Raw genomic sequence first — 114,394 nt, forward strand, 5'->3', positions numbered from 1 at the left:
CAACCCCACACCAGCACCGCAACACAAACAACCCGACACCGACGCCGCGGCAATGACGACGGGGCCCGCCGATCGACTCGGCGGGCCCCGTCACCGTAGGGGTCAGTGCTCGGTGCCGTGCTGTGCCGGGCCGCCCGGCGTCGCCTCTCGGTCGGCGCCCTTGGCCGCTTCGGCCTCGCTGTAGATGTCGGGCTCCAGGTAGATGACGCGGGCGATCGGGACGGCCTCCCGGATGCGGGCCTCGGCGGCGTCGATGGCGGCGGCGACCTCGGCGGCGGTGTCGTCGTGCTTCACCGCGATCTTGGCGGCGACCAGGAGTTCCTCGGGGCCGAGGTGGAGCGTGCGCATGTGGATGATGCGGGTGACGACGTCGCCGTCGACGGCGGCGGCCTCGATCCTCTCGACGTCCTCGACGCCCGCGGCCTCACCGAGCAGCAGCGACTTGGTCTCGATGGCCAGGACGACCGCGATCAGGACGAGCAGGATGCCGATGCAGATCGTGCCGATGCCGTCCCAGACGCCGTCGCCGGTGAGCAGGGCCAGGCCGACGCCGCCCAGGGCGAGGACCAGACCGATCAGCGCGCCGAGGTCCTCCAGGAGGACGACGGGCAGCTCGGGGGCCTTCGCGTGGCGGACGAACTCCTTCCACGACTTCTTGCCGCGCAGGACGTTCGACTCCTTGATGGCCGTGCGGAAGGAGAAGGACTCGGCGATGATCGCGAAGACGAGGACGCCCACCGGCCAGTACCAGTGCTCGATCTCGTGCGGGTGCTTGATCTTCTCGTAGCCCTCGTAGAGGGCGAACATGCCACCGACGGAGAAGAGGATGATCGAGACGAGGAAGGCGTAGATGTAGCGCTCACGGCCGTAGCCGAAGGGGTGCTGCGGGGTCGCCTCGCGCTGGGCCTTCTTGCCGCCGACCAGCAGCAGGGCCTGGTTGCCTGAGTCCGCGAGCGAGTGCACGCCCTCGGCGAGCATCGACGACGACCCGCTGAACGCGAACGCCACGAACTTCGATGCCGCGATCGCGAGGTTGGCGGCGAGTGCCGCCACGATCGCCTTGGTTCCGCCTGACGCGCTCATGTGTCGCGTTGTCCCTTCGCCTTCGTAGCGGAGCGTCGCCGAGGGGACCTTCGCCCCCGGTCGGCTTTGCCCGTCCTTTGCCGGTGGGCCATTGTTGCAGCCCGGTCCGACGGTGGCGCGCCGGGTCGTGAGATGCCCTCGGTCAGGCGACGACCGTGGCCCGGAAGACCGTACCGGCCCCGGACACTTCGGCTTTTTCGCCCGCCGGTACGAAGACGGAGCGGCCCGGCGTCAGTTCGTGCTCCCCGGCGCGGACGGCTCCGGCCGTGCAGAGCAGGATCTGCGGGGTGGCGCGGGTGAGGTCGTGGGCGGTGGTGCCCTCCGGGAGGACGTACCGGGACAGCCGGAACTCGTCGATCGGGGTCTCGTAGACCTCCTCGCCGTCCGGGGAAGCCTCGGGGCGCAGCACTCCCGCGTCGCCCGCCTCGAAGCGCACGATGCGCAGGAGTTCGGGGACGTCGACGTGCTTGGGTGTCAGGCCGCAGCGCAGGACGTTGTCGGAGTTGGCCATGATCTCGACGCCGAGGCCGGTCAGGTAGGCGTGCGGGATGCCGGCGCCGAGGAACAGGGCCTCGCCGGGCTGGAGACGGACGTGGTTGAGCAGCATGGCCGCGATGACGCCGGGGTCGCCGGGGTAGTGGTGGGCGATGTCGGCGTACGGGGCGTACTCGCCGCCGAGGCGGGAGCAGGCGACCGCGGCCTCGGCGACGGTGTGGGCCATCTCGTCCGGGTCGGCGCTGAGGATCGCGGTGAGCACCTCGCGCAGGGCCGCTTCCTCGGGGTGGGCGTGCAGCAGGTCGACGTACGGCTTGAGGGAGTCGACGCCGAGGCCGTCCAGCAGGTCGGCGGTGCGCAGCGGGTCACGGAAGCCGCACAGGCCGTCGAACTCGGTGAGCGCGCAGATCAGTTCGGGCTTGTGGTTGGCGTCCTTGTAGTTGCGGTGACCGGCGTCCACCGGGATGCCGCGGGCCTCCTCGTCCGCGTACCCCTCCTTCGCCTGCTCCAGGTTCGGGTGCACCTGGAGGGAGAGTGGGGCGCCGGCGGCGAGGATCTTGAGCAGGAACGGCAGGTGCGGCCCGAACTTCGCCACGGCCGCGGCGCCCAGCTCGCGCTCCGGGTCGGCCTCGATCACCTCGACGAGCGTGCCGCGCCCGGTGCGCGAGGGTGCGCCCGGGTGCGCGCCCATCCACATCTCCGCCTGCGGTTCACCGGTCGGCTCGACGCCGAGGAGCTTCGGGATCGCGGTGGTGGAACCCCAGGCGTAGGGGCGGACGGTGTTGTCGAGACGGTCCATGCGGTTGTCTGCCTGCTCTCTGCGGGTAGGCGGGTTCTCTTCGAGGAGGACGCCGGTTCGCCTGGTGTACGACTACCGGTTGGGCCGGCGTACGACTGCCGGTTCGCCCGGTGTACGGCTGCCGGTTGGGCCGGTGTACGACTGCCGATTGGGCCGGCGTACGACTGCCGGTTCGCCCGGTGTACGACTGCCGGTTGGGCCGGCGTACGGCTGTCGGGGCGTCCAGGGACAGATCAGGCCCCCGAGGCGAGCGCCAGGTAAACGGCGGCGAAATCCGTGATGGCGATCAGTTCGGCGAGGGTCTCCAGCTCACCGCCGGGTTCCGGCTCCAGCTCGCTGATCGGTGTGTCGTGGCTGAGGGCGAGGTCGCGGGCGCTGGGCGCGGCGGTGAGGCCGCCGATCGGCCGGTCGCGCAGCAGGACCACGCGTGCGTGCAGGGCCGGTGTCTCCTCGACGCGGTCCCGGAAGAAGTCGTCGGGGTCCGCGCTCGCCGCGAGGCGGCCGGCCAGCAGGGCGCTGTGCGAGGCGAGTGCCTCGGGCAGTTCGGCGACGAGGGCGGGGTGGCCGGAGAGCTCGGCGAGCGCGGCGGCGAATCGGCGGCCGGCCGGGCCCGCGGAGACGCCCTCGGTCCAGATCAGCGGGAGCGCGTCGGCGAGTTCGGCGGCGAGGGTCTTGGCGGGGTTGCTGTACGTCGCGATGGCGGGGCCGCAGCGCTCGGCGATGTGGTCGAGGCGGTCGGCGACCTTCTCGACGGCGTCGGGCGGGGCGGTGAGCAGACCGGTGCGGTCCAGGAGCGCAAGGAGCGGGGTGAGCAGGGCCCACAGGACGCCGGGGGCGGAGGCGGCGAGGGACTCGTCCTGCTCGTACGGGGCGGTCGCCATCGGTACGAACAGGCCGTGGTTGCCGTGCGTCGCCTCGGTGAGCGGGGTGCCCGCGGGGGCCACGGTGACGACCGTGCAGCCGCGGCGGTAGGCCTGCTCGGCGAGCAGGGACAGGCCGGGTTCGGTGCCGTCGGGGGTGGCGATCAGCAGGAGGTCGACGGAGCCGGCCCAGCCGGGGAGCTCCCAGCGCAGGGCGCCCGCGGCGGGGGCCACGCCGGCCGGTGCCAGCCGGGTGACCGGGCTGGTGGCGCCGGCGAGGGTGCCGAGGAGGTCGGCGACGCAGGTGGCGGCGGCGCCGGGGCCCGCGATGAGGACGGCTCGGGGGCGGCCGTCCGGCTTGAGGTCGTGGACACCGGCCTCTACGGCGTGCCGGGCGGCGGTGCGGACGCGGGCGCCGGCTTCGGCCGCGCCGCGGAGCAGGGCACGGCGGTCGGCGTCGGCGAGTGCCTCCGGCGTGTCGAGCAGCGATTCGTCGAGCATGGGCGACGGCCTCCGATCGCCGGGTTTTCTTTGGGGTCTGTTGTGCGGGGGGTGCCGGGTTTGCTACCAGGGCCGTGCCGGGGCGCCTGTGGAGTCCGTGTTCCCCGTTACTCGGGACGGCGGGCCTCGTCGACCAGGAGGACCGGGATGCCGTCGCGGACCGGGTAGGCCAGGCCGCAGTCCTGGCCGGTGCAGATCAGCTCGGCTTCCTGCTCCTTGAGGGAGGCGTGGCAGGCCGGGCAGGCGAGGATCTCCAGGAGGCCGGCTTCCAGCGGCATGGCGGGTCCCTTCTGGGGTGGGGGTCGGTGGTGCGTGCGGGTGTGCGGATGTGCCTGGTCAGCGTACCGCCGGTGGGGGCGGGGTGCCGGGGTTGGGCGGCGCTGTGCGGGGTCCGAGGGCAGCCGAGGGTTTTCGCCCCCACCTCACCCCCGCCTCACCCCCGCCTCACCCCCGCCTCACCCCCGCCGCCCTGCCCGTCGCTTCCTCCAGGGGCTCTGTCCTTCGCCCCCGGAGCTTCCGGGGCTGCCGTCCCAGACCCCGCTTCGGCCTGAACGGCCTCGTCCTCAAACGCCGGACGGGCTGAAAAGATTACTGACCGGCGTCAATCGGGCGGGCTAAGGTGCCAGGTCCGGCGTCGAAGGGCGCGGCCCCGGCAGGTGGGCGGGTGCCGGCAGGCCGTGGGCTCAGGCCCTGATGATCGCCAGCGCCTCGTCCCGAATCTTTCTCATCGTCTCCTCGTCCCTGGCCTCCGCGTTCAGGCGGAGCAGAGGCTCCGTGTTGGACGGGCGGACGTTGAACCACCAGTCGGTGGACGTGACCGTCAGGCCGTCGAGGGTGTCCAGGCGGACGTCGTCGCGGCCCTCGTAGGCCGTCCTGATCGCGGCGAGGCGGTCCGCCTGGTCGGCGACGGTGGAGTTGATCTCGCCGGAGCCGGCGTAGCGGTCGTACTGGGCGACCAGGCCGGACAGGGGGCCCTCCTGGCCGCCGAGGGCGGCGAGGACGTGGAGGGCGGCCAGCATGCCGGTGTCGGCGTTCCAGAAGTCCTTGAAGTAGTAGTGGGCGGAGTGCTCGCCGCCGAAGATCGCGCCGGACTTCGCCATCTCGGCCTTGATGAAGGAGTGGCCGACGCGGGTGCGGACCGGGGTGCCGCCGTTCTCCGCAACGACCTCCGGGACCGACCAGGACGTGATCAGGTTGTGAATGATCGTGCCCTTGCCGCCGTGCTTGGCGAGCTCGCGCGAGGCCACCAGGGCGGTGATGGCGGACGGGGAGACGGGCTCGCCGCGCTCGTCGACGACGAAGCAGCGGTCGGCGTCGCCGTCGAAGGCGATGCCGAGGTCGGCGCCCTCCTCGCGGACCCGCTTCTGGAGGTCGACGATGTTCGCCGGGTCCAGCGGGTTCGCCTCGTGGTTCGGGAAGGTGCCGTCCAGCTCGAAGTACATGGGGACGACGTCCAGCGGGAGGCCGCCGAAGACGGTCGGCACGGTGTGGCCGCCCATGCCGTTGCCCGCGTCGACGACGACCTTCAGGGGGCGGATCGCGGTCAGGTCGACGAGGGAGCGGAGGTGGGCCGCGTAGTCCTCCAACGTGTCGCGCCGCGTGATCGTGCCCGTGCGCGGGGCCGGGGCCGGGGCGCCCGACTCCAGCCAGTTCTCCGCCAGTTCGCGGATCTCGGCGAGGCCGGTGTCCTGGCCGACCGGGGCGGCGCCGGCGCGGCACATCTTGATGCCGTTGTACTGGGCCGGGTTGTGCGAGGCCGTGAACATCGCGCCCGGCAGATCCAGCGCACCCGAGGCGTAGTAGAGCTGGTCCGTGGAGCACAGGCCGATCTCGGTGACGTCGACGCCCTGGGCCGCGGCACCTCGCGCGAAGGCGCGGGACAGGCCGGGCGACGAGGGGCGCATGTCGTGCCCGATCACGATCGCGCTCGCGTCCGTCACCCGGACGAAGGCGGCGCCGAAGAGCTCGGCCAGCGACTCGTCCCACTGATCGGGTACGACCCCGCGCACGTCGTACGCCTTCACCAGCTGTGACAGATCAGCAGCCACGGGCACCCCTCCTGAAAGTCCTGTCGGTCCCCACAAACTACCCGCCCGGACCGACAGTGCGCCGGACGGTCGCCGAGTGGACCCCCAGCCGTAACCTTCAAGGTCAGGGCAGCATCCAGCCCAGTACCGGTGAGCTCTGGCCGACCACGATCAGGCACATCACCAGCAGCAGCCCCAGGCTCCAGGGCAGCACCCGCCGCAGCAGGTCGCCCTCCTTGCCCGCGAGTCCCACGGCCGCGCACGCGATGGTGAGGTTCTGCGGCGAGATCATCTTGCCGAGCACACCTCCTGAACTGTTGGCGGCGGCCAGGAGTTCCGGCGACAGCCCGGACTCCCGCGCGGCCGTCACCTGCAACGCCCCGAACAGCGCGTTGGCCGAGGTGTCCGACCCGGACACCGCCACCCCGAACCAGCCCAGCACCGGCGACAGGAAGGCGAGCCCGGCGCCGGCCGCCGCCACGAAGTGGCCGATGGTGGCGGCCTGCCCGGACAGGTTCATGACGTAGGCGAGCGCGAGCACCGACGTCACGGTCAGGATCGCGAACCGCAGCTCGTGCACGGTGGCGGTCCACTCCTTGACGGCCACGCGCGCGTGCACGCCCAGAACGGCCGCCGTGAGCAGCCCGGCGATCAGCACGAGCGTGCCGCCGGTGGACACGATCGGCCAGCTGAAGACGTTGCCGCCGACGGCCTCGCCGTCCGGGTTCGCGACGTTCAGGAAGGGCCAGTCGTACGTCTGGGTCGCTCCGGCCAGCCAGTCTTTGACGACCGGGATCTGGGCGATGGAGAAGATCACGACGATCAGCGCGTACGGCGCGTAGGCCCGCACGACCTCCCCGCGCGGGTCGTCCTCGTCGAGTTCCTCGCTGCGCGACCCGGTCAGCACGGACGCGCGTACGGCCTCGGTGGCGGGCACACGCGCGTGCGGGACGGCGACCAGGGCGCCCGCGCCGGCCAAGGCGGCGCCGATGTCGGCGAGTTGCGCGGAGACGTAGTTCGAGGCGGCGAACTGGGCGACGGCGAAGGCGACTCCGCACACCACGGCCGGCACCCAGGTCTCCCGCAGCCCGCGCCGGCCGTCCACGAGCCCGACCAGCAGGAGCGGCACGACCAGCGCCAGCAGGGGCGTCTGCCGGCCGACCACGGAGGCCACGTCGTCCAGCGGCAGCCCGGTGACCTGGGCGAGGGTCACCACGGGCGTCCCCATCGCGCCGAAGGCGACGGGTGCCGTGTTGGCGACCAGGGCGACGACGGCCGCGCGCACCGGCTCGAACCCGAGCGCCACGAGCATCACCGAGCAGATGGCGACGGGCGCTCCGAACCCGGCGAGGGCCTCCAGCAGGGCGCCGAAGCAGAAGGCGACGACGAGCGCCTGGATGCGCGGGTCGTCCGACAGCCGTCCGAACGACCGCCTGAGGATGTCGAAGTGCCGTGTCCGGACCGTCATCCGGTACACCCACAGGGCGTTGACGACGATCCACAGGATGGGGAAGAGCCCGAAGACGGCACCCTGGACGCCGCTGGAGAGCGTCTGGTCGAGCGGCATGCCGTACGCGAGCCAGGCGACCAGTACGGCCGCCAGAAGCCCGGTGAGCCCTGCGAGGTGCGCCTTCATCCGGACCCCGCCCAGCAGGACGAGCACGATCACCAGGGGCAGGGTCGCCACGAGGGCGGACAGCCCCAGTGAGCCTGCCACGGGCTCCAGTTCCTGGATGTACACGGGCACCTCCGGGATTCCGTCATGCGGAAAGCGATTTCTCGTTTCGACATGCGGAATGGTCGTGTCCGCGACAACAGCCCGTCAATGCTTGTGCAGCACTCAACCAAACGAAGGCACGACGAAGAGAGGGAGGAAAGACAGGCGAAGGGAACCGACCGTCAGTTGTCGGGCGAGCGCAGCACCCTGAGATGACCTCGCCGCGCGACCTCCATCGGGTCGGCGCCGCGGCCACCGCCGCCGGCCTCGGCCGCCCGCTCCTGCGGACGCGCCGCCTCGCGCACGGCGTTGGCAAGCGCTTCCAGGTCGTCCCCGCTCGGACGGGCCGGAGCGGAGCCGTCCAGCAGGCGTACGACCTCCCACCCGCGAGGGGCGGTCAGGCGCTCGGAGTGCTCGGCGCACAGGTCGTAGCAGTGGGGTTCGGCGTAGGTGGCGAGCGGGCCGAGGACCGCGGTCGAGTCGGCGTAGACGTACGTCAGCGTCGCGACGGCGGGACGGCCGCAAGCGGTGCGCGAACAGCGACGTACAGGGCTCACGACGTTGGACGGTACCGCACTCTTGAGCGGGCCGCGACGACTCTCCCCCAGGTCACCCCACCGTGTCGTGTTGTGAGGCACCCCGCGCGCCCCTCTTGCCCCACCCTCCTGACCTGCCCAAAAGCCGCTTTGCGGAATACCGGGCAGCGACAGATCCGGTCACCACTCGGCACAAAACCCGTCATTTACCTCGACTTCGACGGTCTCGGAGAGATGCCGAATCGAGCCCAAGCTTGGCTGGAATGGTCATCTGCCGACATGCCGCACGGACAGGGAGACGTCACTCCCGCCACCCCACCGCGATCGGACAGGTACCTGCCGTGAGGACTACCCTTCATCAGTGATGGACACCCCTGTACCGCCCCGTGCCGCAGGCCCCGGGCCCCGTCGTCGTGATCGCCACGGACGGGGCATGCGCGGCCCGATCGCACCACCCCAGGTCCCCCTCGCCGCCAGCCGCGCCGACGTCTTCGCGGACCTGGTCCAGGACTCCGTGGAGCGCCTCGAACGCCGCTGGCCGCAGCTGACCGACATCGATTTCCTGGTCCTGGAGGTCCCCCGCCTCGACGGCCGGACCTGGAACGACGAGGCGGTCCCCCTGGGCGGCACGATCCCCGCCCGCGAGGGACGCCCCGCGCGCGTGGTCGTCTATCGCCGCCCGGTGGAGATCCGCACCAAGGGCCGGGACGAGCGGGCGGCCCTGGTCCACGAGGTGGTCGTGGAGCAGGTGGCGGAGCTGCTGGGCCTCACGCCGGAGACGGTCGATCCGCGCTACGGCGAGGACTGACGGCCGTCGGTGCCCCTGCTTCCGCGGCGCCGGCGGGGCCGTTACTTCTGCAGCACCGACAGGTCCTCGTCCGCCTCGGGCACGGCCACCATCCCCCGGTCGTCCGGCAGCGTCTGCACGGTGAAGGCCAAGACGCCGTCCTGCGACGACGTCAGCGTGCGGGACGCGTACACCGGCCCGCCCGACACCGTCTCGACCGTGAGGGCGTAGGTGCCCTTCAGGCCGCTCGGGACGGGCGCCTCCACCTGCTGGGTGGTACCGGACTTGACCGTGTACGTCTTCGAGACCGCCGAACCGCCCTCGCTGCCCGCGGACGCCGTGACCTTGATCTCCGCCGTGGCGGACGGCGCCGTCACGGACAGCGTCGTGCCCTTGCCGGTGTTGTCCACCGCCGTCGCGCGCTTGCCGACGGCCCTGCTCGCCGGGATGAACGCCGTCTCCTGCCCGGCGCCCTTCCCGCGCACCACCCGGACCGCGGCGACCACCGGAACGGCACGGTCCGTGGGTGTCAGCACGAGCGACCCCGGCTCGCCCCGCATCACGTCACCGAGGTCCACCGCGCTGGTCATCCCGCCCTTGACGTGCAGCGTCTCGTTCCCGGCGGGTGTGATCGACCCGGACGGCGAGGCGAGCCGCACCTTCAGATCCGCGTCCGACTCGCCCGGCGCGAACGCGATCAGCCGCACGGCCGTGGCGTCCTTGGGGATGCCGGGCAGCACCAGGCTCCCCGTGGGATCGACGGACGCCGCGATCCAGTCGCCGCCGAGCTTGTCGTCCAGCGCCTGCACCGAGGCACCCACCCGGCCGCTGCGCACGCTCACGTGCACGGTGACGTTGTCCTGCTTCTCGCTGATGAGCGTGGACAGGAGTATCGGCTCGCCGGAGTGCGGCTGAACGGTGATCCCCTCCCCCGCGGTGGTCTCCAGGGCGCCGTCCTTGCCGTACAGCTCGATGTCGACGACGGCGGCGGAGTCGTCCGGGTTCGTCAGATGCACGTAGTCCGTGCGGTCGGGTGCCGTGCTGGCGCCCGGGAACCAGAACTCGGTGTCCGGAGCGGTGCAGTTGACGCCCTGGATCCCGCGCCCCGTGCCGGCCGCGACCCGGGTGGTCTGCTGGACGGTCCAACCGGGCGCGAACTTCCCCTCGGCGGTCCCGACGAGCGCCGGCGAGTCGGCCCCCGAGGCGTCCTCGGCCACCGGCTTCCCGGGCTCCTTGGCCGTGAGAACAGGCTTGTCGGCGGCCGTCCTGCCGCCCTTGCCTGCCTTCCCGTCCTTGCCGTCCTTGCCGTCCTTGTCGTCGGCCGCGGCTCCCGGCTCCTCGCCCGCGGAGAGCAGTTCCGCCTTGCCGTCGCTCGCCGTCCCCTTGGTGACGGGCGTGAACGAGGTGTACGTCGTCTCGGCGAGGTCCGAACTGCTCGGCGCCGGGCACACCAGACTCGTACGCTCCACCGGCAGCTCGGCGGCCGCCTTCGCGGGGCTCGCGCCGGACGCGTCCGGTGACGTCAGCGCCGCGAACCCGGTGACGGCGGCGAGGGCGCCGACGCCGGCGATGAGGGACAGGGTGGTGCGGTTCACTGCTGGCTCCCGTCGGAACGCTCGCTGCCGTGCTGTTGTTGCTGCTGCTGCGGGTCGTACGTGGCGTCGTAACCCTGCTGGTACGTCTGGTCGTACGAGGGGTCGTACGACCCGCCCTGCGCCTGACCGCCGTACGCGTACGGGTCGTACTGGCCGCCCTGGTACGGGTCCGCCTGGTACCCCTGGTCGTAGGCGCCGCCCGCCGGGTACTGCTCGCCGCCCTGACCGCCCTGGTACTGCTCGCCGCCGTAGTTGCCGTACTCGGCGCCCGCGTAGCTGGCGGTGTCCCACTCCCCGTAGGGCGTCTGCTGCGGAATGCCCGTGGACGGCTCCGCAACCGGTGGCGGCGGGAACTCCCCGTCCTGAGCGCCCTCTTCGGCCTCGGCCTGGGCGCGCAGCCGACGGGCCCTGCGGCCCTCGCCCGCCATGGTCTCGGCCGGGACGGGGGTCTCCTCGGGCAGGTCGTCGTCGATGTCGCGGCGGCGTCCGGGCAGCGCCATCACGACGAGCACGAGGGCGAGGAAGCCCTGGGCCCACAGCCAGACGGTGTGGCCGATCGGGTCGTCGTAGGTGACGTCCAGCCTGCCGCCGTCGGCGGGCAGTTCGAAGCCCTGGGCCCAGCCGTCGACCGTGGTCGGGGTGAGCTCCTTGCCGTCGAGCGTGGCCGTCCACCCGTCGTCGACGCTGTCGGCGAGCCGCAGCACCCGTCCGTCGGAGCCGGCCGGGACCGTGGTGTGGATCTCGACGGGCCCGGCGGCGACCGGCTGGGGTTCACCGGCCGCGGTGCCCGAGCCGGACCCCGCGACGACGGCCGCCCGCGACACCTGGCGGTCGATGCGCCACAGCGCGCTGCCGTTCTGCTCGCTCAGCCGCGACAGCCCCGGCGTGGCGTCCAGCACGCGCGTGACGTCGCGCGGCGCGCCCTTGTGCACGAGGACATAGCGCACGGCGAACGCGCCCAGCTGGTCCGCCTGGTCGGCGCCGGAACCGGCGACGAGGTTGGCGACGATCTTGTCGAGCTTGGTGTTCTCGCCGTCGGCCACCGCCAGTTCGGCGTCGCCGAGGCGGGCGCCGGAGCCGCGCACGAGCATGTAGGCGACGTGGGCCGAGGAGTCGCTGTCGAGGACGAGGGTGCGGGCCTGGTCACGGCTGCCGCTCTCCTCGGCGACGAACGCGGGCACCTGCACGGGATCGCGTCGCTCCAGCGGTCCGTCGGCACCGCGGATCATCCAGCCGGCGGCGACGAGCAGCGGGCCCGCCGCCGCGGTGAAGGCGATCAGCGCGGCGACCGGCTGACGCCAGCCGAAGCTCTGCTCGGCCACGCGCGAGCGTGCCCCGTCGGCGCCGAGCAGGGCGGCGGCCAGGAGGGCGATGCCGTAGACGAGGGTCGCGGGGCCGGCCCAGGTGGAGCCGTTGGACAGGACCGCGAAGAGGAAGCCCAGCAGGGCGACCGCCCAGGCGGTCCGGATCCCGAGCTGACGCTCGGAGCGCAGCAGGGCAGCCAGCGCGGCCAGCACGACGCCGATGAGCATCAGTCCGCTGACGGTGCCGGGCCCGCCGGGGCTGGCGCCGAGCAGGTCCAGGGCGGACGCGGCCGAGGCGCCGTACTCCAGACCGGCCTCGCGGAAGAAGCCGAACGGCAGCAGCGACAGCGACCAGGGCGCGAGCACCAGCAGGGGCGCACCGAACTGGGCCAGGAAACGCAGGCCGTACGCGGTGATGTCGGTGCGGCGCACCGCCAGCAGACCGATGCCGAGCAGCAGCGCGATGGGCCAGATGATCGGCGTGAAGGCCGTGGCGACGGTCAGCAGCAGGGCGTACGCCCAGGTGGCACGCCAACTGCCCCGGGCGTCGGAGCTGTTCGCCAGGCCGCTGGCCGCGATGCCCGCGCGGGCGATCAGCGGCAGCAGGACGGCGAGTACGGCGGTGCCGATGCGGCCGCCGGCGAGGGCGCCGGTGGCGGCGGGCAGGAAGGCGTAGACGACGGCCGCCCAGGCACGCAGCAGGCGCGACTCGACGAGCGGACGGGAGGCGAAGTACGCGGTGAATCCGGCCAGCGGCACCGAGCAGACCAGCAGCACGGTGACCGCGAGCCCGGTCGAGCCCAGCAGGGTGGAGGCGAGCATCGCCACGAGCGCGAGGTAGGGCGGCGCGGTCGAGGTGCCGCCGGCGCCCACCGGATGCCAGGCATCCAGGTAACGGGACCACAGCTCGCCGGATTCGGCCGGGGCGGGCAGCAGGGCGCCGCCCGCGAGCGCGCCGCCGCCGAGGAGCTCGCGGCAGGCGATGAGCGAGGCGAACAGCAGCGCCAGGAAGAGCACCGGCCCGGGCTTGCGGGCGACGCGCTTGAGGCGTGCGAACTGTTCTATCTCCAGGAAGTCGGCGTCGTCGCCGCCGGGTCCGGACTCGACGGCGCTGCCGTGCCGTCCCGCGCCGGAGGTCACTTCGGGGTCGGAGCGGCCGACGAGGCTGCTCGCGGCCTGTTCGACGGTGGCCCGCACGGTCGCGCCGGGCGGCGGGAAAAGGGCCCGCAGCTCGGCCTTGTCGATGACGGGTCGCCCGCGCCTGCGCCGTCCGGCGATGATCCGCTCGGGGCGCAGCAGGGTGCCCATGAGGCCGCGGATCTCGTCGAGGGCCTGTCCGGGGACCTTGCCGACGAGGTAGGCGAGCGTGCGCAGGACGGTGCCCACGACGAGGCGCAGCAGCACCCACGGCAGCACGGCGGTGCGGGTGTTGACGAGCAGGGTGTAGACGGCGCCGGCCTTGTCGACCTTGTGCGGGGAGGCGGCGGTGCGGCCCACGCAGTCGACGGTGCGGCGCTCGCGGGAGGACGCCTCGGCGTGTCGTACGACCGCCTCGGGGGCGATGAGGACGCGGTGCCCGGCGGCGGTGGCGCGCCAGCACAGGTCGACGTCGTCCCGCATGAGGGGCAGTCGCCGGTCGAAGCCGCCGAGCTCTTCGAAGACGTCGCGCCGGACGAGCATGCCGGCGGTGGACACGGACAGCACCGAGCGCACGTGGTCGTGCTGGCCCTGGTCCTGCTCGCGGCGGTCCAGGCCGGTCCAGCGGCGGCCGGAGTTGGCGATGGTGACGCCGACCTCAAGGAGCTGGCGGCGGTCGTACCAGCCGCGCAGCTTCGGGCCGATCACGGCGATGTCGTCGCGCCCCAGCTCGTGCTCGTTCTCCACGACGCGCAGCAGCTGGGCCAGGGCGTCGGGTTCGGGCGCGCAGTCGTCGTGCAGGAGCCACAGCCACTGGACCGGTTCCCCGTGGGGGAGTTCCGGCATGTCGTAGGCGTCGTCGCGCCAGGTGCGCGTGACGGGGTCCCAGCCGCTGGGCCGTTTCAGATACGTCAGCTCGTCCGGGGTGAGGAGGGGGGCGGTGCGGTTGGCCTCCTCGACGGCCTGGCCGAATCCGGTGCGCCGCGCGAGGTGCAGTACGCGGTCGGCGCCGAGGGCGTCGGTGACCAGCTGCGCGGACTGGTCCGCGCTGCCGGTGTCGGCCGCGACGGCGAACTGGACGGGACGCTCCTGGCCGAGCAGCCCCGCGAGCACGTCGGGCAGCCAGCGGGCGCCGTCGTGGGAGACGAGCACCGCCGTCACCACATGACGCGGGAACTCAGGAGTGGCAGCGGAGTCGTGCTGGGCTGCCGTGTGGCTGTGCACGGACATCGAGGTACGGGCCCCGGTTCGATGGACTGCGGTGGACGCCCGTGCCCCGAGGGGACACCGGGGCGTCTCGGACGAGCGACCACACTATCGGCTGGGCATCACGGCGGCCCGCCGCCTGTGGATAACCCACCTGCGACGGGCCGTTCGAGACCTGTTCGAGACGTATGTGCGTGCGGACGCCCGGTCCTGCGGCCGGGCCCACGACGGCCGGGCGGCCGGTGTGCGGTCAGATGGCCGCCTTCTTCAGCCGTCGACGCTCCCGTTCGGACAGACCGCCCCAGATCCCGAAGCGCTCGTCGTTGGCGAGGGCGTATTCGAGGCACTCGGAGCGGACTTCACAGGCGAGGCAGACCTTCTTGGCCTCGCGGGTGGAGCCGCCCTTCTCGGGGAAGAAGGACTCGGGGTCGGTCTGGGCGCACAGCGCGCGCTCCTGCCAGCCGAGTTCCTCGTCCGCGTCGTCGACCAGCAGTTGCTGCACCAGCTCGGTCATGTGCGCCCCTCGTCTGTCTTTCGCGTCCCCGTGATGTAGCCGTTACCGATTCCGGCTGAACGACACGAGTGAAATTACAAGTGTGCTGCTCCGGGCGAGTCAAGCCGAGATCTGCTATTGAGCCCCTTATTCACTCTGCGGAACCAAGGCCTAGCGGAAAGTGTTCAAATCGGCATAAACCTTGACACGCAGACGAGACCCGGGAGGGCCTCCCGCCCTCCGCAGAGCCTGCACGGAAAAGGACGCCCAGAAGTTCGATCTCGTTGCACACACGCGCGGAAGCGAACCGGATCACAGTCGGATCACAGGATCACAACGACGTCGTGCGCCCGATTGTGCGCCATGTGTCCGGTCCATCTCATGAACAAACCTTTCGTCACAGAGATGAACCGGATGAGGTGAAACATGTCCCACAGGGCGGGCGCCGAGTTGACACCGAAGGTGCGAACCGCTGTCCTTGTGGGCATGCTCGCGAACTCGGCACTCACCTCGACCCGCACCGCCGGGTCCCACGGTGCTGCCCGCGCTCGCTGTAGCTGTTGTTGCTGTTCCAGCTGTTGAGCCTCTCCCGCCGCTCCGGCTGCCCCTGAGTCCACCGCGACTCGGCTGCTTGTTCCCACGCCCCGACCAGGGCCACTGCGTCCCCCGCGACCCGGGCGGACGGCGACCGACACCCAGCCATCCCCCACTTCCGCCAAGGAACCCACGCACCTCATGAACAGCGACAGCGACCTCCAGATCGCCGGCGACATCCTCGAAGTCCAGCACCTCCTGCAGGCACCGCGCGAGCACCCGGCCACCGTCGCCGACTTCGTCGGCCTGGCCCGCTCCGTCGCAGCCGACCGCTCGCAGTGGGAGCACCTCGTCCGGTACGACGCCACCACGCGCTGGTACCACCGGCTGCGCACCGGACCCGGCTACGAGGTGTGGCTGCTGTCCTGGGTCCCCGGACAGGGCAGCGGCCTGCACGACCACGGCCGCTCCTCCGGCGTCCTGACCGTCCTCGACGGCACGCTCACCGAGCGCACCGGGCGCGGCACGCGCGTGCTGGCGGCCGGCGCCCAGCGGGTGTTCGCCCCGGGGTACGCGCACGACGTGGTCAACGACGCGCTGGAGCCCGCGGTGAGCCTGCATGTGTACTACCCGGGCCTGACCGAGATGCCGATGCACACCTCGTCGGCCTGCGAGGCGCGCGCCGAGGCGCGTCCGGTGACTGCCTGACGCGTTGTCGTACCCGCCTGCAAGACTTGGGCCCATGCGCATTGTGGTTCTGGCAGGCGGCATCGGTGGTGCCCGGTTCCTGCGTGGTCTGAAGCGGGCCGTGCCGGACGCGGACATCACCGTCATCGGCAACACCGGTGACGACATCCACCTCTTCGGGCTGAAGGTCTGCCCGGACCTCGACACGGTGATGTACACGCTCGGCGGCGGTATCAACGAGGAACAGGGCTGGGGCCGGGCCGACGAGACCTTCCACCTCAAGGAGGAGCTCGCGGCGTACGGCGTGGGCCCGGAGTGGTTCGGGCTCGGTGACCGGGACTTCGCCACGCACATCGTGCGGACGCAGATGATCGGCGCCGGATATCCGCTGAGCGCGGTGACGGAGGCGCTGTGCGACCGGTGGAAGCCGGGAGTGCGTCTCATCCCCATGACCGACGACCGCGTGGAGACGCATGTCGCCGTCGTGGAGGAGGGCGAGCGCAAGGCAGTCCACTTCCAGGAGTACTGGGTACGGCTGCGGGCCTCGGTCCCCGCCGAGGCGATCGTGCCGGTCGGCGCCGAGCAGGCGAAGCCCGCGCCCGGCGTCCTGGAGGCTCTCGCCCAGGCCGACGTCATCCTCTTCCCGCCGTCCAACCCGGTCGTCTCGGTCGGCACCATCCTCGCCGTGCCCGGCATCCGCGAGGCGATCGCCGAGGCGGGCGTGCCGGTCGTCGGACTCTCCCCCATCGTCGGGGACGCGCCCGTGCGCGGGATGGCCGACAAGGTGCTCGCGGCGGTGGGCGTGGAGTCGACGGCCGCCGCGGTCGCCGAGCACTACGGCTCGGGACTGCTCGACGGCTGGCTCGTGGACACCGTGGACGCCGGCTCGGTGGAGCGGGTCGAGGCGGCCGGGATCCGCTGCCGGGCCGTACCGCTGATGATGACCGACCTCGACGCCACCGCGCAGATGGCCCGCGAGGCGCTGGAGCTGGCGGAGGAGGTGCGGGGAATTTGAGCGGCGAGCAGCAGGAAGCCCGGCCCGGCGGCGCTCCCGGCTACCGGGTGTGGGCCGTCCCCGGCCTCCCCGAGGTCGCGCAGGGCGACGACCTGGCCAAGCTGATCGCGGCCACCGAGCCCGGTCTCGTCGACGGGGACGTGCTGCTGGTCACCTCGAAGATCGTCTCCAAGGCCGAGGGCCGGATCGTGGAGGCGGGCGACCGGGAGTCCGCGATCGACGCGGAGACGGTACGGGTCGTGGCGCGCCGCGGTCCCCTGCGCATCGTCGAGAACCGGCAGGGCCTGGTGATGGCCGCCGCCGGGGTGGACGCCTCCAACACCCCCGCCGGGACGGTGCTGTTGCTGCCCGAGGACCCGGACGCGTCCGCGCGGGCGATCCGCGACGGGCTGCGCGACGTCCTCGGCGTCGACGTCGGCGTCCTCGTCACCGACACCTTCGGGCGCCCCTGGCGCGCCGGGCTCACCGACGTCGCGATCGGCGCCGCCGGCATCCACGTGCTCGACGACCTGCGCGGCGGCACGGACGCGCACGGCAACCCGCTCAGCGCGACGGTCGTGGCGACCGCCGACGAACTCGCCGCCGCCGGTGACCTGGTCAAGGGCAAGGCGGCCGGGCTGCCCGTCGCCGTCGTGCGCGGGCTGGCGCACACCGTGGCCGCGGACCACGGCGCCGGCGCGCGGGCCATGGTGCGCGACGCGCGCGACGACATGTTCCGGCTGGGGACCTCGGAGGCGGTACGCGAGGCGGTGACCCAGCGCCGTACGGTACGGGCGTTCACGGACGAGCCCGTCGACCCGGGGGCCGTTCGACGAGCGGTCGCCGCGGCGGTCACGGCGCCGGCGCCGCACCACACCACTCCGTGGCGGTTCGTGCTGCTGGAGTCGCCGGAGTCACGGACGCGGCTGCTGGACGCGATGCGCGACGCCTGGATCGCCGACCTCCGGCGCGACGGCAAGAGCGAGGAGTCGATCGCCAAGCGGGTACGGCGCGGGGACGTGCTGCGCAACGCGCCGTATCTGGTGGTGCCGTGCCTGGTCATGGACGGTTCGCACACCTACGGCGACGCGCGGCGGGACGGCGCCGAGCGGGAGATGTTCGTCGTCGCCACCGGGGCCGGGGTACAGAACTTCCTGGTCGCGCTGGCCGGGGAGCGGCTGGGCTCGGCGTGGGTGTCGTCGACGATGTTCTGCCGGGACGTGGTGCGCGAGGTGCTCGGGCTGCCGGAGGACTGGGATCCGATGGGGGCGGTGGCGGTCGGCCACCCGGCGGAGGCGCCGCGGGCGAGGCCGGAGCGGGATGCCGCGGCTTTCATCGAGGTGCGGTGACCCACGCCGTCCAGCGCCTACGCTCGTAGGACACCTCCCCTCCCCCTAGGACCTCATTCGTGGCAGGACGTTTCTCTCCGCGGCCCACGCGTACGACCGTGCGCGGTGGGCATGTCGCCGTGCCCGGGGGGATACCGCGTCAGGCCGCGGCCGCCGGGCGGGTGCGGACCTGGGTGCCGGAGTGGCCGCTCGACCTCGGGCTGGTGCTGGGGCCCCTGCGGCGCGGGCCGGGGGATCCGACGTTCCGGGCGATGCCGGACGGTTCCGTGTGGCGGGCCAGCCTCACGCCCGCCGGGCCCGGGACGCTGCGGGTCGCCGCGCGCGGGGCCGAGGTGCGGAGCGAGGCGTGGGGGCCGGGCGCCGAGTGGCTGCTGGAGCGGTTGCCGGAACTGCTCGGGGCGGCCGACGATCCGTCCGTCTTCGTGCCGCGGCACCGGGTGGTGGCGATGGCCCGGCATCGGCGGCCGGGGCTGAGGCTGACGCGGACCGGGCTGGTGATGGAGTCGTTGATTCCGTCGGTGCTGGAGCAGAAGGTCACGACCGATGAGGCGTACCGGGCGTGGCGGTTGCTGGTGCGGAAGTTCGGGGAGCCGGCTCCCGGGCCCGCGCCCGGGCGGATGTGCGTGATGCCAAATGCGCGGACCTGGGCGCTGATCCCGTCCTGGGAGTGGCATCGGGCCGGGGTCGACAACAAGCGGGCGTCGACGATTCTGCGGGCCGTGCGGGTCGCTGCGCGGATGGAGGAGGCGGTGCGGATGCCTCCGGCTCAGGCGCAGGCCCGGTTGGAGGTCGTGCCGGGGATCGGGCCGTGGACGTCGGCGGAGGTCGTGCAGCGCAGTCATGGGGCGGCGGATGCGGTGACCGTGGGGGATCTGCATCTGCCGGGGATCGTGGGGTTCGCGTTGGCCGGGGACCGGGATGCGGATGACTCCGTGATGCTGGAGCTGCTGGAGCCGTATGCGGGGCAGCGGCATCGGGCGGCTCGGTTGATCCTGCTGAGCGGAAGGGTCCCGGCGCGGCGGGCTCCGCGGATGCCGCGGGGCGATATCGGCCGCCTGTAGCGACACCGGTCCGCCGGGGACGGCCCCATTTCCCTCGCCCCGCCGCCCCTACCCGTCCCTCCCCCAAGCTCTCGGCTTCGCTTGAGCAGGGGGACCCCCATCCAAGGGCGCTGCCCCTTCGCCCCCGCCCTCCCCCTGGGGCTGCCGCCCCAGACCTCGCATCGGCCTGAACGGCCCCGTCCTCCAACGCCGGACGGGCTGAGACACAGCGGACCGGCGTCGAAAGGGGAAGCCCCTTCGCACCCGCACCCGCGTACGGCGGCAAGGGGACGTGCCGGAGGTGTCCGCCCGCAGCGGCCGGCGTCAAGAAACGCGGAGTTCCTGAGGCGCGGCAACCGCCGGACCGAGGACGGGCACCCCCGGCACGTCCCCGACCCACCCATCAGCGGAAGGCGCTGCGCGCACCCCCGCCCAGTAGCCACAGGCCGCCGCAGGCACCCCCTACAGATCCGGTGAGAAGCGCACCGCGCCCGCCGGTATCCGGGCGTCGCACCACACCCGCGCGCCGTCCCGCAGTTCGTTGTCGGCGCCGATCACCGCGCCGTCGCCGATCACCGTCCCGGTGAGGACGGAGCGTTCGCCCACACGGGCGCGGGTGCCGATGAGGGAGTCGGTGATGATGGCGCCGGGCTCGATGACGGCACCCGGCAGGATCGTGCTGCCGAAGACGCGCGCGCCCTCGGCGACGAACGCGCCCTCTCCCACCACCGTGCCGCCGGTCAGCTTGGCGTCGGGGGCCACCCGGGCCGTGGGGAGGACCAGGCGGTCGCCGCAGCGGCCGGGGACCGCCGGGGACGGGGCACGGCCGAGGACCAGGTCCGCCGAGCCCCGGACGAACGCCGCCGGCGTGCCGAGGTCGAGCCAGTACGTCGAGTCGACCATGCCCTGTAGGTGCGCCCCGGCCGACAGCAGGTCCGGGAAGGTCTCGCGCTCCACCGACACCGGCCGCCCCGCCGGGATCGTGTCGATGACCGAACGGCGGAAGACGTACGCCCCCGCGTTGATCTGGTCGGTGACGATCTCCTCGGGCGTCTGCGGTTTCTCCAGGAACGCCGTCACGCGGCCCGTGTCGTCCGTGGGGACCAGCCCGTACGCCCGCGGGTCCGTCACCTTGGTGAGGTGGAGGGAGACATCCGCGCCCGTCGTCCCGTGCGTACGGATCAGGGCCCGGATGTCCAGACCCGTCAGGATGTCCCCGTTGAAGATCAGGACCGGGTCCTCGGGCCCCGAGTGGAGCCGGGAGGCCACGTTCCGGATCGCTCCGCCCGTGCCGAGGGGCTCCTCCTCCGTCACGTACTCCAGATGCAGCCCCAGCGCCGAGCCGTCGCCGAAGTACGGCTCGAAGACCTCGGCCAGATACGAGGTGGCCAGCACGATGTGCTCGACGCCCGCCGCTCTCGCTCTCGCCAACTGGTGCGTGAGGAACGGCACCCCGGCCGCCGGAACCATGGGCTTCGGTGTGTGCACGGTGAGCGGACGCAGCCGAGTGCCCTTGCCGCCGACCAGGAGGATCGCTTCTGTCACCTGTCGTCTCTGCTTCCTGCCGGGACCGGCCGAACTGTCTTTCGGCCGGCCAGTGTATGCAGACCGTTGTGCGGCGCCCTCGACGGCAGTGCGGTATGACGACACATCCCGCCTCTCCTCCCCCGACGGCGGTGAATGCGCTCCCGCCCCGTACTCCCCCGTGTTTCCCCGTACTTCCCGTACTCCCCGTGCTCCCCGTGAAGTGCCCTCCCTGCCTCAGCGGCCCTGGAGACGGGCCGCGGAGGCGCGGGCGGTGCCGAGCTTGGCGTAGAGCAGCCGGCCGGGGCACGCCGTGGAGAAGCCGTCCCGGTGGCCGGAGATCACATTCAGCCGTACGTTCCTGCCCTTTCGGAACAGATTGCCACCGCCGGACGTCAGGTATGTCTTTCCGCGCGGATTGGCACTGTAGAGCCCGAGCTTCCAGGCGGTGAGCCGGGCGATGGCGTTCACCGTGGCCACGGTCGGCTTGGTGGAGTCGTAGCTGCCGAGGACGGCGATCCCCATGCTGTTGCTGTTGAAACCGCGGGTGTGCGCGCCCAGGACCGGCTTCGTCACGCCCCCGGCGCGCCCCTCGTAGATGTTTCCGCATTTGTCGACGAGGAAGTTGTAGCCGATGTCGCGCCAGCCCATGCTCAGGACGTGGTAGCGGTAGATACCGCGGATGAGCGAGGGAGCCTGGGTGCACGAGTACTTGCCGCCGGACGCGGTGTGGTGCACGAAGGCCGCCTTCACCTTCTTCGTGTAGGCGAACTGCCGCTCCCGCCAGCTCTCGTTGGCCCCCCAGCCGCGCCGGGTGACGATGCGCGGACGCGGGCCGATGTACGGTTTCGCCCGCTGTTCCTCGGTGAGCTCGCTGCCGCGCAGCGCCAGCATCTCCCGCTCGGTCTCGGCGCGTTCGAGGGCGGGGATCTCGGTGGCGCCCAGGGGGGCGAGTTCGGCGTTGGCGGCGGAGGCGGCGAGGGTCTCGGCGGAACCGAGGGTTTCGGGGTTCAGCGAGCCGGGGCGGGGGCCGGGCTCGCTCTGCGTCGGGGCGGGGTCGCCCGGGTCGACGAGTTCGAGGTGGAGGCCGGCGGGCAGCGGGGTGACGGCCGCGCCGTCCACGGCTGTGTCGTCCCCACCCTGCTCGCCCTCATCGGACTTGGCTCCGGGCTCGGACTCGGGCGCCGCGGCCTCGGACTCGGGCTCGGGTTCCGCCTCTTCGGACTTCGGCTTGGGCTCCGGCGCCTCGGACTTCGGCCTGGACTCCCCCGCCTCGGACTTCGGCCTGGGCTCGCCCGCTTCAGACTTCGGCTTGGGCTCCGGCGCCTCGGACTTCGGCCTGGGCTCGCCCGCTTCAGACTTCGGCTTGGGTTCCGGCGCCTCGGACTTCGGCTTCGTCGCCCCCGGATCGGGATCCGCGCCCTCCGCCGTCACGCGTACCTGCACGCCGTCCGAGTCGCCGACCCACAGGGGTGCCGTGGCTCCGCGCACGCCGCCCGCGGAGCTCTCGGCGGCGCCCGGGTCGGCCGCGTGTTCGGCGTTGTGGGTCTCGACGTCCTGCCAGCCGGACCAGGTGCCGGTCGCGACCGCGCGGGTGCGGACCTGGACGCGGCCGTGCAGTTCGGTGGCCGGGTCGTCCCAGACGACGCCGACCAGGGAGAAGTGACGTACGTCCCGTCGGGGCAGCCCCTGTTCGGTGGGGGTGCCGGCGGAACGGTCACGGGTGAGGGGGACGAGGGGCAGCGACTGAGTGCTGCCGGGGACGGGCGGCTCGGCATGCGCACGCCGGGACGCCGATCCGGCGGTCACCGTCGCCCCGCTCTTGGCGGCTTCCGCTCCGAGCGCCGGCCGCACGGACGCGGCGGCGGGTGGAGTGAGCGGGAGAGCGAGAGCGGCCGCGCACGTGACACCGATCGAGGAAGCAAGGAATCCACGCATGCTCCTGATGTTGGACATAGTCATACAAAGCTGTCCATCGGGAACTTGACGGCACGTCGGCCCTCGGTTCCGCCGAACCGGTGGCGGCGGAACGGCCCACCACGGGGTGCGCGAGCACCGCTGCGCGTACCCTTGCGCGGGTGAATGCCACCGATCGCACCCCCGCCGACCTGCTGCGTTCCGCGCTCGCCGCGGATCCCGGACGCCCCCTGGTGACCTTCTACGACGACGCCACCGGGGAACGCGTGGAATTGTCCGTGGCCACCTTCGCCAATTGGGTGGCCAAGACCGCGAATCTGCTGCAGGGCGACCTCGGGGCCGGACCGGGCGACCGGGTCACACTGCTGCTGCCGACGCACTGGCAGACGGCGGTGTGGCTGCTGGCATGTTCGTCGGTGGGCACGATCGCGGACGTGGGCGGGGACCCGGCGGCAGCCGACGTGGTGGTGAGCGGACCGGACGACCTGGAGGCCGCGCGGGCGTGCCGCGGGGAGCGGGTCGCGCTGGCGTTGCGGCCGCTCGGGGGCCGTTTCCCGCAGCCGCCGGCCGGCTTCGCCGACTACGCGGTCGAGGTGCCGAGCCAGGGTGACCGTTTCGCGCCGTACGCGCCGGTCGATCCCGAGGACCCGGCGCTGATCGTGGCGGGCCGGGAGTTCAGCGCGGCGGAACTGGTCGAGCGCGCCCGGGCGGAGGCGCCGGCCCTGGGGCTCACGGGTCCGGGCTCACGGATCCTGTCGGCCCTGCCGTACGACACCTGGGAGGGCCTCGCCGCCGGCCTGTACGCGGCACTGGCGACCGGCGGCTCGGTGGTCCTGTGCCGGCATCTCGACGCACTGGGCGAGGAGTCCCTGGCCAAGCGGATCGAGGCGGAACGGGTGACGGCGACGGCCCGGTAGCCCCGAGCACCGCCCCTCGCAGGCACCCGGCGCCGCCACGCCCCCTGGGGCTGCCACCCCCGGACGGGCTGAGAATTCTGCGGACCGGCGCCGAGAACACCGCACCACAGCCCGACACAGACACCCTGACCCGAGCACCGCAAGCACCCTGACCCGAGCACCGCAGACACCCTCACCCGAGCACCACAAGCACCGGCCCGAGCACCGCAGACACCCTCACCCGAGCACCACAAGCACCGGCCCGAGCACCACAAGCACCGGCCCGAGCACCACAAGCACCCCCACCCGAACACCACAAGCACCGGCCCGAGCACCGCAGGCACCCTCACCCGTTCGGCCCACCACGACCCACCCCCCACCCCCCATCCACGCCATGGTCGTAACAGCAGCCCACACCACACGCTGTACGCAATGAGGGGTGGACACAGCCGTGACCGACACCGCAGATGCGCACCGAGGGGCGTCGGCCAGCAGGAAGGGGCTTGTGCGGCGCTGGGTCCGGCGCGGGGCGATCGGGGTCGGGCTGGTGGTCGTCGTCGCGGCGGGCGTCGCCTGGGGCGTGTACGCCAAGCTCGACTCCAACATCACCCCGGACGAGGCCGCCGCAGCGGAACTCGCCCGGTACGAGAAGGAGCGCCCCACCTCGCTCGTGCGCGGCGCCCAGAACATCCTCGTGATCGGCTCCGACTCGCGGGCCGGCTCCGGCAACCGCCGCTACGGCAAGGACTCCGGCACCGAGCGCTCCGACACCACGATCCTGCTGCACCTGTCGTCCGACCACCGCAGCGCCACCGCCGTCTCGATACCCCGCGACCTCATGGTCGACGTCCCCGGCTGCCGCCGCTCCGACGGCCGCCGCAGCGAGCCGATGTTCGCGATGTTCAACTACGCCTTCCAGGTGGGCGGTTCCGCCTGCACCGTGCGCACCGTGGAACGGATGACGAACATCCGCATGGATCACCACATGGTCATCGACTTCCACGGCTTCAAGGAGATGGTCGACGCCCTCGACGGCGTCGAGATCTGCCTCGCGAAGCCCATCGACGACAAGGCCGCCAAGCTCAGGCTCCCGGCCGGGAAGGTGACCCTCGACGGCGAACAGGCCCTCGGCTACGTCCGCGCCCGCAAGTCCCTCGGCAACGGCAGCGACACCGACCGCATGGACCGCCAGCAGCGCTTCCTCGCCGCGCTCGTGCACAAGGCACAGAGCAATGACGTCCTGCTGAACCCGGTGCGGCTCTATCCGGTCCTGGACGCCGCCACATCGTCGCTGACCACGGACCCGGCACTGGCCAGCTTGCGTGGTTTGTACGAACTCGCGCGGGGAGTGCGCGACATCCCCACCGAACGCGTGCAATTCCTCACGGTTCCGAGGGAGTCGTACGTCTACAACGCCAATCGCGACCAGCTCGTGGAACCCGAGGCCGAGCGCCTCTTCGAACGGCTGCGGATCGACGCGCCGGTGGAAGTAGTGAATTCGACCGAAAAGTCCCAGAGACCGCCTCGCGGCTCCTCGCACAAGCGTTCCAGCGACGAGGACCGGAAGTCCGGTGCGAAGGGGTCCGACGAGCCCGCCGGGCCCCCATCTCCGGCACCCACTTTCCGCGGCAGTACGGCCGCCGAGAACCCCTGCGGGTAAAGCACTCCCCAAGTCCGCGAACCCCGATTCAAAGAAATGCGGCAGATTGCCCAGTTGTAGGGACGTGGAATTTGTCACCGTCCTCGCTCCACGCTGAACTGGGCGGATAGTGTGAGCGCCCCGGTGCTCCCTGCCGTAGTTAGGCTTGCGCACTGTTTGACCGAGACCCGAGCGCCTTGGAGGGGGTAGGCGCCGCGTGGCCCCGACGGAGGATTCAGACAACCGTGGACGCGCAAGGCCGTGGGCGGGCGGACGATATCGATCCCGCAGACCAGTGGGTGCTCAATCCGAACACCGGTGAATACGAACTGCGACTGGGTCCTTCCTCTCCGCAGTCACCGGTCCCAGGCCCCCGCAGGGCCGCTTCCCGCGCAGGCGCCGCCGCGCGTTCGACCGGTACCGCAGCAAAAGGAGCCGGGGGCGCCCGCGGAGCCGGCGATGCGGGAGGCGCCGTACGGAACAGGACCGCCGCGCCGGGACGGGAGTCCCGTCAGGCGCCGGGCCGTGAGGTCCCGCCGCAGCGCAGGCGCAGGGGGGCACCGGAGGAGCCTCTGCCGGGGCGGCGCAGTCGCCGGCCGGTGAAGAAGAAGAGCAAGGCGAAGAAGGCCGTGCTCTGGACCGGCGGCATCATGGCGTTCGTGGTGGTCGCCGCCGCGGCCGGTGCGTACCTCTACATCGAGCACCTCAACGACAACATCCAGTCCGTGAGCGACGACGGCGCGAGCACCGGTGGCTTCAGCAAGGACAAGGCCATCAACATCCTGCTCATCGGCACGGACAAGCGCACGGGCGCGGGCAACGAGAAGTACGGGGACTCGGGCAGCGCGGGCCACGCCGACACCACGATCCTGCTGCACGTCTCCAAGGACCGCTCGAACGCGACCGCGCTGAGCATCCCGCGCGACCTCATCGTCGACATCCCGGACTGCCCGACCACGCTGGAGGACGGCTCCGAGAAGGTCATCCCGGGCGAGACCGGCGTCCGTTTCAACACCAGCCTGGGCCAGGAAGACCGTACGCCCAGCTGCACCGCCCGTACCGTCACCGAGCTGACCGGCATCAAGCCGGACAACTTCATGGTGGCCGACTTCAACGCGGTCAAGACGCTGACCACGGCGGTCGGCGGCGTCGAGGTGTGCCTGGCCAAGGACATCAACGACCGCGACTCCAAGCTCAACCTCACCAAGGGCAAGCACACGATCGAGGGCGAGGACGCGCTGGCCTTCGTGCGCACCCGGCACTCGGTCGGCTTCGGCGGTGACCTGAGCCGGATCGGGCTCCAGCAGCAGTTCCTGAGCGCGCTGATGCGCAAGCTGAAGTCGAACGACACGCTCAGCAGCCCGACCAAGATGATCAAGCTGGCCGAGGCGGGCACGAAGGCGCTGACCGTCGACTCCCAGCTCGACTCCATCGACAAGCTGAAGGACCTCGGTCTGGAGCTGGGCCGGCTCAACACCAAGAACCTGACCTTCACGACGGTGCCGGTGATAGACAACCCGACGGAGCAGGTGAAGGCGACCGTCGTGCTCAACGAGTCGACTGCGCCCGAGGTCTTCCAGGCGATCCAGAACGACGTCTCCTTCACCGCGGTCAAGCAGCAGAAGCAGAAGGAGGCCGCCGCCGTGGCCGCCCGGCTCAAGGGCACCAAGGCCGACGCCTCGGAGGTGCGGGTGCAGGTCCTCAACGGCGGGGCGCCCTCGGGCAGCGCGTCGGAGACGCTCACCTGGCTGCAGAACGAGGAGGGTGTGTCCAAGTCCGAGAACGCGGGCAACGCCCCGGCGTCGCTCGCGAAGACGACGCTGGAGTACGCGCCCGACCAGGCGGACCAGGCACGCCGGCTCGCCGACATCATGGGGCTCTCCGGGTCGGCGATGAAGCCGGGCAAGAGCGTCACCAACGCGCAGGGTCTGCCGACGATGACGCTGACGCTGGGCAAGGACTTCAAGGGCGCGGGTGTGCCCCTGACGGCGCCGACGAAGGCGCCGGACGTGGAGAAGTCCACCGCCGACAAGGTCGAGTGCGCGAAGTAGCCGGCAGCCGGTAAGGGCTCAACGGGCCCGTCCCACCGCCCACTCGGGGTGCGACGGGCCCGCTCCGGCATACGGCCCGGGGCACACGGTCAGCCGTACGGGATCGCCGTGGGAGGACCGTTGTACGGAATCTGCGGCGTGGAACGCAACTGTCCTCGTCGCTCGTTGGTCTGACACACGACACAGGTGTGTCAGCCGGCGTTGGCCGGGTGCGCCACGCGGCGCACCCGGCACGGATTTTGCCGACGCGTGGCCAACCCGGCTCGGACCCACAGAGGTCTGACAGGTTGCGAACCGGCGTCGGACAGAGTGGTCTGCCATGGTTCGCTCCGCACCGGACAGGGAGGTCCGACGCGGAACGCGGCCGTGTCGGGCCAAGGGTGGGGAAGGGCGGAGAGTTGGCGCAGAGCAGTGTGCGAGGGGAGGCCCCCGCGGTGGACGACACCATGTCGCTCACCCCGCAGGCCGACCAGGCCACGCCGGCCGACCAGAGCGGCCGGCACGGTGGCGGGGGCTCCAGGGGCGGCCGGGGAACCGACGGCAGACCCCGCAGACGGCGCGTGCTGCGCTGGTCGGCGACGGTACTGGCCGTGGTGATACTGGGCACCGCCGGTGCCGGCTATCTCTACTACCAGCACCTCAACGGCAATCTGAAGAAGGACGACCTCAACCTCGGCGACGCCAAGGACCGCGCGGCCGAGTCCGAGGCGAACGCGGCCGGGCAGACGCCGCTGAACATCCTGCTGATCGGCTCGGACGCGCGCGACACCGAGGAGAACCAGAAACTCGGCGGCGCCAAGGAGACGTTCGGCGGCACACCGCTCGCCGACGTCCAGATGCTGCTGCACGTCTCCGCCGACCGCTCGAACATGTCGGTCGTCAGCATGCCCCGCGACACGCTCGTCGACATCCCCAAGTGCACCGATCCGGACAGCGGCGACGTCTACGAGTCGCGCCTGCGCACGATGACAAACCAGTCGCTGGGGCGCGGCGGTCCGGGGTGCACGGTGGCCACGTGGGAGAAGCTGACCGACATCCACATCGACCACTTCATGATGATCGACTTCGCCGGTGTGGTGTCGATGGCGGACGCGATCGGCGGCGTCCCGGTCTGCGTCGACAAGAACATCCACTCCAAGGACGGCCAGGGCCACGGCTCCGGGCTGAAGCTGGAGAAGGGCACCACGTACGTCAAGGGCGAGCAGGCCCTGCAGTGGCTGCGCACGCGGTACGGCTTCGAGGACGGCAGCGACCTGGCCCGCGCCGAGGCGCAGCACCAGTACATGAACTCGATGGTGCGTGAGCTGCGCAAGAACGCCAAGCTGAGCAACCCCAACAAGCTGCGCAAGCTCGCCGAGGCCGCGACCGACGCACTGACGGTCGACGAGGGCATCGGCACGGTCGCCAAGCTCTACGACCTGGCGGGCGAGCTCAAGAAGGTGCCGACGTCGCGCATCACCATGACCACGATGCCCAACCAGTACGTCGGTTCGCGCGTCGAGCCCACCGAGGACGCCACCAAGCTGTTCCGGCTGGTGCGTGAGGACATCGCGCTCGACGGCAAGGACAAGGAGAAGACCACCGAGGAGAAGGCGCCGACCGACCCGGCCGCCGCGGACGGGGAGATCGCCGTGCAGGTGCAGAACGGCACCCGCACCGACGTCCTCGCGCCGGTCTCCGGCCGGGCGACCACCGTCGCCGGGCTGCTCGTCGACAAGGGCTTCACGCGGGCTGCCGCGGACTCCTCGACGACGCCGACCGCGGACGCGACCGTCGTGCGCTACCCGAGCGCCGAGTTCGAAGGCGACGCCCAGCGGCTCGCCAAGGCCCTCGGCATCCCGACGAGTGCGGTGGAGAAGTCCACGGACGTCTCCGGCGTCACCCTGGTCGTCGGCGCCGACTGGCGTGAGGGCACGGCGTACCGGGCCCCGGAGAAGGACGACAGGACGCCGGACACGGCGGAGGCGCTGAACGCCTCCGACAGCAAGGCGTGCATGAAGGTGAACGACGGATTCACCTGGTGACGGGCGCCGCGCCCGGCGGCGCGCTCAGCTCGCGCTGAACACCGCCGGGCGTCGGGAGGCGATGACCTTCCGCGCCAGCGAACGCGGGCTGGTCAGGAAGCCGTAGCCCCAGGACATGTGCATGGTCGCGAGGGCGACGGGGATCTGCAGGCGTGCCTTCAGCGGCAGGCCCCTGCCGGCCGGGACCGAGCCCGCGGCGATCGCCGCGAGGTAGCCGCCGGGGACCACCAGGGCCCACGGGGTGACCAGGGCGCCCAGCACGAGGCCCGCGGCGATCGCGCAGACCGCCGTCGGCGGGGCGAGGTAGCGCAGGTTGATGGAGCCGGCGTGGTAGCGGGCGACGACGTGCCGCCAGCGGCCGTAGTCCTTGTACTGCTTGGCGAGGGCCTTCACCGACGGCCTCGGACGGTACGACACCTTCAGCTCCGGCGAGAACCAGATCAGCCCGCCCGCCTCGCGGATACGGAAGTTGAGCTCCCAGTCCTGGGCGCGGATGAACTCCTCGTTGTAGCCGCCCTGCTGCTCCAGCGCCTCGCGCCGGAACACACCGAGGTAGACGGTCTCGGCCTGCTGGGCCGTGCCGCCGGTGTGGAAGGCCGCGTTGCCGACGCCGATCCTGGAGGTCATCGCGGCGGCGACGGCGTGCTCCCAGTCGTTCTCGCCCTCGGCGTGCATGATGCCGCCGACGTTCTGCGCGCCGGTCTCCTCCAGGAGGCGTACGGCGGTGGCGATGTAGTTCGGCGAGAGGATGCCGTGCCCGTCGACGCGGACGACGATCGGGTGCCGGGATGCCTTGATCGCGGCGTTGAGCGCGGCGGGCGTACGTCCGGTCGGGTTCGGGACGGTGTGCACGCGAGGGTCTTCGGCCACGAGCTCGGCGGCGATCTCGTCCGTGCGGTCCGTGGAGGGACCGAGGGCGATCACGACCTCCATCTCGCCGGCGTACTCCTGCGCGAGGATCGCTTGGACGGCTCCGCGCAGATGCCGCTCCTCGTCCAGGACGGGCATGATGACGGACACGGCGGGGAGCTGCACGTCGGGATTGGCGTTCATAGGGGGCTCACGTTACCGCGAACGGGGGACACCGGTGCGCCCCGCCGGTGCCGGTGCTCCGGGCAGCAGATCGTATGGCCCTACGGTGCTCACGGATCCCACGTTCGGCCCCCAGGGCAAGCCCCAGCGGAGGTACCGCCCCATGCCCACGCCGCCCCGCCGCTCCCCCACCCCCGCGCAGCGACGCCCGCAGCCGTCCCGCGGCGGCGAGCGGCCGGTCGCTCCAGCGCGGCGCAGGCGGCCACGCTGGGCCATGCGGGCGGTGACGACGCTGTCCGTCGTGGTGCTCGCCTCCGCCGGCATCGGGCACGCGGTGGTGACCAGCCTGGACGCGAAGATCGAGCGGGTGGACCCGTTCAAGGACATGAAGAACCGGCCGCCGACCGGGCACGGGATGAACGTCCTGCTCGTCGGCACCGACGGCCGCGACCGCATCAGCGACGAGGAGCGGCGCAAGTACAAGCTGGGCGGCGCCCCGTGCCACTGCACCGACACGATCATGATCGTGCACATCTCGGCGGACCGGGAGCGGGCGAGCGTGGTGAGCCTGCCGCGCGACTCCTACGCCGAGGTGCCGGCCGGTGACGGCCGCAAGGCGCACGCCATCAAGATCAACGCGGCGTACGCGGAGGGCGGTCCGAACCTCACCGTGCGCACCGTCGAGCACATGACGCACGTCAAGATCGACCACTATCTGGAGGTCGACTTCACCAGCTTCATGAAGACGGTGGACGTGCTCGGCGGGGTGCGGATCTGCACCGCCGAGCCGCTGAAGGACTCCTACACCGGCCTCGACCTGTCGGCCGGCTCCCACCGGCTGATGGGCGGCGAGGCGTTGCAGTTCGTGCGCGCCCGGCACATCGACAGCGACTCCGACCTGGGGCGGGTGCAGCGTCAGCAGCGGTTCATGGCGGCGCTGGTGGAGCGGGCGACGTCGTCGGGGATCCTGCTGAACCCGATGCGGTTCCGGGACGTGACGCGGGCGGTGCTGGGGTCGGTGCGGGCGGACAAGGAGTTCGGCACGGGCGAGCTGCTCGACCTCGGGCGGGCCATGCGGAACTTCTCGCCCTCGTCGTCGGAGTTCACGACCGTGCCGATCGGGCAGCTCGGGTACACGGTCAAGGGCCTCGGTTCCACGGTGAAGTGGGACACCGAGCGGGCCGAGCGCCTGTTCCGATCCCTGCGCGAGGACAAGCCGCTGGCCGAACAGCGCACGCGGCACCGGGCCGTCCCGGTGGAGGTCGCCCCGCAGCAGATCCACGTCCAGGTGGAGAACGGCACCGCGCAGGAGGGCCTCGGCAAGCGCGCCGACACCGCGCTGGCGGGGATCGGGTTCCGTACGACGGGACGTCCGGTGCCCGCGGCGGAACACTCGCTGAAGCGGACGGTCGTCGCCCACGACCCCGGCTGGGACCGCTCGGCGAAGTCCCTGGCCGCCGCCCTGCCCGGCAGCGAGCTGCGGGCCGTGAAAGGGCTCGGGCCGACGCTGAAGGTGATCGTGGGCAAGGACTTCAAGCAGGTCCGCAAGGTACGGGCCGAGGACCCGCTGCAGAGCCACTCCGCGGTGGTCCGGGGCGACGAGACCGGGTGCTCGTAACCCCGGAACAGGGTCGGGAACCAGCCATGGCGTCGCCGCCCCGTCCCCCGGGATGACGGTCCGGCCGGCTCAGTCCTGGTAACCCTCCGCCGCCCGCTTCTCGCGCAGCTCCTTGATGGCGCGGCGGCGGGCCAGACGGTGGGTGCGGCGGATCTGGGCCTCCTGGTAGCGGCGGTTGTCGCGCTCGGTCTCCGGCATCACCGGGGGCACCCGGCGCGGCTTGCCGTCGGCGTCGACGGCGGCGAACACCAGGTACGCCGAGCCGACCTGCTGGGGCGGCGTCGACTCGTTCCAGCGCTCGGCGAGCACCCGTACGCCGACCTCCATCGAGGTCCGCCCGGTCCAGTTCACCTGGGCTTTCACATGGACGAGGTCACCGACGCGGACCGGCTCCAGGAACACCATCTCGTCCATGGACGCGGTGACGGCGGGGCCGCCGGAGTGCCGGCCGGCCACGGCTCCCGCGGCGTCGTCGACGAGCTTCATGATCACACCGCCGTGCACCGTGCCCAGAAGGTTGGTGTCGTTGTGGGTCATGATGTGGCTGAGAGTGGTGCGTGATGCGGATGTCGGTTTGCCCGGGATCTCCGGATTGCCCGACTCCACTGCGGTGACCTGGTCTGTCATGCCGTCCACCTTATGCCGCGCCGTCATTCGCGGACTTTGTGTTGGGTTCGCAACAGCCGTGCCTCTATTTTCCGCCGACCCTTGTAAGACACCTGGCCGCGCCCTGCACACTTAGGCGCATGAATGACTGGCCTCAGGCATGGTCCGACGACAACCGCGGCAACCGTTACGGACGCGGCAGCGCTGGCGCACAGCCCGAGGGCGCGCGCGTGATGCGGCAGGTCCGCCGCGGCCCGGCGGCGCCGCCCGGCCAGGGCTACGGCGGTGTGCCGCAGCAGCCGTCGTACGTGAACGGCCAGGGGCACGGCGGCTACGCCGACGACGGCTATGACGACGGGTACGACAGCGGCTACAACACGGGCCAGGTCTACGGCGGCGGGGGCGGCGGCCGGGACGGCGGGGGGATGCGCGAGCCGCGGCCCGCGCCGAACTGGCGGCGCCGTATCAAGCTGACGACGATCACGCTGGCGACCGTGCTGGTCGTGACGTCCGTCGCCACCTACTTCTGGGCCGACTCCAAGCTCAACCGCGAGGTCGACCTGTCCAAGGTCATCGACCGGCCGGAGGCGGGCGAGGGCACCAACTACCTGATCGTCGGCTCCGACAGCCGTGCGGGCATGTCCGCCGAGGAGAAGAAGAAGCTGCACACCGGCTCCGCCGAGGGCAAGCGCACGGACTCGATGATGATCCTGCACGTCGGCAGCAACGGCGACACCCTGGTCTCCCTGCCCCGCGACTCGAACGTCACGATCCCGTCGTACAAGGGCTCCGACTCCGGCAAGCTCTACGAGAGCACCGGCCGGCAGACGAAGCTGAACGCGGCGTACTCGGAGGACGGCCCCGAACTGCTGGTGCGCACCGTCGAGGCCAACACCGGTCTGCGCATCGACCACTACGTCGAGATCGGCTTCGGCGGCTTCGCCAACATCGTGGACTCCGTCGGCGGCGTCGAGATAGACATCCCGCAGGACATCAAGGACTCCAAGTCCGGCGCCGACTTCAAGAAGGGCAAGCAGACCCTGAACGGCGAGGAGGCGCTCGCCTTCGTCCGCACCCGGTACGCGCTGCCCGGCTCCGACCTGGACCGCACGAAGAACCAGCAGAAGTTCCTCTCGGCCCTGGCCAGCCAGGTCGCCACCCCGGGCACGGTGCTGAACCCCTTCAAGCTCTACCCGACCATGGGCGCGGGACTGGACTCGCTGATCGTCGACAAGGACATGAGCCTGTGGGACCTGGCGTCCATGTTCTGGGCGATGAAGGGCGTCAGCGGCGGTGAGGGCAAGTCGATGAACATGCCGCTCTCGGGCAACTCCGCGAACGGCAACCTCCAGTGGGACACCGCGAAGGTGAAGAAGCTGGTGGAGCAGCTGAAGAACGACGAGACGGTGACCGTCTCGGGCAAGTAGGGCGCGACGGCACTGATCGAGGGCACCCGCACCGGGTGCCCTCGACTGCTGTCAGGCGGCGGTCACATCGTGGCGCCGGCCATCGCGTGACAGGTCGCGGCGCAGCGGCGACACGCCTCCGCGCAGCGCATCATCTGCGGATCGTCCGGCATGGACATACACGCCTCGGCGCACATCTCACAGGCCTTGGCGCACATCGCGCACATCTCGGCCGACATGGGCGAGCGGCGCATCATCATGTCCGCGCACATGCGGGTCGTCTCGGCGCAGTCCATGAGCGCCCGCATGATCTGCATCTGCGCCTGGCCGCCCATCTGCATACAGGAGCTCATGGTCTCCTCGCAGATGCTGTGACAGGTCATGCACGCGTCGACGCAGTCCTGCATCTCCTTGCTCATCGGCATGGTTCCGGGCTGGGTCATGGCTCCTCCTGGGGGACGCGGGAGCCCGGGGCGGGCCCCGTGCCCTTCCGTCCTACGCCCGCCCACGGCGGGGCGCCATCGGGCGAGCGCGAACAATTCACACCAGAAGCCGCACTGGGCACACACCTCCGCATTCCGTCGCAGGCGCGGCCAGAGGACCGAACGGGTGAAGGGTGCCCGGGAGACCCGGACACCCTTCACCTTCAAATCCCGCGGGGCTACGGAAGGTTGCGCGCCATGACGATCCGCTGGACCTGGTTGGCGCCTTCATAAATCTGCGCGCTTTACGGGCAACACGGCGCTGACCTGCGCGAACACCCCTCTTGGCGGAACCCTCCCCAGCATTTCCCCATGATCGTCGGGAGTCTACCCAGGTCGGCGCCGTACCGGCGGCAGCCTCTCCGACCGGCCGGAGGAGCGGCAGGCTCCGGGGAGGTTACGCGGTTTCCCGTTTCGTCAACCGTGATCGCTTGACCCGCGCGCCGTGGCCTCGGGAGCATCAACCCAGATGCGGCGTACTGACAGCAGCACGGGAGAGGGGAACCCAGGCTATGAAGGTCACCAAGCTGGTCAGCACGTGCGACCTCACGGACTGCCCGACGATCTACGCGACGGATCGCGGCACGCTCTTGTTTCAGGGTGAGACTCCGACGGACCACGGGCTTCGGATTCCCGCTCACGAAACCCTGGTCGAGATCCCGATGGAACTGATCCAGAAGGCCATCCGTGACAACCTCATCTAGGCCCCTTGGCGACCTCTTCGACACGTTCCAGCGTGAGGCGTTCCGGCTCGAAACCCTGGACGACTACAGCAAGTCCGGGAACGTCGACGCCTACCAAGCGTTCCTGGCCGGGGAGTCACAGCCGGACGACTACAACGCGGGCTGGGTCGAAAAACTCCGCTCACACACCGGAAAAGGGAAACGGGTCTACCGCGTTCACATTCTGCGTCGTCCACTCACGGACTATCTTAGGTTCGAACTCGGGTGGGGATACCAGAAGAATATGTCCGGGGGTGAGGAGTTCTTCATTCTAGACATCACCGACAGGCCGAACCCCCTGGCGAACGTACCTGACTTCTGGTTCTTCGACTCCCAGTCCGTGGCCGTGATGAACTACGACGGCGCCGGAAAGTACCTGGGCTCGGAAGTCCTGCCACCGGAACGAACCGCGGAATTCGCCGGGCACCGTGACGCGGCACTCGCCCACGCGGAGCCGTTCACCGAATGGTGGGCCAAGTACGGGGCGTGAACAGGGCACAGTTGGGGGCCGCGCTGCGGGCACTGCGCCAGGCATCCGGGAAGGAGGCCAAAGCAGTCGCCCGTGGCGCACTCATGTCTCCGTCCAAGCTCTCCAAGATCGAGAACGCGAAGCTGGCTCCCAGCGCGACGGACGTAGAGCGCATCCTCATCGCCATCGGCGTTTCTCCCGAGATCAAGGCCGAGTACACCGAGGCCGCCCGATCGGCCGGCACTGAGACGACAGAGTGGCGGCTGCTGAAGCGGGTTGGCGTGCACAAGGGTCAGCAGGAGGTCAAGGCCCTCGAAGCCCAGATGTCCGTGCTGCGGATGTTCCAACCGGCCCTGGTTCCCGGACTGCTCCAGACTCCCGAATACATCCGAGCCGTGCTGCAACGCCACGAGCTGAGTGATGACACACTGGCCCGAACGATCAGCGGTCGACTGGAACGCCAAGCCATTCTCTACGACAGCTCCAAGTCACTGCGGTTCGTCATCACAGAACCCGTGTTGCGGTGGCGGATCGTCCCGCCCCCTATGATGGCCGCCCAACTGGACCGGATAGTTTCCGCATCACGGCTCTCCCATGTCGACATCCGCGTGGTCCCTCTGAGCATTCAGCAGCACGACATGGCGAACCATTCCTTTGCCATTCGGGACAATCGGATGGTCACTGTCGAGACGGTCCATGCTGAGGTACTCATTACCGACCCCAGGGACGTGGATATCTACGTAAAGAAGTTCAACGGGTTCGCACGAGTGGCGTTGTCCGGTGACAACATGCGCAGCCTGGTCGAAGGGATCCGCGACGACTTCTTGCGGGAACAGGAAACAGGCTAGAGCTGCCTCCTTGGCCCGCCGAAGATGGCGCCATGGAGAGCGAAGAGAGAACTTCGGATCCTGGAGCCAACACGCCGGCAGGGACGCGCCTGTCGGAGCCACCGCGCGAGCCGTCACCCAAACCCGGTTGCGCTGACTGCCTGTCGATATCGGTAGCCCGCGAGAACGCCCGCTCCACGTTCGACTACAGCGCCGTATCCGACGCCAACGTACGGATGCGCCAGCACCACGCAGAAGCGCACGCGTCATGAGAAAGGGAGCGGGCTCAAGGCTCTTCGCCGACCGCCCCCTGATGACCATGCGGGTCTCTCGCGATTCAGGGCAGACCTGGGGGCCGGAGCAAGCCGTGGCCACGACGGACGATCTTCCGCCGCTGCTCACAAGCGCTTGGCCGCCATGCGAGTGCTGGCGCTGCACGGAACGCGGCCAAGGTTCCGGACGCTGAAGTCTCTCCCTCTCCTCCCTTGAACTCCCGCCCGGACTGGGCGGCGGCGGTCAGCCATGGCCGCGATTAGTTGAGCAGGAAGGTGCAGTAATGCTGAACGGAACCGACCTGTACGCGCTCGACATCAACGGGGCCTCGTTCGTGAAGGCGTGCGGCGGCCCCTGTACCGAGGGGTGCGTGACCCTGGCCCGAATCGGTGAGGACGCCTGGGCCCTGGGCGACAGCAAGCGGCCAGACGCACAGCCGCTGCGGTTCACCTCGGAGGAGCTGGACGCGGCGGGTATCGACCCGGCGCGCTTCGGCCTGAACGTCTGATCCTCCCCCTCCGCCAGTCGGGCTCGGGTCCATCCCCCGTCCCTGGGTCCGAGCCCGGCACTCCTCGAAACGGGAACGACTCGTGCACCATCACGGCTATCTGTGGAACGGCCCGAAAGAACGCTTCGATCAGGAAGCCCTACGGCGGCCCCCGCACCCTGAGCCGCCACCGGCCGGGAGTAGACCGGAACTGATCCAGCGGTATCGGGAGGTGTTGGCCGAGTTCCCGACCGTTGACATTCCGCCGCTGGAAACGGCGTACTGGCTCATCAAGCCGCGTTCGCTGGTTCGTGGCACGTGGGATGAGGCGAAGGAAGCGGCGGCCTGGCTCGGAGAACGGTTGGCGGAGTACGCGCCCCGGTTCGCGTCAGAGGCGGAACGGGACACCACCCATCTGACGCTTCTCGTGAACTCCGCCGCTGAGCGGATGAAGGAGGGCGGTGACGTGTCCCACGGCTTCTACCTCGAACGACCCTCGTACTTGTCTCTGGCCGCCGTGACGTGCTCCCCGAATCGCTCGATGCCTGAACTGGCCTGCCCAGCCAGGTAGTCGAAGCAACAAAGAAGCCCCGGCCAGTGGCCGGGGCTTCTTGAAGGGGCCGAGCAGCGCGGTCGGGCCGCCATCGCAACAATGCTGACGCCCGGCGCGGACGACCCCACGGAGGCGTCGGAGGTCGCCTGATCGGCGCACGGCAACAGCCCCCGGCATCACGCCGGGAGCTGCGTTGTTTGTGCAGGTCAGCGGCTACTTTCAGCCCGGCATTCGCCCAGGATTCCCCCAGCATGACGCCCGTGAACGGCCTTGATCAAGCCGCAACAGGCAGAAAGCCAAGGCTGTCCTCTCGGACCCTCGAAATAGCCTTTGACCTGCCAAAACCCTGCTAAGGAAGGTTCCTGGCCATCACGATCCGCTGGACCTGGTTCGTGCCCTCATAAATCTGCGTGATCTTGGCATCGCGCATCATGCGCTCGACGGGGTAGTCACGGGTGTAGCCGTAGCCGCCGAGGAGTTGGACGGCGTCCGTGGTGACCTCCATCGCCACGTCCGAGGCGAAGCACTTGGCGGCGGCGCCCAGGTAGGTGAGGTCGGCGTCGCCGCGCTCGGAGGCGGCGGCGGCCTGGTAGGTCAGCGCGCGGGCGGCCGAGATCTTCATGGCCATGTCGGCGAGCATGAACTGGATGCCCTGGAAGTCGGCGATCGGCTTGCCGAACTGCTTGCGCTCCTGGACGTAGCCCTTGGCGTAGTCGAGGGCACCCTGGGCGATGCCGAGGGCCTGCGCGGCGATGGTGATGCGGGTGTGGTCCAGCGTCTTCATCGCGGTCGCGAAGCCGGTGCCCTCCTCGCCGATCATGCGGTCCGCCGGGATGCGGACGTTGTCCAGGTAGACCTCGCGGGTCGGGGAGCCCTTGATGCCGAGCTTCTTCTCGGGGGCGCCGAAGGAGACGCCCTCGTCGGACTTCTCCACGACGAACGCCGAGATGCCCTTGGAGCGCTTCGCCGGGTCCGTGACCGCCATCACCGTGTAGTACTCGGAGACGCCGGCGTTGGTGATCCAGCGCTTCACGCCGTTCAGTATGTAGTGGTCGCCGTCGCGGACGGCCTTCGTCTTCATGCCGGCCGCGTCCGAGCCGGCGTCGGGCTCGGACAGGCAGTAGGAGAACATGCCCTCGCCCTTGGCGAGCGGGGTCATGTACCGCTTCTTCAGGTCCTCGGAGCCGGAGAGGATCACCGGGAGCGAGCCCAGCTTGTTCACGGCCGGGATCAGGGAGGAGGACGCGCAGACGCGGGACACCTCCTCGATCACGATCACGGTGGCCAGGGCGTCGGCGCCGGCGCCGCCGTACTCCTCGGGCACGTGCACCGCGTGCAGGTCACCCGCGACCAGGGCGTCCAGCGCCTCCTGCGGGAAGCGGGCGTCCTCGTCGACCGCGGCGGCGTGCGGCGCGATCTTCGCCTCGGCCAGGGAGCGGATGGCGTCACGGAGCATGTCGTGCTCCTCGGACGGGCGGTACAGGTCGAAGTCAGCCGATCCGGCCAAGGTCTCTCACGCTCCAAGGACTCTGGGTGGCAGGTGTGATGCCGGTGCTAATTACCGTTAAGTAACTCAAATTTTAGGGGTCGGCTCACGGGAGTGATACGTGAGCTTGGCGACAGCTGGGAAGTTGCCCGTCAGGGCCTCCGGTTATGCTCGGGCCCGCACGCCCCCGTCCCCCCTCTGGAGTCCCCCATGGCCCTGAAGATCACCGTGATCGGTACCGGCTATCTCGGCGCCACCCACGCCGCGGCCATGGCCGAGCTCGGGTTCGAGGTCCTGGGGCTCGATGTCGTGCCCGAGAAGATCGAGATGCTCGGCCGGGGCCGGGTCCCGATGTTCGAGCCCGGTCTCGAGGAACTGCTGCGCAAGCACGTCGCCGGCATCGAGGGCTCCACGGGCCGGCTGCGCTTCACCATGGACTGGGCCGAGGTCGCCGAGTTCGGCGACGTGCACTTCGTCTGCGTGAACACTCCGCAGAAGCACGGCGAGTACGCCTGCGACATGAGCTACGTCGACTCCGCCGTCGAGTCCCTCGCCAAGCACCTGCGCGGCCCGAACCTGGTCGTCGGCAAGTCGACCGTGCCGGTGGGCAGCGCCGACCGGCTCGCGGCCCGCATCCTGGAGCTCGCGCCGGGCGGCGGCGAGGTGGAGCTGGCCTGGAACCCGGAGTTCCTGCGCGAGGGCTTCGCCGTCGACGACACCCTGCACCCGGACCGGATCGTGGTCGGCGTGCGCAGCGAGCGCGCCGAGGAGCTGCTGCGCGAGGTGTACGCGACGCCGATCGCCGACGGCTCCCCCTTCGTCGTCACCGACTTCCCCACCGCCGAGCTGGTGAAGACCTCCGCGAACTCCTTCCTGGCCACCAAGATCTCCTTCATCAACGCGATGGCGGAGGTCTGCGAGGCCGCCGGCGGCGATGTCGCCAAGCTCGCGGAGGCCATCGGGCACGACGACCGGATCGGAAGGAAGTTCCTGCGCGCCGGCATCGGCTTCGGCGGCGGGTGCCTGCCCAAGGACATCCGCGCCTTCATGGCCCGCGCCGGTGAGCTGGGCGCCGACCAGGCGCTGACGTTCCTGCGCGAGATCGACTCGATCAACATGCGCCAGCGCGGGCAGATGGTGGAGCTGGCGCGGGAGGCGCTCGGGGGCGGGCCGTTCCTCGGGAAGCGGGTCGCCGTGCTCGGCGCCACCTTCAAGCCCGACTCGGACGACGTACGGGACTCCCCCGCGCTGAACGTCGCCGGGCAGATCCACCTCCAGGGCGGCCAGGTCACGGTCTACGACCCCAAGGGCATGGGCAACGCCCGCCGTCTCTTCCCGACCCTCGGCTACGCCGACAGCGCGGTCGAGGCCGTGCGCGGCGCCGATGTCGTCCTGCACCTGACGGAGTGGCGGGAGTTCCGCGAGCTGGACCCGAAGGCGCTCGGCGAGGTCGCGGCGGCCCGGGTCATCCTGGACGGCCGCAACGCCCTCGACCCCGAGCTGTGGCGCCGGGCGGGCTGGAGCTACCGGGCGATGGGCCGGCCGACGGCCTAGTTTCGTGCGAGATACGGGCGACGCCGTTTCGGCCGAGGCTCAGTCGGCCGAAACGGCGTCCTCCGCATTCTGCCGCACCCGGGCGTATCACGCCGAATGAATCTTCAACGACCTTTCGAAATGGCTCACTTCGCTCGGTAGCGCCGCATCTTCGCGCGCGCCCCGCACACCTGCATCGAGCACCAGCGGCCGCGCCCCGCCGGACTGCGGTCGTAGTACGCCCAGTGGCAGTCGCCCGCCTCGCAGGCCTTCAGCCTGCCCCAGGTGCCCTCGACCAGGGCCTGGGCGATGGCCGCCGCCACCCTGGAGCGCAGCGGCCTCTCGTCGGCGGCGGCGAGGACGGCCGAGCCGTCGGCGGCGTCGACCGCGACCAGCAGCGGGCTCGCGGCCAGCAGCGTGCCGAGCGGGGTCACCTCGCGGTGCGCCGGATGGCCGGCGTGGGCGAGCAGGGCCACACGCAGGGACTCCCGCAGCTCCCGCGCCCCGGCCACGTCCCCCTCGGTGAGCCCGAAGCGCGCCCGGCCCTGTGCCGTGTCCAGCGAGTCCGCGCCCGAATCCAGGTCCAGCGTGTTGACCAGCGACTGGACCAGCTCCAGGCCCCCGGGGGCGGGCGATCTCTCACTCATGACTGCACGCTATCCCTCGGTTCTCCCATCCCCTTGCGACGTTACCTCCAATACGGGAGTATCAGGTAACCGCGTTACCTGATGACGCGCTATAGCGGTAACCACGTCTCAAGGAGGAAGTCATGGCCATCGCCGAACTGGGCGCCGTCGTCCTGGACTGTCCCGACCCCCGCGCACTCGCGGGCTTCTACGCGCGCGTGCTCGGCGGAAGCGTCGAGGGCGAGGGGGACTGGGTGGATCTGGCGGTGCCGGGCGGGCGGGCGCTGGCGTTCCAGGCCGCCCCCGGATTCGTACCGCCGAAGTGGCCCGCGCCCGATCACTCCCAGCAGTTCCACCTGGACCTGACCGTCGAGGACCTGGACGCGGCCGAGGCGCAGATCCTCAGCCTCGGCGCCAAGCCCCTCGACACCGATGACCGCTCCCGCGGCTTCCGGGTCTACGCGGATCCGGCGGGCCACCCGTTCTGCCTCTGCCGGGCCTGACGTCCCGCGACCGGGCCGCCCCGGCCGCCGCTCAGCCGTCCAGCTCGGCGATCTTCATCGTCGAGGGCGCCCGGCGGCGCTGTGCCTCCCGGGCCGTGAAGTCGGCCTCGCGCAGCACGCGTTGGACGTTACCCCAGGTCAACAGGGCGATGTCGGTCTCGGACCAGCCGCGGCGCAGCAGTTCGGCGACGAGGTGCGGATAGCAGGAGGCGTCGCTGAGGTCCTGCGGGTGGGCGGCGCCGGCGTCGTAGGTGCCGGACAGGCCGACGCAGCCGGGGCCGGCGATCTCACGGACGTGGTCGAGGTGGTCGGCGACGTCCCGGACGGACGGGCCGGTCTGCTCGGCGGTGAGCGGCACCATGCACAGGCCCCGCACCCCACTCAGCTCGGACAGCAGGTCGTCGGGGAGGTTGGCCGGGTGCGGGCGCAGGGCGCGGGCGGCCGAACGGGCGCACAGGACCGGCGCCTTGGACACCGCGCACGCCCGGCGCACGGTGTCCGCGGAGGCGCCGGAGAGGTCCGCCAGCACCCCGAGGCGGTTCATCTCGCGCAGCACCTCCTCGCCGAACCGCGTCAGCCCCGACTCGCTCGCCCAGGAGACGCCGGACAGGGTCAGGGCGCGCAGCCCGAGGCCGTGCAGGGAGCGCAGGATGCCGAGCGAGTCGCCGAGCGCGGCGGCCCCCGCCGGTCCCGGCAGCACGGCGACCCGGCCGCTGTGGAGGGCGTCGGTGATCGGGCCGGGGGTGTCGGCGAGGCGCAGGCCCTCGGCGTGGGCCCGTACGACGGTCTTCACCAGGTCCAGCTGGTCCAGCGTGGCGCCGACGGCCCGGTCCCCGTCGAGCGCCTCGGGCAGGTGCAGCGCCCAGAACAGCGCGCCCACGTGGCCCTCGCGCATCCGCGGCACATCGGTGTCGACGGCGCTCTCGCCGAGCTCCAGGTCGAACCAGGGCAGCCGGCGCAGCGCCCACGGCAGTCCGCTGTAGCCGTCGGCGACGGGATGCGCGGCCAGCAGGCGGTGGGCGCGGGCGAGGAGGTCGGTACCGGGGTCCTCGCCCGGGCCGGTGACGGCCTCGGACGGATCCCCGGGCAGCCGCTCGGGCAGATCACCTATCTCGCCGGCCTCGGGGCCGGCATCCGCTTCGTACTTGAGGTCTGCCATGGCGGTCTCCGTACGTGATCGACGTACTGATCAGCAGTACGGTTCACCGTCGCACGGACCCACGGGGCCTTCGAGGTGGGCGGGGCGTTCGGGGGTACCTCAGCCCTCCCGCGCCGCCTGATGACGTCGCCCAGCGTGTCGCGGATGGGGCCCCCGATCGAGCGAAGCCGAGAGTGGGGGGAGGACCAGGTCGGCGATCAGGCGGTCGATGCGGGCGCGCTCGTGCCCGCCGGCCTGGCGGACCCGCCGTCCGGACGGATCCGGGCGGCCCGGCCGGGCACCCTGATCGCCGACCCGGTGCTCCAGGAGCTGCCCGCGGCGAGGATCGGCGTCAAGTCGGCCCGGCTGCCGTCTGCCGGCCGCCGGGGCCGGTCTGATCGCGCCCTCGGCCGCCCGTTCCTCGCCGGCCCCGACCCGGTGCGGCGTCTCGCGCTCGGGGCGCCGCCGAACCCGGTGCGGGACCGGTACCTGATGTACGCGGGCGGGGCGACCGGCTGCACCGACCGTCCCGCCCTCGACGATCAGCCGTCCAGCGCCTCGATGGTCGCGTTGGACGGACCCCGCCTCGTCTGAAGGTCGCGGGCCACGTCCTCCGCGGCGCCCAGCACCCGTACCGCGTTCCGCCAGGTCAGCTTGGCCAGGTCGGGCCCGGACCAGCCGCGGTCCAGCAGCTCGGCGATCAGGTTGGGGTAGCCGGAGACGTCGCTGAGGCCGTCCGGGGTGAAGGCGGTGCCGTCGTAGTCGCCGCCGATGCCGAGGTGGTCGACGCCGACGACCTCGCGCATGTGGTCCAGATGGTCGGCGACCGTGGACACCGTGGCGACCGGGCGCGGGTTGGTCTCCTCGAAGGCGCGGTGCACCTTCATCGCCTCGGCGGTGGTGTCGAGGTGGTGGAAGCCGTGGGCGCGCATGTTCTCGTCGGCCGCGACGGTCCAGTCGACCGCCGCCTGGAGCACGAACTTCGGCACGAACGTCACCATCGCCACACCGCCGTTGCCGGGCAGCCGCTCCAGCACGTCGTCGGGGATGTTGCGCGGGTGGTCGCACACCGCGCGGGAGGAGGAGTGCGAGAAGATCACCGGGGCGGCGGAGGCGTCGAGCGCGTCCCGCATGGTGGTGGCCGCCACGTGCGAGAGGTCGACCAGCATGCCCTCGCGGTTCATCTCCCGCACGACCTCACGGCCGAAGGCCGACAGGCCGCCCACGCCGGGCTCGTCCGTCGCCGAGTCCGCCCACGCGATGTTGTCGTTGTGCGTGAGCGTCATGTAGCGGACGCCGAGCGCGTACAGCGCGCGCAGCGTGGCGAGGGAGCCGGCGATCGAGTGACCGCCCTCGGCGCCCATCAGGGAGGCGATACGGCCCTCCGCGCGGGCCGCCTCCATGTCCGCCGCCGTCAGCGCCGGGCGCAGGTCGCCCGGGTAGCGCGCCAGCAGCTGCCGTACGCAGTCGATCTGTTCCAGGGTGGCGCTGACCGCCTTGTCGCCCGCGTAGTCCGAGCGGACGTACACCGACCAGAACTGCGCGCCGACACCGCCCGCGCGCAGGCGGGGGATGTCGGTGTGCAGGTGACCGCCCTGGTCGCCGGCGATGTCGCGGGCGTCGAGGTCGTAGCGGACCTGCTCGCGCAGCGCCCAGGGGAGGTCGTTGTGACCGTCGACGACGGGGAACTCGCGCAGCAGTTCCCGGGCTGCCTCCAGGGAGGTCATCGGCGTCACTTCCCCGCGCCGAAGCCGAACCCGCCCGCTCCCTCGACCTTGGCGCGCAGGCGCTTGCCCTTCTCGGTGGCCTGGTCGTTCAGGTCCTGCTGGAACTCGCGCATCCGCTGGAGCAGGTCCTCGTCGTGGGCAGCGAGGATGCGGGCGGCGAGCAGCCCGGCGTTGCGCGCGCCGGCGACCGAGACGGTGGCCACGGGCACGCCGGCCGGCATCTGCACGATGGAGAGCAGGGAGTCCATGCCGTCGAGGTACTTCAGCGGCACGGGCACGCCGATCACCGGGAGCGGGGTCACCGAGGCGAGCATGCCGGGCAGGTGGGCGGCGCCACCGGCACCGGCGATGATCACCTTCAGCCCGCGTTCGGCCGCCTGCTCGCCGTAGGTGACCATCTCGCGCGGCATGCGGTGCGCGGAGACGACGTCGACCTCGTAGTCGATCTCGAACTCGTCGAGGGCCTGGGCGGCGGCCTCCATGACGGGCCAGTCGCTGTCCGAACCCATGACGATGCCTACAACAGGGCTCATTCGGTGATCGTGCCTCTCAGGTAACCGGCAGCGTGACGTGCGCGTTCGAGGACGTCGTCCAGGTCGTCGCCGTAGGTGTTGACGTGGCCCACCTTGCGGCCCGGCTTCACGTCCTTGCCGTACATGTGGATCTTCAGCTGAGGGTCGCGGGCCATGCAGTGCAGGTACGCGGAGTACATGTCCGGGTAGTCGCCGCCGAGGACGTTGACCATCACCGTCCACCCGGCCCGCGGGCGCGGGTCGCCGAGGGGGAGGTCGAGGACGGCACGGACGTGGTTGGCGAACTGCGAGGTGACGGCGCCGTCCTGGCTCCAGTGACCCGAGTTGTGCGGGCGCATCGCGAGTTCGTTGACGAGGATGCGGCCGTCGCGGGTCTGGAACAGCTCGACCGCGAGGTGGCCGACGACGCCGAGCTCCTTGGCGATGGTCAGGGCCATCTCCTCGGCCTTCAGCGCGAGGGCCTCGTCGAGGTCGGGGGCCGGCGCGATGACGGTGTCGCAGACGCCGTTCACCTGCTGGGACTCGACCACCGGGTACGCGACGGCCTGGCCGTGCGGCGAGCGCACGACGTTGGCGGCGAGCTCGCGGACGTAGTCCACCTTCTCCTCGGCGAGGACGGGGACGCCGGCGCGGAAGGGGTCCTCCGCCTCGGCCGCGCTGTCCACGACCCAGACGCCCTTGCCGTCGTAGCCGCCGCGGACCGTCTTGAGGACCACCGGGAAGCCTTCGCCCTCGGCCGCGAACGCGGCGACGTCCTGCGGGTCGCTCACGATGCGGTGCCGGGGGCACGGCACACCGATCGCATCGAGCCGCGCGCGCATCACTCCCTTGTCCTGGGCGTGCACGAGCGCGTCGGGGCCCGGGCGGACGGGGATGCCGTCCGCCTCCAGCGCCCTGAGGTGCTCGGTGGGCACATGTTCGTGATCGAAAGTGATCACATCGCACCCGCGGGCGAACCCACGCAGCGTGTCGAGGTCGCGATAGTCGCCGATGACGACATCGCTGACCACCTGCGCCGCGGAATCCTGCGGGGTGTCACTGAGAAGCTTGAACCTGATGCCGAGCGGGATGCCTGCCTCGTGTGTCATACGCGCGAGCTGGCCCCCGCCGACCATGCCGACTACCGGGAACGTCACGCCCCTAGGGTATCGGCCGCGCCGGGGCGACCCTCTTACCGGACTTTTCCGGGTCTCTTCTCCGGCGTATGAGCTCACCCACAGGCAATCGCGAAGGGGGGTGGTTAGCATGGCTGAGTTGACGAAACCGACCGACAGGGAGCCTTCACAACCATGGGACGTGGTTCCTCGGGGCTTCGTGTGCCGCCTCCGGTGTCCGGAAAATCCGTACGGCAGCGCTTCGACCGGCTGGTGCGTGAGGTCGCGAAGTTCGGCGCGGTGGGCGGAGCGGGGCTGCTCGTCAACCTTCTGGTGTTCAACCTGGTGCGGCATGTCACCGACCTCCAGGTCGTGCGCGCGAGCGTCATCGCGACGGTCGTCGCGATCATCTTCAACTACATCGGCTTCCGGTACTTCACCTACCGGGATCGCGACAAGAGCCGCCGCACCCGGGAACTGAGCCTGTTCCTGCTGTTCAGCGTGGTCGGCCTGGTGATCGAGAACGGTGTCCTGTACGCGGCGACCTACGGCTTCGGCTGGGACAGCCCGCTGCAGAGCAACATCTTCAAGTTCCTCGGCATCGGCGTCGCGACGCTGTTCCGCTTCTGGTCGTACCGCACGTGGGTGTTCCGTGCGCTGCCGGCGCCGGAGCCGGCACCATCCGCCGAATCGTTCCTGGAGCCCCCGCGCGGGCCTGCGGCGCCGGAGCGCCGGGTCGGCCAGCGCGTGGGCTGAACGGGCCGCTATCGGACCGTCTGCCCCGAGTCCTGCGGCTTCTTCGGAGGCTGGGTGCGGGACAGGAACAGCGCTATGACCGGGGGCTTCCCCTGGAGCATCTCCAGGCGGCCGCCGTCGGCCTCGGCCAGGTCACGGGCCACCGCGAGACCGATGCCCGTGGAGTTGCGGCCGCTGATGGCGCGCTCGAAGATGCGGGCGCCGAGGTCGGCGGGGATGCCGGGACCCTCGTCCGTGACCTCGATCACCGCCTGATTGCCGGTCACGCGGGTGCGCAGCGCGACCGTGCCGCCGCCGTGCATGAGGGAGTTCTCGATCAGCGCGGCGAGGACCTGCGCCACCGCCCCCGGGGTGCCGACGGCCTCGAGGTGCCGCTTGCCGGAGCTGACGATGGCCCGGCCCGCGCTGCGGTAGGCGGGACGCCACTCGGCCAGCTGCTGCTGGATGACCTCGTCGAGGTCGAAGGTGACGGCGGAGCCGGTGCGCGGGTCGCGGGAGTTGGTCAGCAGGCGCTGGACGACGTCCGTGAGGCGCTCCACCTGTGTCAGGGCGATGGTCGCCTCGTCCTTCACCGTGTCGGGATCGTCGGTGAGGGTGATCTCCTCCAGCCGCATGGACAGCGCGGTGAGCGGGGTGCGCAGCTGGTGCGAGGCGTCGGCGGCCAGGCGCCGCTCCGCCGTCAGCATCCGGGCGATGCGCTCGGCGGAGGAGTCCAGCACGTCCGCCACCCGGTCCAGCTCGGGCACGCCGTACCGCTTGTGCCGGGGCCGGGGGTCGCCCGAGCCGAGACGTTCCGCGGTCTCCGCGAGGTCGGTCAGCGGCGAGGCCAACCGGTTGGCCTGGCGTACCGCGAGCAGCACGGCCGCGATCACCGCGAGCAGGGCCACGGCCGCGATGATCAGCAGCGTACGGCCGACCTCCCGCGTCACCGACGAGCGCGGCTCCTGCACGGTGACCGTCTCGCCCTCCTCGCCGGTCTCCGTGGCGCTGATGACGTCGCCGGTCGGCTTGGTGCCGACCTGGATCAGCGGCTTCCCCGGGATCCGGATCTCGGCGTAGCGGTCCCCCTGGATCTGCTCCCGCAGCACCTCGGCGTCCACGGTCTCGTCCCCGAGCAGCCGGCTGTCCACGATGCTGACGAGCCGTACCGCCTCGGTGTCCACCCGCTCCTGCGCGGTGCTGGTGATCGTCCGCGTCTCGACGATCACCAGCGACACGCCGAAGACGGCGATGACGACGAGAACGACGGCGAGGGTGGACTGGATCAGTCGACGGCGCATGTCCTGCTACTTACCTGTGGGGCCTGGATACCGCTGCGGCGTGCTCGCCCGTACGGTGCTGGCCTCGGAACCGTACTCAGCTCTTCTCGAAACGGAAGCCCACGCCTCGCACCGTCGCGATGTAGCGGGGGTTGGCCGCGTCGTCGCCCAGCTTCTTGCGGAGCCAGGAGATGTGCATGTCGAGGGTCTTGGTCGAGGACCACCAGGTCGTGTCCCAGACCTCGCGCATCAGCTGGTCCCGGGTCACCACCCGGCCGGCGTCGCGCACCAGCACCCGCAGGAGGTCGAACTCCTTCGCCGTGAGCTGGAGCTCCTCGTCGCCCATCCACGCCCGGTGCGACTCGACGTCGATCCGTACGCCGTGGGTGGCCGGCGGCTGCTGCGGCTCGGCCGCGCCGCGCCGCAGCAGGGCCCGGACCCGGGCGAGCAGCTCGGCCAGCCGGAACGGCTTGGTGACGTAGTCGTCGGCGCCCGCGTCCAGGCCCACGACGGTGTCCACCTCGTCGGCGCGCGCGGTGAGGATGAGGACCGGCACGGTGTGGCCCTCGGCACGCAGCCGCCGGGCCACCTCCAGGCCGTCCATGCCGGGCAGGCCGAGGTCCAGTACGACCAGATCGATACCGCCCTGCATTCCAGCGTCGAGCGCGGTGGGGCCGTCCTCACGCACCTCGACCTCGTACCCTTCCCGGCGCAGTGCGCGGGCCAGCGGCTCCGAAATGGACGCGTCGTCCTCGGCGAGCAGTACTCGGGTCATGGGGTGATGGTAGTCCGCCCATGACAAGAGCTGGAGGGTGATCGACCGCCCCGATTCTCACCGGCCCCGGGCGTGTCTCTTACCTTCGGCCGCTGTGGTACAGACCTATGCCGTCGGCATGCGATCCTGGAGAGAACCCTGGAAAGGACCTTGGAAAGGGTGCCCGCGGTTCCCTCGACACCTGTGATCCCTGTCTCAAGTCCTTCCATTTCAGGCACTGTCCTGACGTATGGTGACTCTACGCCCGTAGCACTGCGGGGACCTTCGGCGCACTTGACGCCGAGGGTCTCTTTTGTGTGCGGGACCGGTGCTCGCCGGTCCCTGATGCAATGACCTGTGGCCGGGCCCCCGAAGGCGGGGGCGTGGATCCCGACGGTCGCCGTCATCCCCTCCGTGATCCGGAGCGGACTGCCCCTGGGCGTGGGGCGGACGGCCGTGTCCGCCGGTGCCGGCCGCCCCCCACCGGGCGCGTGAACGTCTTCTGTGTCGATGCGCGTCCCGACCAGCAAGGATCGACCATGGCGTCCAGCCTGACGAAGGACTCGGCCCGCCCGGGCACCCCCGGCTCCGAGAAGACCTTCTTCGGCCACCCCCGCGGACTGGCCACTCTCTTCATGACCGAGATGTGGGAGCGTTTCTCCTACTACGGCATGAGGGCACTGCTCCCGCTGTACCTGGTCGCTCCGGGCGGCCTGCACCTCAGCGCGGGAACGGCCACGGCGATCTACGCCGTGTACCTCTCTCTCGTCTACCTGCTCGCCCTGCCCGGTGGCTGGTTCGCCGACCGGGTCCTCGGCCCCCGTAAGACCGTCGCCGTGGCCGGCGCGATCATCATGCTCGGCCATCTGACGCTGGCCCTGCCGTGGGCCGGCTCCTTCTACGGCGGTCTCGGTCTGGTCGCCATCGGCTCGGGCCTGCTCAAGGCCAACATCTCGACGATGGTCGGCCACCTCTACAACGGTCCCGAGGACCCGCGCCGTGACGGTGGCTTCACGATCTTCTACATCGGGATCAACCTCGGCGCCTTCGCCGCCCCGCTCGTGATCGGCACCGTCGGCGAGAACGTCAACTGGCACTTCGGCTTCGCGCTCGCCGCGCTCGGCATGGCGCTGGGCCTGGTCCAGTTCCTGCTCGGCACCCGCCACCTGAGCTCGCGCTCGGACATCGTCCCGACGCCGCTGTCCGCCGCGGAGAAGTCGGCGACGCTGCGCAAGGCCGGCTTCTGGGCGGCCGTGGCGATCTTCTTCTACGGCATCGTCGGCCTGTCCGGCCTCTACACGCTGAACTGGCTGCTGATCCCGATCACCATCGCCGGCCTGATCATCCCGGTCATGGTCATCGCCCGTATGAAGCGGGACAAGGACCTGGACCGCACCGAGCAGTCCAAGCTGACCGCGTACATCTGGTTCTTCGTCGCCGCCGCCGTTTTCTGGATGATCTACGACCAGGGCGGCTCGACACTGTCCCTGTTCGCGGAGTCCTCGGCGGACAACACCGTCTTCGGCTGGGAGTTCCCCGTCTCCTGGTACCAGTCGGTCAACCCCGTCCTGATCATGGCACTGGCTCCGGTGTTCGCCTGGGCCTGGCTGGCACTGGCTCGGCGCGGCAAGGAGCCGAGCACCGCCACGAAGTTCGCCACGGGTCTCGTTCTGGTCGGCGCCTCCTTCTTCCTCTTCCTGGCCCCGCTGTCGATCGCCGAAGGCGGTCACAAGGCGGCCGCCCTGTGGCTGGCGGGCATCTACTTCGTCCAGACGGTCGGTGAGCTGACACTGTCCCCGGTCGGCCTGTCCGTCACCACGAAGATGGCTCCCGCCAAGTACGCCTCCCAGATGATGGGCGTCTGGTTCCTGGCCGTCACCGCCGGCGACTCCGTGACCGCCCTCCTCTCCAACCCGGCTGTCGGCGGGGTCGACCTCGACAAGATGGGCTTCGTCGCCATCGAGGCGACGCTCGCCGTCCTGGCTGGTTTTGCGGTGTGGATGTACCGCAGGAAGGTCAAGGCACTCATGGGCAACGTCCGCTAGCGCGGGCTTTGGCCGGACGGGGCCGTCACACCTGCGTGGGTGTGACGGCCCCGTTGGTTTCAGCCATGTACGCCCGCGCGGCGGAGCCGCACATCGATACGGCCCCGCGCCCCTGAGGACGTCAGCGCGTCCCGCGCCGCGGCATGAACGTGAACACCGCTCCCCCGAGCAGCAGCGCCGTCCCCGCCACCAGGCCCAGCGCCTTCAGAGCGTCATGGTCCTCGGCGCCCGTCGCCGCGAGACCGCCGTTCGTCGACGAGCCGCCCGCGGAGCCTCCCGCCGAACCGCCGGCCGAGCCGCCGCCGGACGCCCCGCTCGCCTGCTCGGTCGTGTCCAGGGTCAGGGAGACCTCCGACTTGGCCGGCGTGCAGGTCGTCGTCGTGCCCAGGGCCTCGATCGTCAGGACGCCCGGCGAGAGGGTCGACTCACCGCTCGCGCCCGGCTTGTAGGTACCGGTGAGGTCGGGGATCTCGATCGGCTCGCCCGACTTGATGTCCTCGGAGTTGGTGGGGCCCTCGACGTGGACCGTGCCCTTGTCGGCGCCGCCCAGGACGACCTCCATCGACGGCTTGACCGAGTCCTCGGGGATGTCGGCGGGGCTGTCCATCACGGACTTCTTGAACCGGACTGTCAGGTCGAAGCTCTCGCCGTTCTTCTTGGCGTTGATCTGGACCGGCGAGGTCGCGTTCTTGTCGCCGATGGGCGTCTTGCACTCGTAGGGGACCTGGACCTCCTTGCCGGTGAAGTCGGTTCCGCCGCCACCGCCGCCGGTTCCGCCACCGCCGCCGGTTCCGCCACCGGTGTCGGTGCCGCCGTCGTCCCCGCCCGTCTCGCTCTCACTCGGCGTCGGGCTGGAGGACCCGGTGGGCAGGCCGGTCGGCACGCTCGTCGGCAGCGTCGGGATCACCGTGGGCAGGCCTCCCGTCGTGCCGCCGGAGTTCCCGCCCCCGTCCGTCACCTTGATCGTCGCCGCCTGCTTCACAGCCTCCTCGGGCGCGCACTTGGTGTCCGTGGAGATCGGCTTGTTGACGTTGATGTTGTACGCGTCCGGCGTCAGCGTCACCTCGCCCGGCGCCGTCAGCTTCAGCCTGCCCTTCATGTCGGACAGCTTCATGTCGGTGTTCTTGGGGATCGGCGGGTTCTCCCGCGGACCCTGCATGGCGATGTCCCCGGTCTGCGCGCCGGCCGCCTTCAGGGTGCCGGTCGGCTGGACCGTGTTCGCGTCCAGGTCCAGGATGTCCGGGTTCTTGGAGGCCGCCTGGACGAACTTCCAGACGATCTCCACCTCGTCACCGACCTTCGCCTCGGCGGGCGCGGTGATCTCCACCTTCGTCGTGCCCTGCACCGGCGGCAGCCCGGAGATGGCGGGCGGGATGCACTCGGTCGCGTACGCCACCTCCGCCGCCTGGGCGGTCCCGGCGCTCACGCCGAGCAGGACGCCCGCGCCGCCGAGCATCAGCGCGACGCCGGCCGCACTCGCTCTCCTGGGCCGGGCCGGTACGGCTCTCCTTGGCTCGCTCACGGGGGTCCCTTCCTGGTCGGAGTCGTCGTGCTGTCGTCGTGCGGTGCGGAGAGCCGGCCGGCCGTGCCCGGATCGCTGTCCGGGGTGAACCACGGCAGGGCCGAAGAGGGTGGAGCCGCGTGCCTCGCCTCTTCCCGGGGCCTGAGCCCCGGCAGACGGAACGCGACTTCGGGCAGGCGCAGGCCCCGGCGGCGGGCCGACTGCCGCGGCCGTATCCGGTCCACCACCGCCATCCCGGCGCGGAACAGCGCCGCCGGTACGACCAGGCAGACCAGGATCCAGAACAGCGTCACGCCCCAGGGCCGGCCCACGCCCCAGGGCTGCTCGGCCATCACCTTGCCGCCGTACTTCAGGGAGACGGCGTAGTCGCCGTGCGCCCCGGCGGCGAGTGCGACCGGCAGTTCGATGCGTGCCTTGCGGCCCGGCTGGATCGTGCCGCGCCACCGCTGTTCCTCCCACTGCGGGGCGAACACTCCGTGGGAGGTGCCGACCTGGAAGACGGGGTTCCTGACCGCGGAGGTGCCGACGTTGCCGACCGTGAAGACGAGGGTGCGGGCCGGCGGTGCGCCGAACCAGGTGAGCAGGCCGCTCGATCCGTCCAGCCGGGTGTCCGTGAGCACCGAAAGCCGGCCGCCCGCCGGCTCCGCGGGCAGCGGCTCGACTGCGTGCCCGGCGACCTGGAAGATCGCGTCGGCCTCCGCTTTCGGTCCGGTCGCCGTCGCCACGTGCACGACGCACGGGCACGGCACGGGCGGCTCCGCCACCGGCAGCTTCCGGCTGAAGCGGCCTTCGCCGTCCGTGGTCACGGCCCGGCCGTCCGCGTTGGCGCAGGAGTTGGTGCCCCCGCTCACGCCGGTCGACGGCACGGACTGCCCGCAGATCAGGAGCATCAGCAGCGTACGCGGCCGCCAGCCGCTGCCGGTCACGGTGACCGAACCGCCCGTCCCCGCCTGCGTCCTGGACAGCTTCACGACGGGCGGGCCGTCGGCCGCCGACGCGCTCACGGCCGCCGTCGGCGGCAACAGCAGCACCAGTACCGTCACCAGCGCCGGAATCCGCACCCTGCCCCTCACGTCCCTGCTCCCGTCAACTCCGGCTGCCGCAAGGGCCGTTCCCCTTCGGTCGCCGCGCCGTCCGCCGGACCCCGGCGCCTTCGACGTCGTACGGCGAAGAGGGCGCCCGCCGCCGCGAGCGCACCCGCGACCCCCGCCACCGCGCCCCAGGGCACGAACCGCACCGACACCTGCGCGGTGTCGGCGGCTCCGCCCGCCGCCGTGACCGTGAGCCGCACGTCGACCGCGTCGAGCGCGGGACGGTCGGGCCAGGGCTCGGTGAGCCGGGTGCGGCTGCCCGGGGGCAGCTCGACGGGCAGGGTGCGCGGGGCGCGGTCGAGGAGGCGGCCGAGGACACCGTCGGCGCGCACCGCGAGACTCGGGGTGAGGGGGGTCGTACCTCTGTTGACCAGTACGTATGTGATGCCGTCGGCCCGGATCTCCACCTGCTCGGCGGTCAGCGCGGACAGCTCCGGGCCGGTGACGCGCAGCCGCAGGGCGACGCGCTGGGCGCGGCCGTCGGCGTCCCGGGCGACGATCTCGCCGGAGCGGTCACCGGGGGCCGTACCCACCGGGACGGTCACCGTGAACGGGACCTCGGCACGGGTGCGGGCCGGGATCCGCACCCGGCTCCCGGCGAAGGCGATCGGCACGCCGTCGCCGGTCAGCCGTACGGTGACCGGCTCGGCGCCGCGGTTCGTCACGGACACCGTGTCCTGCTGGACCGACCCGGGCTCGCCCTCGGTGTAGAAGGACGGGCGCCCGCCCCCGGAGGGCGCGACGAGCCAGGCCTCGGCGGCGGTCGCCGTGGGGGCCACCGCCAGCAGGGACAGAAGCAGCACGGGCAGGGACAGGACACGGGTGGCTGACGACATCGGCGGCTCCAGCGCTCTCATACGGAGGCGTTCAGCGGCGTACGGTCTGCCCCCTCCGCGTCAGCCACAACGCGCCCGCCGCACCCGCGAGCAGGACCGTGCCGCCCAGTGTGCCGAGGGCGATGGCCGAGTCCTCGGGGCCGGTCTGCGGGAGTTCGGATCCGGAGCCGGAACCGCTCTGGGTCCCGCCGCTCCCGCCCCCGCCGCCCGCCGCCGTCACGTCGAGGCTCAGCGACGGACCCGGGCTGTTGGACGGCGTGCACGTGGTGGTCGTGCCGAGGGCCTTGATGGTGAGGATGCCCGCGGTGAAGGTGACCTTGCCGGTCTTCTTCGGGGTGTACGTGCCCGTCAAGTCGTTGATCTTGATGGGGGTGTTGGCGGGGATGGCCTCCTGGTTGGCCGGGCCGGTCACGCTCATGGTGCCGCTGTCGGCGCCGCCCAGCTTGACGGTGGCGCTCGGGTTCATCGCGCCCTTGCCCAGTTCGACCGGGCTGGACGAGACGCCCTTCTGCCACGACATGGTGATCTTGTAGCCGCTGCCGCTCTTGACGCCCTTGATGTCGATCGGCGAGACGGCGCTCTTGTCGCCGATCGGCGTCTTGCAGGCGTAGTTGACGTCGACGACCTCGGCCCTGGCCGCGGGGGCGGCCATCAGCACCGCCGATCCGGCCAGGGCCGCGGCGGTCGCGAGCGCGGCGGTTCGCTTCTGCTTCGACACGGTCCCCTCGCTTCCTGACGGCACATCAGATCGGCCGTCAAGGTACGCCCGGGGACTTGAGGAAGGAAGACACGGCGCACACCGGAGTTGTGGCGATCCGGCGTGCACCGAGAGGAAGGGGTGACCGCCGGTAACTCAGGGTCGGGCCGGGCCCGGCACTTCGGGCGGCCCCCACCGGCGCAGCACCTCGGGCACGGCCGCCGTCCCGTCCTCGCGCCGGTGCCGCTCCAGGAGCACGGGCACCAGCCGGCTGGTGGCCAGGCCCGAGGCGTTCAGGGTGTGGACCTACGCCGCCTTGCCGCCGCCGGCCGGGCGGTACCCGATGCCGCCGCGCCGGGCCTGGTACTCACGGGCGTTCGACACCGGGCCGACCTCGGCGTACCCGCCCGGTCCGGGCAGCCGGACCTCCGGCGACGGGCGGCTCTCCCGGCTCGCGGACCCGGCCACTTGTCTCCGTCGGCGCGTCGCGGGGAGCGGGGAGCGTGGAGCGTGGAGCGTGGAGCAGCGTAAGGGCAGCGCGGAACCGATTTTCCACCGTGTCCGGACGGGCGCCCTACGCCGGTGCGCCCAGCTCCGCCCACACCGTCTTGCCCGCGACGCCGGGCGTGCGCACGACGCCCCAGTCCAGGCACAGCCGCTGCACGATGAACATGCCGTGGCCGCCCGGGCGCCCCGAGCGGTGCGGGGTGCGCGGGGCAGGCTGGCCGGTGCCCCGGTCGGTGACCTCGATGCGGATCACCTTGTTGTCGCAGGCGATCCACATCTCCTCGGGCCCCTCGGCGTGCAGGCAGGCGTTGGTGACCAGCTCGGAGACGACGAGCAGGACGTCCTCGGCGGCGGCGCGCTGGTCGGCGGTGGCCGCGGGCAACCAGTTCCAGGCGTACAGCGCCTGCCGGGCGAAGTCACGGGCGAGCGGGACGACCCCGCTCTGGTCCGTGAAGTCCAGCCTGCGGACCTGACGCCCAGCCGGCGTCTCCGCGGACGCCTGGGACTCCTCGGGCCTCAAGGACGGCACAGCGCCCCCGCCGGACGCTCCCGCCGCCGGCGCGCCCCGCTCGGCGGCCCCGGACCCTGGCACGCCCCCCTCGGACGCTCCGGAAGCGCCGCTGGGCTCAGGGCCGCGGTCGCCCGGCGAGAAAGGCCGGGTGGTGCTCATCAGCGCTTCACCTCACCGATTCACCAGTTCAACATTCACACGATTCACAAGTCAGTACGCAGAGTCAGTACGCCGGTACACGTCCTTGCCTGATACGTCGGTCACAGTCCCCCACCCCCGGTGGCCGACATCACAGCCGACAGGTTCAGGGTGTCTCCTGCCCTACCGGGCCCAGGGAACACCCCTGTATTCGGGCCGAATGATGTGACGTCTGATGCAGTGCCCGACGCCCGGGGTCAGCCGGCGCCGTCGGGCCCGTCGGCCAGGGCCTCTTCCAGCGAGTCGTGGACCGTGAAGACCGCCTCGGCCCCCGTGATCTCGAACACGCGCGCGACCACGGGCAGCATGCCCGCGAGATGCACCCCGCCACCGGCGGCCTCCGCCTTCAGCCGCGCCCCCAGCAGCACGTTGAGCCCCGTGGAGTCACAGAACTCGAGCCGCGAGCAGTCGACGACCAGTCGGCTGAAGCCCTTGCCGAGACAGTCCTCGAGTGGCTCACGCAACAGATCGGCGGTGTGGTGATCCAACTCACCCGCCGGGGTCACGACGGCACTGGAGCCCTCTTCCCGCACCTCGACCAGAAGTCGGCCAGACTGTGTGCTGCCGACCGTCCCGCGGTCCATGCCGTGTCTCACTCCCGACGTCGTGGCTGCTGACTGACGCTCTCGAACACTACGCCTTCCTACGGCTCCTACACACCCGAACATCCACACAGAATCGGACATTTCGGACCAGAGCGCACTTGCGGTGGGCTCGGGAAAGCGGGTAGGGCTAGTAGAGACACGTAACCGACTCGGCCGGCTTGGAGGCGCCGCACACCGCAGTGCACGACAGGCTTCGGCAGCCATATGCCGAGAACGATGGAGGACATCATGTCACCCCGGCTCGACGCATCGCATACCCAGAGCGCGACGTCGGCATCCCACCCGGAGCATCCGGATTCCGGCGAGCCCCGCGGCGAATCGGTCGCCGTCGTCCACGAAGGCGACTTCGTCGACCAGGACGACGCGCTCGCGGGTCTTCCGGACATCCCCCCGTACGACGAGGTGGGCCCGGTGGACGCGCGGGCCCTGTCCAAGACTCTCTTCGAGCGGCTGGAGTCGCTGGAGGAAGGGACCCACGAGTACTCGTACGTCCGCAACACCCTCGTCGAACTCAACCTCGCGCTGGTCAAGTTCGCCGCCTCCCGCTTCCGCTCGCGCAGCGAGCCGATGGAGGACATCATCCAGGTCGGCACCATCGGCCTGATCAAGGCGATCGACCGGTTCGAGCTGAGCCGTGGCGTGGAGTTCCCCACCTTCGCGATGCCGACGATCATCGGTGAGATCAAGCGCTTCTTCCGCGACACGTCGTGGTCGGTGCGGGTGCCGCGCCGCCTTCAGGAGCTCCGGCTCGACCTGGCCAAGGCCGGTGACGAGCTGGCGCAGAAGCTCGACCGCGCCCCGACGGTGGCGGAACTGGCCGAGCGCCTGGGTCTGACCAACGACGAGGTCGTCGAGGGCATGGCGGCTTCGAACGCCTACACCGCCTCCTCGCTGGACGCCCAGCCCGAGGAGGACGACGCCGAGGGCGCGCTGGCCGACCGGATCGGCTACGAGGACCACGGCATCGAGGGCATCGAGTACGTCGAGTCCCTCAAGCCCCTCATCGCCGAACTCTCACCCCGGGACCGGAAGATCCTGTCCCTGCGGTTCGTCGCGGGCCTGACCCAGTCGGAGATCGGCGAGGAACTCGGCATCTCCCAGATGCATGTGTCGCGCCTGCTGTCGCGGACCCTGACCAGACTCAGAAAGGGACTGACGCTCGAGGAATGACCGGTCCACCGCCGACCGGTCCCGGAGCGGCGTCTCCCGCATGCCGACCTGCACTGTGCCCGGTGCCCCGCCGAACCTGTCGACGGGGCACCGGGCACAGTGCGTTGGGATCTTTCACCGAACGCACCGGGCACGGTGCGTTCGGATCTTTCACCGACAGCTCACGGGTTACCCACAGAAACCCTTTCCCCACGGCCCGGCTTCCTCCACTATGAGCCGTCGTACCCGCCGGTAGGCCAGGACTCCGGGCGGGTCGCAAGGCTGCAAGGAGGCGGCGCAATGGCTCGGGCCGACGACGACAGGGGCCATGGCCGTGAGGAACACGCCCACGGAGTCCACGCGGGCGCGTCCGACGCACGGCTCACCGAACTGCTGCGTGCCGACACGGCCACCGCCTACCAGGCGCTCCAGGAGCTCCGCACCCGCCATCACGCTCACGTCCTCGCCTACGCCCGGCAGTGCACCCCGAACGACTCCATGGCGCGGCAGTTGGCGGCCCAGGCATTCACCCTGGCGGCCCGTCAGACGGCACGCGGCATCGACCCCGGCGTCCCCTGGCGGCTCCAGCTCCTGCTGCTGACCGCCCGGACGGCCGGGTCCTGGGCGATGGACGAACGGGCCGCCGGCCTGGACGCCGGCCTGCTGCTCGTCCTCAACACCGCCGGTCCCGGCGGCCCGGTCCCGCCCATGCTCACGGCGCTGCAGTCCCTGCCGCCGCGCACCCAGGGCCTGATCTGGTACGGCGTCGTGGAGCGGGAGCCGGTGGAGCGGACCGCGTCCCTCCTCGGCCTGACCCGCGAGGACGTCACCTACGGCACGGACCCGGCGCGCCAGCTGCTGGCCCGCGCCTGTCTGCGCGCCCGCCTGGCAGCCTCCGACGACCCGGACTGCGTCGACTTCGGCCGGCTCATCGAGGAGTCCGTACGGCCGGACAGTCCCCGCGGCAGCGCCGATCTGCACACCCACATGACGCACTGCCCGCACTGCACGACGGCGCACGAGGAGCTGTCGGCGCTGCGGGACTCCCCGCGCACGGCGCTCGCGGAGGGGCTGCTGCCGTGGGGCGGGACGGGGTACGTGGCGGGCGGCGCGGGCGAGTCGGCCGGGACGCCGGCGGGGGGTCTCGCCGCGCGGCGCGTCCGCCCGGGCCGGAGCCTGCCGGGCGGAGGCGGGCCGCTGGAGCGCCGTCGGGTGGTGCTGGTGTCGGCGGCGCTGGGCGTGGCGCTGCTGCCCCTGGTGGCGTTCCTGGTGGCGCAGGGCGGATCGACGCCGCAGGACCCGGTGGGTTCGGCGAGCACCCCGGCGCGCGTGCCGCCGGTCGCGGTGACCGTGACGGCGACGGTCTCGGCGACGCCGACATCGCCGTCGCCCTCCCCGTCACCGTCGCGGACCTCCAAGTCCCCGTCGCCGACCAGGAGTCCGTCCCCGACGAAGACGGCCCGCCCGAAGCCCACGCCGTCGCCCACGCGCCCGCCGGGCGGCACGTACGCCCAGGTCGTGAACGTGGACTCGGGACTGTGCCTGGACGTGGGCGGCGCGTTCTTCAACGGCACCGACGTGATCACCGCGTCCTGCACGTCGTCCAGTACTCAGCGCTGGCGGGTCGACGCGGATCGCGGTGTCCTCCAGTCGGCCGCCGATCCCGGCTTCTGCCTGGACAGCCGGGGTTCGACGGACCGGGGCGTCGGCATCTGGTCGTGCGACTCGGTGGACGGCCGCAACGGGCAGAACCTGATGTTCGTGGTGGACGGCGCGGGGCTCATCCGCCCCGCCATCGCCTTCGGGACGGCCGTGACACCGTACGGCGGTGCCGGGGACGTGCTGTCGCTGGAGCCTGTGAGCGGGAGCTCCGCCCAGCGGTGGCGGGCGGGGGCGTCCTGACCCGGACGGCCCGGCGCCCCCGCGGCCTCAGACCTCGCGCACGCCGCTCCGCCACACCCCGCTGACCAGCGGTACGCCCGGCCGGTAGGCCAGGTGGACATGGCTCGGGGCGTCGAGCAGGAGCAGGTCGGCGCGGGCGCCCGGGGTGAGGCGGCCGATGTCGTCGCGGCGCAGGGCGGCGGCCCCGCCGGCCGTGGCGGACCACAGCGCCTCGTCCGGGGTCATCCCCATGTCCCGTACCGCGAGGGCGATGCAGAACGGCACGGACGAGGTGAACGACGAGCCCGGGTTGCAGTCGGTGGACAGGGCGACGGTGACGCCCGCGTCCAGCAGGCGGCGGGCGTCCGGCCACTCGGCGCGGGTGGAGAACTCGGCGCCGGGCAGCAGGGTGGCGACCGTTCGGCCGTTCGCGAGGGCGTCGACGTCCGCGTCCGTGAGGTGGGTGCAGTGGTCGGCGCTGGCGGCGTCCAGTTCGACGGCGAGTTGCACGCCGGGGCCGTAGGTGAGCTGGTTGGCGTGGACGCGCGGGTGCAGGCCCTTCGCCTTGCCCGCGGTGAGGATCGCGCGCGCCTGGTCGCCGTCGAAGGCGCCCTTCTCGCAGAAGACGTCGACCCAACGGGCGTACGGGGCGCAGGCGTCGAGCATCTCGCCGGTGACGAGGGCGACGTAGCCGGCCGGGTCCTCGGCGTGGTCCGGCGGGACGATGTGGGCGCCGAGGTAGGTGACCTCGTCGGTGTGGGCGGCGGCGATGCGCAGGGCGCGGGCCTCGTCCTCGACGGTCAGGCCGTAGCCGGACTTGGTCTCGAAGGTGGTGGTGCCCTGGCGCAGGGCCTCGTGGAGGTAGCGGGTGAGGTTGGCTTCCAGTTCCCCGTCGCTCGCCGCCCGGGTCGCCGCGACCGTCGTGCGGATGCCACCCGCGCTGTACGCCCGCCCCGACATCCGGGCGTTGAACTCCTGGGTGCGGTCGCCCGCGAAGACGAGGTGCGAGTGGGAGTCCACGAAGCCGGGGACGACGGCCCGGCCGCCTGCGTCGATCCGATTGTCAGTGGCGGGTGCTTTGCTTTGATCACCGGTCCACACGACGCGGTCGCCCTCGATGACGACCGCGGCGTCCTGGACCAGTCCGAGGGGGGATCTGTCACCGAGGGAGGGGTCGTTGGTGACCAGGGCGGCGATGTTGGTGATGAGCGTGCTTGCGGTGCTCGCGGAGTGGGCGGGGCTGACGGTCGTCGCGTTGCTCATGGCGTCCTTGGTTGCCTGGTCGGCGGTGGGGTCGGGTTCGGGGGCGGAGGCGGGCCGCGCGGACGGGCGGCCCGGGATCATCCGCGCAGGGCTGCGACGGCGTCCGCGAGGGCCTTCGGCACATCCGGTACGAGGGTGTGGGCCCCGTCCCGCACGACGTGCCGGCCCGCCACGACCGTATGCGACACGTCCGCTGCCGACGCGGCGAATACGGCCGTCTCGGCCCCGAGCCGCGGAAGCGGCCCTGCCGTCCTGACCGAGTCGAGCGCGATCGTCGTGAAGTCGGCGAGCGCGCCGGCCTCCAGGGTGCCCGCCTCGTCCCAGCCGAGGGCCGCGTGGCCGTCGGCGGAGGCCGCCCGCAGCAGGGCCGCCGCCGTCCAGTGACCGCGGGTGCGGGTGCGCAGGCGCTCGTTGAGCTCCATCGCGCGTGCCTCTTCGAGCAGGTCGACCACGGCGTGGCTGTCGGAGCCGAGGGACAGCGGTGAGCCCTCGTTCTGGAGGGCGACGGCCGGACCGATGCCGTCCGCGAGGTCCCGCTCGGTGGTCGGGCACATGCAGGTGCCGGTGCCGCTGCCGCCGATGAGGGAGATGTCCTCGGCGGTGAGGTGGGTGTTGTGGACGCCGGTGGTGCGCGGCCCGAGGACACCGTGCAGAGCGAGGAGCTGGGTGGGGGTGCAGCCGTGGACCTCCAGGCACGCCTCGTTCTCGGCGGTCTGCTCGGACAGGTGCACATGGAGCGGCGCCCGCCGCTCCTCGGCCCACCGCGCCACGGTCTGAAGCTGGTCGGCGGGCACGGCCCGTACGGAGTGGACGGCGGCCCCGATCCGTGCGTGATCCCGTTCCTTGAGAAGTGAAGAGCGTGCGGCCCAGGCCTCGGCGTTCCCGTCGGAGAAGCGGAGCTGGTGGGCGGTGGGCGGCTGCCCGAAGCCGGAGGAGAGATAGGCGGTGTCGAGGAGGGTGATGCGGACACCGGCATCGGCGGCGGCCGCGATGAGGGCCTCACCCATCGCGTTGGGGTCGGCGTAGGGGGTGCCGCCGGGCGCGTGGTGGACGTAGTGGAACTCGCCGACCGAGGTGATGCCGGCCAGCGCCATCTCGGCGTACACCGCGCGGGCGAGCGCGTGATAGGTCTGCGGGGTCAGCCGGTCGGCGACGGAGTACATGACCTCGCGCCAGGTCCAGAAGGTGCCCGAGCCGACCTGGACGGTGCCGCGCAGGGCGCGGTGGAAGGCGTGGCTGTGCGCGTTCGCCAGCCCGGGGAGGGTGAGACCGCGCAGGATCTCCGCGCCGGGCGGCGGGGTGGGGACGTCCGTGCGGACGGCGGCGATGCGACCGTCCGTCCCCGCGGCGGAGCCGCTTGTGGACACGGTCAGGGCGACGCCCGACGCGACATGCGTGTCGAGCCAGGCGTGCTCCAGCCAGTAGGTCTTGGTCGTCACCTGGAGGCCAGCCCTTCCAGTACGTCGGCGAGCGCGATGACCCCGGCCACGCAGTCGTCCTCGGCGGCGAACTCCGCCGGGGAGTGCGAGACGCCCGTGGGGTTGCGTACGAACAGCATGGCGGTCGGGACGCGCCCGGAGAGGATCCCGGCGTCGTGTCCGGCCCCGGTGCCCAGGACGGGCACGGTGAGGTCGGTGTCCTTGCCCAGGATGCGGCCCAGTTCGTCGCGCAGGGCGTGGTCGAACTCGACGACGGGCGTGAAGGACTCGCGGACGACGTCGAGCTCGATCCCGTGCGCGTCCGCGTAGCTCCGGGCCGCCTTCTCGATGCCGCCGACGACGGTGTCGAGACTTGTCTGGTTCTCGGCCCGGGAGTCGAGCCAGCCGCGCACCAGGGACGGGATGGCGTTGACGCCGTTCGGCTCGACGGCGATCTTGCCGAAGGTGGCGACGGCGCCGGCGAGTTCGGCCTCGCGGCGGGCCGCGAGCACGGTCTCGGCGTACGTCAGCATCGGGTCGCGCCGGTCCACGAGGCGGGTGGTGCCCGCGTGGTTGGCCTCGCCCCGGAAGTCGAACCGCCACCGGCCGTGCGGCCAGATCGCGCTGGCGATACCGACCCGGTCGCCGGAGAGGTCCAGCGCCCGGCCCTGCTCGACATGGAGTTCGACGAAGGCACCGATGCGGTCGAGCCGCTCCGGGTCGGCCCCGAGGGTGCCGGGGTCGTATCCGGCGGCCTCCATGGCCCGCGGCAGGCTCACTCCGTCGCCGTCGGTCAGCTTGTGGGCGCTGTCCACGGTGAGCTGTCCGGCGGTGAGCCGGGATCCGACGCAGGCGAGCCCGAAGCGGGCGCCCTCCTCGTCGCCGAAGTTGACGATGGCGAGGGGCCTCGCGAGGTCCGCGCCCCGGCCGCGCAGTTCGTCGAGCGCGGCGAAGGAGGACACCACGCCGAGAGGTCCGTCGAAGGCGCCGCCGTCCGGCACGGAGTCGAGGTGCGACCCGGTGACGACGGCGTCCCCGGCGGCGGGGTCACCGAGCCAGGCCCACTGGTTGCCGTTGCGGTCGACCTCGTAGGTGAGCCCGCGTGCCTCGGCCTGGTCCTGGAACCAGGCCCGGCAGTCGAGGTCGGCCCCGGTCCAGGCGAAGCGGCGGTAGCCGTGGGAGTCGGGGTGCCGGCCGATGGGGAGCAGGTCGCGCCACATCTCGTGGAAGGAACTGCCGCCCTGACCGGCACCCGGCGAAGCCGGAGCCTTGCCGTGCCCGCCCTCAACGTCCGTCACGCGTCGTCACCTTCGCGCATCGGCACTCGCACGCCCCGCTCGTCGGCGACCGACTCCGCGATGTCGTAACCGGCGTCCACGTGCCGGATGACGCCCATGCCGGGGTCGTTGGTCAGTACCCGGCGGATCTTCTCGCCGCCGAGCTTCGTGCCGTCGGCCACCGTCACCTGGCCGGCGTGGATGGAGCGGCCCATGCCGACGCCGCCGCCGTGGTGGATGGACACCCAGGAGGCGCCGGAGGCCACGTTGACCATGGCGTTCAGCAGCGGCCAGTCGGCGATCGCGTCCGAGCCGTCGAGCATGGCCTCGGTCTCGCGGTAGGGGGAGGCCACCGAACCGCAGTCCAGGTGGTCGCGGCCGATCGCCAGCGGCGCGGCCAGCTCACCGCTCGCCACCATGTCGTTGAAGCGCTCGCCGGCCTTGTCCCGCTCGCCGTAGCCGAGCCAGCAGATGCGCGCGGGCAGGCCCTGGAAGTGGACCCGCTCGCCGGCCATCCTGATCCAGCGGTGCAGGGACTCGTTCTCCGGGAAGAGCTCCAGGATCGCCTTGTCGGTCTTGGCGATGTCGGCCGGGTCGCCGGACAGGGCCGCCCAGCGGAAGGGGCCCTTGCCCTCGCAGAACAGGGGGCGGATGTAGGCGGGGACGAAGCCGGGGAAGGCGAACGCCCGGTCGTATCCGGCGAGCCGGGCCTCGCCGCGGATGGAGTTGCCGTAGTCGAAGACCTCGGCGCCGGCGTCCATGAAGCCGACCATGGCCTCGACGTGCCTGGCCATGGACTCGCGGGCCCGCTGGGTGAACCCGGCCGGGTCCTTCGCGGCGGCGTCGGCCATGTCCTCGAAGGCGACGCCGACCGGCAGGTAGGCCAGCGGGTCGTGGGCCGAGGTCTGGTCGGTGACGATGTCGATCGGGGCACCCTCGGCGAGCATCTGCGGGAGCAGCTCGGCGGCGTTGCCCAGGAGGCCGATGGACAGCGGCTTGCGCTGGTCGCGGGCCTCCGTGGCGAGGTGGAGCGCGTGGGCGAGGCTGTCGGCCCTCACGTCCAGGTAGCGGTGCTCGATGCGGCGTTCGATGGCGCGCGGGTCGCAGTCGACGCAGATGGCGACGCCGTCGTTCATGGTGACGGCGAGCGGCTGGGCACCGCCCATGCCGCCGAGGCCGGCGGTGAGGGTGATCGTCCCGGCGAGGGTGCCGCCGAACTTCTTCGCGGCGACGGCGGCGAAGGTCTCGTAGGTGCCCTGGAGGATGCCCTGGGTGCCGATGTAGATCCAGGAGCCGGCGGTCATCTGGCCGTACATGGTCAGGCCGAGGGCCTCCAGGCGGCGGAACTCCTCCCAGTTGGCCCAGTCGCCGACGAGGTTGGAGTTGGCGATGAGGACGCGCGGGGCCCACTCGTGGGTCTGCATGACGCCGACGGGACGGCCGGACTGGACGAGCATCGTCTCGTCCTGCTTGAGGCCCTTCAGCGTGCGCACCATGGCGTCGAAGGAGCGCCAGTCGCGGGCGGCCTTGCCGGTGCCGCCGTAGACGACGAGCTTGTCGGGGTGCTCGGCGACCTCGGGGTCGAGGTTGTTCTGGAGCATCCGCAGAGCGGCTTCCTGCTGCCATCCCAGGGCGCTCAGTTCCGTACCGCGCGGTGCTCGGACACCACCGGGGGGCGGCCCGTAGGGCCTTGTTCGGGGGTGGTGGTGGGAGACGGGCGGGCGGGGTCCTGACATGGTCTGCCTCCCAGCGGACTGTGACTGCGGACTGTTGAGATGGATATTCACATCCTGACTTCCTGAATAGAACTAGTCAATAGATCGGTGCGCCCGCACTGCCGCCGCTCTGGTGTTTGGCTGGATGCATGGGCTCGTACAACGACATGACGGGGGATGTTGTGGGCAACGGAATCGAGATCCCGGCCGGGGACGCGGAACGGGTGGGACGGCGCGACGACGCGGTGCGGGCGGCCGTGGAGCAGGGGCTGCTCGGGCCCTCCGCGCCCATCGTCGGCCTGCTCGACGTCATGGGCATCCGGGAGTCGGCGGCGGCCCTGCGGGCGGCGTTCGACGCGGTGGTGGCACCCGGCACCCCGGTGCTGCACGCCTTCGCGGTGAAGGCGACCCCGCTGGTGCCGGTGCTGCGGCTGCTGCGCGAGGAGGGCATCGGCGCGGAGGTGGCGAGCCCGGGCGAGCTGGCGCTGGCGCGGGCGGCGGGGCTCGGCCCGGAGGTGACGGTGCTGGACTCCCCCGCCAAGACACCGGCCGAGCTGCGTGAGGCACTGGCACTGGGCATCGCCGTCAACGCCGACAACCCGCAGGAGCTCGCGCGCATCGACGCCCTGATGAGCTCCGCCGCCAGCCGCTCACCGCTCGGGATCCGGGTGAATCCGCAGGTCGGCGGGGGCTCGATCGAGGCGACCTCGACGGCCACGGCGACCTCGAAGTTCGGGGTGGCGCTGCGCGACGAGGGGGCGCGCGAGTGGGTCGTACAGGCGTATCGGGACCGCCCGTGGCTGACCCGGCTGCACGCGCACACCGGCTCGCAGGGCATCCCGCTGTCGCTGATGGTCCAGGGGGTCACGCAGGCGTACGCGCTGGCCGAGGACATCAACCGGCGGATCGGGCGGCGGCAGATCGACACCCTCGACATCGGCGGCGGGCTGCCGGTGAACTTCGCGTCGGACGCGACCACGCCGACGTACGCGCAGTACGCGCGGCTGCTGAGCGAGGCGGTGCCGGGGCTGTTCGACGGGCGCTACGGCCTGGTCACGGAGTTCGGGCGGTCGCTGCTCGCCAAGCACGGGACGATCGTGGCGCGGGTCGAGTACGCCAAGAGCGCGGGCGGGCGGCCGGTGGCGGTCACGCACGCGGGCGTGCAGGTCGCCACGCGGACGGTGTACGCGCCGGGGAGCTGGCCGCTGCGGATCGCCGCGTACGACGGCAAGGGGCGCCCGAAGGACGGTCCGGACGTGGTGCAGGACGTGGCCGGGCCGGCCTGCTTCTCCGGCGACCTGCTCGCCGAGGGCGGCGCGCTGCCGCTGCTGGAGCAGGGCGACTTCGCGGCGGCGCTGGACACGGGGGCGTACTACTTCGCCCACCACTACGCGTACAACTCCCTTGCCCGGCCCGGCGTTCACGGCTTCGCACCGGACGCCGGCGGCACCATCGCCTTCGCGACGGTGCGCGAGGCACAGTCGCTCGACGAGATCGTGGCCGAATCGGGAGGGGCGCACGCGGCATCGCTCACCACCCTGAGCGCGCCGAAGAGCCGTTGACGCACGCCGACGCGGAGCAGTAGGCCATACGTGATCAACTGGACCGAAAGCAGGGCCAGTTGACCCACCTTAGTCCTCCGGCGCATGTTCCACTGGAAAATGCCTGAACGCTCACTCGCCGCACACACGTTGCGTAGTTTGGCGGTCACTCAGCCGAACCCCGCGGCGGGAGGGGAGCGACGGTGCCCGGAATCGACGAGTGCTTGCTGGAGACGATGCGGCTGCCCGGTGCGCGAGGCGCCGCGCTGGTCGACTGGACCAGCGGGCTGGCCCTGGGCACCGTGGGCGACCCACCGGGAGGAGATCACGAGACGGCCGCGGCCGAGGCCGCCGAACTGGCCCGGCTGGCCGCCGAGCAGGGGGCCTTCGGCACCGAGGACGACACGGACCCGGTGGATCCGCCGGTCGAGGACCTGATCCTCAGCAACCGCGACAGCTACCACGTGCTGCGGTTCGTGCCGACGTCGTTCGACAGCAGCGTGTTCCTGTACCTGTGGCTGGCCCGCGCGGACGGCAATCTCGCGCTGGCCCGTATCCGGCTCGGCGAGATGGCCGAACGGCTGGTGCTGGGATGACCGTGATCGCGAGCACCCCGCCGCCGCGGCTGCCGGTCCGGGACCGGCAGGTGGCCCTCAAGCAGGCCGGGGGCGGCGTCTCGCCGATGCTGACCCGGCTCGCCGAGGAGCAGGCCACCGGCGTGCTGGAGCGGGAGCACGGCACGCTCCACCTGGCCGAGGGCCGGGTCGTGCACGCCGAGAGCCCGCTCGCGCCCAGCCTCGGCATGCTGCTGACGGCTCACGGCGCACTGGACGCCGAGACCTGGCAGGGCATCGAGGACAGCGCCGAGCAGGGACGGCTCCTGGGCCACGGCGTCACGCCGGGCGCGCTGGAGCTGGCGCAGGTGAGCGCCCTGTACGACGCCGCGTACTTCGCGCTCGGCCCGAGCAGCACGCCCGGCCGCTTCCGCTACGGCACCGCGCACTGGCTCGCCTCGGTTCATCCGGTGCCGGTGGCCGAGCTGGAGCACGAGACGCTGCGCCGCCGCGCCCTGCTGCGCCGTATCTGGCCCGACCCGGCGACCGACGCGGCGCCCCTGATCCGGGCCGACCCGGTCGCGGCGCCCGTGGTGCCGTCCCGGCAGGCGGCCGTGCTGGAGCGAGTGGACGGCGTGCGCCGGGCCGCGGACATCGCCCGGGAGCTGGGCAGGCCGGCGTTCCACACGCTGGTGCACCTGAGGCGGCTGGCCGCCGCGGGGCTGGTGTCCCCGCAGCCGCCGCCCGCTCCGGATCCCCCGCCCGACGCCGCCGCCGATCCCTACGTCGCGCTGCTGAAGAGGGTCAGGGATGCGCTGGAGGCCCTTTGACCGCAAACCCTTCGAGGACCGCGAGCCGGGTGGGGTGCCTCGCCCACCGCAGCGGTCCCGAGCCGAGAGGAGAAACCTGATGGCGGCCGAGGCCCCGATACTCGACGAGTTCCGCCGGCTCAGAGCCCGTGTGCCCCAGCTGACCGGGGCGCTCGCGGCCGGCGTGGACGGCCTCGTGATCGCCCATGACACGCCCGGCGTGGAACCGGACGGCCTCGCCGCCCTGACCGCCGCCGCACTCGGCGTCGCGGTCCGGATGACGGACGCGACCGGCCGGGGCGACCTGCGCGAGCTGCTCGTCCGCGGCACCGACGGCTATGTCGCGACGTACGCGGCGGGCCGTACCGCCGTGCTGACCCTGCTCGCGACGGACCGCGTCAACGTCGGCCGGCTCCATCTGGAGGGCCGCCGGGCCGGTGCCCGGATCGGGGAGCTCGTCGACGCGGAGGCGCTGCCTGTGCGCAGGAGCCCCGCCAAGAGCTCCGCCAAGGAGCCCGCCAGACCCATGCCCACTCGCACGAAGACCGCGCGTTCCGCACGCACCACCGCCAACGCGCGCACCACTAACGAAAGTTGAGAGGAAGACACGTCATGGCCAACACCGAGACCACCCTGAAGGAATGCCTCGCTTCGATCGAGGGCGCGACCGGGGTCGCACTCGTCGACTACACCAGCGGGATGGCGCTCGGCACGCTGGGCGGCAGCAAGAGCTTCGACCTCAATGTCGCCGCCGCCGGCAACACCGACGTCGTCCGCGCCAAGATGCGCACGATGGAGCACCTCGGCCTCAAGGGCGGTATCGAGGACATCCTGATCACCCTCTCCGACCAGTACCACCTGATCAGGCTGATCGCCGGGCGCGGGGGCAACGGCCTGTTCCTCTATCTGGTGCTCGACGGCAAGCGGGCCAACCTGGCGATGGCCCGGCACCAGTTGAAGAAGATCGAGGAGGACCTGGAGGTCTGACCTAGACGAGCGCCGCGGTGCGGCGGCGGGCCCCGCCGGGGGCCGCGTCGCCCGCGGCGACACCCGTGGTGCGATAGCCCTTCACGGCCTTGCCTGCGGGGCGGCCGCCCCGGCCGTCGAGCCAGTCGACCCGCACCCACAGCAGGGCGCCCTCGGCCCGCTCCCGCCGCCCGAGCCACGCCGCCTTGAGCCGCAGCCCGGCTCCGTATCCCGCGAGCAGCATCCCGCCGGCCGCCGGCACCGCGAACGCGGCGCCCAGCGCGGCGAGGAACGCCAGGACCAGCCACCAGCGGTGGCCCCGGCGCCAGTTGCGCACGGCGACCGCGCGGACCTGGAGCACGTCGTGCTTGCCGGCGCGAGCGGCCGAGCCGATCAGCGCGGTGTAGCGCCCCCGGCGTACGGACGCCACCACGGCCGCCGTGACGATGAACAGCGCGGCGCCGGCCAGGACGCCGATCCTGCGGCCCGTGAAGCCCGGCACCAGCACGCCGACGCCGGCCGCGAACACCCCGAGCCACCACAGCGGGCCCGCCCCGGCCCGTACGACGACGGCCACCCTGGCCAGGCCCTGTCCTCCACCGCGTGCCACGTTCCGCCTCCTGTCTCAGCACTGTCCAGCCGCTGTGCGCGCACGCTAGCCAGCGAACGTGAGACGAGCCTTAAGAATCTCTCGGGAGGTCACTCGACGAACAGCCCCCGGTTCGCCGCCCGCGCGTCGAACTCCTCCAGCCGCGCCTGGGCGTCCGGCAGGTCGTCGCACATGGCCTCCAGCAGGACCCGGCCCAGCAGCATCGGCGCGCAGGCCGTGTCGAAGGCGAGGCCCGTGCCGACGGCGGCGGGCAGCAGCAGGTCGGACACCTTGGCGACCGGCGCGAACGCGGAGTCCGCGACCGTCACGACGGTCAGCCCGGCCTCCTTGGCGCAGGCGAGGGTGTCCACGACCTCGCGCGGATGCCGGGGCAGCGCGAAGCAGAGCAGGGCCGTGGCCCCGGCCCGTACGGCGGCGTCGATCCGGTCGTGGATCATCGTGCCGCCCTCGTGCAGCAGCCGTACGTCCGGATGGACCTTGGCGGCGAAGTACGCGAAGCCGTAGGCCTGGGAGGCCGCCGCCCGCAGGCCGAGCACCGGCAGCGGGCGCGAGGCGGAGAGCAGGCGTCCGGCCTTCCGCACCGGGCGCGGGTCGGCGAGCACCTCCGCCAGATGCCGCAGGTTCTCGATCTCGGCCTCGACGGCCTGCTGGTACTCGTTGTACGAGCCGGCGTCCGGGGCCTGCTCCACGGGCGCGACCTCGCGCAGGTGCCTGCGCAGCGCCGGGTAGCCGTCGAAGCCGAGGGCGACGGCGAAGCGGGTCACGGACGGCTGGCTGACCCCGGCGAGCTCCGCCAGCTCGACGCTGGACAGGAACGGCACGTCGGCGGCCCGCCGCACCATGCTGTGCGCGATGCGCCGCTGGGTCGGCGTGAGCCGGTGCCCTTCGAAGAGCGCCTGAAGTCGCGCGGCGGGGCTGTCCGTCCCGTTCGTGTTCCTGTCCGCGCTCATCCCGCGCTCCCCCTCCAGATCTCCGTGAACCGGTCAAGCAGTGCGGCCGCCGCCGTCACGTCGTCGGTGAGCGGACGGTCGGCCGGGTCGTCGTCGAGCACCGACTCGGCCAGCTCCATCGCCCGGCCGATCGGAAGCTCAGCGTCGGGCCCGAGGCCGCGCTGGCGCAACGCCCGTACCGCGGCCACGAGTTCACAGCCGACGACGAGACGGTACGCACCGCACGCGCGCAGTGTCTGCCGTGCGGCGAGCGAGGCGAAACTGGCCTGCTCCTCCACGCCCCGGGAGAGTACAGCGTGGCCGAGCGAGGCGGGGGCGGAGAAGGCGCGCAGGTCGCCGAGGGCGGCAGCGGCGGCGTACTCCAGGATCATCACACCGGAGGAGGCGGGTTCCTGATCGGCGAGGAAGGGCCTCAGGCGGGTGTAGGCGGGCTCGTTCAGGGTGGCGAGCCGGGACGTCGACAGCCGGGCCACCTGGGTCAGCGCCAGCCGGAAGTGGTCCAGGGCGAGGGCGAGTTGGGCCTGGTAGAAGCCGCCGTGGTGGTAGGCGGCCATGTCCTCCGGGGAGATGAGGGGGTTCTCGGCGGCGGCGTTGATCTCCACCGCGAGCACCTGCTCCAGGGCGTCGGCGGCGTCGTGCGCGGGGCCGTGTATCTGGGGCAGACAACGAAAGCCGTAGGGGTCCTGGATACGGCCCAGCGGCGGGGTGGGGCGGTCCTCGGCGCCGATCAGCTCCCGCATCCGGCGGGCGACCTCGGTGCTGCCCCGGTGCGGCCGGGCGGTGTGCACGGGGGCGGCGTACGCCTCGTGGGAGCCGTCGACGGCGAGCAGTGACAGGGCGGCGACGACCTGGGTGGCGGCGATGAGGCCGCGCAGTTCGTGCAGGGCGAGGGCGGCCTGGCCGAGGGTCAGGGCGTTGCTGCTGATGAACGCGAGGGCGTCGTTGTTGTCCAGCGGCTGCGGCTGCGGCGCCCCGGAGCCGCGCCAGGGGTGCTCGCCGGCCAGCGCGAGGCCGGTCTGCGCGAGCGCCGCGAGGTCGCCGGTGCCGACCGAGCCGAACTCGTTGACGACCGGGTGGGCGCCGCTCCGCAGTGCCTCGCACAGGGCGGTGATGACGGTGGGGCGCAGGCCCGCGCCGCCGGCCAGGAGCTGGTTGGCGCGTACGGCGAGCATGGCCCGCACCTGCCGGGCGGGCAGCTCCTCGCCGATGGCGCCGGCGTGGCTGCGCAGCAGGCGCAGGCCGTGCTCGGCCGCGGCCTCGGTGGGCACGTCCTCGTTCCGGTTCGCGCCGACGCCGGTGGAGCGGCCGTAGACGCGGCCGGTCGCGGCGATGAGACGGGCCGCGTCCCAGGACTCCTCGGCCCGCTTCATCGCGTCGGTCGCGGCCACCGGCCGGGCGGCCCCGTCGGCGAGGCGTGCGACGTCCTCGACGCCGAGCCCGATCCCGTCGAGGACGACGAGGCCGGTGCGCCCAGGAGTCACAACATCCGACGCGTCCACGATCCGAGACGACATCAAGCTCAACCTCCCCTCAGTCCGGACATCCCGTCTCACCCTTCGGTCATCCGTCACTTCGGGTCCATCCATCCGTGGACAACCTATTCAGCTATCAAGAACTCTGCATGATGTTATGCAGCCGGGCAAGGGGCACACCCGTGCCGCGGGGGCAGTCAATCCACGCCGAGTACCATTCGGCGAGGTTTTCCGGTCGGCACCGGTCGTAGAGGGCGTTCGTACAGAGAGGGATCGTGGGGAATGAGCGTGGTGGAGAGCTGGTCCCGCGTGATGAGTCTTCTTCAGGAGCATGCCCCGGCCGATCATGCGGATCTGCCCGGACCGGCCACTGCACAGATGCTCGCGGGCGCCGAGGAACGGATGGGCATCCCGCTCCCTCTGGAACTGCGCACGTGGCTGTTGCAGAACAATCTGGATCTTCCCGAGGAAGACGTGGACGACGACGTGGCGTGTTGTGGTTTCGACGGGTTTCCGGACGAGGGAAGCTTCTTTCTGGGCATCCGGGCGATGGAGAAGCTCTACGCGAACCACTCTGTGCCCGGTGGCATCAACCCTCCGGATCAGCCGGACAACCCGTTCTGGCGCAATGAGTGGATCCCGTTCCTGTCGGACCAGGACGCCTGGACAGGAAAGTTCGTCGACGTTCGGGACGGCCGTGTCGGCCGGTGGTTCGTGGGCGAGAACACGATCACGGGCGAGTACGCATCACTGGCCGACTATTTCGACTCCGTGGCGGAAATGCTGACGAAAATCGCCGAAGGAAGCCATCCGACCTGCTCGATCGCCGACGGACGACTCGTCTGGTTGTGAAACAGAAGTGCCCCCCGGTGGTTCCGGGGGGCACCTCTCATTGCCCGGTCACGGTGTGGGCGCGGTGAATCCGTCCAGGTCGAGCCAGTAGTCGTCGTCCTCCATCAGGCGTTGCTCCTTGATGAAGTCGCCGAACGGCCGCATCGACTGGGTGTTCTGCCAGTTCGACATCGAGGACCGGCCGCAGGGCTCCTTCCACGTCGGTGCCGGGGCATCAGGACGCAGGTGCAGCGTCATGGTGTCGTCGGCGTTGCGCCTGACATAGGTCTGCACGCATTCCTTGCCGCTGTAGTTGACGGGGTTGGGGCCTGCGGAGTTTCCGCCGCTCTGGAAGGAGTTGGCGAAGGCGAACTCGTCACAGCTCTTCGAGTCGGTCCGTGTCGCCCCTGCCTCCAGGGTCCACATGTCACTGAACAGGCCGGTGTCCTTGTAGCTCTTCCACTGCCTGCTGCAGATGAGCTGCCGGTTGCGGTCCGACTGAATCTTGCCGGAGCCGTCGACGGACATCTTGTTGGCCAGGTAGGTGAGCGGCTTGCCGCCGTTGCGGTTGCCCCAGTCGATGTTGGTCTTGCGCCACATCATGTCGATGTGTGCGGCGGCCCCCGGGAACTTCCTGGAGTTCATGACGTACGTCGGGTCGTAGCCGGAGAACACGCAGCCGGTGCCGGCGTTGGGGACTTCGTTGTCGCAGCGGATGTCCAGCTTGGACTTCTCGACTTCGAGCGGATTCGCGATCGGAGTGGCGTTGGCCGTACCGCTGAAGTACCAGTACGGGGTGATCGTGTTCTTGGTGGCGCCGCTGGGCGTCCACTTGAACCGCGTGGTGACGGTCCGCTGGAGCGTGTCGCCCTTCTTGAAGATCTTCGACCCGTCCCAGTTGACACTGGTGATGTTGCAGTACCCGCGGCACTTGGCCTGGTAGTCCATGTCGACGGTGTTCATCACACCGCTCATCGACTTCAGCCTGATCGTGGTGACCTGGGAGAACTCATCACTCGCCGGGTCGAGGTAGATCGTGTTGTAGTAGTCGAAGGACGCGTTTCCGTCCGGTGTGTTGTTCGAGTAGTGATTCACCCAGAGCTCGTCGTGGAGACAGCTGTTGGTGCGCTTGCGGGTGATGGAGAGGGACACCGTCGAGCACGACGCGGTGCTCATGGTGGTCGCCATCGGCGCCGCCGTGGCGGAGCCGGCCGAGAACCCGCTGACATCGGGGAAAAGGCTGTCGGTGATGTCCTCGCCGGGCTCGACCGGGGCCGGGTCCGGTGCGGTCGGGTCGGCCGTCATGCTGCCGGTCATCTTCAGGCCGTTGTACGTGCCCGGGACGAACGCCAGCGCGTCGAAGGCGATGTCCGCGCTCCCGCTGCCGCCGTTGAAGTTGTCGAGCTGCACCTCGGGGATCTGGTCACCGAAGTCGTAGGCGCCCAGGTCCACCCACTTGTTGGACTCGTTCGCCGTCTGCGAGATGGCCACTTCCTCTTCCCCGGCAGGGGTCTGGATCCGGTAGACGGCGTTGGAGGTCTGCGCCCCGTGGTCGGGGATGTGCGCGAAGACCTTCGCCTGGCGCGTGGTGTTGGTCAGCGGAGCGTTCAGCTTCCACGTGCCCGCGACCTTCATCCGGTTGGCGTTGGCCGGGTAGGACTCCGGCGAGCGGGTGTGCGTGAACCAGAAGTGGTTGCCGTAGCCCGCGCCGATCTGGTGCGTGTCGATCTTCGCCGGATACGTCGTGACGGTGGTCGGGTTGTCCGTCCCGTCGTCGGTGAGATCCATCTGGGTGTCCCACGGAACGAACGTGAAGCTGAACGTGCCGCTGGAATTCACCGCCCCGCAGCCGCGGTTGGTGTCGACTCCCGCGGGTGTGGTGCCGTCGGGCAGATCGTCGACCACCAGGGCGTTGGCGGGCAGGGCCGAGGCGGAGCAGTTCGGCGGGTACGAGCCGGCATCCGCCTGTTCGCCGTACGACGTACTGAAGCGGTGCACACCGTTGCCGCACTCGGCGAGCAGTTCACAGTCCTTCCACTGCTCCTTGGTGATCTCCTCGTGCCACCAGCAGTGGAGCCAGTGCGGGTTGGTGTCGCTGTCGCCCGAGTCGAGGGTGCAGGCGCCCAGGCCCTGGTCGTTGGAGTCGTTGTCGCCGATCTTGGACGGGTCGCAGTAGTTCGACGCGGTGCAGAAGAGATCGACGGGAGGCTTGGCGTTGGAGCGGTCCTCGTTGGTTGTCCACCACGCGGAACGGTAGCCCGCCTGGAAGTCACCGGGCGCGAACATCGCCGAGATCGGGCGGGCCGCCCAGCCGATCACCTTCTCCTGGTACGGCCAGTCCTGCGGGTGCGCGGCGTGGCTGTAGTCGTCACCGGAGGGGTCGGACGCGTTCTGCAGGAACGGGACGCGGTTGGCCTTCCACAGCGGGTTGGCCGGGTTGTTGGTCCAGCCGACGCCCGAGTGCCCCTGTGAGTCGGCGGTGTCGTAGAAGCCGGAGTTGTATGCCCACAGGGCGAAGAACCAGTTCTCGATCCACTTGGGGTGGCCGCCGTTGATCGTCATGCCGGCGTTGTAGGTCTGGTTCCACTTCTCCGACAGGATCCGCACACCGGCGGCGATGTTCGCCGTGTAGTCCAGGGCGACGGCTTCCTGCGCGAGGGGCGACAGGGCGGTCTCGCCGGGCTTGGTCCTGCCCGCGAGGCGCATACCGTCGGTGGCCTGGGTGATGCCGTAACCGCAGTCGGCGTCCGCCCAGTTGATCCGCCAGGGGTCGAGCTGTTCACCGTCGGCGGCGTAGTCGACACCGTAGTAGTTGCCGATCAGGGAGTTGGCGGTGACACCGGGCACGGCAAAGCGGGTGGCCTGCCACATGTTGGACTCCTGCGCGGTGATGCCGAGCATCACCTGCGCGGGAATGTGCCATTTGTCGGTGACATCGGGGTCCTCGTTGTCGAGGGTGCCGTTGGGGTCACCGGCGAGCACGGTCGGCGGGAAGAGGCCCTGCGGCTGGTAGCCACCGGTCCCGGTGTTCTTCCAGTTCCCTTCGCGGTAGAAGTTCAGCTCGCCGACGACGGCCTGGTCCACGGCCCACTCGACCTGGCGCGGGGTGGGCTGGAAGGCCTGCTTCTTCGCATCGTTGCGGGCCACCGCGCAGTAGCGTTCCCCGGTGCCTTCGCTGGGGTTGTCGGCCTGGGCGGTGAGGGCCCGGGTGCTGACGGTCTGCGTGGACAGGCCGTCTTCGCTCTGCTTGGCCGTGTCCGGGCCGGACTCGACCGGGCCGCCGGTGGGCAGGGCGGGCGACAGGACACGCCCCTGGGCCTCGTCGCCCACGCGGTGGGCACCGGGACGCAGATCGAGGGTCACGGACCTGCCGGACTCCAGCATGCGCAGGACCGTACGCGCGGGGCGGGGCTCGGCCGCGTCCTCCGGGTTGACCAGGGTGGTCTTCCCGTCGGACCAGGTGGTGGTCAGCGCTGTCCTGCCGTGGCTGGAGATCGCCGCGCCCTTGGGGAGTCTGCCCGGGTTGTGCACCCGCTTCGGCAGCGTTCCGGACGTGGCGGCACCGGTGACGAACACCTCGCCGCGTGCCGAGCGGGTCAGGTCCCAGGCTTCGAGCTTGCCGGACACGACGGTGACGGGCTCGCTCTTCCGGCCCTTCTCGACCTTGGCACGGTCGAGGTGCTTGGCCCAGCTGGTCGGCGTCCTGGATGCCTTCTTGTCCAGCTCGCGGTCGATGAAGGTGATGCCGCCGTCGGCGTCGGCGGTGATCTCGAACGGCACCGTCGTGGTGGACGCCAGTGTCTTCTCGGCCGTGCCGTTGATCCGTACCAGCTTGTTGCCGTGCGCGGCGACGATGCCCGCGCGGGTGGGGATGGCCGAGGTGACCGCCCCTGCGAGCGTGACCGGCTCGGACTCCTTGCCGGTTGCCGCGTCGACGGTGATCAGGCGGGTCTGCTGCTTCTTGTCACCGTCGTGGCTGAGCTGGGTGAACACCGCCTTCTCACCCTGGCCGCAGCCGGGCGAGAAGTAGGCGAGCGACGACTGGAACGGCAGCTTGGTGACCTTGCCCGACTGCAGATCGACCACTGCGGTGAACGCGCCGCGCACCATCAGCTCGGGCTTGTTGGTGAACATACGCGGCGCGTACGAGACGGCCGCGTACTTGCCGGACCCGGTGACGCAGTGGTTGCCGATCCAGGTGTCCGAGGCGAATCCGTCCTCGAACAGGCTGGCTATCGTGCGCAGTTGATAGCCGTCCTTCTCCTCGCCCGCGAGGAGGTGGAAGCCGGTGCCGTCGCCGGTCGTGGTGACGGCGGTGTCGGCGGATTGCGCGTAGTCCTTGCCGAGCAGTCCGGCGCGGTCCTTCGCGGGGATCGCGGAAGGCTTCGGGGAGAGCTTCTTCTGCTCCTGCGTGGCATCGTTCCAGCCCTGCGCCGCGCCCTTGGGCGGTTTTGGTTCCCCGGCCTGTGCCGGCAGGCTCAGCGGTATCGCCAGCACGGTGGTCACCGCGAGGGTGAGCGGCACGCGCAGGCGTATACGTCTCTGTCTCAACTTCTTTTCTTCTCCGATCACTTGACAGCCTTGGCGGCCGCAAGGACCTTGCTCATGCGCGTCTTGACCGCGGTGAGCTGGTCCTTGTTCTCCTCGATCAGCCGCTTCTGGACTGCCGACTCCGCCTTGAACCAGACCTCGATCAGACGGGTCTGCTCCTTGCAGTCGATGTCGTCCAGCGCGAGCTCGATCGCGTCTTCGGTGGTGCCGTCACCGTTGGCGTAGCCCTGCTCCATGGCCCTGTACGGGTCCGCGGCGGACCGTCCCCGCTTCTTCATGCAGGCCGACCAGTCCTTGATGGCCTTCTTGACCGGCTTGCGCGACCGGGACTCCGAGAGGCTTGTCGAGGCGAGCTGTGAGACATGGCCCGCATCCGACTCGTTCAGCTTGAGCTGTCGCTTGGACCATCCGGCGCAGCCACCCTCGTGCAGCTTCTTGCCCTGGTACCGGGCGCGGGCGGGTTCGGAGTCCGCACCGGTGAAGTACGGCCCGTCGCCCTCGGCGCCCTCGGGCGGAAGGAACTCGGGCTTGGTGCGCCCGGTCAGCACCTCGACCTCCACACCCGAAAGCCCCTTGTCGACCGGTTCGGTGCTCCGGGTCAGCTCCTTCGGCAGCCCGTACCCGTACTTCTCCGCCCGGGTACGGTCGGTGACGCCGTAACGGGCCTCGATCGACATGGCGTTGCTGTACGGCGGCGGGTTCACACCGGGGCGCGGCAGGTCGACGGTGAGCCCGTACTCGGCCATGCACCGCGTCTGGAGGGTGCGCAACGCGGTGTCCACAGTGACCTGATCCGCGTACGAGGACATATAGGCCTCAAGCGGCAGCTCCAAGCCCTTGACCAGTCCTGAGGCAGGGGTCTCCGCGGGCCAGTGGCTCCGGTCGAGCGGGGTGTGGTCCTTCGCCGGGCCGGAGCCCGATCCGGACGACGAGCATGCGCCGAGCGATATTGCCGCGAGCATGACAGCTGCTGCGGCGGTCGTTGACTTGAGGACGTGCACGGGCCTTCCTTGTCTGCGTAGAGCGCCGGGGGAGAACGCTGTCGTTGTTCAACTGGTCAGCGGGCGTCGAAGAGGGCCCGGGTGATGCCACCCGGGCTTGCGCCGCCTCGACCGAGGGCTCCGCTGAACGCGGTGAGCCATGCGTGATCTGCCCGTCCCGTACGCTGCTCCGCGATGCCGGCCATGGAACCGAACGTTTCGCTGATGCCGTTCATGGTTCGAGCACCGGTGCCGTGGGATGCGTTGCGGTGCGGCTTGTCGCGCAGTTGCCGGGCGATCGGACCGGGGAGGGAGCTTTTCGCCTGCGCCCGGTCCGTTCCGACCACGTTCGGGTTCGCCAACAGGGGCAGAAGGTGTTCCCCGTCTTATTCTCGGTCGACGACGGGAGTGAACTCGTCGACGTAGATCTTCGGAACCCGCGGAGGCGGACCCATGTCCTCCGAGCCGATCACCGCAGCATCCCGGCCGGTTTCGCCCGGAGGGACATCCTGAAGCCAGAACCGGTTGTGCGCGGTCCAGCCCTCACCGTCAGCGATGCTGATCTGGACCGAATACGTCGCATCCCGCTCGTGGGTATTGGTCACCTCGATCTCGGTACGCACGCCGCTGCTTTCCGGCGTGGCACGGACGACCAGGTCTCCGTACTCCAGGACACGCGTCCGGCCTTCGGAGTGCACCGAAGGCACCGGCGACGGACGCGCCTGCGGACTGCTCTGCTCCGGGCTCGGAGTCACCGGCCGCTGCGACGCCGGGGCACTGTCGGCCGCGCCGTCCGTACACCCGGCGGCCAGCACCCCCGCCGCCGTCAGACACAGCGCCCGGACCACCCACCGTCCGGAGACTCCGGCACCGGCCTTCACTGGGCGGAAGCCGTCATCTGCCGGCGCGCGGCGGCGACTTCCTTGCCGTGCTGCCCCTTGATGCCGGTCAGCCGGCTCTTGTTGTCGGCGATCTGCTTGTTCTGGATCGCGGACTCCACACCGAACCAGATCTTCACCAGGTCCGTCTGCGTCTTGCAGTCGATGTCGTCGACCGCCAGCGCGATGGACTCCGTCGTCGGCTTCCCGTCGATGGTGACCCCCTGGTCCATGGCCTTGTACGGATCGGCAAGTCCCGTGTGTCCCTTGCCGTCCATGCAGGAGGACCATGCGGCGACGGCCTTGATGACCTTGTCGTCCTGCATGGACTGTTCCATGCTGTCGCCGGCGAGCTGCGCCACGAAGGCCGGGTCGGTGTCCTGCACGCCGAGCTGCTCCTTGGACCAGCCGACGCAGCCACCCGTCTTCAACTTCTTCCCGTTGTACTCCGCCCGAGCCGGCTTCACGCCCTGGTCCGGGGCGGCGACCGGCTCGCCCGCCGAGGCCGCGCCGGGCGCCTTGGGCGGTTCGGGCTTGGTGTGGCCGGTCAGGACCTCGACCTCGACACCGGACAGATCACGCAGGGTCTGCCGGGTGTGCTCCTGCAGCGCCGGGGGGAGCTCGTAGCCGTACTTCTCGGCGTCGGCCCGGTCGGTGAGGCCATAACGGCGTTCGATGTTGGCGTCGTTGTCACTGGGAGGCGGGTTGGCTCCCGCCCGCGGCAGCGTCAGGTCGATGCCGTAGTCCTTCATACAGGACTGCTGAAGATCACTGGCGGCCTGCTCCACGGTGACCTGCTCCTCGTAGGAGGCCATGTACGCCTCCAGCGGCAGCGTCAGATCCTTGGTCAGGCCGCGGGTGGGTATCTTCTCGGGCCAGTTCTCCTTGTTCACGATCGGTCTGCCGTCGGCCGCGTTTTTCGTCGTGTCCGCAGTGGTGCCGGAGGAGCAGGCGCTGACCAGGAGAGCGGAAGCGGTCAGGGCTACGGCGGTGGCGATCCGCTTGATGTTCTTCACGGGGGGGGGTCCTTCTTACGCGAAGTGGGAGGAGGCGTTGTTGTTCTTCAGGGCGGAGATCAGGTTGGTGATGTTGCAGTCGCCGTAGGGGCCGTTCTTCGCGAAGTACTGAGAGGTGCCGCCGTAGCCGGAGTTGTAGTAGACGCGGTAGTTGTCGTCCCGGGCGCAGTTCTGCACGGACGCCGCGTTGTTCTTCATGTACTGGCCGTTGCCGTTGCCGCCGTTGCCGAAGACGTACCGGTAGGTCGTCAGCGACGATCCCTGGTACTGGCTCGTCCCCCAGTGGTCGGACACGTTGCCGTAGAACCACGTGAACGCCGACTTGTAATAGCCGTCCTGGACGGCGATTTCCTTCGAGTTGTAGAACAGCCACAAATCACCGTACGAGCAGTTGATCCATGGAACATCACAGTTGTCGGTGACGTTGTAGGTCGCGGCCTGGGCAGGACCGGCGGTCGCCATCACAGCCGCCACGGCCGCGAAGGACGTGGCGCAGGCGGCCATCTTCTTCCCGATGCGGAAGCCCCTCATCACATCTCCATCGATAGATCATTTGTACGAGGACGATCTTCACGCTCGGATTAGTGTCATGGCCATGAAAGTTGCCTGATCGTGATCTGCCTGGCCCCGCACCCGTGAGACGCCCGGCGCGCCCCCCGGTGAACAGGGGGGCTAACCCCAGTGCGGTGGTATCCCCCGCTCCCTACCTTGGGCGTATGACCGGAATGGACGCGCGGGACACCGAGCTCAAGAAGGAACTGAACGCCACCTTGCAGGCACGCAGGGAACTGGGCGAGGACTACGAGTCCGCGCTGGTCGACTCGTTCATGGAGAAGGTCGACCAGCGCATCGACGGGGCTGTCGAGCGCCGGCTGCGGCGCCGGCTGGCCGAGCAGCAGATGGTGGTGGCGCGGGGCGCGCGGTCGCCGAAGCCGACGGACACCTTCGGCGAGCGCTTCGGCTTCGGCATCGTCACGCTGGTCGTGGCGATCCCGCTGTCCGGGATCGGCGGCGGCGTGGCCGGCCTCTCCGGTCTGCTGGTCACCTGGGTCGGCATCGTCGGCGTCAACGTCGTCCAGGCGGTGCGCACCAACCCCGGCTTCTTCCGGGGCTGGCGCCGCAGGCCCAAGGACGAGGACCGCTGGGAGGACTGAGCCTCCCGGTGGACCGGCGCCCTCACGCCTGCCGGGTGGGCATCGCCATGATCTGCCGCAGGTTCACGTGCCGGGGCCGGCTCACCGCGTACGCCACCACATCGGCGAGTTCCTCTGCCGCCAGCGTCCCGACGGCCTCCAGCATGCCGTCGACCTGTCCCGCCACCTCCGCGTTGTCGGTGTGCAGCCGCAGCTCGCTCTCCACGAACCCCGGCTCCACATTGGTCACCCGCACGTCACGCGGCCCGAACTCGGTGCGCAGGCACTGGGAGAGATGCGTGACGGCGGCCTTGGTGGCCCCGTACACCGCGTAGTTGGGGAACGCGAGATGGGCGCCGACCGACGAGATGTCGACCAGGTCGGCCGTGCGGCCCGCGCCGGCCGCCACCAGATCGCCGGTGAACGCCCGGATGACGCGCAGCACCCCGGTCACATTGGTGTCGATCATCCGCTGCCACTCGTCCAGCCGCCCGGCCTCCACGGGGTTGCCCAGCATGACGCCGGCGTTGTTGACGACGAGGTCCACGGGCCCGTACGCCTCGTGGATCCGTTCCACGGCGGCGGCCACGGACGCGTCGTCGGTGACGTCCGCGACGACGGCCAGCGCACGGCCGCCGCCCGCGGTGATCTTCGCGGCGACCTCGTCCAGCCGCTGCTCGCGCCGGGCCAGCAGCGCGACCCGGGCGCCCCGCTCGGCGAGCAGCACGGCGACGGCCTCGCCGATCCCGCTCGCCGCTCCGGTCACTACGGCGGTACGGCCGGTCAGATTCTCGTACGACATGGGACTCCTCCTGGTGAGGGGGCCACCGGGGCCTCTCCCCGGCGGCCGGCGAACACCCCTCACCCTCGGCCGCCGCGCCCGCCCCACCCAGGGATGCGTTGTTCCTGTGTCTGGCAGTACCAGGCTCACGCCCCGGCACGCGGCTACGCTCGAAACCATGGACGGGGACCTGGGAGACTTCCTGCGCTCGCGCCGCGGGCGGATCCGGCCGGAGGAGGTGGGCCTGCCCTCGTACGGGCGGCGCCGCGTCCCGGGCCTGCGCCGCGAGGAGGTGGCGCAGCTGGCCGGGGTGAGCGTCGACTACTACGTCCGTCTGGAGCAGGGACGGGGACAGCGCGTCTCCGACTCCGTGCTGGACGCGATCGCCCGGGTCCTGCGGCTGGACGAGACGGAGCACACGTATCTGCGCACGGTGGCCCGGCCCCGGCGCCGCGGCCCGCGCCGCCCGGAGGCCGCGCGTGTCCGCCCAGGCGTCCAGGCGCTGCTGGACAGCATGGACCGCACGCCGGCCTTCGTGATCGGCCCGCGCATGGACGTCCTCGCGTGGAACTCCCTGGCCGACGCGCTGAACGGCTACGGCGACACGGCCCCCCAGGACCGCAACATCCCCCGGCACGTCTTCCTCGACCCGGCCGCCCACGACCTCTACCCGGACTGGCCCGGCATCGCCGCCCAGGCGGTCGCCCACCTGCGGCTGAACGCCGGCCACCGGCCCGACGACCCCGAGCTGGACGCCCTCGTCGGTGAACTCTGCGGCAGGAGCGAGGACTTCCGCCGGCTGTGGACGGTCCACGACGTCCAGGCCTGCATGGCAGGTACCAAACGCATCGACCACCCACTGGCGGGCCTGCTGTCTCTCCCCTTCGAGACCCTGACGGTCCCGACGGACCCGGAACAGACGGTGGTGGTCTACACACCGGACCGGGGTTCGGAGACGGCGGAACGGCTGGCGATGCTGGGGAGTTGGACCGCGGCGGCGCGCTGAGGCGGCCGGGGCCGCTGGAAGATCCGCCGCGACGGCGCGCAGCCACGACGGCGTTCTCCGGCGGAGCGGAACCGGCCTCGCCCGACCGTCGGTCGAAAGGATTTGGCGGGGACCGCCGCACCCCCGTTGCCGGGGGGCGGGACGACGGCGGTCCCCGCGAAGGACGCGGGCCGGGTCAGGGCCGGGCTTGCGCGTCCTCGGCGTCCATGGAGGTCCGGGAGCCGCTCCGGAGGTCCTTGGACGTTCGGCGCCGGCTCGGGCGGGGAGCCGCTCCCGCCCTGCCGACACCCACTAATGTGCCGGACCCGTGTTAAGCGGGTGCTGCGTGAACGTGTCGCGCTCGTACCAGTTCCGCGACGGCCCGAGCGGCCCCGGTCACCGCAAGTTCGCCGCGGTCACGCCCCGTTCACCGCAGGTTCGCCGCTACTTCCCGCCCTTGGCCAGGAACGCCAGCAGGTCCTGCCTGCTGACCACACCGGTCGGCTTGCCCTCGACCAGCACGATCGCCGCGTCCGCCGCGCCCAGCACCGACATCAGGTCGCCGACCGGCTCGCCCGAGCCGACCTGCGGCAGCGGCGCCGACATGTGCTTCTCCAGCGGGTCGTCGAGGGAGGCCCGCTTGGTGAACAGGGCGTCCAGCAGCTCCCGTTCGACGACCGACCCGACGACCTCGGCCGCCATGACGTCCGGGTGACCGGCGCCCGGCTTCACGATCGGCATCTGCGAGACGCCGTACTCGCGCAGCACCTCGATGGCCTGACCGACCGTCTCGTCCGGGTGCATGTGGACGAGGGAGGGGATGGCGCCGTGCTCCTTGTCGTTGAGGACGTCGGCGACGCGCGCGCTCGGGCCCTCGTCCTCCAGGAAGCCGTAGTCGGCCATCCACTCGTCGTTGAAGATCTTGCTGAGGTAGCCGCGGCCGCTGTCCGGCAGCAGGACGACCACGACGTCGTCCGGGCCGAGCCGCTCGGCGACCTCCAGGGCGGCCACGACGGCCATGCCGCAGGAGCCGCCGACCAGCAGGCCCTCCTCCTTGGCGAGGCGCCGGGTCATCTGGAAGGAGTCCTTGTCGGACACGGCGACGATCTCGTCGGCGACGGTCCGGTCGTAGGCGGTCGGCCAGAAGTCCTCACCGACGCCCTCGACGAGATAGGGGCGCCCGGACCCGCCGGAGTACACCGAGCCCTCGGGGTCGGCGCCGACGACCTGCACCTTGCCGTCGCTGGCGTCCTTCAGATAGCGGCCGGTGCCGGAGATGGTGCCGCCGGTGCCCACGCCCGCCACGAAGTGGGTGATCTTCCCCTCCGTCTGCTCCCACAGCTCGGGGCCGGTGGAGTGGTAGTGGGAGAGCGGGTTGTTGGGGTTGGAGTACTGGTCCGGCTTCCACGCGCCGGGGGTCTCACGGACCAGCCGGTCGGAGACGTTGTAGTAGGAGTCCGGGTGCTCGGGGTCCACCGCGGTCGGGCAGACGACCACCTCGGCCCCGTAGGCCCGCAGCACGTTGATCTTGTCGGTGCTGACCTTGTCGGGACACACGAAGATGCACTTGTACCCCTTCTGCTGAGCCACGATCGCGAGGCCGACGCCGGTGTTGCCGCTGGTCGGCTCGACGATGGTGCCGCCGGGCTTGAGCGCACCGCTCTCCTCGGCGGCCTCGATCATGCGCAGGGCGATGCGGTCCTTCACGGATCCGCCCGGGTTGAAGTACTCGACCTTGGCCAGGACGGTGGCCTGGATGCCCTTGGTCACGTTGTTGAGTCTCACCAGCGGGGTGTTGCCGACGAGACTGATCATCGAGTCGTGGAAATGCACCGTTGTCTCCGGATGCTGCAAAAAGGGTGGTCGTAGTGGTTACGCCAGCCTAGGCCCTGCGGCCTGCGCGGGTCCGGTGAAGGTCGTTCACTCGCCGTTGGGATTGGACGACGGTCCGTGCGGGGCAAGCAGTTGATGTAGGGCTACGAGGAGGAGGTGGCGGCGACGCATGACGAGCATGTCCAGAGCGAGGGTGGCCCGGCGGATCGCGGCGGGCGCCGCGTACGGCGGAGGCGGCATCGGTCTGGCCGGCGCGGCGGCCGTGGGCCTGCTGCTCGCCGAGGTGCGGATGGCCCGGCGTCACGTGGGCAACGGCACGAGCAACCATGTGCCGAACGCCGACGGCCGCTACGGCCACCTCTACGCGACCCCCGCCGAACAGCCGCTGCGGCTGACGATGCTGGGTGACTCCACGGCCGCGGGCCAGGGTGTGCACCGCGCGGGCCAGACGCCGGGCGCGCTGCTGGCGTCGGGGCTGGCGGCGGTGGCGGAGCGGCCGGTGGTCCTGCGCAACGTGGCCCTGCCGGGGGCGCGCTCGGACGACCTGGACCGCCAGGTGGCCCTGATCCTGGCCGACCCGGCGCTGACGCCGGACGTCTGCGTGATCATGATCGGCGCGAACGACGTCACCAACCGGATGCCGGCCACGCGCTCGGTGCGCCACCTGTCCTCGGCCGTACGGCGGCTGCGTACGGCCGGCGCGGAGGTGGTGGTCGGCACCTGCCCCGACCTGGGCACCATCGAGCCGGTGCAGCAGCCCCTGCGCTGGCTGGCCCGGCGTGCCTCCCGGCAGCTGGCGGCGGCCCAGACGATCGGCGCCGTCGAGCAGGGCGGCCGCACGGTGTCGCTGGGCGACCTGCTGGGTCCGGAGTTCGAGGCGAACCCGCGCGAGCTCTTCGGCCCCGACAACTACCACCCCTCGGCGGAGGGCTACGCCACCGCGGCGATGGCGGTCCTGCCGACGGTCTGCGCCACGCTGGGCCTGTGGCCGGCGGAGGAGGAGCGCCCCGACGTCACCCGCCGCGAGGGCTTCCTGCCGGTGGCCCGGGCCGCGGCCGAGGCGGCCTCGGAGGCGGGCACGGAGGTCACGGCCGCCATGCAGACGGGCCCCAAGGGTCCCTGGGCCCTGCTCAAGCGCCGCCGCCGTCGCGTCCCGGAACCGGAGCGGGCGCCGGTGACACCGTCGTCGTAGGGGCACGGGCGCTGCGGGGCCGGCCGGTCCCGGAGCGCCCGGTCCGGCGAGAAAAGCAAGCGCTTATTAAATTGCGGCAAGGGTCACACCGCCATGCCCGTGACCTCGTCCATACGTACGGGTAACTTCCCTCACAGTCCTGCCCGACCCCCCGGTATGCCCACCCGTCGCCCGACCACCACCCTCAACGAGGCGCTGCGCGCCACACCTTTCGACTGGAGCCGTGATGCCCGAAGCCGTGATCGTCTCGACCGCCCGCTCCCCCATCGGCCGCGCCTTCAAGGGCTCCCTCAAGGACCTGCGCCCGGACGACCTCACCGCCACGATCATCCAGGCCGCCCTCGCCAAGGTCCCCGAGCTGGACCCGCGCGACATCGACGACCTGATGCTCGGCTGCGGTCTGCCCGGTGGCGAGCAGGGCAACAACCTCGGCCGCATCGTCGCCGTGCAGATGGGCATGGACCACCTCCCGGGCTGCACCGTCACCCGCTACTGCTCCTCGTCGCTGCAGACCTCCCGCATGGCCCTGCACGCCATCAAGGCCGGCGAGGGCGACGTCTTCATCTCGGCGGGCGTCGAGATGGTCTCCCGCTTCACCAAGGGCAACTCCGACAGCCTCCCGGACACGCACAACCCGTTCTTCGCGGAGGCCGAGGCCCGCACCGCCGCGGTCGCCGAGCAGGAGGGCACCACCTGGCACGACCCGCGCGAGGACGGCCTCGTGCCGGACGCCTACATCGCGATGGGCCAGACCGCCGAGAACCTGGCCCGCTCCAAGGGCGTCACCCGCCAGGACATGGACGAGTTCGGCGTCCGCTCGCAGAACCTCGCCGAGGAAGCCGTCAAGAACGGCTTCTGGGAGCGCGAGATCACCCCGGTGACCCTCCCCGACGGCACCGTGATCAGCAAGGACGACGGCCCCCGCGCCGGCGTCACCATGGAGGGCGTCCAGGGCCTCAAGCCGGTCTTCCGCCCCGACGGTCTGGTCACCGCCGCCAACTGCTGCCCCCTCAACGACGGCGCCGCCGCGGTCGTGATCATGTCCGACACCAAGGCCCGCGAGCTCGGCCTCACCCCGCTCGCCCGCATCGTCTCCACCGGCGTCTCCGGCCTGTCCCCCGAGATCATGGGTCTCGGCCCGGTCGAGGCGAGCAACCAGGCCCTGCGCCGCGCCGGCCTCACCATTGACGACATCGACCTGGTCGAGATCAACGAGGCGTTCGCCGCCCAGGTGATCCCCTCCTACCGCGACCTGGGCATCGACCTGGACAAGCTGAACGTCAACGGCGGCGCCATCGCCGTCGGCCACCCCTTCGGCATGACCGGCGCCCGCATCACCGGCACGCTCATCAACTCCCTCCAGTTCCACGACAAGCAGTTCGGCCTGGAGACGATGTGCGTCGGCGGCGGCCAGGGCATGGCGATGGTCATCGAGCGCCTGAGCTGACCCCGCGAGAGCGACTGTTTGCGTAGTCGCCGCACGACCCAGCGTGAGCCTTCGGCCCAGAACCCGGGAAACCCCAAGGTTCTGGGCCGTTTTGTGATCCAATCTCCCCCAGGATGTGACCTATCTCCCTTCGCGGAGGGATTTACGCAGGTCAGAACAGTTTCAGCACCAAACCCCAGACCCACATCCCTGTCCGTTTCGTGACCTTACGCACTGACAGCTGGATAGTCCGCCCTTCAAGCTGATGTAGGAAGTCGGGGGTCGACTTTGAACCGGGAGTACGTCAGTGAGCGCCATGCCGATCGCTTTGCTGCTCACCACGGCCGCCACCGGCGCCGTGGGCGTCGCCGTCCTGCGCACCCTCATGGGGCTGCGCCGACAGGTCGCGGCCCTGCACACCGAGCTGGCACAGAACAACGCCGCCACGGCCCGGGGCCTCGTCCCGCAGGCCCGTGTCTCCGCCGACGCCGACGAGATACGCGCGGCGGTGGCCGAGGCGCTCGCCGAGGAGCGCGAGCGGGAGCTGGCCGAGGCGCGCGCCTTCTGGGCCGCCCAGGAGGCCCGTGACGCCTCCGACGCGCCCACGCTGCTCGGCCTGTCCGACAGTGAGCTCTTCCTGCCCCGACAGGCCGACTTCGCGGGTCTGGAGCACCTGGAGCCGGTGACCGAGCCGACCGCCGAGCCCGACGAGTTCGCCGGGGAGTCCGCCGAACTGGCCGCGGCCCGCCGCCGTCACCCCTCCCACCCGGACTTCGTCCCGGCCCCGTCGCCCGTGGTGAACGACCATGAGCGCACGGTGGCCGCCCTTGAGGACCTGGCCGCCTCCGCCACCGAGCTGACCGACGTCCGCCCCGGCCCTCTGGGCACCCTCGACGTCTACGTCTTCGCCGACGGCACCACGCTCTGCATGACGCCGGGCCACCGCGAGACCGCGGAGCGACTGGCGACGGCCCTGCGCGCGGGCGAGACGCCGGTGCTGCTGGGCGGTTCGGGTATCTCCGGCGCGTACACGTTGACGTTCGCGTGCGGCGAGGAGAACGTCTACATCCTGGCCGACCGGGTCATAGCGTCCCTCTAGGGCTCACACCCCGGCCCGCTTCTGCGCCTCCTCCACCAGCCTCACCGCCTCCTCGACCTCCCCCTCGTCCGTCAGTACGAGGGCCAAGTCGTGGACGGCGACGGTGACTTGGTCGGCCGCCGCGAACATCCCGGCGTCGGGCATCTCCCGGGGCTCGGCCCCCGGCGCCTCCAGAATCTGCGCCCGCCGGGCGAACTCCCTGGCCAGCGCCAGCGCCTCCGCGGCGGCACTTCTCTGCAATCTGCTCTGCGGTGCCGCCCGCAGCCGGTCGGCGAAGTGATCTACGGCTCGGGTCAGACGCGTCGTATCAACCACGCCGTGAGCGTACGCGACTGTTGCCAACGGGCGAACGCTCAGGCACGGTGACCTGAAGGACCGGCTTACATCCCCTTTGCGTCCGGAGGCGCCGATGTCCCACGTCCTCTCCGAGGAGACCCACCGCAACATGCTCGCCCGCATCCCGCACTGCACCGGTCGTGAAGTCGCCGACTGGTTGCGCGCCGTCGAAGAAGGCCCGGCTCTCTTCAACTTCGAGGAGAAGGTCAGCTGGCTCCGCCACGAGCACAACCTCGCGTACGGCCACGCGAAGGCGCTCATCCATGAGTACGACCTGAGGAGGGCCGCGCGCAAACTGCTCTAGGGCCTGCTGCGGAAGCGGCGTCGTCGCCCGGAGGGCGGCCGCGCGGCGTTCGGTGCGTCCTCTCGGCGTGCCGCCCGGAAGCCCTCGTGCTGGGCGTACTCGTGCTTTCGGGCGGTGCGGCCGGAGGACGTGCCGAATGCCGCGCGGCAGGCGCCGCTTTCGCAACCGGCCCCAGGCGCGCACTGGGACGACGAAGGGCCCCGGGAGAACCCGGGGCCCTTGGTCATGTCTCGCTCACGGCGGCGCCGTGCGCGAAGGAGGGTCAGTCGCTGCTGTTGAGGATCGAGATGAGCCTCAGGAACTCCATGTAGATCCAGACCAGCGTCAGGGTGAGGCCGAAGGCCGCCATCCAGGCCTCTTCGCGCGGCGCGCCGTAGGCGATGCCGTCCTCGACCTGCTTGAAGTCCAGGGCGAGGAAGCAGGCGCCGAGCAGGATGCCGATGACACCGAACAGGATGCCGAGCGGGCCGCTGCGGAAGCCGAGGCCGTCGCCGCCACCGAAGACCGCGAACAGCAGGTTGATCGCCATCAGGGCGATGAAGCCGAGCGCGGCCGCCATCACGAAGCCGACGAAGCGCCGGTTGACGCGGATCCAGCCCGCCTTGTACGCCACCAGCACCGCGGCGAAGACCGCGAGCGTGCCGAGCACGGCCTGCATGGCCGCGCCGCTGGCGATGCGGTTGTCGACGACGCTGGAGACCACACCGAGGAACACACCCTCGAGCGCGGCGTACGACAGGATCAGCGCGGGCGACGCCTTGCGCTTGAAGGACTGGACGAGCGCCAGGACCATGCCGACCAGACCGGCACCGATCGCGATGCCGTAGGACCGGCTGATGTTGGCGTCGTCGACCGGCAGCAGCGCCCAGGCGAGCGCGGCGGTGACGATCAGGATGCCGAGCGTGGTGCCGGTACGCATGAGGACGTCGTCCATCGTCATGCGACCGGTGGTGGCCGGGGCCTGCGGCGGTGCGCCGTACGGGGCCTGCTGGGCGTACGGGTTCTGCGCGTACGGGTTGCCGGCCTGCGGCTGGGCGTAAGGGTTGCCCTGCGTGCCGACAGCGGCGCCCCCGGCCTGCGGCGCGGTGTTGAAGCCCGCGTAGCCGTTGTCGCGGCTGAACCCCCGTCGCGAGAAGACCGGGTTGCTGCTCCTCATTTCACTCCTCCATGGCCGCCGTGCGCGGCCTTGGCTCAAGAGTAATAGGTAGGCAAAGGAATGACCCTAGTGCTTGGGGAGGATCTTTCCCTCGTCGTGCTCGCCAACACGCTACGCGGCCGGGTGATTCCCGGCCACGACGGGGCTCATTCATGACCAATCTGCGACATGGCCGGAACCTGTCGGAGATCACTCCCCCGGCCCGCACCGCCGTCACCCGAACGGAAACCCGGTGTACGCCTCGGCGAGATCCGTCTCGGCGGCCCTCGACGCCGCGATCCGCTCCAGCCGCGCCAGCTGGAGGCGGTCCTCGAACGGCGTGGCGTCGGGGGCCCGGTGCAGCAGTGTCGTCATGTCGTAGGAGAACCGCTCGGCCTGCCAGACGCGACGCAGACAGGTCCCGGAGTAGGCGTCGAGGAACTCGGCCGAGCCCGTCCGCCGTTCGTGCGTCAGCGCCCGCGCGAACGTGACGACGTCACCGATGGCCAGATTCAGTCCCTTCGCGCCCGTGGGCGGCACGATGTGGGCCGCGTCACCGGCCAGGAAGAGCCGGCCGTGCCGCATGGGCTCGTGGACGTAGGAGCGCATGGGCGTCACCGACTTCTGGGTGATGGGGCCGCGCTCCAGGCGCCAGTCGTCGGCGGTCTCGAAGCGGCGCTCCAGCTCCGCCCAGATCTTCTCGTCGCTCCACGCGCCGGCGTCCGTGCCCTCGGGCACCTGGAGGTAGAGGCGGGAGACCGAGGGGGAGCGCATGGACAGCAGCGCGAAGCCGCGGTCGTGCCGGGCGTAGACCAGCTCGTCGTGGGAGGGGGCGACATCGGCCAGGATGCCGAGCCAGCCGAAGGGGTACGTCCGCTCGAAGACCCGGACCAGTTCCTCGGGGATCGCCTTGCGGGCCACACCCCAGAAGCCGTCGCAGCCGACGACGTAGTCGCATTCGAGGACGTCCTCGACGCCGCCCCGCCGGAAGCGCACGCGCGGGGCGGCGGTGTCCGCGCCCTCCACGGCCAGCGCCTCCGCCTCGAACAGCAGCGGGCCGCCCTCCTTCAACTGGAGGGCGATGAGGTCCTTGCAGACCTCGGTCTGGGCGTAGACCATCACCGACCGGCCGCCGGTGAGGGCGGGGAAGTCGACGCGGTGGCGTTTGCGGTCGTAGCGCAGCTCGATGCCGTCGTGCGGCAGGCCCTCGCGGTCCATCCGCTCCCCGGCGCCGGCCGCGCGCAGCACGTCCACCGTGCCCTGCTCCAGGATTCCGGCGCGCTGGCGGTGCTCGACGTAGGCCCGGTCGCGGCTCTCCAGGACGACCGAGTCGATGCCGGCGCCCAGGAGCAGCCGCGCGAGGAGGAGGCCGGCGGGGCCCGCCCCGATGATGCCGACGGTGGTGCGCATCGGTCGCTTCCCTTCACGCTGTTCGCATGGTGAAGTTTTATTCACCATCTTCGTGCGAGTCTCTGCCCGGACGCACCCGCTGTCAACGGTTGTGCGGGAACTCCTGAACCGGGGTCAACCCTTGAAGGAAGCGAGGGGTGTCGGAAGTGCCCAGAGCCGGACTTGAACCGGCACGCCCGCGAAGGGGCAGCGAGGTTTAAGCTCGCCGTGTCTGCATTCCACCATCTGGGCAGGCCATGGGCTCCGCATCGAGGTCCCGAGCCTATCGGGATACATCCCCCGAACAGCGGACGGGCGGACCGATGTTGTCTTATTTTATTGACGTCTGAGGGTGCATCAGCCCGCGGAACACGCCATCCGCACTTGCCAATAGCCTTCCGTGCGGCTGCCGGCGGCGCATGCGGAATGACGGAATTTCACCGCCCGAACAAGGACGCTCCACCTGTTCCCGACGCGAACAGGTGTCAGGGGTCCCCGTCATCCTCAGGTATGACGCAGCCGCCTCCGGTCCATCCGCAGTCTGCCTTCGGAACCGGAACAGGGACGGACTACACGGCGCCCGACGGCCGGGACGATGGATCACGTCCTTCGAACACACCGCCGTCCCTTCAGGAGCGTTCTTCTCGTGACCACCGCACCCATCGCCGAGAGGGCCACGACCGTGGCCGCGCGGGCCACGGATCTGTCGAAGATCTACGGACAGGGCGAGACCCAGGTGGTCGCCCTGGACCGGGTCTCCGTCGACTTCCGGCAGGCCGAGTTCACCGCGATCATGGGCCCCTCCGGCTCCGGCAAGTCCACGCTGATGCACTGCGTCGCCGGTCTGGACACCTTCTCCTCCGGTTCCGTGCGCATCGGCGACACCGAGCTCGGCACCCTGAAGGACAAGCAGCTCACCAAGTTGCGCCGGGACAAGATCGGCTTCATCTTCCAGGCCTTCAACCTGCTGCCGACGCTGACCGCGCTGGAGAACATCACCCTCCCGATGGACATCGCGGGCCGCAAGCCGGACAAGCAGTGGGTCGACTCGGTGATCCGCATGGTCGGTCTCGCCGACCGGCTGAGCCACCGCCCCGCCCAGCTCTCCGGCGGCCAGCAGCAGCGCGTCGCCGTGGCCCGCGCCCTCGCCTCCCGCCCCGAGATCATCTTCGGCGACGAGCCGACCGGAAACCTCGACTCGCGCTCCGGAGCCGAGGTGCTGGGCTTCCTTCGCAACTCCGTACGGGAGTTGGGGCAGACGGTCGTGATGGTGACCCACGACCCGGTGGCCGCGGCGTACGCGGACCGCGTGGTGTTCCTGGCCGACGGACGGATCGTCGACGAGATGTACCGGCCGACCGCGGACAACGTGCTCGACTTCATGCGCCATCTTCCTGGGGGGAACCCCCAGACCCCCGAGTTCGACGCGAAGGGCCGCACCAGCTGATGTTCCGCACCGCCCTGCGCAACGTTCTCGCGCACAAGGCCCGGCTCCTGATGACCGTGCTCGCCGTGATGCTCGGCGTCGCGTTCGTCTCCGGCACCCTTGTCTTCGCCGACACCCTCTCCAACGCCTTCCGCAACCAGTCGGCGAAGAGCTACGACGACGTCGCCGTCTCCGTCACCTCGTACGCCGGCTCGGACACCCCCGAGGGAGAGCACGGCCTCTCCGGCCAGACCCTCGACAAGATCGCCGCGGTGGACGGCGTCGCCGGCGTGTACGGCCGCGTCGAGGGCTTCGCCGGGGTCGCCGACCCCGACGGCAAGCTGATCGGCGTCGGCTGGTCCAACAAGGGCTCCAACTTCGCCCCCGGCAAGGACGGCAAGGACAGCGCCTACACCTTCACCGACGGCTCCGGCCCGGTGAAGGACGATCAGATCGCCCTGGACAAGGAGTCCGCGACCAAGGGCGAGTACCAGGTCGGCGACCGCGTGCGCGTCGCCACCAACGGCCCGGTGAAGGAGTACACCCTCAGCGGTGTCTTCACCACCGAGGACGGCGCCGTGAACGCCGGCGGCAGCCTGGTCCTCTTCGACACCGCGGTCGCCCAGAAGCAGTACCTCGAACCGGGCTACTTCGAGAGCGTCACGGTCACCGCCGCTCCCGGCGCGTCCGACGCGAAGATCCTGGACGCGGTCAAGCCGCTGCTGCCGGAGAACGCCGAGGCCCGGACCGGCAAGGCACTCGCGGACGAGCAGGCCAAGCAGATCGAGGAGGGACTGGGCAATCTCAAGCAGGTCCTGCTCGGCTTCGCCGGCATCGCGCTGTTCGTCGGGGTCTTCCTGATCTCCAACACCTTCACGATGCTGGTCGCCCAGCGCACGAAGGAGATCGCCCTGATGCGCGCCGTCGGTGCGTCGCGCAAGCAGATCACCCGCTCGGTGCTCGCCGAGGCCGCGGTGGTCGGCCTGGTCGCCTCGGTGATCGGCTTCGTCCTCGGCATCGGCCTCGCGGTCGGTCTGCGCTCCGGCATGACCGCGTTCGAGATGAAGATCCCGGACGGCCCGCTCGTCCTGTCCGCCACTCCGGTGGTCGCCGCGGTCGCGGTCGGCGTGCTGATCACGATGTTCGCCGCCTGGCTGCCCGGCCGCCGGGCCGCGAAGATCCCGCCGGTGGCTGCCATGAACAGCCTCCACGCGGTGGCCACCACCAAGTCGCTGGTGCTGCGCAACTCCATCGGCGCGGCCATCACCGCCCTCGGCGGCGCCGGGATCGTGCTGGGCGCCTCGACCGGCGGCGACGACGGCCGGATGTACATCGGGGCGGGCGCGTTCTTCGCTCTGGTCGGCGTGATCATCCTGATCCCGCTGCTGTCCCGGCCCGTGATCGCGCTCGTCCGCCCGCTGCTCGTCGGCCCCTTCGGAGTGGCCGGCAAGCTGGCCGGCCAGAACGCGGTCCGCAACCCGCGCCGTACCGGAGCCACCGCCTCCGCGCTGGCGATCGGGCTGACGCTGGTGACCGGTCTGTCGGTGCTCGGCATCACGGTCGGCACGGCCATCGACAAGATGACCACGGACAACATCAAGGCCGACTACATGGTCTCGATGGCCAACGGCGGAGACCTCGACCAGTCCGCGCTGACGGCGCTGGAGAAGGCCAAGGGCGTCTCCGCGGTCTCCCCGCAGCAGGACGCCTACCTCCAGGTCAACGACGACTACGTGTCCGCCTCCGCGGTCACCCCGGGCGACATCCAGCGGGTCCTGAACGTCGACGTCGTCAGCGGCAACGTCGACTCGCTCGCCAAGGGTCAGATCGCGGTCGCCGAGAAGACGGCGAAGAGCAAGGGCTGGAAGCCCGGCGACAGCATCCCCTTCACCTTCGCCGACGAGAAGAAGGCCACGCTGACGGTCGGCGCCGTCTACAAGGGCAGCGAGTTCCTCTCGCCCGTCCTCATCGACAAGAAGGTCGTGAACTCGCACGAGGCGAAGCCGTACATCCGGCAGATCTTCGTGAAGGTCGACGGCGGCCAGTCCTCGGCGAACGAGAAGGTCCTCATCGACGCGCTGGGCGACAACCCCGCGATCACCGTCATGGACCGGCAGGACATCCGCAACGAGTTCGGCGGCGCCATCAACACCCTGCTGAACATCATGTACGGCCTGCTGGCCATGGCCCTGATCATCGCGGTGCTGGGTGTCGTCAACACCCTCGCGATGTCGGTGTTCGAGCGGCAGCAGGAGATCGGCATGCTGCGGGCGATCGGTCTCGACCGGCGCCGGGTGAAGCGGATGGTCCGGCTGGAGGCCGTGGTCATCTCGGTGTTCGGCGCGGTGGTCGGCATCGGTCTCGGCTCGTTCCTCGGCTGGGCGATCGGCGAGACCTTCGCCGACCAGATCCCGGGCTACGCGCTGGTCCTGCCCTGGGACCGGATCGGGATCTTCCTGGTGCTGGCCGGTCTGGTGGGCGTCCTGGCCGCGATGTGGCCGGCCCGCAACGCCGCGAAGCTCAACATGCTGAACGCGATCAAGGCCGAGTAGCGCCTAGACGCACCGAAGGGCCGGGCTTCCCCACGGGGGCCCGGCCCTTCGGCGTACGTCCGGCTCAACGGCCCTCGGGTTCGCTCCACTTGCGGGCGCGCAGCGCCATCCCGGAGGCACCGGATTCGGGGGTTCGCACCGCCAGCACCTGGTTGACGCCGATGCGGTTGCGCTCGAAGGCCAGCGCGGAGGCAGCCATGTACAGCCGCCACACCCGGGCGCGCCCGAAGCCGCTGAGCTTGACCGCCCGCGCCCACTCGGCCTCCAGGTTGGCCACCCAGCGACGCAGCGTCAGGGCGTAGTGCTCGCGGATCGATTCGACGTCGCGGACCTCGAAGCCGGCCCGCTCCAGCTGGGCGACGGTGACTCCGACGGGCTGCAGCTCGCCGTCGGGGAACACATAGGCGTCGATGAACTCGTCGACCTCGTACGACGATTCGTCGCGCTGCGGGCGCCGGGCGATCTGGTGGTTGAGCAGCCGCCCGCCGGGCTTCAGCAGCCGGTTCAGCACATCGGCGTACTCCAGGTACCGCTCGGCGCCGACGTGCTCGGCCATGCCGATGGAGGAGACGGCGTCGTAGGGTCCGTCGCCGACGTCCCGGTAGTCCTGGACCCGGATCTCCACCCGGTCGGTGAGCCCCTCGTCCGCGACGCGCTTGCGGGCGAAGGCGGCCTGCTCCTGGGAGAGGGTGATGCCGACGACGCTCACGCCGTACTCGCGGGCGGCGTGCATCGCCATGGAGCCCCAGCCGCAGCCGACGTCGAGCAGCCGCAGGCCGGGCTTCAGGCCGAGCTTGCGGCAGACGAGGTCGAGCTTGTCGCGCTGGGCGGTCTCCAGGGTGCTGTCCGGGGCGGGCCAGTAGGCGCAGGAGTACACCATGGACGGGCCGAGGACGATCTCGTAGAAGTCGTTGCCGACGTCGTAGTGGTGGCTGATGGCGCGCTTGTCGGTGCGCTTGGTGTGCAGATGGCCCGGCCGGCGCACCTCCTCGGGCGGCGGGGCGGGCGGCAGCGGCACTCCGCCGAGCCGGACGAGCCCGCGGACGGCCGCGCGCACCTCGGGGTCCCGAAGCGCCTGAGCCAGGCTCCGGGCGTCCTCGCCCCGCTCCCAGACAAGCCCCGCGAGCAGATCGAGGGCGGCGTAGAGATCTCCCTCGATCTCCAGGTCCCCGGCGACCCAGGCCCGGGCGAGCCCCAGCTCACCGGGCTTGAACAACAGCCGCCGCACGGCACGGCGGTTGCGTACGACGAGGGTCGGCGCGCCCGGCGGACCCGCCTGCGAACCGTCCCAGGCGCGGATGCGCACCGGGAGCGGAACCCCCAGCAACTGTTCGAGAAGACTCTTGAGCCGCACCGCGGCGTCTGCCATGGCACACACCTCCGTGACAACGGATCCCGGAATGTCCGACACCACGTAAACACCTGAGGAGCCCGTTGGCAGTCCCCCACGCGCGTTACGGCTGGGCAAAACAGGTGCAGGAGCCACCCGGTCGGCCCGCGCGACGGCGGTGCCGGGAACGCCGAAGGACCTCCCGCACCACGGATGGCGGGAGGTCCTTCGGTCGGGTCGGCCACCTCGGGAGGTCAGCCGGAAGGCGTCAGGAGGCCTTGGCCTTCTCGCCCTTGCCGGCGCCGCTCGCGGCGGGGACCGGCGCCGGCTTGGCGGCCTCGTAGAACTCCTCGCGGGGAGTCTCCAGGGCGCCGAGGGCGACGACCTCGCGCTTGAGGAACATGCCGAGGGTCCAGTCGGCGAAGACGCGGATCTTGCGGTTGAAGGTCGGCATCGCCATGCCGTGGTAGCCACGGTGCATGTACCAGGCGAGACGGCCCTTGAGCTTGATCTTCACCTTGCCCATGACGATCATCGCCACGCCCTTGTGGAGGCCGAGACCGGCCACCGCGCCCTTGTTGGCGTGCGAGTAGTCCTTCTGCGGGAAGCCCCGCATGCCGGAGATCACGTTGTCGCCGAGGACCTTGGCCTGACGCAGCGCGTGCTGGGCGTTCGGCGGGCACCATGCGTTGGGGTTGCCGGCCTTGCGGCCGACGAGGTCCGGGACCTGGGCGTTGTCGCCGGCGGCCCAGATGTAGTCGGTGCCCGCGACCTGGAGGGTCGGCTCGCAGTCGACGTGACCGCGCGGGCCGAGGGGCAGACCGAAGCGGGAGAGCGCCGGGTTCGGCTTGACGCCGGCCGTCCACACGATGGTGTTGGAGTCGACCTCGAGGCCGTTCTTCAGCACGACGTGGCCGTCGACGCAGGAGTCCATGGAGGTCGAGAGGTAGACCTCGACGCCACGGGCCTCCAGGTGCTCCTTGCCGTACTGGCCGAGCTTGGGGCCGACCTCGGGAAGGATCTTGTCGGCGGCGTCGACGAGGACGAACCGCATGTCCTCGCGGGAGACGCTGGTGTAGTACTTGGCCGCGTCGCGGGCCATGTCCTCGACCTCACCGATGGTCTCGGCACCGGCGAAGCCGCCGCCGATGAAGACGAAGGTGAGCGCCTTGCGGCGGATCTCCTCGTCGGTGGTGGAGTCGGCCTTGTCCAGCTGCTCCAGGACGTGGTTGCGCAGGCCGATGGCCTCCTCGATGCCCTTCATGCCGATGCCCTGCTCGGCGAGGCCGGGGATCGGGAAGGTGCGGGAGACCGCGCCCATCGCGATGACCAGGTAGTCGAAGGGCAGCTCGTACGCCTCGCCGACCAGCGGGGCGATCGAGGCGACCTTGCGGTCCTGATCGATGGTGGTGACCCGGCCGGTGAGGACCTCCGCCTTGGGCAGCACGCGTCGCAGCGGGACGACGACGTGGCGCGGGGAGATGCTGCCGGCGGCGGTTTCGGGGAGGAAGGGCTGGTAGGTCATGTACGACCGGGGGTCGACGACCGTGACGGTCGCCTCTCCGTAGCGCATCTTCTTGAGGATGCGCCGAGCTGCGTACAGGCCTACGTACCCACCGCCTACTACGAGGATCCTGGGACGCTCCGTGGTGCTCATGCCATCGAGTATCCACCCGCCTCAGGGGGGTCGCTCGTGCGCCCCTTCACAAGCTCTTCCGTGCCCTGTGCTACCATCCCCGGCCCGCGTGACACAGGTCATGGTCACTTCCGGGAACCGGGGTGCGGTACGACCCGTTGTCAATGCCGCGTGAGCTGCCTCTCTGTCGCAACGGGCCTTCTGTGAGGGGCACCTGACGCACTCCGCCGAAGGGCCCCCGAAGCCTCATTACACGAGCCATCTGAACATGTTCAAGGGCCTGTTCACCCCTCGGAAGGGTCAACCGGCACCTGGACATGCTCCGACAGGGCCGAATTCCTTGTGAAGAACTTCACGAACATTCTTGAGCGGGTCGCTCCGGGAGGGTTCCGAGGGGCCCGGAAGGCCCCTCGAAAGCGCTCACACGCTAACCGCACCGCTCACTCGATGGCTACCGGCAGGTAGCAAAACGAGACACGAACCACCCCGCACCTGCAATCTGAGGCACCGTCACCCATCCAGCCACTCTCCGCGCGAAAATGATCAGAAGGGCACATAGCGTGCAGCCATGATCACTTCACGGAAGGCCCCCAAGCGGGCCGGCAAGCGAATAGTCTCGGTCGGCGTTGCCCTCGGCATCGCCATGGCGACGGGCGCCCTCACGGCAGGGTCCGCCTCGGCCTTGGCGCCCGTCCATTCCTCCAAGGCCACCCTCGCGCAGGCGAGTCACGGCCACGGCGACGATGACGACGGGTGCAGCGGCCTCATCGTCATCCTCTGCAACTGACGCCGGCCCGCTCGGGCTCGCACGACGGCCCCGGTTCCCTCCCGCGGAAGGGCACCGGGGCCGTTCGATGTGCCGGCGCGGATCAGTGGCCGTTCCGGGCGGCCTCTTCCGCGACCTTGAAGGCGATGCCGTCGAGGATGTCGTGCTCGCTGACGACGACCTCCTCGGCGCCGATCCGCTCCATGATCGCCAGCAGTACCAGCGCACCGGCCGCGATGACGTCGACCCGCCCCGGGTGCATGGAGGGCACGGCCGCGCGCTCGGCGTGGGTGGAGTGCACCAGCCAGTCGGTGATCTCGCGGACCCGGTCGAGGCCGACCCGGGAGTGGTGGATGCGCGCGGAGTCGTACTCGGGCAGGTCCTGCGCGATCGCCGACACCGTGGTGACCGAACCCGCAAGTCCCACCAGCGTCTTCGCCTCGCGCAGCGGCACCGTCTCCTCGGCGAGGTCGAGGGCCGACTCGATGTCGGCCCGTATCGCGGCGATCTGCTCGGCGGAGGGCGGGTCGCAGACCGCGCCGTCGCGCACCAGGTGCCGCTCGGTCATCCGCACGCAGCCGACGTCCACGGAGCGCGCCGCGCGCACGTGCTCCTCGCCGACGACGAACTCGGTCGAGCCGCCGCCGATGTCCACGACCAGGTAGGGCCGGTGCAGATCCGCCCGCCCGGTCAGCTCCCTGGTCGCGCCGGTGAAGGAGAACTCCGCCTCCTGGTCCCCGGTGACGACCTCGGGCTCCACGCCCAGGATGTCCATGACGCCGCGCACGAACTCGTCCCGGTTCTCGGCGTCCCGCGAGGCGGACGTGGCGACGAAGCGCAGCCGCTCGGCGCCGTGCTCCTTGATGATCGCCGCGTAGTCCCGGCAGGCGGCGAAGGTACGCTCCAGCGCCTCCGGCGCCAGCCGCCCCGTACGGTCGACGCCCTGGCCGAGACGCACGATGGTCATACGCCGGTCCAGATCGACGAGTTCGCCGGTGGCCGGATCGACGTCGGCGACAAGAAGCCGGATCGAGTTCGTACCGCAGTCGATGGCGGCGACGCGGGTCATGGGGAGCCCTTCTGACGTACGGGACATTCTTCGAGCGGTGCGGTCGGCGGGGGCGAGGTCACTCCGCGACCACGCACGGCCCCTTCATCCACCACTCCGGCAGCATCGCGATCGCCTCGTCCCCCAGCGGGTTCACCCCGGGCCCGGCCGCCAGCGAGTGCGCGACCAGCACATGCAGACACTTCACCCGGTCCGGCATGCCGCCCGCACTCGGAAATCCGGTCAGCTCCTCGATCTCGTCCCGCCGCCGGATGTAGTCCTCGTGCGCGGAGCGATACGCCGCGGCCAGCTCCGGATCACTCTCCAGCCGTGCCGACATCTCCTTCATCACGCCGTTCGCCTCCAGCGTGCCGATCGCCGAGGACGCCTTCGGGCACGTCAGGTAGTACAGCGTCGGGAAGGGTGTGCCGTCGGGCAGGCGAGGGGCCGTCTCGACCACGTCCGGCTGCCCGCACGGGCACCGGTGCGCGATCGCGCGCAGCCCGCGCGGCGGACGGCCGAGCTGCTGCTTGAAGGCCTCGACATCCGCGTCGGTGGGCTCGGTGCGCGGGGTGGGCGGCGGGGGCGTTTCCATGCCTGTCTTTCTATCGGTTCGGATCTCACTGGGCGGCGTCGGCCTTGTCGACCCCGTCCCAGATGTTCGCGTACCAGGGCCGGTCGGCCGCGCTCTGGTCGGTCCGCGACTTCCTGGCCGCGTCCGGGTCGACCACGATGAAGCCGGTCTCCCCGGGCATCACGAAGTGCAGCCGCTGCCGGATCTGCTGCTCGGCGTACGCGTCGTCCTGCCAGCGTGCCTTGATGTCACGCAGGTCCTCGACACGCTGTGCGGCCTCCTCCTTCTCCCGCTGGAGGTCGGCGATCTCGGCGCGCTGGGAGACGTACTGCCTTATGGGGTAGGCCAGTGCCACGACGAGGGAGCAGACCACCAGTGCGAGCAGCGCGGCGCGTCCGGTGAGCCGGGAGCGCCGGGCCTGCCGCTTGGTCTGGGAGCGGTAGACGCGGGCCGCCGTCTGCTCGCCGAGCAACCGGATCCTGGTCGCGGTGGAGAAACGGTCCCGGTCCTTGACGGCCATCGGCTCTCGCCTCCCCTTTCACGTGCGTACGTCCCCGCACACGGTACGGGACCGAGTACGGGGACGTACGTACGACTGGCTAAGCCTTACCCGGGTGGGGTCAGCCCTTGCTGTCCTTAATGGTTCGCGGAGCGAAACCGCGGGAAGGCGCTGCGGCCGGCGTACACCGCGGCGTCGTCGAGGATCTCCTCGATGCGCAGCAGCTGGTTGTACTTGGCGACGCGCTCGGAGCGGGCCGGGGCGCCGGTCTTGATCTGGCCGCAGTTGGTGGCGACGGCCAGGTCGGCGATGGTGACGTCCTCGGTCTCGCCGGAGCGGTGCGACATCATGCACTTGAAGCCGTTGCGCTGGGCCAGCTCGACGGCGTCGAGGGTCTCGGTGAGCGAACCGATCTGGTTCACCTTCACGAGCAGCGCGTTGGCGGCGCCGTCCTCGATGCCGCGGGCCAGACGCTCCGGGTTCGTGACGAACAGGTCGTCGCCGACGATCTGGACCTTGTCGCCCAGCTTGTCGGTGAGGGCCTTCCAGCCCGCCCAGTCGTCCTCGAACAGCGGGTCCTCGATGGAGACGAGCGGGTAGGCCGCCACGAGCTCCTCGTAGTACTCCGTCATCTCGGCGGCGGAGCGCTCCTTGCCCTCGAAGAGGTACTTGCCGTCCTTGTAGAACTCGGAGGCGGCGACGTCGAGCGCGAGGGCGATCTGCTCGCCGGGGGCGTAGCCGGCTTCCTTGACGGCCTCGAGGATGAGGTCGAGGGCCTCGCGGTTGGAGCCGAGGTTCGGGGCGAAGCCGCCCTCGTCGCCGAGGCCGGTGGACAGGCCGCGGCCCTTCAGCACCTTCTTGAGGGTGTGGTAGACCTCGGTGCCCCAGCGCAGCGCCTCGGAGAAGGACTCCGCGCCGATCGGGGCGATCATGAACTCCTGGATGTCGACGTTGGAGTCCGCGTGGGATCCGCCGTTGAGGATGTTCATCATCGGGACGGGCAGCAGGTGCGCGTTCGGGCCACCCAGGTAGCGGAACAGCGGCAGGTCGGACGCCTCGGAGGCGGCGTGGGCGACGGCGAGGGAGACGCCGAGGATGGCGTTGGCGCCGAGGGAGCCCTTGTTGTCGGTGGCGTCCAGGTCGAACATGGCCTGGTCGATCAGGCGCTGCTCGGTGGCGTCGTAGCCGACCAGCTCCGGGCCGATCTGCTCGATGACGGCGAGGACGGCCTTCTCGACACCCTTGCCCTGGTAACGGTTCGGGTCACCGTCGCGGAGCTCGATGGCCTCGAAGGCACCCGTCGAGGCGCCGGACGGAACGGCGGCACGACCCGTGCTGCCGTCGTCGAGGCCGACCTCGACCTCGACCGTGGGATTGCCTCGGGAGTCCAGGATTTCCCGGGCTACGACGACGTCGATGGACGGCACGAGCATCTCCTTCTTGGGATGTGACGCGGGTACGCGGTCCGCGGAGGGACTGCGGGACGAGCCTAACCGGCTCCGGGCATCAGACCAGCGGTCGACCGCCCCGTGGACAGAACCGAGAGTAAATTGTTTCCGAACGGAACAAAGAGGCGGTACAAAAAGACCCCGCCCCGGTGCGTACGGGGGAAGACGCACCGAGGCGGGGAGTTCGTGGGGACGGGGGCCCTCACGACGCCTTCACTATGAGGTCCACGGCTGTGAAGGCGCCGTGGTTCAGCTGTCGGCCACGCATCGCCGTGGCCGCGCCCTCTTACTTCAGGTGCAGCTGCTGACCGGGGTAGATCAGGTCGGCGTCCTCGACGATGTCCTTGTTCAGCTCGAAGAGCTTCTCCCAGCCGCCCTTGACGTCGTGCTCGGCCGCGATCGTGCTGAGGGTGTCACCCTTGGCGACCTTGTACTCGCCGTCGCCCTTCTCGACCTTCTTGCCGGCCGGGGTGGTGACGGTCTTGGTGCTCTTCTCGGCGGCCGGGCGGTCGGCGGAGCGGGAGGCCGACTGCTGCTCGGAGGAGCGCGTGGTGGACTCGGTGCTCTGCGAGGAGCCGCCGGCGGAGGAGCCGGTGTACGCGGCGCTGGACAGGCCGGTGCCGCAGTGCGGCCAGGCACCCTTGCCCTGGCCCGCGAGGACCTTCTCGGCTATCTCGATCTGCTGGGACTTGGTGGCCTGGTCGGCGGTGGAGGCATAGGCGGTACCGCCGTACGCGGCCCAGGTGGAGGCGGAGAACTGCAGACCGCCGTAGTAGCCGTTGCCGGTGTTGATCGACCAGTTGCCGCCGGACTCGCACTGGGCGACGGCGTCCCACTCGGAGGCGGTGGCGGCCGAGGCGTTGCCGGCGGCCATCAGCGGGGCGGCGACGGCGGCGGCACCGGTGACGCCGACGACGGCGATGGCGCGAGCGGCCTTGGACGGACGACGGTGCTTGCCCTTGCTGGAAAACAGCATGGTTGGATCCCCTCACCGACGCCTACGAGGTGAGCTGTCGGGTTCGGGCCGGTTGAGTTGCCCGGCCGCGCACGCTCGCCTCTCGGCTCCCGCTGCGCGACTTCACCCCGAGCCGGTTCCGGCGGTGCGGCCCCGAAGGACCTCAACCGCCGGACCCGGCGCAAACCTTGGGTCCCCCGCTCCTGCCTACGGCGCATGACGCGACGACTGTTCCCGTACGGCCGCCGGCAGGATTCGGCGTGACGGCCGCAGGGGCCCGCACTGGTGGCGAGCGGTCACGACCGTAGACACGCGATTCGCGGAATTTCAAAGACGATCAGGGCTTCTGAGATCTATCTCTCACTGCTTTCAAAACGGACATTCAACGCGAAACATGACGTGAACTGCCGCTGTTTTTCGCCCTGTTCGACCGCTATTCGACGGGGACGTCCAGCGTCTGACCGGGAGCGATGCGGTCGGCGTCGGCGCCGATGGCCTTCTCGTTCGCCCGGTACAGCGCACGCCATCCACCCTCAAGGTCAAGGGAGTCGGCGATGGAGGCGAGCGTGTCGCCCTCGCGGACCTTGTAGGAGGCGTGGCGTCCGGCGGACTTGGTGGTCGCCTCGGCGGTGCCGCTCTCGTGGGCGCTGGGGCCGCGATGCCGGCCGGTGCCGTTCGTCGCCCGCTCGACCGCATCGTCGGCATCGTTGACCGAACCGGTGTCGACGAGGCTCCAGGAACCGGCATCCTGCGACCAGTTGTCCTGATTGTCCGCTTCGGACTCCTCGACGGGCGAGCCCTCCGGCGACTGCGAGGCCGTCGCCTCGGGTGACGTGTCAGACTTCGAGGACTTGTCGGACCCACCGGATGAAGACGGCGAAGAAGAGGACTTCCCGGGCGATTCGGACGAAGCGTCCGGAGTGCCGCTCGCCGACTGCGAGGGGTCGCCGGACGGCGTCGACGCGTCGGAGGAATCACCCGAGTCGGACTCACCGGATGAGTCAGATGAATCTGATGCATCAGATGAATTCGACGAGCTGGACGAGTTGGATGAATCGAGCAAACCGGAGGATCCGGACACCTCGGAGGGTGAGCCGTCCTCCACCCCGGTGTCGAGTTCGACCGATCCGGACTTCTTGGTGAGCCCGTTGAGCACCGCGCACGTACCCCACGGCTTGGTCCCCTGGTCCGCCAGGATCTCCTGCGCCACGGCGATCTGCTGCGAGCGGCTGGCCAGGTCGGGGCTGGTGGCGTAGTCGAGGCCGCCGTACTGCTCCCAGTCGTCCTGGGTCAACTGGAGTCCGCCGTACTGCCCGTTGCCGTCGTCGGCGCTCCACGAGCCGCCGCTCTCGCACTCGGCCACCTTGTCCCAGACGGTGCCGTCGGCAGCGCTCGCGCCACTGGCGCCGAGGAGCGGGATGGCGATCGCGGACCCGGTGACTCCGGCCGCGACGAGGAGAGCCGGAGCCTGACGGGGGCGACGGTGACGACCGTTCCCGGAGAGCATGCGGGGACCTTTCGCGAGGCAGCACTGAACACGGCGCTCAAAACCTGGACGCCCTGTTGATCCGTGAACGTATAGGCAGACGATCACTTGTCACAAGTTAATGCCGCGCAGATCACGTGAAGATCACAGACATGAGCACGCGTCATGTTTGCCGAGGTGGACGTACTCACCCAACGGGGGTGAACTCCACCGGAAGCGTACGCAGTCCGCGCATGATGAGACCGCCCCGCCACCTCAACTCCCCCGGATCCACGGCGAGTCGGAGATCCGGGAGGCGGGTGAGGAGCGTGGCGAGCGCGGTCTGGCCCTCCAGACGGGCCAGCGGGGCGCCGAGGCAGTAGTGGATGCCGTGGCCGTAGCCGAGGTGCTGGTTGTCGCGGCGGCCGAGGTCCAGGACGTCGGGGTCGGCGAACCGCTCCGGGTCCCGGTCGGCGGCGGCCAGAACGACCAGGACGGGGTCGCCGGCCGCGATGTCCTGCCCGCCGATGGTGAGCGGCTCGGTGGCGAAGCGCCAGGTGGCGAGCTCGACCGGGCCGTCGTAGCGCAGGAGTTCCTCGACGCCGGTTTCCAGCAGGGCGGTGTTGTTGGCGGCCAGTGAGGTCTGCAGGCGGGCGCGCTGCTCGGGGTGGGTGAGCAGGGCGAACGTGCCGTTGCCGATGAGGTTGACAGTCGTCTCGAAGCCGGCGAACAGCAGGATGAAGGCCATGGCCGCGGCCTCGTTCTCGGTGAGGTGCTCACCGTGGTCGGAGGCGCGGATGAGACCGGAGATGAGGTCCTCGCCGGAGTCGGGGGTGGCCGGAAGTGCCTCCCGCTTGCGGTGGATCAGGTCGGCCAGATAGCCGCGCATCTTCTTCACGGACCGCGCGACCCCGCCCCTCGGGCCGCCCTGGTGCCGGATCATCATGCCCGCCCAGTCCCGGAAGTCGTCCTGGTCCTCGCGCGGAACGCCCAGCAGGTCGCAGATCGCGTAGATGGGGAGCGGGAAGGCGAACTCGTGGATGAGGTCGGCGCTCCCCTCCGCCGCGAACCGGTCGATGAGCTGATCGGTGAGCTCCTGCACCCGTGGCGCGAACTCGGCGACCCTGCGGGGTGTGAACGCCTTGGAGACGAGCCGGCGGAGCCTGGTGTGGTCCGGCGGATCGATGTTGAGCAGATGCGTCATCAGGTCGGCCTTGCGCTCCCCCGGGATGCCGGTCTTGCCCTTGGCATGCGCGGGTTCGACGTGGTGGGCCGGGTTCTTGGAGAGCCGGTTGTCGGCGAGCGTCTGCTTGGCGTCGGCGTACCGGGTGACCAGCCAGGCCTCCACCCCGCTGGGGAGCCGTGTCCGGTGCACGGGCGCGTGTTCCCGGAGCCAGGCGTAGGCGGGGTAGGGGTCCGTCGCGAACTCCCAGGTGAAGAGTTCGGGGGCCTCGGTGAGGGGGGTCGGGGGGTGGGGCTGGTTGGTCACTCCTTGACGGTATCCGGAGGGGGAGAGAGGCGCGGAGACGGTATCCGCAAGGGGGGAGAGGCGCCGAGACGGTATCCGCAAGGGGGGAGAGGCGCGCAGACCGTATCCGGAAGGGGGAGAAGCGCACAGACGGTACCCGCAAGGGGGGAGAAGCTCGCAGACGGTACCCGCGCTCGCAGACGCTACCCGCAAGAGGAGAGAGGCGCGCAGACCGTATCCGGAGAGGGCGGGGTGCGGCGGGACCGCCGGGGTTAGGAGGACACCCCTTCCGCCGCCCGTACCGCGTCCCGGTACGCGCGGGCCGCGACCCGCAGGGCCGCCTCCGGGTCCACCCCGGCCGCCTCCGCGCGGACCGCCATCCCGAGCAGCTCGTAGCCGATGCCGTCGCCGGTCGGCAGCGGTACGTCCAGGCCCGCCGTGCGGACTCTGGACGCCAGCTTCGCCGCGAGGGCGAGACCCGGCTGGCCGAGGGGGATGCCCTCCGTCACCGACTCCCGGCGCTTCTCCTCCGCCTTCGTGCGCAGCCAGTGCTCCTTGACCTCCTCCGGGGTCGTCGCCGTCTCGTCGCCGAAGACATGGGGGTGGCGGTGGATGAGCTTGGTGACGATGCCACCGGCCACGTCGTCGATGGAGAAGGGGGACTCGGGGTCCTCCTCGGCGATCCGGGAGTGGAAGACGACCTGGAGGAGGACGTCGCCGAGTTCCTCGCGGAGTTCGTCGCGGTCGCCTTCCTCGATCGCCTCGACGAGTTCGTAGGCCTCCTCGATGCCGTACTTCGCCAGGCCCTTGTGGGTCTGCTGGGAGGACCACGGGCACTCGACGCGGATGCGGTCCATGACCTGGACGAGGTCGAGGAGACGGGCGCCGGGGAGGTCGTAGGAGGCGGGGAGCAGTTCCAGTTCCGGCATCGCTACGCGGCCCGAGCCGGCCAGGCGGGCGAGGCCGTCGGTGAGCGCGGGCTCGCCCTCGCCGGTCGCCACGACCACGACGGTGTGGCCGCCGGCGCACGCGTCGATCAGTTCCTGGGCGGTCGGGGCGGCCTCGTCGACCGGTATCCCGGCCTCGCGCAGATACGGCAGCTGCGGATGGGCGCCGTCCGCGCACAGCACGCGGTCGGCGGAGCGCAGCGCCTGCCACGCGGGCCAGGACAGCAGGCCGGGGGCGACGCGGTGGCTGGTGGTGAGCAGGACGATGCGGCCGGGAGCCGCGGCTTCGGGACTGGTTGCGTTCACGATCCGAACGTAACCCAAGGGACCCACAAGTCCCCGAGTTATCCACAGGCCGGGCGGCGGCTCCGGAGTTGTCCACAGTGGGGTGGAGCCGGGACGCCCCGCCCTGCGGAGGGCGAGGCCGGGATGCTCCGCCCTGCGGAGAGCCGGGCCGGGATGCCCGGCCGGTCCGGTGGCCGCCGCGGCCGCCGTCACACCGCGGGCTGAGCCCCGCCGCCGTCACACCGCAGGCTGAGCCCCGCCGCCGTCACACCGCGGACTGAGCCCCGCTGCCGTCACACCGCGGGCAGAGCCCCCGCCGCCGTCACCTCGCGGACCCACGGTGTCTTCGCGTCCGCGCGGCTGCTCTTCTGGACGTCCCAGGTGCCGTAGCGCGGGTTCACGTCGATGTCGAGCTGCTTGGAGGCCGTGGCCAGGGCGTTCCAGAAGGCCGGCTTGCCGGTGTCGGTACCGAGCACGGTGGCGAGCTTCTGGGCCTCCAGCTGGAGGCGGAGGTTCTCGTCGAGGCGCTGCGGCGGGATGCCGTACTGCTGGAGCCAGGCGGTCTCCAGCGCCTTGGCACCGCCCGCCTGGCCCTCCAGGTCGGCGCGCATCTGCTGGATCTCCTTGCGGGTGACGCTCACGTCGGCGTCCTCGGCGGCCTTGTGCAGCACCTCGTCGAGGACCATGTTGTGCAGCACGTCGCGCGGGAGAGTGCCCGACTTGGCGATGACCTGCGCGTAGGCGGCCTCGTCCGGTACGGCGTCACGCTGCGCGGTGCGGACCTCACTCACCCTGTTCTCCAACTGCGACACGGTGATCCGCTGGCCGCCGACCACGGCCGCCGCACCGGGGTGCGCGTCGTTGCCGCAGGCGGTGAGCAGGGGTGCCGCGACGATCGCGGCGGAGAGGAGAAGCGCGGTGCGACGGCGGCGGTGCAAGGAGACCTCCCGAGGAGAGCTTGTGCGGCGGTGCACAAAGTCTTGCGGTGATCGATGGTAGGCAGTGGGCAAGCTCTGGCCAACCCATTGGACCAACGATTCACCAGGACTTCGGGCACCGCCGCACCGCGCCGGGCGAGGGTCGGCCCGTGACGGGCACCGGTGCGTCGGCCTGGGTGTCCCCGGACAGCACACCTAGCCGCGCATCTGCCCGAGCCACTGCAAGGTCCGCCTTACCTCCGCCGCGACCGGGTGGCCGGGGCCGTGCAGGCGCTCGACGTCCATCAGCAGGCGGGCCAGGGTGTCGTGGGCGGCGGGACGGTCGCCCACGGCGAGCAGGAGGTGTCCGATGCGGCGGCGGACGTCGTGGGCGAGCTCGGGGTCGCCGGAGACGTACTGGTTCTCGTAGTACGGCAGCAGCGCGCGGTACTCGGTGAGCGCGGCTGCCGGCTGTCCGAGCTGTTCCAGGCACTGGGCGACGTCGTAGCGGAAGCGCAGGGCCTGCGGGTCGGCCTGGCCGGCCTCGGAGGCGCGTTCGTCGGCGAGGCGGCGCAGTTCGGGCAGCGCGCGCCGGTACTGGCCGTCGTCCATGAGGGTGGCCGCGTACTGCTTGCGCAGGGTGCGCACCACCGGGGAGTGCTCGCCGTGCTGTTCTGCCGCGGTGGGCAGGATCGCGCCGAGGATGTCGACGGCCTGGGTGATCCGGCCCTCGCCGAGCAGCCGCTTGACCTCGTCGACGGCGCGCGCGACGTCCGGTTTCTCGTCGGCGGGCGTGACCGGGGTGGCGGGCGTCGGCTGGGGCGCGGGGGTGCGCGCCCGGTCCGGCCAGGGGGCGTGCGGGCGCAGGAACGGGCGGGTGGGGTCCAGCGGCTCTCCGGTGTGGATGCCGCGCGCGGGCAGCAGCGACTCCAGGTCGTCGTACACCTGCTGCGCGGAGGCGGGCCGGTGCTGCGGGTCCTTCGCGAGCAGCCGCAGGACCAGGGCTTCGAGCGCCTCGGGGACCTCCGGGCGGACTCGGCGCACGGGCACCGGCGGCTCGTACAGATGCCGGTGCAGCACGCCGAGCGCGGTCGAGCCGGAGAACGGCACGTCTCCGCTGAGGAGTTCGTGCATGAGCACGCCCAGTGCGTACAGGTCGGTGTACGGGCCGACCGCGCCGCCCATCGCCTGCTCGGGGGCCATGTAGGCGGGCGAGCCGATGGGTGTGCCGGTGTGGGTGAGGCGGGTGGTGTCGGCGTCCATGACGGAGGCGACGCCGAGGTCGAGGACGGTGACCGTGCCGTCCTGCTTCACCATAAGGTTGCGCGGCTTGAGGTCGCGGTGGACGATCGGCACCGCGTGCACGGCGCTCAGCACGGCGCACAGTTGTGCGGCGATCGCGACCGCCCACTGCCAGGGGTACGGGTCGTGCTCGGCGAGATGGGCGGCGAGGTCCGCACCGTCGACGTACTGCATGACGAGGAACAGTTCCTCGCCCTCGCTGCCCGCGTCGTGCACCGTGACCAGCCCGGGGTGGTCGACCTGCGCGGTCACCCGGCACTCGCGCACGAACCGGCGGCGCAGTTCGTCCGCCTCCTGCCCGGCCACCTTGTCGGGGCGCAGCAGTTTCACCGCCACGCGCCGGTCGAGCCGCTGGTCGTACGCCGTCCAGACCTGGCCCATGCCGCCCTGGCCGATGAGCGCGGACAGGGCGTAACGGCCGGCGACGACACGCCCTGTCGTCACGGTCACCGTCCGCCCTCGTGGTCGCCGTCCGGGCGGGTGTCGTGCTTGCGCAGGTAGTCACTGAGCTCGTCGAGCTCGGCGCGCACCTGGTCGATGCGCGCGGGCGCGGGGCGCTGCGGGGGCGTGGGCGGCGGCGCGGGCGTGCGCGGCATCGGCGTCTGCGACATCGGGGTGTTCGGCAGCGGGGTGTTCGGCAGCGGCCGCTGGGGTATCGGCGGCGACTGCGGCACCGTCGTGGCCGTGTAGGGCGACTGGGCCTGCGGGTAGCCGTAGGCCGGGGACGCCTGCCGCTGCCCGGCGTAGCCGGAGAAGCGGAGCTGGTGGAAGTGGCGTATGTCCGCGGAGAGGTAGTACGCGATCGCGGCCACCATGCCGCCCAGGACGAGGGCGAGGCCCGTCCAGCCGCCGGCGGTGTGGATCTCGTCGCCCGGCTCGGAGCCCATCAGGTACAGGCCGAGGAACTCCACCACGATCGACGCCGTGAACAGACACCAGTCGAGCGCCCTGCGGGTCACGATCGCCAGGCGCAGCATCATCACCCACATCAGCAGGCCGAAGCTCAGCACCGACATCACGACGAAGACCACGCGCAGGAAAACCAGCCAACCGGTGGGCGGCGGCTGCTTCACCGGCTGCGGATAGCCGTGGCCTTGCATGACTGCTCCTGATGCCTGAGGTGGGCGCGCGGGGTCGACCGACCCTGCCCGGTACGGGGCAACCTCGGTCGTGCGATTGTCGCTTCGAGCGTATAGGTCGACACCGACATAGGGTCACCGGTTGTACCGAACCGTTGTCGTGCTGATCACTTCCCGCGACGGCGCAGGTCGCGCGGAGCCCCGGCTTCCGGCCCCGCCCGTCCCTGGCGGCTCAGAGCGGGTGCCGCATCCACACGTTGGGCTCGACGTACACGGCGTAGCCCCGCTCCGGCTCGCACCGCACCGGCACCAGCGCGCCGGGCACCTCGACCTCGCCCGGGACGTCGAAGGGCAGCCCGGTCCAGCGGCGCCACTGCTCCAGCGATCCGGCAACGGTCATGGAGGCCGGAGCGATGGAGTCGATCGTCGCTCCGGCGCGGGCGTGCACGCGCAGCCACGGGTCGTGGGGCAGGCCGTCGGGGCGTACCCGGTGGGCGTACTCCTCGATGGGGGTGCGCGGTTCGAGGTGCTTGGCGTTGGGGCGGACCGGGGCGACGACCTCGCTGAAGCCCCGGGCGCGGGCGTTGTCCCGCATCGCGCCGAGCAGCCGCGCGGACAGGCCCCCGCCGAGCGCGTGCGGGGCGATCACGACGGAGACGGCGCTCACGGTGTCGGGGCGGACGCGGCCGCGCAGGTCGGCGAAGGCCCACACCAGCACCTCGTCCCAGCCCCGGGCGGGCAGCCGGCCGCGGCCGTCGGCGTCAAGGGCGAACGGAACGCTGAACGCATGGGCGACCACCGCTCCCCGCTCGTCCTCCGCGAACAGCGCGTACTCCGGGAACTCCCGCGGGATCCGGGCGTAGTGCGCGTTGCCCACGGGGTCCTGGACGACGAACTCCGGCCATGTGTCCGGCATCGCGAGGACCCGCTGGAGCATCTCCGGCCGTTCCGCCAGGCTCCACACCTTCAGTTCCATGCCGGAACCGTAGGCACGCGGCGTGCGCGCGGGAAATCCGTTTTCAGCCACCGCACTGACGCAGCATCGTCTCCTTGTCGGCACCGGTCACCGGGAGTTCGTACTTCAGCGACACCTGGGCGAAGCGCACCGCGTAGGAGCAGCGGATGCTCTTGTTCGGGGGCAGCCAGGACGCGGGGCCGGAGTCGCCCTTGGAGCTGTTGGCCGGGCCGTCGACCGGTATGAGGTTGAGAGGGTCGTTGGCGATGTCCTGGCGCTTGCCCTTCGGCCAGCGCGAGGCGCCCATCTGCCAGTCGTAGGACAGCGGCATGACGTGGTCGATCTGCACGGTCGTGGCCCGGGACTTGGTCCACTCGATCGTCCGGCCCGTGTACGGGTCGTGGAGTGTCATCGAGGCCACGACGCAGTCGGAGCCGGAGCGGTGACGGACGTCCTCGCCGTCGCGCTTGAGCAGGTCGTTGCGGGTGTCGCAGCCGTTGCGCGAGAACGGGATGCCGCCCGGCGCCGAGTCCATCCATGCATAGCCGAACTCGTCCCGGTCGTAGCCCGTCCTGGGGCCGCGGCCCTTGGTCGCCACCTTCTCGATCAGGTCCCGGGCCTTGGACCGGTCGGCGTCCGAGGTGAGCGGGGCGAGGCCGGGTTTCGTGCCGTCGGGGTTGTCGAGCGGGCTCACGGCGCGGCCGGACCCGGGGGCAGGGGCGGCGCCGGAAGCCCCGTCGTCCACGGGTAGATCGACGTTCTCGCATCCCGCCAGGACCAGCACCATGCCGAGCATCGCCGCGGCGCTCGCCGCACCGCCCTTCAGACGCGTCACGATGCGCCCCTCCCCTGCCGCGCGTTCCGCCCCGCACAGGCGGTTTTCCCTGGTACTCCGTCTCGCACACGGTAGCGACCCGGCGCACGGCGGCATTCAGGAGGCCCGACCCAATCGCGCGTACTTCGCAACTCGGGCGTATCGTCGGTGGTGAATCACCTCGGGAAGGAGCTCTGGATGGGCATCTTCGACAGGTTCAAGAACCGCCAGGCGCAGGACAAGGCGAAGGACGCGTCCGACACCGCGGAGCGGAAGGTCAACGAGAGGACGGGCAACAAGTACGAGGGGCAGGTCGACGAAGCGCAGCAGAGGATGGAGCGCGAACTCGGCATGAACCGCGAC

Annotated in this window: 102 protein-coding genes, 1 tRNA gene and 1 riboswitch (1 of these 104 cut by a window edge); of the genes, 39 read left to right on the top strand and 64 right to left on the bottom strand. The window is 70.9% G+C overall.

Annotation, left to right across the window (positions count from 1 at the left end; all coding sequences use genetic code 11):
* Positions 1–102 precede the first annotated feature (102 nt).
* The 7 genes from AC3ETA_RS26280 to AC3ETA_RS26310 form a co-directional block, all read right to left on the bottom strand.
* Positions 103–1,083, bottom strand: coding sequence for a cation diffusion facilitator family transporter (locus AC3ETA_RS26280; RefSeq protein WP_432195372.1), 981 nt, complete (start codon positions 1,081–1,083; stop codon positions 103–105).
* 142 nt (positions 1,084–1,225) lie between these two features.
* Positions 1,226–2,377 (bottom strand): mannose-6-phosphate isomerase, class I, encoded by a 1,152-nt coding sequence (gene manA / locus AC3ETA_RS26285; RefSeq protein WP_432195373.1) that lies wholly within the window; start codon positions 2,375–2,377, stop codon positions 1,226–1,228.
* A 233-nt stretch (positions 2,378–2,610) separates the two neighbouring features.
* Entirely contained in the window at positions 2,611–3,738 is a 1,128-nt protein-coding gene (locus AC3ETA_RS26290; protein WP_432195374.1) for an SIS domain-containing protein, read from the bottom strand.
* 107 nt (positions 3,739–3,845) lie between these two features.
* Positions 3,846–4,016 (bottom strand): Trm112 family protein, encoded by a 171-nt coding sequence (locus AC3ETA_RS26295; RefSeq protein ID WP_432195375.1) that lies wholly within the window; start codon positions 4,014–4,016, stop codon positions 3,846–3,848.
* Positions 4,017–4,421: 405 nt separating this feature from the next.
* Positions 4,422–5,786 (bottom strand): phosphomannomutase/phosphoglucomutase, encoded by a 1,365-nt coding sequence (locus AC3ETA_RS26300; RefSeq protein ID WP_432195376.1) that lies wholly within the window; start codon positions 5,784–5,786, stop codon positions 4,422–4,424.
* Positions 5,787–5,889: 103 nt separating this feature from the next.
* Complete coding sequence (locus tag AC3ETA_RS26305) at positions 5,890–7,506, bottom strand: L-lactate permease (RefSeq protein WP_432195477.1); 1,617 nt, start codon at positions 7,504–7,506, stop codon at positions 5,890–5,892.
* Positions 7,507–7,664: 158 nt separating this feature from the next.
* Positions 7,665–8,039 (bottom strand): DUF3499 domain-containing protein, encoded by a 375-nt coding sequence (locus AC3ETA_RS26310; RefSeq protein ID WP_218162383.1) that lies wholly within the window; start codon positions 8,037–8,039, stop codon positions 7,665–7,667.
* Positions 8,040–8,382: 343 nt separating this feature from the next.
* Here AC3ETA_RS26310 and AC3ETA_RS26315 point away from each other — a divergent pair, with 343 nt between their 5' ends.
* Positions 8,383–8,826, top strand: a complete 444-nt coding sequence (locus AC3ETA_RS26315) for a metallopeptidase family protein (RefSeq protein ID WP_432195478.1) — start codon at positions 8,383–8,385, stop codon at positions 8,824–8,826.
* Between the two features lie 41 nt (positions 8,827–8,867).
* Here the strand turns inward: AC3ETA_RS26315 and AC3ETA_RS26320 are convergent, their stop codons facing one another.
* From AC3ETA_RS26320 to AC3ETA_RS26330, 3 genes are all read right to left on the bottom strand, one after another.
* Positions 8,868–10,400, bottom strand: a complete 1,533-nt coding sequence (locus AC3ETA_RS26320; RefSeq protein WP_432195377.1) for a DUF5719 family protein — start codon at positions 10,398–10,400, stop codon at positions 8,868–8,870.
* The gene (locus AC3ETA_RS26325) at positions 10,397–14,071 is read right to left on the bottom strand and encodes a glycosyltransferase family 2 protein (protein WP_432195378.1); all 3,675 of its coding nucleotides are present in this window, start codon (positions 14,069–14,071) and stop codon (positions 10,397–10,399) included. The genes AC3ETA_RS26320 and AC3ETA_RS26325 overlap by 4 nt, the downstream gene beginning before the upstream one ends.
* 226 nt (positions 14,072–14,297) lie before the next feature.
* Complete coding sequence (locus AC3ETA_RS26330; RefSeq protein WP_010986447.1) at positions 14,298–14,561, bottom strand: WhiB family transcriptional regulator; 264 nt, start codon at positions 14,559–14,561, stop codon at positions 14,298–14,300.
* 714 nt (positions 14,562–15,275) lie between these two features.
* Between AC3ETA_RS26330 and AC3ETA_RS26335 the strand changes: the two genes are divergently transcribed.
* Genes AC3ETA_RS26335 through AC3ETA_RS26350 form a run of 4 tightly spaced genes read left to right on the top strand, consistent with a single transcriptional unit; the run spans position 15,276 to position 19,165 of the window.
* Positions 15,276–15,782 carry a cysteine dioxygenase gene (locus AC3ETA_RS26335; RefSeq protein ID WP_432195379.1) on the top strand — a complete coding sequence of 169 codons (507 nt, stop codon included), beginning with the start codon at positions 15,276–15,278 and terminating at the stop codon, positions 15,780–15,782.
* 34 nt (positions 15,783–15,816) lie between these two features.
* The gene (gene cofD / locus AC3ETA_RS26340; protein ID WP_432195380.1) at positions 15,817–16,776 is read left to right on the top strand and encodes a 2-phospho-L-lactate transferase; all 960 of its coding nucleotides are present in this window, start codon (positions 15,817–15,819) and stop codon (positions 16,774–16,776) included.
* Positions 16,773–18,104 (top strand): coenzyme F420-0:L-glutamate ligase, encoded by a 1,332-nt coding sequence (locus tag AC3ETA_RS26345; protein WP_432195381.1) that lies wholly within the window; start codon positions 16,773–16,775, stop codon positions 18,102–18,104. Before cofD ends, AC3ETA_RS26345 begins: the two co-directional genes overlap by 4 nt.
* Before the next feature lie 59 nt (positions 18,105–18,163).
* A complete protein-coding gene (locus AC3ETA_RS26350; RefSeq protein ID WP_432195382.1) occupies positions 18,164–19,165 on the top strand; it encodes a DNA-3-methyladenine glycosylase family protein in 1,002 nt (333 codons plus the stop codon).
* Between the two features lie 441 nt (positions 19,166–19,606).
* Here the strand turns inward: AC3ETA_RS26350 and manB are convergent, their stop codons facing one another.
* Together manB and AC3ETA_RS26360 are read right to left on the bottom strand one after the other, a co-directional pair.
* The gene (gene manB / locus AC3ETA_RS26355) at positions 19,607–20,689 is read right to left on the bottom strand and encodes a mannose-1-phosphate guanylyltransferase (RefSeq protein WP_432195383.1); all 1,083 of its coding nucleotides are present in this window, start codon (positions 20,687–20,689) and stop codon (positions 19,607–19,609) included.
* 216 nt (positions 20,690–20,905) lie between these two features.
* Positions 20,906–22,606: an N-acetylmuramoyl-L-alanine amidase gene (locus AC3ETA_RS26360; protein WP_432195384.1), complete on the bottom strand. Its 1,701-nt coding sequence runs from the start codon at positions 22,604–22,606 to the stop codon at positions 20,906–20,908.
* Between the two features lie 140 nt (positions 22,607–22,746).
* Between AC3ETA_RS26360 and AC3ETA_RS26365 the strand changes: the two genes are divergently transcribed.
* The 4 genes from AC3ETA_RS26365 (at position 22,747) to AC3ETA_RS26380 (ending at position 29,195) form a co-directional block, all read left to right on the top strand.
* Entirely contained in the window at positions 22,747–23,502 is a 756-nt protein-coding gene (locus tag AC3ETA_RS26365; RefSeq protein ID WP_432195385.1) for a TIGR03089 family protein, read from the top strand.
* Positions 23,503–23,932: 430 nt separating this feature from the next.
* Positions 23,933–25,141, top strand: a complete 1,209-nt coding sequence (locus AC3ETA_RS26370) for an LCP family protein (protein ID WP_432195386.1) — start codon at positions 23,933–23,935, stop codon at positions 25,139–25,141.
* Between the two features lie 224 nt (positions 25,142–25,365).
* Positions 25,366–27,171: an LCP family protein gene (locus AC3ETA_RS26375; RefSeq protein ID WP_432195387.1), complete on the top strand. Its 1,806-nt coding sequence runs from the start codon at positions 25,366–25,368 to the stop codon at positions 27,169–27,171.
* Between the two features lie 446 nt (positions 27,172–27,617).
* Positions 27,618–29,195 carry an LCP family protein gene (locus tag AC3ETA_RS26380; RefSeq protein ID WP_432195479.1) on the top strand — a complete coding sequence of 526 codons (1,578 nt, stop codon included), beginning with the start codon at positions 27,618–27,620 and terminating at the stop codon, positions 29,193–29,195.
* 24 nt (positions 29,196–29,219) lie between these two features.
* Here the strand turns inward: AC3ETA_RS26380 and AC3ETA_RS26385 are convergent, their stop codons facing one another.
* Positions 29,220–30,248 carry a glycosyltransferase family 2 protein gene (locus AC3ETA_RS26385; protein WP_432195388.1) on the bottom strand — a complete coding sequence of 343 codons (1,029 nt, stop codon included), beginning with the start codon at positions 30,246–30,248 and terminating at the stop codon, positions 29,220–29,222.
* A gap of 142 nt (positions 30,249–30,390) precedes the next feature.
* Between AC3ETA_RS26385 and AC3ETA_RS26390 the strand changes: the two genes are divergently transcribed.
* Complete coding sequence (locus AC3ETA_RS26390; protein WP_432195389.1) at positions 30,391–31,845, top strand: LCP family protein; 1,455 nt, start codon at positions 30,391–30,393, stop codon at positions 31,843–31,845.
* Positions 31,846–31,914: 69 nt separating this feature from the next.
* Here AC3ETA_RS26390 and AC3ETA_RS26395 read toward each other — a convergent pair whose 3' ends face one another.
* The gene (locus AC3ETA_RS26395) at positions 31,915–32,472 is read right to left on the bottom strand and encodes an acyl-CoA thioesterase (RefSeq protein WP_432195390.1); all 558 of its coding nucleotides are present in this window, start codon (positions 32,470–32,472) and stop codon (positions 31,915–31,917) included.
* A gap of 119 nt (positions 32,473–32,591) precedes the next feature.
* Between AC3ETA_RS26395 and AC3ETA_RS26400 the strand changes: the two genes are divergently transcribed.
* Complete coding sequence (locus AC3ETA_RS26400) at positions 32,592–33,878, top strand: LCP family protein (RefSeq protein WP_432195391.1); 1,287 nt, start codon at positions 32,592–32,594, stop codon at positions 33,876–33,878.
* A 62-nt stretch (positions 33,879–33,940) separates the two neighbouring features.
* Here AC3ETA_RS26400 and AC3ETA_RS26405 read toward each other — a convergent pair whose 3' ends face one another.
* On the bottom strand, positions 33,941–34,300 hold the full coding sequence (locus tag AC3ETA_RS26405) for a four-helix bundle copper-binding protein (RefSeq protein ID WP_030955587.1): 360 nt from the start codon (positions 34,298–34,300) through the stop codon (positions 33,941–33,943).
* 551 nt (positions 34,301–34,851) lie between these two features.
* Between AC3ETA_RS26405 and AC3ETA_RS26410 the strand changes: the two genes are divergently transcribed.
* From AC3ETA_RS26410 to AC3ETA_RS26430, 5 genes are all read left to right on the top strand, one after another.
* Positions 34,852–35,043 (top strand): hypothetical protein, encoded by a 192-nt coding sequence (locus AC3ETA_RS26410; RefSeq protein WP_432195392.1) that lies wholly within the window; start codon positions 34,852–34,854, stop codon positions 35,041–35,043.
* The gene (locus AC3ETA_RS26415) at positions 35,027–35,551 is read left to right on the top strand and encodes a DUF6879 family protein (protein WP_432195393.1); all 525 of its coding nucleotides are present in this window, start codon (positions 35,027–35,029) and stop codon (positions 35,549–35,551) included. Before AC3ETA_RS26410 ends, AC3ETA_RS26415 begins: the two co-directional genes overlap by 17 nt.
* Positions 35,548–36,378 carry a helix-turn-helix domain-containing protein gene (locus tag AC3ETA_RS26420; RefSeq protein WP_432195394.1) on the top strand — a complete coding sequence of 277 codons (831 nt, stop codon included), beginning with the start codon at positions 35,548–35,550 and terminating at the stop codon, positions 36,376–36,378. The genes AC3ETA_RS26415 and AC3ETA_RS26420 overlap by 4 nt, the downstream gene beginning before the upstream one ends.
* 535 nt (positions 36,379–36,913) lie before the next feature.
* On the top strand, positions 36,914–37,138 hold the full coding sequence (locus AC3ETA_RS26425) for a DUF397 domain-containing protein (RefSeq protein WP_432195395.1): 225 nt from the start codon (positions 36,914–36,916) through the stop codon (positions 37,136–37,138).
* Between the two features lie 82 nt (positions 37,139–37,220).
* Positions 37,221–37,688 carry a hypothetical protein gene (locus AC3ETA_RS26430; RefSeq protein ID WP_432195396.1) on the top strand — a complete coding sequence of 156 codons (468 nt, stop codon included), beginning with the start codon at positions 37,221–37,223 and terminating at the stop codon, positions 37,686–37,688.
* 331 nt (positions 37,689–38,019) lie between these two features.
* Here the strand turns inward: AC3ETA_RS26430 and AC3ETA_RS26435 are convergent, their stop codons facing one another.
* Positions 38,020–39,177, bottom strand: coding sequence for an acyl-CoA dehydrogenase family protein (locus AC3ETA_RS26435; protein WP_359043970.1), 1,158 nt, complete (start codon positions 39,175–39,177; stop codon positions 38,020–38,022).
* Between the two features lie 189 nt (positions 39,178–39,366).
* Between AC3ETA_RS26435 and AC3ETA_RS26440 the strand changes: the two genes are divergently transcribed.
* Positions 39,367–40,710 carry a UDP-glucose dehydrogenase family protein gene (locus AC3ETA_RS26440; protein ID WP_432195397.1) on the top strand — a complete coding sequence of 448 codons (1,344 nt, stop codon included), beginning with the start codon at positions 39,367–39,369 and terminating at the stop codon, positions 40,708–40,710.
* A gap of 125 nt (positions 40,711–40,835) precedes the next feature.
* On the opposite strand, the gene AC3ETA_RS26445 is transcribed toward AC3ETA_RS26440, so the two are convergent.
* Positions 40,836–41,336: a CGNR zinc finger domain-containing protein gene (locus AC3ETA_RS26445; protein WP_432195398.1), complete on the bottom strand. Its 501-nt coding sequence runs from the start codon at positions 41,334–41,336 to the stop codon at positions 40,836–40,838.
* Positions 41,337–41,458: 122 nt separating this feature from the next.
* Between AC3ETA_RS26445 and AC3ETA_RS26450 the strand changes: the two genes are divergently transcribed.
* Positions 41,459–41,818, top strand: coding sequence for a VOC family protein (locus AC3ETA_RS26450; protein WP_432195399.1), 360 nt, complete (start codon positions 41,459–41,461; stop codon positions 41,816–41,818).
* 31 nt (positions 41,819–41,849) lie between these two features.
* Here the strand turns inward: AC3ETA_RS26450 and AC3ETA_RS26455 are convergent, their stop codons facing one another.
* Positions 41,850–42,977: a dipeptidase gene (locus AC3ETA_RS26455; RefSeq protein WP_432195400.1), complete on the bottom strand. Its 1,128-nt coding sequence runs from the start codon at positions 42,975–42,977 to the stop codon at positions 41,850–41,852.
* Between the two features lie 144 nt (positions 42,978–43,121).
* Between AC3ETA_RS26455 and AC3ETA_RS26460 the strand changes: the two genes are divergently transcribed.
* The gene (locus tag AC3ETA_RS26460; protein WP_432195401.1) at positions 43,122–43,550 is read left to right on the top strand and encodes a hypothetical protein; all 429 of its coding nucleotides are present in this window, start codon (positions 43,122–43,124) and stop codon (positions 43,548–43,550) included.
* Here the strand turns inward: AC3ETA_RS26460 and AC3ETA_RS26465 are convergent.
* Genes AC3ETA_RS26465 through AC3ETA_RS26475 form a run of 3 tightly spaced genes read right to left on the bottom strand, consistent with a single transcriptional unit; the run spans position 43,499 to position 46,352 of the window.
* The gene (locus tag AC3ETA_RS26465; RefSeq protein WP_432195402.1) at positions 43,499–44,683 is read right to left on the bottom strand and encodes a dipeptidase; all 1,185 of its coding nucleotides are present in this window, start codon (positions 44,681–44,683) and stop codon (positions 43,499–43,501) included. The two genes, AC3ETA_RS26460 and AC3ETA_RS26465, sit on opposite strands and share 52 nt — an antisense overlap.
* A gap of 5 nt (positions 44,684–44,688) precedes the next feature.
* Positions 44,689–45,216 (bottom strand): 5-(carboxyamino)imidazole ribonucleotide mutase, encoded by a 528-nt coding sequence (purE, locus tag AC3ETA_RS26470; protein WP_185843892.1) that lies wholly within the window; start codon positions 45,214–45,216, stop codon positions 44,689–44,691.
* Positions 45,213–46,352: a 5-(carboxyamino)imidazole ribonucleotide synthase gene (locus AC3ETA_RS26475; protein ID WP_432195403.1), complete on the bottom strand. Its 1,140-nt coding sequence runs from the start codon at positions 46,350–46,352 to the stop codon at positions 45,213–45,215. The genes purE and AC3ETA_RS26475 overlap by 4 nt, the downstream gene beginning before the upstream one ends.
* A 153-nt stretch (positions 46,353–46,505) precedes the next feature.
* Between AC3ETA_RS26475 and AC3ETA_RS26480 the strand changes: the two genes are divergently transcribed.
* A complete protein-coding gene (locus AC3ETA_RS26480; protein WP_432195404.1) occupies positions 46,506–47,066 on the top strand; it encodes a GtrA family protein in 561 nt (186 codons plus the stop codon).
* Positions 47,067–47,074: 8 nt separating this feature from the next.
* Here the strand turns inward: AC3ETA_RS26480 and AC3ETA_RS26485 are convergent, their stop codons facing one another.
* Positions 47,075–48,346 carry an ATP-binding protein gene (locus tag AC3ETA_RS26485; RefSeq protein ID WP_432195405.1) on the bottom strand — a complete coding sequence of 424 codons (1,272 nt, stop codon included), beginning with the start codon at positions 48,344–48,346 and terminating at the stop codon, positions 47,075–47,077.
* A 76-nt stretch (positions 48,347–48,422) separates the two neighbouring features.
* Positions 48,423–49,100 (bottom strand): response regulator transcription factor, encoded by a 678-nt coding sequence (locus AC3ETA_RS26490; protein WP_107905766.1) that lies wholly within the window; start codon positions 49,098–49,100, stop codon positions 48,423–48,425.
* A gap of 518 nt (positions 49,101–49,618) precedes the next feature.
* On the opposite strand from AC3ETA_RS26490, the gene AC3ETA_RS26495 reads away from it, so the two are divergent.
* Positions 49,619–51,124, top strand: coding sequence for an oligopeptide:H+ symporter (locus AC3ETA_RS26495; protein WP_432195406.1), 1,506 nt, complete (start codon positions 49,619–49,621; stop codon positions 51,122–51,124).
* A gap of 121 nt (positions 51,125–51,245) precedes the next feature.
* On the opposite strand, the gene AC3ETA_RS26500 is transcribed toward AC3ETA_RS26495, so the two are convergent.
* From AC3ETA_RS26500 to AC3ETA_RS26530, 7 genes are all read right to left on the bottom strand, one after another.
* The gene (locus AC3ETA_RS26500; protein WP_432195480.1) at positions 51,246–52,580 is read right to left on the bottom strand and encodes a hypothetical protein; all 1,335 of its coding nucleotides are present in this window, start codon (positions 52,578–52,580) and stop codon (positions 51,246–51,248) included.
* A gap of 62 nt (positions 52,581–52,642) precedes the next feature.
* Positions 52,643–53,719, bottom strand: a complete 1,077-nt coding sequence (locus AC3ETA_RS26505) for a hypothetical protein (RefSeq protein ID WP_432195407.1) — start codon at positions 53,717–53,719, stop codon at positions 52,643–52,645.
* A complete protein-coding gene (locus tag AC3ETA_RS26510) occupies positions 53,716–54,573 on the bottom strand; it encodes a COG1470 family protein (protein ID WP_432195408.1) in 858 nt (285 codons plus the stop codon). The genes AC3ETA_RS26505 and AC3ETA_RS26510 overlap by 4 nt, the downstream gene beginning before the upstream one ends.
* A 31-nt stretch (positions 54,574–54,604) precedes the next feature.
* The gene (locus AC3ETA_RS26515; RefSeq protein ID WP_432195409.1) at positions 54,605–55,291 is read right to left on the bottom strand and encodes an LPXTG cell wall anchor domain-containing protein; all 687 of its coding nucleotides are present in this window, start codon (positions 55,289–55,291) and stop codon (positions 54,605–54,607) included.
* A 285-nt stretch (positions 55,292–55,576) separates the two neighbouring features.
* Positions 55,577–55,738 carry a hypothetical protein gene (locus tag AC3ETA_RS26520; protein ID WP_432195410.1) on the bottom strand — a complete coding sequence of 54 codons (162 nt, stop codon included), beginning with the start codon at positions 55,736–55,738 and terminating at the stop codon, positions 55,577–55,579.
* A 106-nt stretch (positions 55,739–55,844) separates the two neighbouring features.
* On the bottom strand, positions 55,845–56,447 hold the full coding sequence (locus AC3ETA_RS26525) for an ATP-binding protein (RefSeq protein WP_432195411.1): 603 nt from the start codon (positions 56,445–56,447) through the stop codon (positions 55,845–55,847).
* Between the two features lie 236 nt (positions 56,448–56,683).
* A complete protein-coding gene (locus AC3ETA_RS26530) occupies positions 56,684–57,070 on the bottom strand; it encodes an STAS domain-containing protein (RefSeq protein ID WP_432195412.1) in 387 nt (128 codons plus the stop codon).
* Positions 57,071–57,307: 237 nt separating this feature from the next.
* Between AC3ETA_RS26530 and AC3ETA_RS26535 the strand changes: the two genes are divergently transcribed.
* Entirely contained in the window at positions 57,308–58,261 is a 954-nt protein-coding gene (locus AC3ETA_RS26535; RefSeq protein WP_432195413.1) for an RNA polymerase sigma factor SigF, read from the top strand.
* A gap of 279 nt (positions 58,262–58,540) precedes the next feature.
* Complete coding sequence (locus AC3ETA_RS26540; RefSeq protein WP_432195414.1) at positions 58,541–60,142, top strand: ricin-type beta-trefoil lectin domain protein; 1,602 nt, start codon at positions 58,541–58,543, stop codon at positions 60,140–60,142.
* A gap of 27 nt (positions 60,143–60,169) precedes the next feature.
* Here the strand turns inward: AC3ETA_RS26540 and hutI are convergent, their stop codons facing one another.
* From hutI to hutU, 4 genes are read right to left on the bottom strand one after another with little or no spacing between them, the layout of a single operon-like run.
* Positions 60,170–61,465, bottom strand: coding sequence for an imidazolonepropionase (hutI, locus tag AC3ETA_RS26545; RefSeq protein WP_432195415.1), 1,296 nt, complete (start codon positions 61,463–61,465; stop codon positions 60,170–60,172).
* Positions 61,462–62,823 carry a formimidoylglutamate deiminase gene (locus AC3ETA_RS26550; protein WP_432195416.1) on the bottom strand — a complete coding sequence of 454 codons (1,362 nt, stop codon included), beginning with the start codon at positions 62,821–62,823 and terminating at the stop codon, positions 61,462–61,464. The genes hutI and AC3ETA_RS26550 overlap by 4 nt, the downstream gene beginning before the upstream one ends.
* A complete protein-coding gene (locus tag AC3ETA_RS26555; protein ID WP_432195417.1) occupies positions 62,820–64,100 on the bottom strand; it encodes an allantoate amidohydrolase in 1,281 nt (426 codons plus the stop codon). Before AC3ETA_RS26555 ends, AC3ETA_RS26550 begins: the two co-directional genes overlap by 4 nt.
* The gene (hutU, locus tag AC3ETA_RS26560) at positions 64,097–65,815 is read right to left on the bottom strand and encodes a urocanate hydratase (RefSeq protein WP_432195418.1); all 1,719 of its coding nucleotides are present in this window, start codon (positions 65,813–65,815) and stop codon (positions 64,097–64,099) included. The genes AC3ETA_RS26555 and hutU overlap by 4 nt, the downstream gene beginning before the upstream one ends.
* Before the next feature lie 128 nt (positions 65,816–65,943).
* Between hutU and AC3ETA_RS26565 the strand changes: the two genes are divergently transcribed.
* The 5 genes from AC3ETA_RS26565 to AC3ETA_RS26585 all read left to right on the top strand — a co-directional run bounded on the left by AC3ETA_RS26565 (position 65,944) and on the right by AC3ETA_RS26585 (position 69,685).
* Complete coding sequence (locus tag AC3ETA_RS26565; RefSeq protein ID WP_432195419.1) at positions 65,944–67,356, top strand: type III PLP-dependent enzyme domain-containing protein; 1,413 nt, start codon at positions 65,944–65,946, stop codon at positions 67,354–67,356.
* Positions 67,357–67,538: 182 nt separating this feature from the next.
* Positions 67,539–67,931 (top strand): hypothetical protein, encoded by a 393-nt coding sequence (locus AC3ETA_RS26570; RefSeq protein ID WP_432195420.1) that lies wholly within the window; start codon positions 67,539–67,541, stop codon positions 67,929–67,931.
* The gene (locus AC3ETA_RS26575) at positions 67,928–68,719 is read left to right on the top strand and encodes a transcriptional regulator (RefSeq protein ID WP_432195421.1); all 792 of its coding nucleotides are present in this window, start codon (positions 67,928–67,930) and stop codon (positions 68,717–68,719) included. Before AC3ETA_RS26570 ends, AC3ETA_RS26575 begins: the two co-directional genes overlap by 4 nt.
* Positions 68,720–68,798: 79 nt before the next feature.
* On the top strand, positions 68,799–69,296 hold the full coding sequence (locus tag AC3ETA_RS26580; RefSeq protein WP_432195422.1) for a roadblock/LC7 domain-containing protein: 498 nt from the start codon (positions 68,799–68,801) through the stop codon (positions 69,294–69,296).
* Between the two features lie 14 nt (positions 69,297–69,310).
* Positions 69,311–69,685: a roadblock/LC7 domain-containing protein gene (locus AC3ETA_RS26585; RefSeq protein WP_030965085.1), complete on the top strand. Its 375-nt coding sequence runs from the start codon at positions 69,311–69,313 to the stop codon at positions 69,683–69,685.
* A gap of 1 nt (position 69,686) precedes the next feature.
* Here AC3ETA_RS26585 and AC3ETA_RS26590 read toward each other — a convergent pair whose 3' ends face one another.
* The 3 genes from AC3ETA_RS26590 to AC3ETA_RS26600 form a co-directional block, all read right to left on the bottom strand.
* Positions 69,687–70,274, bottom strand: a complete 588-nt coding sequence (locus AC3ETA_RS26590; protein WP_432195423.1) for a hypothetical protein — start codon at positions 70,272–70,274, stop codon at positions 69,687–69,689.
* 89 nt (positions 70,275–70,363) lie between these two features.
* A complete protein-coding gene (locus AC3ETA_RS26595; protein WP_432195424.1) occupies positions 70,364–71,224 on the bottom strand; it encodes a MurR/RpiR family transcriptional regulator in 861 nt (286 codons plus the stop codon).
* Positions 71,221–72,738, bottom strand: a complete 1,518-nt coding sequence (locus AC3ETA_RS26600; RefSeq protein WP_432195425.1) for an aromatic amino acid ammonia-lyase — start codon at positions 72,736–72,738, stop codon at positions 71,221–71,223. The genes AC3ETA_RS26595 and AC3ETA_RS26600 overlap by 4 nt, the downstream gene beginning before the upstream one ends.
* A gap of 240 nt (positions 72,739–72,978) precedes the next feature.
* On the opposite strand from AC3ETA_RS26600, the gene AC3ETA_RS26605 reads away from it, so the two are divergent.
* Complete coding sequence (locus AC3ETA_RS26605) at positions 72,979–73,548, top strand: SMI1/KNR4 family protein (protein ID WP_432195426.1); 570 nt, start codon at positions 72,979–72,981, stop codon at positions 73,546–73,548.
* A gap of 48 nt (positions 73,549–73,596) precedes the next feature.
* On the opposite strand, the gene AC3ETA_RS26610 is transcribed toward AC3ETA_RS26605, so the two are convergent.
* The 6 genes from AC3ETA_RS26610 to AC3ETA_RS26635 all read right to left on the bottom strand — a co-directional run bounded on the left by AC3ETA_RS26610 (position 73,597) and on the right by AC3ETA_RS26635 (position 81,483).
* Positions 73,597–78,078 (bottom strand): carbohydrate-binding protein, encoded by a 4,482-nt coding sequence (locus AC3ETA_RS26610; protein WP_432195427.1) that lies wholly within the window; start codon positions 78,076–78,078, stop codon positions 73,597–73,599.
* A gap of 17 nt (positions 78,079–78,095) precedes the next feature.
* A complete protein-coding gene (locus AC3ETA_RS26615) occupies positions 78,096–79,079 on the bottom strand; it encodes a hypothetical protein (protein ID WP_432195428.1) in 984 nt (327 codons plus the stop codon).
* Between the two features lie 56 nt (positions 79,080–79,135).
* Positions 79,136–79,420: a hypothetical protein gene (locus tag AC3ETA_RS26620; RefSeq protein WP_432195429.1), complete on the bottom strand. Its 285-nt coding sequence runs from the start codon at positions 79,418–79,420 to the stop codon at positions 79,136–79,138.
* Positions 79,421–79,444: 24 nt separating this feature from the next.
* Entirely contained in the window at positions 79,445–79,873 is a 429-nt protein-coding gene (locus tag AC3ETA_RS26625; RefSeq protein WP_432195430.1) for a hypothetical protein, read from the bottom strand.
* A 62-nt stretch (positions 79,874–79,935) separates the two neighbouring features.
* Entirely contained in the window at positions 79,936–80,952 is a 1,017-nt protein-coding gene (locus AC3ETA_RS26630) for a hypothetical protein (RefSeq protein WP_432195431.1), read from the bottom strand.
* A gap of 15 nt (positions 80,953–80,967) precedes the next feature.
* Complete coding sequence (locus tag AC3ETA_RS26635) at positions 80,968–81,483, bottom strand: hypothetical protein (RefSeq protein ID WP_432195432.1); 516 nt, start codon at positions 81,481–81,483, stop codon at positions 80,968–80,970.
* 185 nt (positions 81,484–81,668) lie between these two features.
* Here AC3ETA_RS26635 and AC3ETA_RS26640 point away from each other — a divergent pair, with 185 nt between their 5' ends.
* Positions 81,669–82,106 (top strand): hypothetical protein, encoded by a 438-nt coding sequence (locus AC3ETA_RS26640; RefSeq protein ID WP_432195433.1) that lies wholly within the window; start codon positions 81,669–81,671, stop codon positions 82,104–82,106.
* Positions 82,107–82,128: 22 nt separating this feature from the next.
* On the opposite strand, the gene AC3ETA_RS26645 is transcribed toward AC3ETA_RS26640, so the two are convergent.
* Positions 82,129–82,887, bottom strand: coding sequence for an SDR family oxidoreductase (locus tag AC3ETA_RS26645; RefSeq protein ID WP_432195434.1), 759 nt, complete (start codon positions 82,885–82,887; stop codon positions 82,129–82,131).
* 157 nt (positions 82,888–83,044) lie between these two features.
* Between AC3ETA_RS26645 and AC3ETA_RS26650 the strand changes: the two genes are divergently transcribed.
* Entirely contained in the window at positions 83,045–83,872 is an 828-nt protein-coding gene (locus AC3ETA_RS26650) for a helix-turn-helix transcriptional regulator (RefSeq protein ID WP_432195435.1), read from the top strand.
* A 423-nt stretch (positions 83,873–84,295) separates the two neighbouring features.
* Here the strand turns inward: AC3ETA_RS26650 and AC3ETA_RS26655 are convergent, their stop codons facing one another.
* Complete coding sequence (locus tag AC3ETA_RS26655; RefSeq protein ID WP_432195436.1) at positions 84,296–85,684, bottom strand: cystathionine beta-synthase; 1,389 nt, start codon at positions 85,682–85,684, stop codon at positions 84,296–84,298.
* A 169-nt stretch (positions 85,685–85,853) separates the two neighbouring features.
* On the opposite strand from AC3ETA_RS26655, the gene AC3ETA_RS26660 reads away from it, so the two are divergent.
* The 3 genes from AC3ETA_RS26660 (at position 85,854) to AC3ETA_RS26670 (ending at position 89,401) form a co-directional block, all read left to right on the top strand.
* Complete coding sequence (locus AC3ETA_RS26660; protein WP_432195437.1) at positions 85,854–86,876, top strand: SGNH/GDSL hydrolase family protein; 1,023 nt, start codon at positions 85,854–85,856, stop codon at positions 86,874–86,876.
* Positions 86,877–87,102: 226 nt separating this feature from the next.
* Positions 87,103–88,323: an acetyl-CoA C-acetyltransferase gene (locus AC3ETA_RS26665; RefSeq protein ID WP_432195438.1), complete on the top strand. Its 1,221-nt coding sequence runs from the start codon at positions 87,103–87,105 to the stop codon at positions 88,321–88,323.
* Positions 88,324–88,618: 295 nt separating this feature from the next.
* Complete coding sequence (locus tag AC3ETA_RS26670) at positions 88,619–89,401, top strand: hypothetical protein (protein ID WP_432195439.1); 783 nt, start codon at positions 88,619–88,621, stop codon at positions 89,399–89,401.
* 3 nt (positions 89,402–89,404) lie between these two features.
* Here AC3ETA_RS26670 and AC3ETA_RS26675 read toward each other — a convergent pair whose 3' ends face one another.
* The gene (locus AC3ETA_RS26675; RefSeq protein WP_432195440.1) at positions 89,405–89,716 is read right to left on the bottom strand and encodes a hypothetical protein; all 312 of its coding nucleotides are present in this window, start codon (positions 89,714–89,716) and stop codon (positions 89,405–89,407) included.
* A 94-nt stretch (positions 89,717–89,810) separates the two neighbouring features.
* Here AC3ETA_RS26675 and AC3ETA_RS26680 point away from each other — a divergent pair, with 94 nt between their 5' ends.
* Positions 89,811–90,041, top strand: a complete 231-nt coding sequence (locus AC3ETA_RS26680; RefSeq protein ID WP_030950471.1) for a DUF4287 domain-containing protein — start codon at positions 89,811–89,813, stop codon at positions 90,039–90,041.
* A gap of 262 nt (positions 90,042–90,303) precedes the next feature.
* Here AC3ETA_RS26680 and AC3ETA_RS26685 read toward each other — a convergent pair whose 3' ends face one another.
* The 3 genes from AC3ETA_RS26685 to AC3ETA_RS26695 form a co-directional block, all read right to left on the bottom strand.
* Positions 90,304–91,197 carry a Bax inhibitor-1/YccA family protein gene (locus tag AC3ETA_RS26685; RefSeq protein WP_432195441.1) on the bottom strand — a complete coding sequence of 298 codons (894 nt, stop codon included), beginning with the start codon at positions 91,195–91,197 and terminating at the stop codon, positions 90,304–90,306.
* A gap of 213 nt (positions 91,198–91,410) precedes the next feature.
* Complete coding sequence (locus tag AC3ETA_RS26690; RefSeq protein WP_432195442.1) at positions 91,411–92,586, bottom strand: 4-hydroxybenzoate 3-monooxygenase; 1,176 nt, start codon at positions 92,584–92,586, stop codon at positions 91,411–91,413.
* Between the two features lie 147 nt (positions 92,587–92,733).
* Positions 92,734–92,817: transfer RNA gene (locus tag AC3ETA_RS26695), tRNA-Leu, on the bottom strand.
* A 394-nt stretch (positions 92,818–93,211) separates the two neighbouring features.
* Here AC3ETA_RS26695 and AC3ETA_RS26700 point away from each other — a divergent pair.
* Complete coding sequence (locus AC3ETA_RS26700) at positions 93,212–94,012, top strand: ABC transporter ATP-binding protein (protein WP_432195443.1); 801 nt, start codon at positions 93,212–93,214, stop codon at positions 94,010–94,012.
* The gene (locus tag AC3ETA_RS26705; RefSeq protein ID WP_432195444.1) at positions 94,012–96,543 is read left to right on the top strand and encodes an ABC transporter permease; all 2,532 of its coding nucleotides are present in this window, start codon (positions 94,012–94,014) and stop codon (positions 96,541–96,543) included. Before AC3ETA_RS26700 ends, AC3ETA_RS26705 begins: the two co-directional genes overlap by 1 nt.
* 64 nt (positions 96,544–96,607) lie before the next feature.
* Here AC3ETA_RS26705 and AC3ETA_RS26710 read toward each other — a convergent pair whose 3' ends face one another.
* Together AC3ETA_RS26710 and AC3ETA_RS26715 are read right to left on the bottom strand one after the other, a co-directional pair.
* Positions 96,608–97,912: a class I SAM-dependent methyltransferase gene (locus AC3ETA_RS26710; RefSeq protein ID WP_432195445.1), complete on the bottom strand. Its 1,305-nt coding sequence runs from the start codon at positions 97,910–97,912 to the stop codon at positions 96,608–96,610.
* Positions 97,913–98,141: 229 nt separating this feature from the next.
* A complete protein-coding gene (locus AC3ETA_RS26715; protein WP_432195446.1) occupies positions 98,142–99,530 on the bottom strand; it encodes an NAD(P)/FAD-dependent oxidoreductase in 1,389 nt (462 codons plus the stop codon).
* A 547-nt stretch (positions 99,531–100,077) separates the two neighbouring features.
* Here AC3ETA_RS26715 and AC3ETA_RS26720 point away from each other — a divergent pair.
* Positions 100,078–100,296, top strand: a complete 219-nt coding sequence (locus AC3ETA_RS26720) for a hypothetical protein (protein WP_432195447.1) — start codon at positions 100,078–100,080, stop codon at positions 100,294–100,296.
* Positions 100,297–100,378: 82 nt separating this feature from the next.
* Here AC3ETA_RS26720 and AC3ETA_RS26725 read toward each other — a convergent pair whose 3' ends face one another.
* From AC3ETA_RS26725 to AC3ETA_RS26785, 13 genes are all read right to left on the bottom strand, one after another.
* Positions 100,379–101,344, bottom strand: a complete 966-nt coding sequence (locus AC3ETA_RS26725) for a Ppx/GppA phosphatase family protein (RefSeq protein WP_432195448.1) — start codon at positions 101,342–101,344, stop codon at positions 100,379–100,381.
* A 58-nt stretch (positions 101,345–101,402) separates the two neighbouring features.
* Entirely contained in the window at positions 101,403–101,918 is a 516-nt protein-coding gene (locus tag AC3ETA_RS26730; protein WP_093746284.1) for a DUF501 domain-containing protein, read from the bottom strand.
* A 25-nt stretch (positions 101,919–101,943) separates the two neighbouring features.
* Positions 101,944–102,417, bottom strand: coding sequence for an FtsB family cell division protein (locus tag AC3ETA_RS26735; protein WP_432195449.1), 474 nt, complete (start codon positions 102,415–102,417; stop codon positions 101,944–101,946).
* Between the two features lie 116 nt (positions 102,418–102,533).
* Positions 102,534–103,823: a phosphopyruvate hydratase gene (gene eno / locus AC3ETA_RS26740; protein WP_432195450.1), complete on the bottom strand. Its 1,290-nt coding sequence runs from the start codon at positions 103,821–103,823 to the stop codon at positions 102,534–102,536.
* A gap of 307 nt (positions 103,824–104,130) precedes the next feature.
* Entirely contained in the window at positions 104,131–104,820 is a 690-nt protein-coding gene (locus AC3ETA_RS26745) for a transglycosylase family protein (protein WP_432195451.1), read from the bottom strand.
* Between the two features lie 4 nt (positions 104,821–104,824).
* Positions 104,825–105,024, bottom strand: a riboswitch (cyclic di-AMP (ydaO/yuaA leader).
* A 208-nt stretch (positions 105,025–105,232) separates the two neighbouring features.
* Positions 105,233–106,306, bottom strand: coding sequence for a transglycosylase family protein (locus AC3ETA_RS26750; RefSeq protein ID WP_432195452.1), 1,074 nt, complete (start codon positions 106,304–106,306; stop codon positions 105,233–105,235).
* A gap of 166 nt (positions 106,307–106,472) precedes the next feature.
* Positions 106,473–107,753, bottom strand: coding sequence for a cytochrome P450 family protein (locus tag AC3ETA_RS26755; RefSeq protein WP_432195453.1), 1,281 nt, complete (start codon positions 107,751–107,753; stop codon positions 106,473–106,475).
* 251 nt (positions 107,754–108,004) lie between these two features.
* Entirely contained in the window at positions 108,005–108,985 is a 981-nt protein-coding gene (locus AC3ETA_RS26760) for a nucleoside triphosphate pyrophosphohydrolase (RefSeq protein ID WP_432195454.1), read from the bottom strand.
* Between the two features lie 272 nt (positions 108,986–109,257).
* Positions 109,258–109,902, bottom strand: coding sequence for a SurA N-terminal domain-containing protein (locus AC3ETA_RS26765; protein WP_432195455.1), 645 nt, complete (start codon positions 109,900–109,902; stop codon positions 109,258–109,260).
* 195 nt (positions 109,903–110,097) lie between these two features.
* Positions 110,098–111,591, bottom strand: coding sequence for a protein kinase domain-containing protein (locus AC3ETA_RS26770; protein ID WP_432195481.1), 1,494 nt, complete (start codon positions 111,589–111,591; stop codon positions 110,098–110,100).
* A gap of 38 nt (positions 111,592–111,629) precedes the next feature.
* A complete protein-coding gene (locus AC3ETA_RS26775; protein ID WP_432195456.1) occupies positions 111,630–112,283 on the bottom strand; it encodes a hypothetical protein in 654 nt (217 codons plus the stop codon).
* Between the two features lie 211 nt (positions 112,284–112,494).
* Complete coding sequence (locus AC3ETA_RS26780; RefSeq protein WP_432195457.1) at positions 112,495–113,238, bottom strand: N-acetyltransferase; 744 nt, start codon at positions 113,236–113,238, stop codon at positions 112,495–112,497.
* Between the two features lie 43 nt (positions 113,239–113,281).
* Positions 113,282–114,013, bottom strand: coding sequence for an HNH endonuclease family protein (locus tag AC3ETA_RS26785; RefSeq protein ID WP_432195482.1), 732 nt, complete (start codon positions 114,011–114,013; stop codon positions 113,282–113,284).
* Positions 114,014–114,229: 216 nt separating this feature from the next.
* On the opposite strand from AC3ETA_RS26785, the gene AC3ETA_RS26790 reads away from it, so the two are divergent.
* Positions 114,230–114,394, top strand: the 5' portion of a protein-coding gene (locus AC3ETA_RS26790; RefSeq protein ID WP_432195458.1) for an antitoxin. Its footprint extends 18 nt past the window's final position; only the first 165 of its 183 coding nucleotides appear in the window; its start codon is at positions 114,230–114,232; the stop codon falls past the right edge of the window.

The sequence above is a fragment of the Streptomyces sp. bgisy027 genome (assembly GCF_057710365.1).

Coding starts and splice junctions, on each gene's coding strand:
- AC3ETA_RS26280 (WP_432195372.1), bottom strand. CDS start 1,083: ATGAGCGCGTCAGGCGGAACCAAGGCGATCGTGGCGGCACTCGCCGCC.
- manA (WP_432195373.1), bottom strand. CDS start 2,377: ATGGACCGTCTCGACAACACCGTCCGCCCCTACGCCTGGGGTTCCACC.
- AC3ETA_RS26290 (WP_432195374.1), bottom strand. CDS start 3,738: ATGCTCGACGAATCGCTGCTCGACACGCCGGAGGCACTCGCCGACGCC.
- AC3ETA_RS26295 (WP_432195375.1), bottom strand. CDS start 4,016: ATGCCGCTGGAAGCCGGCCTCCTGGAGATCCTCGCCTGCCCGGCCTGC.
- AC3ETA_RS26315 (WP_432195478.1), top strand. CDS start 8,383: ATGGACACCCCTGTACCGCCCCGTGCCGCAGGCCCCGGGCCCCGTCGT.
- AC3ETA_RS26325 (WP_432195378.1), bottom strand. CDS start 14,071: ATGTCCGTGCACAGCCACACGGCAGCCCAGCACGACTCCGCTGCCACT.
- AC3ETA_RS26330 (WP_010986447.1), bottom strand. CDS start 14,561: ATGACCGAGCTGGTGCAGCAACTGCTGGTCGACGACGCGGACGAGGAA.
- AC3ETA_RS26335 (WP_432195379.1), top strand. CDS start 15,276: ATGAACAGCGACAGCGACCTCCAGATCGCCGGCGACATCCTCGAAGTC.
- cofD (WP_432195380.1), top strand. CDS start 15,817: ATGCGCATTGTGGTTCTGGCAGGCGGCATCGGTGGTGCCCGGTTCCTG.
- AC3ETA_RS26360 (WP_432195384.1), bottom strand. CDS start 22,606: ATGCGTGGATTCCTTGCTTCCTCGATCGGTGTCACGTGCGCGGCCGCT.
- AC3ETA_RS26380 (WP_432195479.1), top strand. CDS start 27,618: ATGTCGCTCACCCCGCAGGCCGACCAGGCCACGCCGGCCGACCAGAGC.
- AC3ETA_RS26385 (WP_432195388.1), bottom strand. CDS start 30,248: ATGAACGCCAATCCCGACGTGCAGCTCCCCGCCGTGTCCGTCATCATG.
- AC3ETA_RS26390 (WP_432195389.1), top strand. CDS start 30,391: ATGCCCACGCCGCCCCGCCGCTCCCCCACCCCCGCGCAGCGACGCCCG.
- AC3ETA_RS26395 (WP_432195390.1), bottom strand. CDS start 32,472: ATGACAGACCAGGTCACCGCAGTGGAGTCGGGCAATCCGGAGATCCCG.
- AC3ETA_RS26400 (WP_432195391.1), top strand. CDS start 32,592: ATGAATGACTGGCCTCAGGCATGGTCCGACGACAACCGCGGCAACCGT.
- AC3ETA_RS26405 (WP_030955587.1), bottom strand. CDS start 34,300: ATGACCCAGCCCGGAACCATGCCGATGAGCAAGGAGATGCAGGACTGC.
- AC3ETA_RS26410 (WP_432195392.1), top strand. CDS start 34,852: ATGAAGGTCACCAAGCTGGTCAGCACGTGCGACCTCACGGACTGCCCG.
- AC3ETA_RS26425 (WP_432195395.1), top strand. CDS start 36,914: ATGCTGAACGGAACCGACCTGTACGCGCTCGACATCAACGGGGCCTCG.
- AC3ETA_RS26440 (WP_432195397.1), top strand. CDS start 39,367: ATGGCCCTGAAGATCACCGTGATCGGTACCGGCTATCTCGGCGCCACC.
- AC3ETA_RS26445 (WP_432195398.1), bottom strand. CDS start 41,336: ATGAGTGAGAGATCGCCCGCCCCCGGGGGCCTGGAGCTGGTCCAGTCG.
- AC3ETA_RS26450 (WP_432195399.1), top strand. CDS start 41,459: ATGGCCATCGCCGAACTGGGCGCCGTCGTCCTGGACTGTCCCGACCCC.
- AC3ETA_RS26455 (WP_432195400.1), bottom strand. CDS start 42,977: ATGGCAGACCTCAAGTACGAAGCGGATGCCGGCCCCGAGGCCGGCGAG.
- AC3ETA_RS26460 (WP_432195401.1), top strand. CDS start 43,122: ATGGGGCCCCCGATCGAGCGAAGCCGAGAGTGGGGGGAGGACCAGGTC.
- AC3ETA_RS26465 (WP_432195402.1), bottom strand. CDS start 44,683: ATGACCTCCCTGGAGGCAGCCCGGGAACTGCTGCGCGAGTTCCCCGTC.
- purE (WP_185843892.1), bottom strand. CDS start 45,216: ATGAGCCCTGTTGTAGGCATCGTCATGGGTTCGGACAGCGACTGGCCC.
- AC3ETA_RS26480 (WP_432195404.1), top strand. CDS start 46,506: ATGGGACGTGGTTCCTCGGGGCTTCGTGTGCCGCCTCCGGTGTCCGGA.
- AC3ETA_RS26485 (WP_432195405.1), bottom strand. CDS start 48,346: ATGCGCCGTCGACTGATCCAGTCCACCCTCGCCGTCGTTCTCGTCGTC.
- AC3ETA_RS26490 (WP_107905766.1), bottom strand. CDS start 49,100: ATGACCCGAGTACTGCTCGCCGAGGACGACGCGTCCATTTCGGAGCCG.
- AC3ETA_RS26495 (WP_432195406.1), top strand. CDS start 49,619: ATGGCGTCCAGCCTGACGAAGGACTCGGCCCGCCCGGGCACCCCCGGC.
- AC3ETA_RS26500 (WP_432195480.1), bottom strand. CDS start 52,580: ATGCTCGGCGGCGCGGGCGTCCTGCTCGGCGTGAGCGCCGGGACCGCC.
- AC3ETA_RS26510 (WP_432195408.1), bottom strand. CDS start 54,573: ATGTCGTCAGCCACCCGTGTCCTGTCCCTGCCCGTGCTGCTTCTGTCC.
- AC3ETA_RS26525 (WP_432195411.1), bottom strand. CDS start 56,447: ATGAGCACCACCCGGCCTTTCTCGCCGGGCGACCGCGGCCCTGAGCCC.
- AC3ETA_RS26530 (WP_432195412.1), bottom strand. CDS start 57,070: ATGGACCGCGGGACGGTCGGCAGCACACAGTCTGGCCGACTTCTGGTC.
- AC3ETA_RS26535 (WP_432195413.1), top strand. CDS start 57,308: ATGGAGGACATCATGTCACCCCGGCTCGACGCATCGCATACCCAGAGC.
- AC3ETA_RS26540 (WP_432195414.1), top strand. CDS start 58,541: ATGGCTCGGGCCGACGACGACAGGGGCCATGGCCGTGAGGAACACGCC.
- hutI (WP_432195415.1), bottom strand. CDS start 61,465: ATGATCCCGGGCCGCCCGTCCGCGCGGCCCGCCTCCGCCCCCGAACCC.
- hutU (WP_432195418.1), bottom strand. CDS start 65,815: ATGTCAGGACCCCGCCCGCCCGTCTCCCACCACCACCCCCGAACAAGG.
- AC3ETA_RS26565 (WP_432195419.1), top strand. CDS start 65,944: ATGGGCTCGTACAACGACATGACGGGGGATGTTGTGGGCAACGGAATC.
- AC3ETA_RS26575 (WP_432195421.1), top strand. CDS start 67,928: ATGACCGTGATCGCGAGCACCCCGCCGCCGCGGCTGCCGGTCCGGGAC.
- AC3ETA_RS26580 (WP_432195422.1), top strand. CDS start 68,799: ATGGCGGCCGAGGCCCCGATACTCGACGAGTTCCGCCGGCTCAGAGCC.
- AC3ETA_RS26585 (WP_030965085.1), top strand. CDS start 69,311: ATGGCCAACACCGAGACCACCCTGAAGGAATGCCTCGCTTCGATCGAG.
- AC3ETA_RS26595 (WP_432195424.1), bottom strand. CDS start 71,224: ATGAGCGCGGACAGGAACACGAACGGGACGGACAGCCCCGCCGCGCGA.
- AC3ETA_RS26600 (WP_432195425.1), bottom strand. CDS start 72,738: ATGTCGTCTCGGATCGTGGACGCGTCGGATGTTGTGACTCCTGGGCGC.
- AC3ETA_RS26605 (WP_432195426.1), top strand. CDS start 72,979: ATGAGCGTGGTGGAGAGCTGGTCCCGCGTGATGAGTCTTCTTCAGGAG.
- AC3ETA_RS26635 (WP_432195432.1), bottom strand. CDS start 81,483: ATGAGGGGCTTCCGCATCGGGAAGAAGATGGCCGCCTGCGCCACGTCC.
- AC3ETA_RS26640 (WP_432195433.1), top strand. CDS start 81,669: ATGACCGGAATGGACGCGCGGGACACCGAGCTCAAGAAGGAACTGAAC.
- AC3ETA_RS26645 (WP_432195434.1), bottom strand. CDS start 82,887: ATGTCGTACGAGAATCTGACCGGCCGTACCGCCGTAGTGACCGGAGCG.
- AC3ETA_RS26650 (WP_432195435.1), top strand. CDS start 83,045: ATGGACGGGGACCTGGGAGACTTCCTGCGCTCGCGCCGCGGGCGGATC.
- AC3ETA_RS26660 (WP_432195437.1), top strand. CDS start 85,854: ATGACGAGCATGTCCAGAGCGAGGGTGGCCCGGCGGATCGCGGCGGGC.
- AC3ETA_RS26665 (WP_432195438.1), top strand. CDS start 87,103: ATGCCCGAAGCCGTGATCGTCTCGACCGCCCGCTCCCCCATCGGCCGC.
- AC3ETA_RS26670 (WP_432195439.1), top strand. CDS start 88,619: ATGCCGATCGCTTTGCTGCTCACCACGGCCGCCACCGGCGCCGTGGGC.
- AC3ETA_RS26680 (WP_030950471.1), top strand. CDS start 89,811: ATGTCCCACGTCCTCTCCGAGGAGACCCACCGCAACATGCTCGCCCGC.
- AC3ETA_RS26685 (WP_432195441.1), bottom strand. CDS start 91,197: ATGAGGAGCAGCAACCCGGTCTTCTCGCGACGGGGGTTCAGCCGCGAC.
- AC3ETA_RS26690 (WP_432195442.1), bottom strand. CDS start 92,586: ATGCGCACCACCGTCGGCATCATCGGGGCGGGCCCCGCCGGCCTCCTC.
- AC3ETA_RS26705 (WP_432195444.1), top strand. CDS start 94,012: ATGTTCCGCACCGCCCTGCGCAACGTTCTCGCGCACAAGGCCCGGCTC.
- AC3ETA_RS26710 (WP_432195445.1), bottom strand. CDS start 97,912: ATGGCAGACGCCGCGGTGCGGCTCAAGAGTCTTCTCGAACAGTTGCTG.
- AC3ETA_RS26715 (WP_432195446.1), bottom strand. CDS start 99,530: ATGAGCACCACGGAGCGTCCCAGGATCCTCGTAGTAGGCGGTGGGTAC.
- AC3ETA_RS26720 (WP_432195447.1), top strand. CDS start 100,078: ATGATCACTTCACGGAAGGCCCCCAAGCGGGCCGGCAAGCGAATAGTC.
- AC3ETA_RS26725 (WP_432195448.1), bottom strand. CDS start 101,344: ATGACCCGCGTCGCCGCCATCGACTGCGGTACGAACTCGATCCGGCTT.
- AC3ETA_RS26730 (WP_093746284.1), bottom strand. CDS start 101,918: ATGGAAACGCCCCCGCCGCCCACCCCGCGCACCGAGCCCACCGACGCG.
- AC3ETA_RS26735 (WP_432195449.1), bottom strand. CDS start 102,417: ATGGCCGTCAAGGACCGGGACCGTTTCTCCACCGCGACCAGGATCCGG.
- AC3ETA_RS26745 (WP_432195451.1), bottom strand. CDS start 104,820: ATGCTGTTTTCCAGCAAGGGCAAGCACCGTCGTCCGTCCAAGGCCGCT.
- AC3ETA_RS26750 (WP_432195452.1), bottom strand. CDS start 106,306: ATGCTCTCCGGGAACGGTCGTCACCGTCGCCCCCGTCAGGCTCCGGCT.
- AC3ETA_RS26775 (WP_432195456.1), bottom strand. CDS start 112,283: ATGCAAGGCCACGGCTATCCGCAGCCGGTGAAGCAGCCGCCGCCCACC.
- AC3ETA_RS26780 (WP_432195457.1), bottom strand. CDS start 113,238: ATGGAACTGAAGGTGTGGAGCCTGGCGGAACGGCCGGAGATGCTCCAG.
- AC3ETA_RS26785 (WP_432195482.1), bottom strand. CDS start 114,013: ATGCTCGGCATGGTGCTGGTCCTGGCGGGATGCGAGAACGTCGATCTA.